This is a genomic window from Acinetobacter sp. YH12135 (genome assembly GCF_013418565.1).
GTDB lineage: Bacteria > Pseudomonadota > Gammaproteobacteria > Pseudomonadales > Moraxellaceae > Acinetobacter > Acinetobacter towneri.
On sequence record NZ_VPBU01000009.1, the window covers coordinates 1 to 115,343 of the forward strand.

The window sequence follows — 115,343 nt, forward strand, 5'->3', positions numbered from 1 at the left end:
GCCTATTTAAGTGATGTGCTGAAAAGGTTACCGACACACAAAGTGACCCAAATTGAAGAATTGCTGCCGCACTGCTGGAAACCTAAATCGAATTAAAAAATAGGTATGGGATTCAGCGGACGCTTACGCTGAATTTAGCCAGAGATTGTGTTTAAACAGTTTAAGCAAACTTGGCTAAAACTGCTAAAAAACCATCTTTTTGACGTGGAAATTCAGCAATCACATCGTGAATACGCTGACCTTCAGGATTAGTGGCATTGACATCGCGACCATCGGCAACAAATTGTGTCAATAGACGTTCATAGTCGCTTGGACGCATGTGTTTAAATGCGTGATAGAGTACGTGAAAATCTGCATTCACACCTGCAGGTGGAAGTTGATTCAAATAGGCAAATACACGTTCATCCGACCATGCTTCGTTAAAGGTCGCAGGTTGAGATAATGCCATGGCAATCTCCAGGTATTGTTCTATAAATAAAAAAGGCAAAATATGAGTTCACAAGCGGAAAAGTGTTTTAGTACACTTTATCTCGAAGCATAGCTTCTCGTCTTGCGACGGCAAAGTAAACTTTGTACATCCAGTCCACTCGAAGCACAGCTTCTCGTCTTGCGACTGGGCAAAGCAGTGCTTTGCTATTCCAGTCTCATATTCTGCCCTGATTCAATTTGCTTGACTAATCAGTATTCAGATTATCGCTCTTCAGGCAAATTGATATTCATTTCCAACATTTCAATATTGGCTTCTGAACGCACAGACATTTGAATATGTTGTTCATCGACACCACGCACGTAGCGATTTACCACTTGCATGATTTCTTTTTTCATCTGATCAATTTTGTCTTGGCTTAAGCGTTTACCTAGACCTTGTTCAGAAGCAACAATCACTTTTAAGCGATCTTTTGCTGTTTGTGCGCTAGATGGCTTATCTTCACCGCTAAATAATTTGCTCCAAAATCCTGCCATGTCTACGCTCCAAATAACCGTGCTAACCAACCTTTCGGTTTTGTTTCAATATGACGAAACGGACGTTCTTCACCCAAGAAACGTGCAACCAAGTCATCATACGCCTGACCTGCAGCAGCATCGCTATACAGAATGACAGGTTTGCCTTCGTTAGATGCTTGAAGTACGCTCTTACATTCAGGAATAACGCCTAAAGTTGGTACACGTAAAATATCTTTAGAAATGTCGTCAATGGTTAGCATTTCTTGTTTATCGGCACGTTCTGGGTTGTAACGTGTGATACACAAGTGCTTACGCACACGACCTTCGTTTTGTTCTACTTTTTTGGTTTTGCTGTCAAGCATACCAATAATACGGTCAGAGTCACGTACTGAAGAAATTTCAGGGTTGGTCACAATAATCGCTTCATCGGCATGGTACATTGCAAGAATGGCACCGCGCTCAATCCCTGCAGGTGAGTCGCAAATAATGTAATCAAATTCTTGTGCCAACTCATCCATGATACGTGCCACACCTTCATCGGTGAGGGCATCTTTATCACGGGTTTGTGAAGCTGGAAGAATATAAAGGTTTTCGATATCTTTATCGCGAATTAATGCTTGTTGTAAACGCGCTTCATTATTTAATACATTCACAAAATCATAAACAACGCGACGTTCACAACCCATAATTAAGTCAAGGTTACGTAAACCCACGTCAAAATCGATAACAACAGTTTTGTGACCACGTAGGGCTAAACCTGTTGCAAAAGATGCACTTGTAGTGGTTTTACCTACGCCACCTTTGCCTGATGTTACGACAACAATTTTCGCCACCGAATCCACTCCTGTTATGGTTTAAATTCCCCTATATTTTTTCGGGGATTTTTGGTGATTATTTATACATTAAAATTGTAGAGCTTCAAATACAAGCTCTTGGTTATCATTTAAGTAAATATGCACAGGTTTTTTAGTCACATGCTGAGGAATATCGTCCGCCACGCAATACGTGCCTGCAATAGATACCAATTCTGCTTCTAGGGAATGACAGAAAATTCGTGCTGCAATATTCCCGCCCGCGCCGGCAATGACTCTACCACGTACACTACCATAAATATGTATATTTCCTGAAGCAATCACTTCAGAACCGCTGTTAATGCCTGCGGTTAAAATAATGTCGCCCTGATGTTGTACCAAGCATTGGCCTGTACGCAAAATTTCATCGTGATAAGACGTAATATGCGCCACAGCAGGTGCAGTTTCAGCGACTTGATTTTCCGTCTGTTGCTGTTCTGCCGCAGGTTCAGGTTTTACTTCAACCACTTGTTCTTTGGTGGCTTTCACTTCCTGCAATGGACGGTCTTGCGGGATGACAGGGAACTGAATAGCACGTGCCTGATCTGCCATAATGCCTTCAGTCACAGCAATTGGCTGTGCTTCTAGGCTAATTAGCAATTGAATTAGCGCAATCAATTCTTGTTCGACTGAACTTTCAATGACCACCAAAACTCCTGGTGGAAATGATTTTTGCAACATTGGGCTTAGTTGCTGGCGGATCGCATCATGATCATTGGTGTCTAAGCTAATGCGAATCGCATTGACCAATCTGCCTTTTATCCGTATGTCAGCCATAATAATTCCTTAACACTTCTAACTTTGCTGGTTGTTGAAGTCATCTTATAAATAGAGCAAATCCTAGAACAAATTGGGTGAATTCTCTAGTTCAGTTACTAAAAATATTTCACATTGTTTTAGCTGAAATTATCGAAAGACCTTTATGAAATATCGTGTTGTTGTCCTTCATTTAAAATTTGTTGCCATTGTTTAACTTTTACTTGTTTGCGAATCGCTTCTAAACTTTCAAATATTGCCGATTCCACTAATTTATCAATATGCTGATTATGTTCAATCTCAATCTGACTAATTTTTTCAGCAATCATTTGATAAGTTGGATTTTATACTTGTTGATTCTGCTGTGCAAAAGGTTCAATTAAACCTTGGGTGATATTTTCGCCCAATCGTTGTCCGATACTTTGAATTTGCTGTTCAATACGTCCACCGACCAATGGAATCAGGCGCAGCAATTGCGTCAGTTCAGGCGTATCTTCAATGGCTTGATTCACCACCAACCCGACATTTTTCGCAATCATGTGACGCTGCATTTGTAATTCTTTGCCTAAGGATTCCTGCAAAATATCGGCTAGGGCAATCGCGAGTAATTGACGATGATGCTCGACCAAATCATCAATAAATTGTTTGTGAGTGGTACTGGTGGTCAATTCACGTTGCACACCATTAAGTACCGTGAGCACCACACGGCTACTCAGTTCTTCCATTAGCAAGTTGTAGTAAAAGTTGCCGCGTTTATACCAACTGTCTGGAATGACTTTATAGCCATGGCTATGCAGGTTGTAACCAATCGCGATGGCACGTAATAAACGTAAAAAACGCAATTGCGGAATAATTGCAAGAATTTCATACCAGTGAATAAACGGGAAAAACCACCAACGCTGATGATGTTTGAAAATAATTGCAATACCCCAACGCACGCCCAACTCTACAATTAAAAACGTGGTAAACCAGCCTTCGGTAATCACCACCCAAGGGCGCAATTCTGTTCGATAAAACTGTAAAATTTCAGGTAGACGAATAAAATCGAACAACCATTCGCCAAAATCACTCATTAAAATGGCATTGGCACTTAAACAGAACAAGTTAAAGATGATTAAACCCATCAAAAACAAGTCATAAGCCAAGGCAATTTTCCATCCCCATGAATCTTTACGCAGGGGATGAAAAGAGGATTTGATGACAGGTTCTTCAGACTTTTTCATGGCGTACCTGAATGGTTATGCAGTCGGAGCTGCAAGTTTTTGTTGCATGCTTTCAATCAATTGATCTTTTTCCAGCCACAGTTCATGCACCCATTGCTGAAAACGCTCACGATATTCAGTATCATCTTCGTAATTGCCGCCCAACACCCAAGCTGGAATATTAATTTTGCGTAAATTCACCGCAATGCGCGGCACCTCACCTAACCAAAACTCGCTATAGCCCGGCACGCCATCTGGGTACACAATGGTCATATCTACCAAGGCATCAATTTGATCACCCAAAATATTCAATGCCAAAGCTAAACCACCAGCTTTTGGCTTTAATAAATGTTGATAAGGCGATTGTTGTTGATCATGTTTTTCTTGGGTAAAGCGTGTGCCTTCTAAATAATTCAGCAGGGTAAAGGGCTGACTTAATAACTGTTGGCAGGCTTTACGCGCTTCTTCCATATCGCGGTCTTTCAGCTCAGGTTTTTTGGCAATTTGTGCTTTGCTGTGACGCTTCATCATTGGGAAGCCTAAAATTTTAAAGGCTTGTCCTACAAAGGGAATAAAGATCAGTTCCCACTTGGTAAAAAAGCGGGTCAATGGCATACGGGTTAAGCCAAAATACTGATTTACTGTGGTATCGACCCAACTTTGATGGTTACAGGTCATGAGATAACGACCTTGCATGCTCAGTTGCAAATCTTCATCAATGCTGATATCCCATTGGGTATTGGGTAATACATGATCAATCAGCCAGTTGTTTACACTGAGCCAACTGTTGGTAATTTGAATATTGGTTTCATCGACCTTACGTGACTGCTTTAACAGTTTGGTTAAGCCCAAAGCCAACACAGGAGGGCCGTGAAAAAATGTACTGCCAGTGATGACTGTACCCACGGTGAGACCTTTTGTGATTTTTTTTAATAAAGGGTGTTTCTTTGCTTGCGATGACATATAAATCAATCCTGAAGATAAATCGTCCAATGCGTCACGTGTTTGTAGATGACTCCAATATAAATGTTGTTTTTAAAATAAAAAAGTGTTGAAGTGAAAGTGTGTAGAAATTGTGATGAAGTTATACCAAGATTTGTACATGATCATGTATATTTGTAAGTAAAAGTTTTTTTATTAACAAAAAATCAATGGTCTAAGTATATTTTTTCATTCAATATTCAGCATATACAACAAAACACAAGTAAGGAGGCATGCCATGCGTGCATTAGCAATTTCGGCAGCAGTCGTAGGGGCAATGGTTTTAACTGGTTGTCAAACGACTGGTAACAACCTTGGTGGTATGGAATATGACAAAACTGCGTTAGGCACAGTAATTGGTGCTGCTGCAGGTTATGGGGTCTCTAAAAGTAACGCAAATACAAGTGCACAAAACAACCGTGCTGCAGCAATTGGTGCTGTAGTGGGTGCTGCTGCGGGTGTTTATCTTGACAATAAAGAAAAACAACTTCGTCAACAAATGGCTGGTACAGGCGTAGAAGTAAACCGTAATGCCGATGGTTCTGTTGGCTTGATCATGCCGGGTAACATCACGTTTGATACTAACAAATCAAACATCAAACCAAACTTCTATTCTACCTTGGACAAAGTAGCGCAAACGCTAACCCAAGATAACAAGAGCGGTATTTTGGTAACAGGTTTTACTGACAGCACTGGTAACGACGCAATCAACATTCCATTGTCACAAGCACGTGCACAATCGGTTGCAAACTACTTGGCTAGCCGTGGTGTATCAACTTCACGTATTAATGCACAAGGTCACGGTGCTGCAAACCCAATCGCATCGAATGCTACTGCAGAAGGTCGTGAGCAAAACCGTCGTGTAGAAATCAGCATTTATGCAATCCAATAATCTGGCATTGTATAGATTGTAAAGAACCGCCTTCGGGCGGTTTTTTTATGCAAGCAATTTCTAGGGTCTACTCAGCAAATAGACAATGACGTCTAAAGTAGCATTTTAGATTAGTCATCTTTGGCGGAGATGACTATAATCGAGCTCGAACCGAAATAGAGGAAATACTATGACACTGGCAAGTCAGTTAAACGACAAGCAACTTGAAGCGATGAAATACACTCAAGGACCCTTGTTAGTGCTTGCAGGTGCAGGTTCAGGCAAAACTTCGGTGATTACCCGAAAAATTGCCTATTTGGTTAAGCATTGCGGGATTCCTGCGCATCGTATTACAGCGATGACTTTTACCAACAAAGCAGCACGAGAAATGAAAGAGCGTGTGACCAAATTGTTGTCACGTGAAGAAGCTAAAGGATTATCGGTTTCGACTTTCCACACCTTTGGTCTGAATTTATTACGTCATGAATTAAAACACACGCCGTTAAAAGCCAACTTCTCTATTTTAGATGCCGATGACTGCAAACGTATTCTGATGGATTTAATGCACCGCGATAATTTGTCGGGTGCAGAAAGCAAAGAATTGATTGCCAAAGCCATGAAGATGATTTCAGACTGGAAAAATGATCTGATTGCACCAGAGCAGGCGCATACCACCTGCGAAACGCCAGAAGACATCCAGTTTGCACATTTATATCAACTTTATGAACGTAATTTACGTGCCTATAACGCGGTAGATTTTGATGATTTAATTGTAATGCCGACACGACTTTTGCAAGAAAATGCCGAAGTGCGTGACAAGTGGCAAAACCGTGTTCGTTATTTATTGGTCGATGAGTATCAGGACACCAACACCGCACAATATATCTTGGTGAAATTACTTGTGGGCGTAATGGGGCAGTTCACTGCGGTAGGTGACGACGACCAATCGATTTACGCTTGGCGCGGTGCGAAGCCTGAAAATATGGCCTTGCTGAAAGATGATTTCCCGAATTTAAAAGTGATTAAACTTGAGCAAAACTATCGCTCGACCAGTCGCATTTTAAAAGCGGCCAACACCGTCATTGGCAATAATCCACATATTTTTGACAAAAAACTGTGGTCAGATAAAGGTCATGGTGAAGTGATTCGGGTAATTACATGCCGCAATGATGATGATGAATCAGAACGCGTGGTTAAAGACTTACTCACGCATAAACTGATGAATGGTAAAAGCTGGAAAGATTATGCAATTTTGTACCGAGGGAACTTTCAGGCACGTATTCTGGAAACCCAATTACGTCAAATGCAAATTCCTTACAAGCTTTCGGGGGGGCAGTCATTCTTCGCACGTGCTGAAATCAAAGACATCATGAGTTATTTGCGTCTGATTATTAACCCTGAAGATGACAGCGCATTCTTACGCATTATTAACACGCCTAAACGCGCGATTGGTCCTGTGACTTTGGAAAAACTAGGGCTGTTTGCACAGGAAAACCATTTGTCATTATTGGCTGCTGCAGGTGATCAGCGCCTAACCATGGCAATTCCGAAAAAAGCCACGACGCAGTTGGCAGAGTTTTCAGATTTTATTAGCAATTTTACGCGTAACTTATTGGAAGATGATGAACCTGTGCCAATCATCCGTCAAATGATGCTCGAAGCAGGTTATATCGACTACATTAAAGAGCAAGCAGCTACCCCTGCGCAGGAAAAAACCAAGCTAGATAATATCGAAGTTCTATATAGCAGCATCCAAAGTTTGATTAACCGTGCTGAAGATGTCGATGAAAAGAATATTGAAAGCGTGATTCGTAAAATGGTGCTGCTCGATATGCTCGAACAGCAACAGGAAGAAGAAGACACCGATAAAGTCAATTTGCTAACTCTGCATGCGTCCAAAGGTTTGGAATTTCCGTATGTGTATTTGATTGGCTTGGAAGAAGAGCTTTTGCCGCATAAAAACTCAATTGTGGCAGATACCGTCGAAGAAGAACGCCGTTTAATGTACGTAGGGATTACTCGTGCACGTCAGGGCTTAACCATTACTTTGGCAGAGCAGCGCAAAGCGGGCGGGCAAATGAAACAAATGACCCCAAGTCGTTTTTTGGATGAATTACCACAAGATGAATTGGAATGGCTCGGACGTAAGAAAAAGTTAGCCGGTGATGTCGATCCGAAATTACAGGCACAGCATTATTTGGAAAATTTACGTGCCTTAATCAAGCGCTAATTTTTTGAAAATACTTAGGGCATTGATGCAAGTACAGCATCAAATGGCACATCGAAAATCGAAAGAAAATTGAAAATTTAAAAACAGGATAAACTTCATGAAAGTTCAAGTTAAAGTCTTAGATTCACGTTTAGGCACAGAATGGCCAATGCCAACTTATGCAACCGCAGGTTCGGCAGGTTTGGACTTACGTGCTTGTGTAGACAGCAGCACCGTGATTGAGCCGGGTCAAACAGTCTTGGTCAAAACAGGTTTAGCGATTTATATTCAAGATACAGGTTTTGCAGGCATGATTTTGCCGCGTTCAGGCTTGGGTCACAAACATGGCATCGTGTTGGGGAACTTGGTGGGTTTGATTGATTCAGATTATCAGGGTGAATTGATGGTTTCGGTGTGGAACCGTAGCCAAACAGCATTTAGCTTAGAACCTGGTGAGCGTTTAGCGCAATACGTTTTGGTTCCTGTGGTACAGGCCAAGTTTGAACAAGTAGATGAATTTGTTGCCACCGAACGTGGTGCAGGTGGTTTTGGGCATACGGGCAAAAACTAAGTTACTTAGGTTTCAGCCTATATCGTTTGGTAAAGTTTTATCTGAAACTTTACCAACAATTCTTGAAAAGTAACGAAAGATGTACTAATAATGACAAGTAAATCACTAGCTCTGATGAGACCATTGCACATCTATTAAAAAATCTAATTAGAATTTTCAAAATATCTCGAGCCAAGATTTATTCACTTTATGTTGGCTCATCTTTGTAGTTGTAAGCCTATGAACAATCCACAAACACTTTTTCCTCAGCATATTTTTCGCGCTTACGACATTCGTGGCAAAGAAACTGTGCTGACCGCGAAATTGGTACACGCCATTGCACAAGGATTGGTGCAACAATATCAACAAGAAAAGCAAACTCAAATTAGTATTGGTTATGATGCGCGTTTAAATAGCCCCGCTTATGCTGAAATTATGCGCCAAGTCTTTCTTGCCCATCAATTTCAAGTGACGATGGTGGGTTGTTGTTCTAGCCCGATGTTGTATTTTATGGCACGACACACGGCAGGCAATGGCATTATGCTTACGGCCAGTCATAATCCAAAATCAGACAACGGCATTAAATGGATTGTGCAGGGCGAACCGCCAACCCCTGAAATGATTCAACACGTGGCACACGATGCAGCGCCATATTATTTAAATACCGATGCAGCACCATCCATCGCCTCACAACACGCCACCAATATTTCACATGAATTTATTGAAGATGCGTGTCAGCAATATCAGCAGGCAATGTTGAACGATATTCAACTGGCGGGCACTTTTAAAGTGGTTTTAGATGGGATGTATGGTTCGGCAGGTCATTGCGCTGCTTTGGTTTTGCAAAAAATGGGCTGTGAGGTGATTGCTTTACGCTGCGAAGCCAATGGTCATTTTCCAGAACATGCACCCGATCCATCACAAGAAAAACACTTACAACATTTAAAAGCTGCGGTGCGTGAACATCAGGCGGACATTGGCATTGCTTTAGATGGCGATGGTGATCGTGTCGTCCTCTTGGATGAACATGCCAATGTGCTTTCAGCAGATCGTTTGCTGTCTTTATTTGCAGAAATGTGTTTAAAAACTCATCCTCAGCATCAAGTGGTGTTTGATGTAAAATGCTCCACTATGGTGCGCAATACCGTGCGTGATTTGGGTGGCGAAGCGGTGATGATTCGCACGGGCAGTACCTTCTTGCGGCGTTATTTGGCGCAGTCGCAAGGCAAGGCTGTGTTCGGTGGCGAATACGCAGGACATTATGTATTCAATGATGGACGTGGTTTTGGCTATGACGATGGTATTTACGCAGCGCTGCGCGTGTTGGAATATTTAAGCCACAGTAATTACAGCAGCCTTTCGGCATTGATGCAGAAATACCCTGAGCGTTGCTGCACTGAAGACACGTATATCAGCACACGGAATATTGAACCGAGTGCGGTTTTAAATGATGTTGAAAGTTCTAGCCATCGCAGTGGTGCAGAATTAAGTAAAATAGATGGTGTAAGACTTGATTTTGAAGATGGATTTGGCATTATTCGAGCATCCAATACAGGCGAATATTTTACGGTGCGTTTTGATGCCGATAATCCATCACGACTGAATGATATTCGCGATACATTTGTTTCCATGTTAAGTGAGCGATACCCTGAAATCGCCCAAGACATTTTAGATGCTCAATAAGGAGAGGCGAATGCCACATCAACAGACTGGTATCGACAAAGCGCAAATTTTGACTGAAGCTTTGCCGTATATTCAACGTTTTGCGGGCAAGACCCTTGTTGTGAAATATGGCGGCAATGCCATGACCGATCCTGAGCTGGAAAGTTCTTTTGCTCGTGATATCGTGTTGTTAAAGACTGTAGGCTTAAACCCGATTGTGGTGCATGGCGGTGGCCCACAAGTGGATTCTATGCTCAAGCAATTGGGACGTGAGTCTGACCGTATTGATGGCATGCGTGTCACCGATCCTACGACTATGGAAGTCGTAGAAATGGTCTTGGGTGGTAGCGTCAACAAATCTATCGTCAATCTGATTAACCAACATGGCGGTCGTGCCATTGGTTTGACGGGTAAAGATGGTAACTTGATTCGCGCACAAAAATTATTGATGCAAAAAACTACTGAAACAGGCGAAGTACAACAAATTGACCTTGGTTTGGTGGGTGAAGTGGTGGGTGTCAAAACCGACGTGTTGGAAATGTTTACCAGCAGCGACTTTATTCCAGTGATTGCACCTTTAGGTGTCGATGATGCAGGCAATACCTATAACATTAATGCCGATTTAGTCGCAGGTAAAGTTGCCGAAGCATTGGGTGCGGAAAAGTTAATTTTGCTGACCAATATTACGGGTGTATTAGACGAAAATAAAAACCTGTTAACTGGTTTGACTACGCAGGAAGTAGATCGTTTAATTGATACAGGCGTGATTTACGGTGGCATGATTCCAAAAGTGGGTTGTGCATTGGATGCAGTTAAAGGCGGTGTAATCAGTGCACATATTGTAGATGGTCGTGTGCCACATGCTACTTTATTGGAAATCTTTACTGATCATGGTGTGGGAACATTAATTACCAACCGTGTCCAAACGCGTAAATAAAACTCTATAAGATGATCCCTAAAAGAGCTTCACAATTGAAGCTCTTTTTTATGTCAAATTTACGGCAAGAAACTGAAATTTTGTTGATTCAGCATCCTTGAAATTGCTTTGCACCTATCCTGCAATCTTAAAATTGTAGTCGCTAAAATCGCGGTCATCATAGTGTCATGCTGCTGTCCTAGTGTAGGAGAAAACATGAGGTATCTATGATGCTACAAAAATTAAATCAGTATCGTCAGCAGTTTAGCTTTCCTATGGTTAAAGTGGGTAAAGCACAGAAAAAAAACAGCAAAGCTACGCAATATGCGTTTGAATGGGTTGAAAATTTAAAGCAACTACAAGAAGTACAGCGCTTTCGTGCACAGCAATTTTCCAAGCAATTTGGCATTGAATTTGAATCGGCTTTAGATCAGGACTTGTACGATTTTGGCTGTGAACACGCCGTACTCAGAGATAAATCTACGGGTGAAATTGTTGCTTATACTCGTTTAAAACTTTGGCAAGGGCATGAGCTAGCCAACAGTTATAGTGCGCACGAGTTTAAAATTATAGATGAGTTAGGGCATCTCTCGAATATTGTCGAAATGGGGCGTACTTGTGTGCATCCACGTTATCGTTCAGGCAAAACACTCTCTATTTTATGGCTGAATTTAGTGCCTAAAGTGTTATGGGAAATGCGTGCCAAACACATGATTGGCTGTGTCAGTATTCGTTTGGAAGGTAATGAAGCACGCGCGTATCATACCCATCAAGCGATTCAACAATTGGCAGAAAATCAACGCTGCGATATTCAGTCACAGCAGCCGTTTGAGCCAAGTTGTCCAAGTCATAGCTTTAGCCAAGATGAACGAATACCTAAACTGTTTGATGTTTATCTGAAAATGAATGCTAAGCTGTCTGAGCAAGCATTTTATGACCGTGAGTTTAACTGTCTAGATTATTTTGTTTTGTTAGATGTGAAACAAATGGCGAAACATTTTATTCGCCAAAAGAAAGTGAAAGCATCTTAACTAGAATAATTAAGCAGAGATTTCTACAGCACTGCATATCTATGAAGTGGTACTGTAGAAATCTATTTATATTTTTCAGATTTGAATTATCCACATGGCTGATGCACAATAATCAGATAATTTCATTATTTGTATAAAGATAAGGCCTTATGTGTCAGTTGCTTGGAATGAATTGTGCGACACCTACCGATATTACCTTTTCATTTCGGGGATTTTCGCAGCGCGCAGGAATCACCTCAGATCATTCTGATGGCTTTGGCATTGCTTTTTTTGAAGATAAAGCTTGCCGTTTATTTGTCGATAACCAGTCTGCAGTGGAGTCACCCATTGCAGAATTGATCCGTAACTATCCCATCAAATCGCGTAATGTGATTGCCCATATTCGTAAAGCGACACAAGGCAAAATTAATTTAGAAAATTCACATCCGTTTAGTCGTGAGTTGTGGGGACGCCAGTGGATTTTTGCCCATAATGGTGATTTACATGACTTTCATCCACGTTTATCAGGTCGTTTTACCCCTGTGGGCAATACCGACAGTGAACGTGCATTTTGTTATTTGTTAGATCAATTGGTAAATCATTTTGGTTATGATGAACCGAGCCTGACGCAAATTTTTGACTTGTTAGCCGAAATTTCTCCTAAAATTGCAGAACATGGCACTTTTAATTTTTGTTTGTCCAATGGTCAGGCATTATTTAGTTATGCGGTGACCAAATTACATTGGTTGGTGCGTGCTTATCCATTTCAGCCTGCACAATTAATTGATTTAGATGTTGAGGTTGATTTTAGCCAAGTCACCACAGCAGAGGATTGTGTGGCAGTGATTACCACTGAACCCTTGACTCAAAATGAAACTTGGACTGCATTTCAACCTGGCGAAATGATTTTATTCCAGCAGGGGCGTCCTGTTAAATCGCAAATGACGCATATTGAGCGTTTGGAACGTGAGCGTTTGAACCCTGAATTAAGGCGTGTGACCAAAGCTGATCAATATTAATCAGCCCGAGTCGTATATGTGAAAAATATTCATTTTATTTAGGTGTTTTTTCTTAAAATCAAGAATAAAAATGTGTGAATTGATTAATTAATAATTGATTCTTTTGGTCGGGTATTGCTATTGTTTTTAATGTAAATCAATTGGTTATGTTCGTTTTTAGTGGTTTTGGTTAATCCCTACTAAACCACTTCATTTTTATTTGTGCTAAATGCGGCTACCATTCATCAACGTGATTAATCATTTATTTCTGTAGGGTGATCGTATGAAGATGAAGTGGGTTCCAGAATACAATACTGGTATCGATGTGATTGACGATCAGCATAAACGTATCCTCGATTATATTAATGAAATTGTTGAAATTGGCGATGGTACTGATCGAGCTCGTGTAAAGCAGATTTTAGATAATATTATTGATTACACTCAATCCCATTTTACTTTTGAAGAGTCATTGCAAGAAGAAGCGGGTTATAAATACCGTGTACCGCATAAACGCGTGCATGATTTATTTATTAAGAAAATTGAATCTTACCGTGATCGTTTTGAGATGGGACATTCGATTGAAAGTGAATTACATGAAGTTTTATCTAAATGGTTAATTAATCATATTCAACACGATGATGCCGATTATGTGGGCGCTGTGAAAGAAAATATGATGGGTATTATTAAAGAAAAAGAGCAGAAGAAAGGGAAGGGGTGGTTTGCTCGTTTCTTCTCGTAATGACAAATACTGTTTACGCACAATATTGAATTGATGTGATAACAAGTGCTACAACAAAAATTATAAATTTGCGCAGCAAACTGTCTTTAGATAGTTTGCTTTTTTCTTTTTTGAGGTTTTGCTTTTCCTTGATGACAAAGGCAAAATAGCCGTAGATTTTTATTAGGACAGCATCATGCAGGACAATGCTATGTCACGATGGTTATCGCCGCTGATGGCATTTGGTTTATCTTTTATTATTATTGCCACTTTGGCACCTATGACCGGTATTCAGGTTGAGCGTCAGCTCGATTTTTGGTTACTTTGGTTGGGTACCATGGTGATTTTGGCATTACCAATCACCTATTTAGAAATTGCTTTAGCCAAGCGCTCTAAAAGTACCGCACTACAGGCATTGTCTGGTTTAACCCGTGATGCAGATGCTTCACCAAAATGGCGTATTGTAGGTTGGCTTGCGGTGGTGTTTATTCCGTTTTTGGCAGGTGGTTTGTTGTCTAATGCTGCGCAAATTTTAAATCAATATGCCGCTGCAGACTTGGCTAGTCATGTCTTGTTTGTGATTGTGGCTATTTTCGCACTGGCATTGTCATTAGTGCCGCGTCAAATTTTATTGCTATGTACCGCTGTTGCTGTTGTGGCGGCTTTGGTTTTATCGATGGTGATGGGTTCAGAACTCCCTGCATGGCAAGTCACCTCAATTGAGTTTAGCGAATGGGGCAGTGCAACCGTTTTGGCTTTGGTGGCCAGTGGTTTAGGCATGGGCTTGTACTGGCAAACTAGTTTGCCGCAAGTACAGCAACAATCTGCAGCAACTTCAACGGTATTGCCAATTTGGATTGCTCAGCTATTGGCAGTCGTTGCTTTTGCATTCTTTGCCGTGCAAGCACAAATTCCAGCATTGGCTTTGGTGGTGGCAACTGTTGCAGCAGCAGCGGTTTTATTACAATTGGCACGTGAACAATTGGCACAACGTCAAATGGTGGTTGCGATTCAGTGGGTTGTATTGATTGCAGCAACTTTGGCTTGGGCAATTCCTGCCATTAGTCCTGTATTTAATTTTGCCTTATTGCTTTGGGGCTTAGTTATTTGTTTGATTTACGCTATTTTTGCAGGCTGGATTATGAAAATCAGCCATTTGCGTAAAGCCATGAACTTTAGCAGTGAAGCCTTTTATAACATTTGGCGTATTGCGGTACGTGTGGTGTTACCTGTATCTATCGTAGTGGCGATGGTGGCGTTAATTGGACAGTGGATCGCATGAGTCAAATGGCGCAGGTTTGGGTGGCGTATGCCACACCCGAACAACAATGGCATGTGGCTGTCGCATTTCAGCAGGGCATGACTGTACTGGATGCAATTCAGCAGAGTGGACTTGTGACAGCAACGACTTTACCTGAACCGTTGATGCTGGGTATTTTTGGTGTACGGGTTGAGCCGCAGCATGTATTACAAGCAGGTGATAGGGTTGAGATTTATCGTGCTTTGACCATTAACCCGAAAGATATTCGTCGTAAACGTGCCGCAAAGAACCCAGTAGGGCGTTATGCCAAAAGCAATCGCTTGAGACAATTGCAATGATTTAAAAAACCCCTCAGATGAATTTCAGTGAGGGGTTTCTTTTTATTCTAAAGCGGCTATAGTGGTGGCGCGTTGAGAATCGCTTCTTTCGATCCTGGTAGGCCTGGTTGAGATTCTGGAATCGTTTCCAATCCTTCAACTTTTTCTACAATACCATTTTGATTGAAAAAGATTTTCAAATGCTGACCATGCGCGGCAGGGATCTTGGCTTTTTTAGCATAAGTTCCTGGGATATAGTTGTAAATGTAGTCCCAACGTAATGGATTCATCGGGTCGGCGATGGTAGGACTGCCCAGCAAAAAGCGGACTTGTTGATGACTCATACCGACTTGGACTTTAGACGCTTGAGCTTGGGTTAAAGGTGTACCCTGTGGAATATCGACTTTATAAACGCCCAAGGTCGAACAGCCTGCGAGCAGTGAAGTGACCAATAACGTCAACATGATTTTTTGCATTTTGCTACACTATCCCAAATTAATTATGATGCATTTGATCTTGATCCAGTGTTAGATCATACTGCATCTTAACTTTGTTGCATATTCCAACTTTAATTTTGTTGAGAGACCTTTTTTCATGCCTATTTCAAATCAAGAATTACGCAAAGCTGGACTTAAAGTTACCCTTCCACGAATTAAAATCTTAGAATTATTAGAAAATTCAAAACAACATCATTTAAGTGCAGAAGATATCTACAAAACTTTACTCGATCAGGGTGAAGATGTGGGTTTAGCAACTGTGTATCGTGTGTTAACACAGTTTGAAGCTGCAGGCATTATTGAGCGTCATAATTTTGAGAACAATCATTCTGTGTTTGAAATTATGCAGGAAGATCACCACGACCACTTGGTTTGCTTGAACTGTAGCAAAGTGGTTGAATTTATTAACGATACCATTGAAAAAGAACAGCATGATGTGGCAGAGAAATTTGGTTTTGAGCTCACAGGGCACTCGCTGAATTTATATGGTTATTGTGATGCGCCAGAATGTCGTGAAGCCTTACGCAAGAAATAATTTGCTGTAAGCATAAAAAATAGGCTTCCGTATGGAAGCCTATTTTGTTTGTGTTTAAGCATTGTTGCGAAGTTATTGCCCATCGAAGGTAATATTCGAAGTTGCATGTAACAAGCGCTCGCCACCTTCTTCTGCAAGTTTGATTTGTAGACGCAAATCGTTTGGCGAGTCGGCGTGTTTAAGTGCATCTTTGTAGCTAATTTGCTTGGCTTTATAGAGGTCGTATAAAGCTTGGTCAAAGGTTTGCATACCCAACTCACGTGAACGCTTCATCAGGTCTTTAATTTCGTGCACATCACCTTTACGGATTAAATCTGCAATCAGTGGTGAGTTAATTAAAATTTCAATCGCAGCACGACGTGAGTTGCCATCAATGGTTGGAATTAACTGCTGTGCCACAATCGCTTTCAGGTTTAGCGATAAATCCATGAACAACTGGTTATGACGGTCTGCTTCAAAGAAGTGAATAATACGGTCAATTGCTTGGTTAGCGTTGTTGGCGTGTAGGGTGGCAAATACCAAGTGACCTGTTTCGGCAAAGGCAATTGCATAATCCATGGTTTCGCGGGAACGAATCTCACCAATCAGAATTACATCAGGCGCTTGACGCAAGGTATTTTTTAATGCGATTTCAAAGGAGTCGGTATCAATCCCGACTTCACGCTGGGTAATAATACAGCCTGCATGTTCATGCACAAATTCAATCGGGTCTTCAATGGTAATGATATGACCTTTGGAATTTTGGTTGCGGTAACCAATAATAGACGCTAAAGAGGTCGATTTACCTGTACCTGTCGCACCTACAAAAATGATGATGCCACGTTTGGTCATCGCCAAATCTTTGAGAATAGGTGGCAGTTTCAAGTCATCCATGGTCGGGATTTTGGTTTCAATCCGACGGAGTACCATGCCCGGCTCATCACGTTGTTGGAATGCGCTGACACGGAAACGTGCTGTTTTTTCACGGTTGGTAATCGCAAAGTTACATTCACGGGTTTCGGCAAATTCCTTGCGCTGTTTTTCACTCATAATTGAGTTAAGCAGCTGACCGACAATTTCACCTGTAAGTTTACTTTTGGCTACAGGCACAATTTGTCCATGAATTTTCATGGAAGGTTCAACATCGGCTGTAATAAACAAGTCAGACGCTTTTTGCTGAATCATTAAATTCAGTAAATCATTAAAGTCCATCGCGTATCTCGAATTTTAAACTTATAAGAATGATTCAGGCTGTTTTGCAACCGTACGAGCCGTTTGTGGGCTAATCACACCGCGCGATACCAAGTTTTTCAAACTCTGGTCAAGGGTGGTCATACCGTAGTTGGCACCAGTCTGAATTGCCGAGTACATTTGAGCTACTTTGTTTTCACGAATCAGGTTACGCACTGCAGGAATACCAATCATGATTTCATGCGCAGCTACACGACCACCACCATTTTTCTTGAGCAGGGATTGTGAAATGACGGCTTGTAAAGATTCAGACAACATGGCACGTACCATGTCTTTTTCTTCGGCAGGGAATACGTCAATCACACGGTCAATGGTTTTTGCTGCAGAGGTGGTGTGTAGCGTACCAAATACCAAGTGACCCGTTTCAGCAGCAGTCAGTGCCAAACGAATGGTTTCTAAGTCACGCATCTCACCCACTAGAATAATGTCAGGGTCTTCACGCAGTGCCGAACGTAATGCTTCGTTAAAGCCATGCGTATCACGGTGTACTTCTCGTTGGTTAACCAAACATTTTTTAGATTGGTGTACAAATTCGATTGGGTCTTCGACGGTCAGAATATGGTCGTAGCGATTGTCATTAATAAAGTCAATCATCGCGGCAAGTGTGGTTGATTTACCTGAACCCGTTGGGCCTGTCACCAATACCAAACCACGTGGATATTCACAAATATCTTTAAAGATTTGTCCCATGCCTAAATCTTCAAGGGTCAAAACTTTAGAAGGAATGGTACGGAATACTGCACCTGCACCACGGTTTTGGTTAAATGCGTTCACACGGAAACGAGCCACGCCTGGGACTTCAAAAGAAAAGTCCGTTTCTAGATTTTCTTCATAATCACGACGTTGTTTATCATTCATAATGTCGTACACTAATTTGTGTACTTCTTTATGTTCTAATGCTGGTAAGTTAATTCGACGAATTTCACCATCCACACGAATCAGTGGTGGCATGCCCGCAGATAAGTGTAAATCCGAAGCGCCGTTTTTAGCGGAGAACGCCAATAATTCTGTAATATCCATGAAAGTCCCCGAGATCAATTAAATCTTAATTATTTTGATAGAATAATACGGCTTTCCATCAGCTTAACCAACTGTTAGTTGCTGGACAAGGTAAAAAAAGATGAATGAAATGAGAAATGCATCAATGAATAATCTGCAGCTTATGCGCACTCAGGTTTTGCAACAAATTCAACAGGCATGCCAGTTGGCACAGCGCGAGCCAAATACGGTGCAATTGTTGGCAGTGTCTAAGACTCATCCGAGTGAAGCCTTGCGTGAAATGTATGCGACAGGGCAGCGCGCTTTTGGCGAAAATTATTTGCAAGAAGCTTTGGATAAAATGCAGGCCCTGAGTGATTTAGAAATTGAATGGCACTTTATTGGGCATGTGCAGCGCAATAAAACCAAACATTTGGCAGAAAAATTTGCATGGGTGCATGGGGTAGATCGTTTGATTATTGCCGAGCGTTTATCGAATCAGCGCGATGCTCAACAAGTGCCCCTGAATATTTGTTTACAAGTAAATATTGATGCGCAAGACACGAAGGATGGTTGTCAGCCGAGCGAAGTTGCAGAATTAGTCCGACAGATCAGCCAATTACCGCATTTAAAACTACGCGGTTTGATGGTGATTCCTGCACCTGATCATCCTCAAGCTTTTCAAGATGCCAAACAATTGTTTGATGCAGTGAAAGCACAACATGCACAACCTGAAGATTGGGATACTTTGAGTATGGGGATGTCGGGCGATTTAAATGCCGCAATTGCAGCAGGTTCAACTATGGTACGGATTGGTACAGCATTGTTTGGCGCACGTGACTATTCCAAGGCTTAATTGCTAGATGAACAAAGAATCTGCCAAGATTTTGCAAACATTATCTTGTACGTTTTGGCTGACATGAAATGCGGAATTTTGCGGCTAGTGCTGAAGGTTGGATTTTCTTAATATGAACTTATCGGGAAACAGGGAGTTTCCTAAATAAGAAGAATAAGAAATAGAACAACACGGAAGTGCTTGGTACGACAGGAGTTATACCAAAAACTGAATCTAGAAAGCCTCGACAGGATGTCGAGGCTTTTTTAGTTATGTATGCTGTAAAGCTGTCAAAGTTTTGGCTTGTGTAGATTATTTTTAATAACCTTCACTATTTTTAGAAAGCGCCACTCCCGTCCAGTAAATAGGTGAAGTAGACATTCAAGATTTATTTTCTATCCAGATTCGAATACGGGCAATCAGTAAAAATAGCAAAAAACAGAACTGAAAGAAGCCTGTGAAAATGATGGTCCAACCGCTATTTCCAGGTGTTTTTCTTGCATCCAACTCAATGACTAAAGTGCAGACGGTGAGAATGATTTCAAAAATTAAAACCGCTTTAAAAACCCAAGGTTTAGGGAAACGTATTAACCATGTGAGAAAAATAATACTTAAACTGGGCAATACAGCAAAGAGAATAATCGTTTTTATATCCATAAAATTAAGTACTTAAAGTGTGTGTGATTTTAAAATAAATTCAATACAACTTCATGGAAGCCTAAAATCTGAAATCTCACAGTCATCTCAATAATTCTTCAATCGACAAATAATCTTCAGATTTTAGGCAGTATTGGCTTTAACCCACCACATTGACTTCACTTGCCCCTGCACCCACTGGTTTGACTTGAATTTGCACAGGAATTCGTTCGTGCATTTCCTGAATATGCGAAATCAGCACCACTTTACGTCCCTGACTTTGCAGATGGTCTAAGGCATTCATCACCATGTGCAAGGAAGTCGGGTCGAGAGTGCCAAAGCCTTCATCAATAAATAGCGATTCCAGTTTCATTGAGCCAGATGCCATATTGGCAATTGCCAGTGCCAAAGCTAAAGAAACCAAAAAGGTTTCGCCACCCGATAAAGACAGAACAGGGCGAATTTCACTGTTCATATCTAAATCAATAATCGCCAACCCCAAACTGTCAGGAATACGATGCAACTGATAACGCGAACTCAGTGGCAGCAATTGCTGATTGGCGTATTCCACCAAAATATCCAAGTGATGTTCTTGAGCAATTTTCTTAAATTTCGTACCTTCTTTATGCCCAATTAAATCGTAAATACGTCCCCAGCGGTATTCTTCAGCTTTGATACTTTCAATTTGAGTTTGATAGGTAGCAAAAATCCCTTGATTGGTGCTATTCAGGCGTAGCTGTGCCTCAATCTCATTATAGTTTTGCTGTTGTTTGGCTTTGTCTGTTTGCAGCGCTGCCAGTTGCGTGGTGACCTCGTCAAAACTCAGTTGTGGCTGTTGCTTTAAGTGTTTTTGATATTGCTCTTCCAATGTTTGCCAAGCCGTTTTAGCACTCTCCAAACTGTTTTGTTGTTGCTGCAGCATGTTGCGTATTTGCTGATGTTCGGCATAAGAAATCTGTAAACATTTATCAATGATGCTGGCTTGAAAATGCGTGTGTGTCGCTTGCCACGTTGCAATGTGTTGCTGACATTCAGTGTGTTGCTGCATGCGCTGTTGAATTCTACTATCCAAACCATGTTTTTGCAGTTGTAAGTCTTTTAACACCTGTTCTGCTTGATTAAGTACAGTTCGTTGTGTGCTAAGTGCAAGATTGAGTTGCTGTTGTTGCTGATCTAAAGCCTGCTGCCATTCTTGATAGGTCTGATATTCACATCCCGCATGAGTTCTTGTAAGCTGCTTAATTTGATCACGCAGCTCACTTCCTGCAGTTTTAATCTGCTGCAGTTGTAGGGTTTTCTCTGCATGTTGCTGTTGTAAAAATAGCAACTTTTCTTGCACTTGCTGCTGTTGTTGAGTCAGTTGTTCAATCGTTTTGCTCAGTTGAACTTGCTGCTGCTGCAAGTGATGACGTTGCTCTAACTGTTGTAAGGCATTTTGATAGTATTCAATCGGTTGATTGAGCCAAGCGTGTCTTTGTTCTGCATCTAAAAGCGACAAAATAGGCTGTAAACGCTGAGCGAGGTCTTGGCGTTGTTGAATAGCATATTTGAGTTGTTCTGCCTGCTGTGCAGCATTGCGCCATTGTTTCAGGGTATCGTTTGCTTGTTGAATACTCTGCTGCAAGTGTTGAGTGGATTGATGTGTTGTTGCCCAATGTTGCTGTACGTGTTCAATTTGCTTTGCAACAGGTAGCGCTGCATCCAAATCTAAAGATAAGGATGTTGCAAGCTGTTGCACCAATGTCTGTTGTTGTTCAAGTTGCTGTTGCAGTTCAAGACTGCGTTGTTGTTGTTGATGATAAGTTGCATCGTATTGACTGCGAGCACGCTCCAATTGTTGTAGCTGTTTTTGCGCATGCTCAAATTCAGTTTTGGCCTGCTGCAATTGCTGATCCTGCAATTGGTTTAAAGCGTCACTGAGTAAATTTTCATGCTGAATAAACGGATGTTCATGGCTGCCGCAGACCATACAGGCTTCATTCGGTTTTAATTGGGCACGTAAATCCTGCACACTTTGATGCTGCAATAAACGCTGCTGTTCAAAAATCTGCTGTAATTGTTGCAAGGCTTGTTCAGTAATTTGCACTTGCTGCTGTTGGGTTTGAATTTGAGTCTGTGTCTGCTGTTGCAGACTTAAAGTTTCTTGCTGACGCTGTTGTAACTGCTCAAATAGGGTGGTCTGTTGTTGCCATTGTTCAAGTGCCTGTTGCAAGCGCTCTAAAACATGCACACTCTTTAAAGCATGTTGTAATTGCTGTTGCTCTGCCGTGAGTTGCTGCTCAAGTTGTTCAGGATGTTGATATTGTTTTTCCCAAACCAACAGTTGTTGCTGTGTATGTTGTTGTTGCTCAATTAAAGTATCTAATGCAGATTGGAACAGCGTAGGGTTTTGCTGACGTAGCTGCTGTTCAAGCTGCAAATAATCTTGCAGACGTTGCAACGTAAGGGCTAAATTATCATCAAAATTTGCCCATGCCGCAGTCTGTTTGAATTGCTGTTGTAAATGTTGCTGTTGTTGTTGCTCGGTTGCAAGTTGAGTCGTCAGTTGCTTCAAATTATTTTGCACAGGCTGAATTTGCTGCTCTGCAAATAATTTTTGTGCAGCATCCAAAGCGGTATATTGTTGAAGTTTGCTAGAAATTTCATGTTGTAACTGTGCCGCAATTTCAAGTTGTGGTTTCAATTGTTCAACATGCTGCTGCCATGCCTGAAGGTCTTTTTCCGCTTGCTGTTGCTGACTAATCGCTTGCTGTTGTGCGTATTCCGCTTGTTGCAAGTTTGGTTCAAATTTCAAAAGCTGCTGATTCAGATTTTTTAGCTCGGTATCTGCTTGCTGACGCAAGACAAATTGCTCGCGGATGGTTTGAAATTCATCTAAATGTTTGAGCAATTGTTTTTGAGAGGCGAGTTTAAGATCGGCATCGACTTGAACATCGTATATTTCTTTTTTAGCTTGGGTGCTGGCATAGAGTTCATGGCAATCTTTGTGCCATTTCACATCATTTTCATACAGTTTTTCGGTTTGGGTCAGCAAAGCTAATTGTTGACTTAGGTCATGTTGTTGGGTTTCTAAGTCTTTTAGTGTTTCATCGCTGAGGAGCACCACATGCCCCATGACATTTTCAAGATCTGTTCGCTTTTGTTTAATTTCACTAAATTTAACGGCTGCACGTTTACTGACTTCGGTAAAAATTTGCGAATTGGTTAAATATTCAAGTAAATCTGCCCGTTCATGGTCTTTGGCTTTTAAAAATGCCCCAACTTCCGATTGTGCCAATAATACTGCGCGTGTGAATTGCTCAAAACTAAGACCAATCAGTTGTTCTACAATCGGCGTAGCTTCAGAAATTTTTTGATTTAAAACCCGTTGTTCATCTAAGCAGGTGATGGCACGTTCAACTTTTAAGTTCCCATCCACTTTATTGTGCGCACGGCGAATTTGCCAACGTGCCGAATAGCGTTTTTGATCAAGCGCGATAAATTCAAGTTCTGCAAAGCCAGAAGTCGTACCACGACGTAAAATATGTTTAGAATCTTTTAAGGAAATTTCTTTGCCTGCGGTATCGGTCAGGCTGCCTGTTGCACCTCTCAAACGTGGAATTTCGTCATAAAGTGCCAAACACATGGCATCCAGCAAAGTCGATTTGCCTGCACCAGTTTTGCCCGTAATTGCAATTAAACCTGCCTGTGCCAGTGGCTCATCTTCAAAATTGATGACATGCGTGCCTGCCAAAGATGCCAAATTATTTAAACTTAAACGTAAAATTTTCATGGTAAATCCTTAAGCTTTATTCTGATCAAGTTCTTGTTGGGCTTCGGCCAAAAGCTGTAAAAAATCTTGGCTCACTTCTGGGTCAGGTTGATAGCCCATTTTTTCCCATAAATCTAAAAATAATTTTTCAGGCGTAGGCGGCTCTAAATCAATTTTTGATTGTTGCACGTTCGAGTTTTCACAGTTTTGAAAGCGTCGTGCAATGCGCAGTAAACGATAGCGGTTGGCAGGCAGTGCTTGTTCAATTTGTTGGCGTAAATCAATGGGTGGCGGGGCATCGCTGATATATTCAATTTCTAAAAAATGCCGTGCGCAAACTTCTGCAATTTCATCTTTTGGCAATTTATTCAGTTCGGTGATTAATTCAGAAAGTTCACAGCGAATCCGAAGCAGCTCTACCGTACGTGGAATAAGCAAGCTTTCATATTGGAAACGCTGTGCATCTGCCTGTAATGGATCAATCCTAACTTCAAGGACTTGGTGTTTATAATTCAGCTCGCTAAATGATAAAGGGATGGGTGAGCCGCTATAGCGAATGTGTGGCTGTCCGACCTGTTGCGGTTTGTGTAAGTGTCCGAGTGCGACATAGTCAATCACCTCATCAAACAGCGCAGTCGATAAGGCTTCTTCATTCCCCACTACAATTGGGCGTTCTGAGTCGGAAGTTTCGCCACCTTGCATGTGTGCATGTGACATTAAAATCAGGGCTTGATTTGGCTGTTTACGAGCTTTGGCTTCTGCAATCAGTTGTTGATGTAAGTAAGCAACCGCAGATTGATTGTCACTGCTATGTTCATTTAAACCTGTAATTTCTGCACTGCGTAAATAGGGCAGGGTCAGACACCATGCCACAATATTTTGCGCAGCGTCATAAATAGGCACTAGGAGTTTATCTAAATCTAATTTTTGCTCGGCTGTTTTACCAATCACGCCCACAGCTTTGGCGTTGAAGCGGTCTAAAAAGGGTTCAACTTGCTCAATGCGATACCCAGAGTCATGATTGCCTGCAATCATTAAGGTTTGCATGTGTGGAGCAAGCACATGCGCATCGGTAAGGAATTGATAGAGTTGTTTCTGAGCGCTCGAAGCAGGATTGACCACATCAAAAATATCGCCTGCTATGAGCAGGGCATTCGGCTGTTTGCTTTTAATTTGAGTTAAGAGCCAATTTAAAAATTCAGTATGTTCATATTCACGTTCATGGTGATGGAAAAATTGCCCCAAATGCCAATCAGACGTATGTAAAAAATGAACAGCCATGCGTGTTCCAATCTTGATGTTGAATTATGGGATAACTTAACATAACTGAGCGCAACACTGCGGCAAAAAACCAGTTTTCTGCTTTTAAAGCGACAATTTAGGTCGCAGAGATTTTAAAGAGAAGGGAAAGTAAAATCTGTCGTGATCTGTATAGAAAAATATAGAGAGTTAAAATACTGATGTTAGAAAGGCTAAAAAAAGACCTTAAAAAATAAAGACCGACGATTCGAGTGATGATGAAATCGTCGGTCAAAGAAAAACTTGCGATACAGTAAAGCTTTGGCTGCTGTTCAAAGCATGACTGTATGCGATTTATTGCTTTAGTCAGGTCACCGAAAATATTGTGGATGCCATACACATTAACGGTTGTTGTGACCTTGTAGCCTATATAACGTCAGGCTTTTGTATTCGGTTGACAATTTCATGAAAAAAAAATCAATTTTTTTTATACTAGGCTGAATCTTTTGTCTGAGTCATCTTTATGGTATCGCTAAGCCGTTATTTTATCTGGTTTTTCTTGTATTGCTTTGTGATGACCTGTATTTGTGGCGTATTGGCTGCATTATTACCTGCGGGTGTAGGCGGGATTTTAACTGCGGTGCCTTATTTGGTTGCCATGATTTTAGTGCTGTATAAGTTTTTAAAACAACAACGCCGTGCGCCGAATGACAAGGAACGCAAGACATTTACTTTAGGATTTAGCCTGATTTTTTGGGGCTATAACTTGGCGTTTTTATTATTAGGTTTGGCGATATTTTCTCGCCAAAACCCAAGCATTTGGCAAGATTTTTTACAGTATTTGCAACAGCCACAATTTATGAGTGTGGTGGTGATCATGTTCTTGTTGATCGCAATTCCATTGTATCTGCTGACCTATTGGTTTTATGGTAAACAGGCACAGCGTATGGCAGTTAAAATGTTTGGCTGATAAAAGAAGTTGTTAATATCTGATTTTCTTCAAATATACATGATCAGTTATGTGATGATGATTTGCTCAGACTTGAACATTCAGTCTAAATCTCGTATAGCTAAAACTATATTTTTCATCATGCTGAGATTGGAAGATGCATAAACCTTTGGTACTGGTAACAGGGGCAAGTGGTTTTATTGGTTTACAATTGTTGCCATTTTTATTGCAACAGGATTATCGGGTGGTGGGGCTAACCCGACAGCCCAATCGAGTATCCAAACATCCACAATTACGCTGGATTCAGCAGTTAGATGAACTCGACACCGACCAAATTGATTATGTGATTAATTTGGCGGGAGAAAGTATTGGACAGGGCAGATGGACAGCAGAACGCAAACAAAAATTGCTCGATAGTCGAGTTCAGACCACACTGTACTTATATCAATATCTTGAAAAGCGCCGTATTTTCCCCAAGTGTATTATTTCAGGCTCGGCTGTGGGGTATTACGGAATTGACCCGCAGGAACAATGGTCTACATTGTGTACCGAGCACAGTACAGCACAAGATATTTTTATGTCGCAACTGTGTCAGCAATGGGAACAAGCTGCTTTAAGCTTTAGCCAGCAAAATACTAAAATTATGCGTTTGGGTGTGGTGTTTGGACGCGGTGGCGGCATTTTACCGCAAATGTTATTACCAATTCGTTTAAATGCCGTCGGGCGGATTGGGCATGGACGGCAGCCTGTTGCATGGGTGCATATACAAGATGTTTTACAGGCCATTCACTGGTTAATGATGCAACCTGTAGACGCCAAAATTTTGAATGTGGTTGCACCTGAAAAAACCAGTCAGCAAGACTTTGCCGAAACCGCAGCTCGGCTTTTAAAACGTCGTCCATTTTTGGTGTTACCTGCTTTTGTCTTGCGTTGGTTATTGGGCGAGCAATCGCAATTGGTGCTGAATGGGCAATATGTTAAACCACAAGCGTTAGAACAAGCAGGCTATTGCTTTCAATATCCAAAACTTGAACAGGCGCTAGCGGCTTGTCTGGGTGCATCATCCTCTACTTAAACAGAGGATGCTGCTGAGTGTTATGCACAGATTGAGGTGGGCTGTAACTGCTTTGGATCATAAGCGGCAGGATCAACAATCGTTTCTTGCCCAAGCATGAGCTGTCTTAATAACTGCGCTGAAGCAGTGCCCATACATAAGCCATTACGGAAGTGTCCGAAATTCATCCATACATTATTTAGGCTTGGCACTTTGCCGATATACGGCACACCTGTAGGCGAGCCTGGACGTAAACCAGCCCATTGTTTCACAATGGGGAACTGTGCCAATTCAGGCACCATTTCAAAACAAGCCGTTAAAATATCTTGTTGGGTTTGCGGGTTTGGTGTGGTGTCAAAACCAACGTGACGCATACTGGAACCGCATAGCACATGCCCATCTTGACGTGGAATCAAGTACATCACCTTGTTCATGCACATGCTTGGCAACCATTGTGCAGGGGTTTTAAATAACACAATTTGCCCTTGTACAGGCTGTACAGGAATCTCTAAACCCAGTTGTGCCGCCCAGTGCTGTGACCATGCACCTGTCGCAAGCACGATATGATCTGCACGATGCAAGCGACCATCGGCAGATTGAATGGCTTGAATACGATCTTCAGTGATCTGAAATTGCTGAATTGGGCAGTGTTCAAAAAATCGCACGCGCGGATGTTGTTTCAAATATTGCGTGAGCGATTGTAATAAACGCGGATTGCGCACATTGGCAAGTTGTGAGAAATACAGGGCTTGTTTAAATTTGGGGTGGATATGCGGGTTAATTTGTTCGAGCTGTTCCCGATTCAGACATTCAGCTTGCTGCATCGGTTCATGATGACGTTCGGCATAATTTATACCAATCTCAAAATCATCTTCATCAAAAATCAACATGCCTGTTTCATGGATTTCAAAATCAATGCCTGTAATAGGTTTGAGTTTTTCATTCCATGCTTGGTACTGCGGTTTGGCAAATTGGGCTAAGTCATTGACCGCTTGAGGATAACGCCACGGATACATGGGAGAAAGAATTCCACCACCTGCCCATGATGCCGCTTGTGCTGCTTGTTGTTGATCAAAAATACTGATAGAGCAGCCCTGCTCTACCAGTTCGAGTGCAGACAACAAACCGCTGATGCCTGCACCAATGATTGCGATGTGCATGAAAGTCGCCTGTTTATGCCATATCTTTAAGTTTGAGTGCTGCTTCTTCGGCAAAATATGTCCAAATACCATCTGCACCTGCACGGCGGCAACTCATTAGCGATTCAATAATCACACTGTCCGACAACCAGCCATTTTGAATCGCGGCAGCAAGCATGGCGTATTCACCACTCACTTGATAGACAAAGGTTGGCACACCAAAGTTATCTTTCACTTCACGTACGATGTCTAAATAAGGCATACCTGGTTTTACAATCACCATGTCTGCACCTTCTTGAATATCCAGTGCAATTTCATGCAAGGCTTCGGCGCGGTTGCCAATATCCATTTGATAATTGTATTTGTTGCCGCCTTTGAGGTTGCTGGCAGAACCGACTGCATCACGGAATGGGCCGTAAAAGCTAGAGGCGTATTTGGCTGAATAAGCCATGATAGAGGTATAGATGTGCCCGTTGCTTTCCAACGCCTGACGAATCGCACCAATACGGCCATCCATCATGTCACTTGGCGCAACCACATCTGCACCCGCTTCGGCATGGCTTAAAGCCTGTTTAATTAGACATTCAACGGTTTCATCATTCAGTACATAGCCTGTGTCATCAATAATGCCATCTTGACCATGAGTAGTGTACGGGTCGAGTGCGCCATCGGTAATAAGTACCATCTCTGGCAATTCTTTTTTCAGCAGGCGTAGTGTGTTTTGCACCAAGCCATCTTCACGCCATGCTGCTTCTGCGGTCAGGCTTTTGTCTTCTTGTGGTGTGACTGGAAATAATGCCAGTTTAGACACGCCCAACTGCATTAAACGCTCGGCTTTTTTGAGTAATAAGTCTGCCGATAAACGCTGAATATTCGGCATGCTTGGAATATCTTGGGTTTGATTTTGTCCCGGTAAAACAAATACAGGATAAATCAAGTGATCTGTGGTTAAGTGAGTTTCGCGAACCATGGCGCGTAATTGATCATTTTTACGGATACGACGCATACGAGTGGCAGGAAATGCAGGGCGATTGAACGTATAGGTCATAAAAATCTCACTGATCAGTATTAAACTAGACGACTATTGTAGCCCCTTAAATTTCATTTGGGCATACATTGGCTGTTTTTATTGTTGGTAAATTGAGTTGTTTGGACTTTTGGGCACGTTATGAGTAATGCAGAGAAAAATTGGACTGGGAATATACATTTAGGCGCGAAAGTCGATATTGATGTCGTGCTAAGACAATTGGTCAATGCATTTAATGGATCGCCATTTTTTCAACACAATGGCATGAGCATGCGTGTGGTCGATGGTCAAATTGAAGCCTATATTGAGATGCAACCGTATATGGTGGGCAACGTGGCTTTCCAAATTTTACATGGTGGTGTTGCTGCAACCATTTTGGACAGTGTGGGCGGTATTGTGGCAATGGGGGAGTTATATAAACGGACAGAACCTGACGATTTGCCCGATACCATTAAAAAAGTCACTCGTTTGGCTACCGTAGATATGCGAGTGGATTATTTAGCACCGGGACGCGGCAAGTATTTTATTGCCCGTGCGGAAACTTTGCGTTTAGGGCGTAAAGGCTGCACCATGCGTATGACGATGGTCAATGATGAAGATAAACCAATTGCAACGGCAATTGCGTCTTATGCCTATTAAAATCTAAGGTAGGGCGCGAACAATTGTGTTTTGCATAATTGGATGACTGTTTATTTTTGATTAGTTTATTGTTTTAAACATATAAGGAGTTGAGTGATCATCTCCTTTTTTTGTGTGCATGAAGAGTTTTTTGAATTGTGACAGTTTGTAGCGACTTAAGTTTTCTTTAAGTTTAGATTTCTATCTTGAGCATTGAGTTATTTTCTATCCAATGTGATGCACATGATCAAATTTAATTTTGATGCTCAATCATCCAGTCAAACGCATTTTCTGGATGCGAATTTTCATCAGCAAAAAAATAAAAAACAATTCAACGGGTATGCATCTGTAGCGCAGCCGTATAAACCACAAACGAACCCAAAACAGTTGAACCTAGAACAGCCACATTTAGATGTATTACACAGCTATGCCTCGGTGATTCAAGCACACACAACAGCACAACATTTAAATGTGACAACTGTGACCCAAGATGCTAGCAAACAACGCTTGGCATTAGAGCATTTTATTCGAGATAAATACCAAAAAGTCCATCAGGCATCCATAAATACTTTTTCAGATACCTTGTTTGCAGGCTATGTAAACCACGACATGCAAGTGGTGATTGGCATGCAACCATTGGGCGCAAACCAAGCCTTTTTGGAACAGTATTTAGGTGCACCCATTGAAACCATTTTAACCCAATTGAGCCAAGTGCCTGTAACGCGCGCGCAGATTGTTGAAATTGGCAACTTGGCAGCGCAAGACATGAGCAAAGCCAAATTGATGGTGGCTTTTTTGGTCTTTCACTTATCGCAGAACAATGTGTCGTGGGCAGTTTGCACAGGAACAGCAGCAGTGCGCTATGTGTTACAGCAAATGGGTTTGCATTTTCAGGTACTAGAAAAAGCCAACCCCGAAGCCTTGGGCGATGCACAGCATCAATGGGGCAGTTATTACCAACAGAAGCCTTATGTACTGGCGATTGACGTTGCAGCAGCGTTGGCGGTCACGCAACAGCAATATTGTTTTTATGCCTAAGGTCATGCAGAAAGGCGGAAATTGAAAGATGAATGAGTTATTTGAAAACCTGAATCACTATGCTCAAACAGACCCTGAGCGTGAAGCAATTGTGACGGCACAAACCACACTGAGTTATGCCACATTACAGCAACGGGTTGAGTTGCTCAGTGCAGAATTGGCAACTTATCAAGTACAGCGTTTGGCGTTGTGGGGTGTGAACCAGGCCGATTGGATTGTGGTCGATTTAGCCGCACGTAAAGCTGCAATGACAGTCATTCCTGTGCCTTTATTTTTTACTGCTGCACAAGTGCAACATTTACTGCAAGACAGCCAAGCGGAGTTGCTGTGTATTTTGACGGATACTGCACAAAGCGATACTCCGTCCAATGTTAACTCGGCTATTGGAAATACTGCTATTCCAGAAGCTTTGTTGGAGATGATTGATGCAGTTCAGGCACAGGTTTTGCCACCATCAGATTTATATCAAGGGCAGTTGTTTCGTCTAAGCGTTGAAACAGCACAACCGCATTTATCCCCAAATTCTGCTGAGCAGCCTACAAAAATTACTTATACCTCGGGCAGTACAGGTACACCCAAAAGTGTGTGTTTGGCAGAAGCCACCATCAATTCAATTACACACTCTTTAAGTCAGGCATTACAAAGTAGCCAGCTTGGGCGGCATTTGTGTCTAATTCCATTTGCAACATTGCTTGAAAATATCGCAGGCGTGTATGTGCCTTTTCACATGGGACGTGCAGTGGTGGTGGGTGAAGTCAGCCAGTTCGGTTTGCTGACCAACCATGAGTTTGATGTTTCACGCTTTGTCGATGCCGTGCAGCAATATTGCATTGAAAGCGTGATTTTATTGCCGCAAATGCTCAAAGCGATTGTGGAATATATCCATCAACACGGCGATTTGGGCTTGCGCACTTTGAAGTTTATTGCCGTGGGTGGCGGCAAGGTGTCTGCAGATTTACTCAAGCAGTGTCAGCAATTCAATTTACCTGTTTATGAAGGTTATGGTCTGTCTGAATGTGCATCGGTCGTGAGTTTAAACCTGCCTGAAGCTCGCAGAATTGGCAGTGTTGGCCGCGTATTGCCGCATGTTCAAGTCGAAATTGCTGCCAATCAAGAAGTGGTGGTCAAGGGCAATGCCATGTTGGGATATATGCATGAACTTGGGCGTGAGCAGGATGCGGTATCAGCCGATATTCACACAGGCGATGCAGGTTATTTTGATGAAGATGGCTATTTATATATCACGGGGCGTATCAAGCAAATTATTGTCAGCAGTTTTGGGCGCAATATTTCACCAGAATGGGTTGAATCGAACAGTTTGAGTGAGCCTGAAATTCAACAGATTGCCGTGTTTGGTGAAGCGCAGCCGTCATTATCTGCAGTGATTTATGCCGAGGAACATCGTTCAGATGCGCAATTGGCAGCCGCGATTTATCGTGCCAATACCCGTATGCCTGATTATGCCCAAATTAAACACTGGTGCCGTGCTGAACAACCTTTTTCTTTAAATAATCAGATGTTAACCGATAACGGAAAATTGCGTAGAGCAGTCATTCAGCAACAGTATCAGACAGCTTTGGCACATCCTACAACGTATTTAATGGCTGATCTTGGAGATGTTTCACAGATAGACATCAACCTGTCAGTCATCAATAGAGATAGAGAGAAATCACATGAATATTGCACAACAGCAATTCAAACATTCCCCACAACAAATTAAAGATCGTTTGGTGGAGCACGGTTGGGTTTTACTTAGAAATGAACATTATGATGTGAATGCGTTTAGTGGGCTGATGAGCAATATTTGCCAAAAGCTGACCTATGACCCTGCACGTGAAAATGTGACCCGACAATCGCAAAAAGTAGATGCAGGTACGCAGGCAATGGGACTGCATATAGAAAATGGTTCAACCCCAATGCCGCCTGATATTATTGCTTTTTTTAGTGAAAAAAGTGCTTCGCGTGGTTCGCAGACTACTTTATGTGATGGACATGAGGTATGGCAAAAACTGCCTGACACACTGAAGCAGAAATTTGCTGAACCGATGACCATCAGCCGTTACTTACCCAAAGCGATGTGGCAAAAGTATGTGGCGACAGCACTCAATATTGCCGATGCCGTACAGGTCGGGCAGCAGGAACTCGCTCATTTTATTGAGATGATTCCTATACAACGGATTCGCCCTGCGCATGATGAAGGCGTACAGTACGATTTAAGCATGCCGATGATTCGCCATGACAATTTAAAAGCTGTGCCTGCCTTTGCCAACACCTTGTTGGGGCCTTCTTATAATTACGAAAAGCCGCGTTTTTACTTTGCCGATGGCAGCGAAATCCAAGCGGAATTATTGGAAGAGTTGGCAGAGCGATGCGAGCGTGAAACCTCAGAAATTGACTGGCAAGATGGTGATGTGGTGCTCATTGATAACAAGCGCTTTATGCATGGCAGACGTGAAATATTGGTGCCATTAGAAGATCGTAAACTCTATATTTGTATGGGCTTGGGACTGAATCCTGCATTTTTATAATTGAGTTGTATCGAATATCTTAAAATTGAGAGTATCTTTTATGTCAAATTTAACTGCGGTGATTTTCGGGGCAACAGGCGGGATTGGTCATGCGATTGCGCATCATTTTGCTAAAAAAGGCTTAAACTTAATTTTGGTTGGGCGTAAGCAAGACACCTTGCAACAACTAGAGCAAAGTCTGGCGCAGCAGTATCCTCAGTTGCAATTACACAGTCTGCGTTGTGATTTAATTGATGCCAGCAGTCGTCATGATTTTATTCAGGCACTTGCCGCATTAAAACAGCCGATTCATTACTATATTAACAATGCAGGCATGAATGATTTTCGTCTGTTTGCGCAGCAATCACAGGATACCATTGAGCAAATGATGTTGGTCAATGTGGCTTATCCGCTGCAACTGATTCAGGATGTGATTCCATATATGTCGGACAGTCAGCCGAGTCAGATCATCAATATTGGCTCGACTTTTGGCAGCATCGGCTATCCTGGCTATGTGAGTTATTGCGCCAGTAAGTTTGCCTTGCGTGGTGCAACTGAAGCGTTGGCGCGAGAGTATTGTCAGACTGCCATTCGTTTTAGATATTTCTCCCCACGCGCGACCAATACCAGTATGAATAATCCCGATGTGATAGAAATGAATATCAAAATGGGTACAAAAGTGGATGCACCTGAATTTGTGGCACAAGAGCTGTATCAATTTTTACAAACAGACCGTCAATCCTATCAGGTCGGGTATCCTGAAAAAGTCTTTGTCAAACTGAATCAGTTGATGCCTAGCCGAGTCGCGGCTGCCATTCAAAAAGATTTAGACACCATTTATGAATATGCAGATCAAAGCAAAGCGTCCTTTATTCAGCAAACTTCCGCCTCATAAATGATATTTTTTTCGATATCGCCATAAGGTGGTTCGGCTAATGCCCAAGGCTTGTGCCACCAATTGAGTTTGCCCCTGATATTTTTCCAGTAAATCCTGCAGTGTGTCTTTATCTACTTTATTGTTGGTTTTGATGGGCAGCTCAATAGGTTGTGGCGTTGGGGTAGCTGTGGCGAGTTTCAAACTAGCATGCACAATTTCATCGGGTAAATCGTGTTGATCAATTTCCGTTTTACCTGCTGACATGGTCAATGCATACAGCAAGGTATTTTTTAATTCACGTACGTTGCCTGGCCAGTCGTAATTGATTAATACCTTCAGTACTTGCTCGGTCAAATGTGGCGTGACCTGAAACTGGGCTTGTTGTTGCAAAATAAATGCTGCAATTTTAGGGATATCTTGTTTACGTTCACGTAGTGGTGGCACAAAAATTGGAATCACCCGTAAACGATAAAGTAAATCTTGGCGAAATCTGCCTAAACGCGCTTCTTCACGTAAAGCGCGATGGGTTGCGGTAATAATTCTGACATTCGATTTAATCGCTTTTTCACCGCCCAAAGGGGTGAATTCGCCCGTTTCTAATACTCGCAATAATTTGGCTTGCAGTTCCAGTGGAATTTCTGCAATTTCATCTAAAAATAAAGTACCACCTGCAGCACGTTCAAACACACCTTTATGCTCACGAATTGCCCCTGTAAATGCACCTTTCACATGCCCAAACAATTCACTTTCTAAAATATTGGCATTTAAAGCCGCGCAGTTAATCGCAATAAAGACTTGTGTATGCCGTTGGCTGCGTGCATGTACTGCTTGCGCCACCAACTCTTTACCACTACCAGATTCACCACGCACCAAAACAGGAAACTCAGTAATCGCTACCCGTTCAATAATGGAATACATATGCTGCATTTGTGGCGAATCACTATGGAAAAACTCCGCCAAACTATTTTGTGCTTGGGCAGATGGGGTGAGTGTTTGTGATGACACTGTTGCAACGCTAGGCTGCAGAAAGAATAAACATCCTGTGAAATCGGCTGTATGGACACGAATATTTAAGCTGTGGTAGTGCCATGCCTTAGCACTATTCGGGAGTTGCAGCAGACCTGTCTGTGGTTGTGATGCTGATTGTGATTGTAGTTTTAATTTCAATAATTGGTTTTTTAATGTTTTACCCGTAGCTGCAGAAACAGAAGCATCTTGTGCATATTCATAAATCCATGTTTGAGCAATGTCGTCATAAACATAGAGCAAACTGTCTGGACAAAGTTGTTGTAAATGAAACAAAAAGCTTTCAAGACTGGCTTGTTGTTCAAAGTCATGTATCGAATTCATGATGTTTCATCTTTTGTTTCATTATTGATTCAATTGAAACACAAAATGCAACAGATGTGAAACATGGAGGATGATCTAAATTAAACAATATCTCTTAATATATTGTATTTTATTAATATATTTAAAAGAGATTAAGTTGGCACTATATTTGCAAAATTAAGAATAACAAAATATAAAACTCAGTATCTATCTCATGATCTTTCATCAATTTTTTGAAGCTGACAGCTCGACCTATACTTACTTATTGGCATCTGAACAAACCCGTGAAGCGGTGCTGATTGACCCTGTAATTTCAGAGGTTGAGCAATATGCTGCTTTTCTAGAACAGCATGATTTGCAATTGGTGTATAGCTTAGATACGCACGTACACGCTGACCATATTACTGCTGCCAACGAACTCAGAACACGTTTTGGTTGTAAAACTGTATTACATCGTAATTCAGGTGTGGTGTGTGGCGATATTTTCATTACCGATGGCAGCGCCATTCGTGTGGGTGAATTATTGATTGAAGCACGTTATACCCCGGGTCATACCAACGCCTGTACCAGCTATGTGGTCAATGGCATGGTATTCACTGGCGATGCGTTGTTAATTGATGGTTGTGGTCGTACTGACTTTCAGGAAGGCAACCCAGCGACTTTATATGACAGCATTCATCTACAAATTTTTAGCTTACCTGATGACACTTTGGTGTACCCAGGGCATGACTACAAAGGGCGTGTGTCTTCTACCGTTGGGCAGGAAAAACGCAATAACTCGCGTTTAGGACAAGGGCGCACCAAAGCGGAATTTATTACCCTCATGCAGAATTTAAACCTGCCTTATCCAAAACATATTGATGTGGCTTTGCCTGCCAACAAAGTTTGTGGCAAGTGATGTTTGCACAGCACAACATAGTGATGGAATAGGGGGAAATACGCATGTGGATGTTAATCCTAGAAGGCTTGGCGATTGGTACTTTGCTGGGTTTAACTGGGGCAGGGGGCGGTATTCTTGCCGTTCCTGCACTTATGGCAAGTCAGGGCTGGACTGTGGCGCAGGCTGCACCTGTCGGTTTATTGGCAGTCACTTTGGCGGCTTTGGTTGGCACAGTTGAAGGCTTGTTCAAACGTATTGTGCGTTATCGTGCTGCATTGTGGATTGCCCTAATCAGTATTCCATCTGCGCGTTATGGGGTGCATTTGGCAGGTATTGTGCCGCCCATGTGGTTAACACTGGCGTTCAGTCTGGTCATGTTTATTGTGGCGTATCGTATTTTCTTTAATAAAGTCAACGACCAAATTAATCCACCGTGTAAGGTAAACCAAAACACAGGACGCTTAATTTGGAATGTTAAAACGGCGTCTTTGCTTGGTGGTGTTGGTGTAATTGCAGGCTTGCTGACGGGTTTGTTGGGTGTGGGCGGTGGTTTTATTATTGTGCCGTTATTGCGTAAATTTACCGATTTGGATATGCGCAGTATCGTCGCAACCTCTTTGATGATTATTTTCCTGATTGGTGGCGTGAGTATTTCAGCACACGTTTTAGATGGCTTTCAGTACCCAATGGCAGTCACCATCACCTTTGTTCTGGCGTGTATTGTCGGGATGTTACTTGGACGTACTTTGGTACATCGCATGAATAGCAATACTGTACAAAAGGTATTTGCTACAACAGTCATTGGTGTTGCGCTCTACCTCATTTATACAGCGATTATGGCTTAAGTCTAATATTTGGATACTATGTTTTTACTTTGAACTGCAGTATTGTGAATAGGTAACGTATTGTTAAGTGTAAGAAAAAGCACTAGACCTAGACCAAATTAAAGATTAGTTTAGCTGTATAAGATGACAAGGAGCCAAGAATGAAAAAACATTTATTTTGTGTGGGTGTCGAGTTCCGTAAAGCATCCGATGAAACAGGCTCTTATGCGTATTTGACCGCATATTTAGGCGCAGATGACTTACATGAAGCGATTGATCGCGTTCAGAAACAACTGGAGCAAGAAGGCAATAAAGTATTATTTGTGCGTGGTTGCTGGGTTGTCGATGCCGATTGTGATGATGGTTTCTGCCCAACCGAAGAAAGTAATGCTGCCTCTAAAGCAGACCTGCTGTTCAGTGATGAAATCTATTATGGCAAATTGCAGCAATGGTCAATCAACAATGGCTATGAATACTGAGTAAAATGTTGGCTGAGTAAGATGCCGATGGGTTCAGTTTACTGACCTGTGAATATTTAAAAAACCGCGTTTGAATGATTCAAGCGCGGTTTTTTTATTCTTCATCAACCAAATGAACAAGTACATATTTTTCAAACCAGATCGGAAACTCTCCTTTAAAATCTGGATTAATGATCAATGTATCTCCGTTAGTCACTTCACAGATATAAGAAGCCATATTCTTGGTCGCATTACTTGAGTTATCAAATAAATACGCTCGGTCAGATACTTCAATCGCATCAATCAACATGTGCATAGTGCGGAAATAGCGTTCACGGATTTTAATTTCTTCGACTGGATGACCACCATTTTTCACACGTTGTTTAACTCGGTCCACATTAATATCAGGGTCCTCAGTCGTCACAAAGTATAAATAGGTACGATAGCCTTGCGTTTTAGCATCTCGCAAAAACTCGATTTTACTCTCATGAGACATTACGGTTTCAAATGTAAATCCAACCTTAAGCGTAAGTAACTCTTTACGGATGACATCAAGAATTCGGGCTGCGAGGTAGGAATCAATCGTGTTCCCGCTTAAGTCGATTAAGCTTCCATCAATCACAGGATCTACTGAGAGGAGAGGACTTTTGCTTAGAGTACCATCTGCATTTTTTAGTGGTCGACTTGCTTGAGTAAGATAATCAACCAATATGTTTGCATTAATGCGTATATCAAATTGACTTAGATCAAGAATGGGTGTGGCTTTAAGATCGCGCTCAAGGTTGTCAGCATTCAAAAACAATTTAGATAAACGGCTATCTAAACCATTAATCATCGTACTTTTGCCCGATCCATTTGGACCCGCAAACATTCTGATTCGAGGTGTTTTTGGCAACATAAATTATTCTGCAGTAGCCTCTATGTTACGTTTTCTAATTTTAAAGGTTCTGCGACCATTAAACTGGCGGGCTAGATCAGGGTTCCGACCAGATAACTGTTTGATTAAAACTGGTTTGCCATTCGGGGTTTTGCTGACTAAGGCATCATTTTCCACATAAAGTACTCGATCACTGTGAGCTACTGCAATGAAGCGTTCACGCAAAACGTCAGCTGCAGCTGTAGCGATTTCACTTTCATTGGTTCGGTTTCTAGTTGACATATCTAAAACCTCTAGGTGATTAAGTTTCATGGTTAGCGCGTCAATTCTTGGATTAAGAATAAATTGCTCTATTTAATCAATATATGCGTATTTTGATTAAATTCCAAGAACAGTATGAAGCTAGTAAGTATTATATTTTTGCATTTCTGATGCTATCAGAATACCACATCAACCGTTTTTTAGCATTGTGTCGCATGTAACTTGAAATGCAGATATTTTATTGCTTTTGATATTGAGCTAAAACATCAGTTTCCAGCGCTGAAAACTTTAGAGCCTACTTAAAAGGACGTCCTTCGCCTTGTTCTTCATAAGTCACACCATCTCGAATGTGGTACAAGCGTTTAAAGGTAGGGATGATTTTATCGTCATGTGTGACTACAATAATTGCAGTTTGAAATTTTTCTGCCATTTCGTGTAATAAGCGAATCACGGTCATCGCGCGTACACTATCCAATGGTGCAGTGGGTTCATCGGCTAAAATCACAGGCGGTTGATTAATCAAACCACGTGCAATGGCGACACGCTGTTGTTCACCACCAGACAATTGCCCAGGCATGGCATGTACCCGATGCTGCACATCGAGCGCCGTTAAAATTTCCAATGCGCGGGCGCGGGCAATGTCATTGGCTACGCCTGCTAACATCGGCAGCAGCGCTACATTATCCAAAACATTTAAAAAAGGAATTAAGTACGGGGTTTGGAACATAAAACCAATTTTATCGCGGCGTAAGGCACTTAAGTCTTTGACTAACCAACGTTGATCAAAAATCACCTCATCGCCCAAAGTCATGCGTCCTTCGGTAGGATCAATCACGGCACCTAAACATTTGAGCAAGGTGCTTTTACCCGAACCTGAGGGGCCAATCAGCCCAACCACTTCACCGGGTGCAACCTGCATTTTGACATCTTTTAAGGCATAAAAGGCATTGTCACCTTGTCCAAAACGCTTTTTTAAACCTTCAATTAAAATGCCGTGTGTCATGTTATCCCCCAATTGCTTCGGCAGGGTCAATGCGCAGTGCCATCCGAATTGCAACCAAACTGGCTAACATGCAAATCAGCATCACCGCAATAAATCCAAAAATAGAATCTTGCGGAACCAATAAGACATATTTCGGGAAATATGGTGCGGCAAAGGTTGAACTGATTTTACCAACAGCAAACCCAATTAATCCAAGCGCGAGTGCTTGTTGCAAGATCATCCAAGCGATTGTGCGATTGCGTGTGCCAATTAATTTTAAGACCGCAATTTCACGAATTTTGTCCATAGTCAGGGTATAAATAATAAATGCCACAATCGCGGCGCTGACCAAGGCCAAAATCACCAAAAACATGGCAATTTGTTTGGCGGATGTGGCAATCATTTTGCTGATTAAAATGTGTTCCATCTGCGGGCGGGTATAGACTGTTAGTTGTTGCCAACGCTGAATATGTGCTGCTGTTTCTTCAGCTGAAGCACCTGCATTTAAACGGACTAAAATAGCATTCACATAACGGTTGCTACTTTGTGCATTGAGTACGCTTTCAAGCAAGTCAGGATAAGCAGGGCGGTTATAAATTGGGTTTACTGCAATTCGTCTACGGTCTTGTAAAATGGCAGCATTGTCCTTTTGGAATTGCGCCTGTTGTGCATCTTTCAGCGGAATAAAAATCATCGGGTCACCACCCGAAGACACCATGCGTCGGGTTAAACCCACCACGGTAAAGGTGTTACGACGGATTTTAATACGATCACCCAACTTTAATCCCGTACTCATGTCGGCTACGGCTTCATAGTGCCCGCGGGTCAATTGACGTCCTGCCAATAAATGTGGCGGCCACCCCAAGTTATTCCACGCATGTTCACCTGTTTGAATCCCGACCACCATCGAGCGAATATCTTTATCTTGATGATGCACTTGCATGGTTAAATAAGTAATATTTGAAGCATGCGCCACCCCGGGCATATTCATCACGCTGCGATATAAATCATCACGCACACTTGAAGGTTCTGCATAAGGGCCAAGTGTATCTTGCTGCACTACCCATAGGTCAGCACCACTGTTATTCAGCAGGGCTTTGGCATCATCTACCATGCCGCGATACACGCCAGCCATAATTAAGGTCACACCAATCAGCAAGCCGAGTCCAAAGCCAGTAAATACAAATTTACCCCATGAATGGAAAATATCACGACCTGCCAGACTAATCATTTAGCTGCTCCTGCAAGTTGCTTGACAACCCGTAAACGGTTTTTGGCATGTAGGGGTTTTTCACTATACAGCACCACTTGATCATTTTCGGATAAGCCTGCGAGCACTTGCACATCGCCCGCTAAATTTGAACGTCCTAATTGAACTTCAACAAATTGCGGCTTTTCGGCCACAACTTTCCACACGCCTACTTGGTTATTGATACGGTGAACTGCCGCATTGGGAATGGTTAAGCTGCGTGCCAATGGTGCGAGGCTGATGGTGACTTCTGCTAACTCACCCAAAGGCGGAAGAGGCGTTGGAGGTTGATTAAAAACCACTTTAGCTAAAATTTCTTCGGTAATGGCATCGGCACGAGGTTCTACCCATAACACATGACCTGCCAAAGCATTATTTTGCCGTGAACGTAAATGAATTTGAGCTGGTAAGTCAGCAGCTAAACCAATCGCACTGGATTGATCGAAACGGGCATTCATCCAAATGGAGTTAGGATCGACAATTTCTAGTACGGTTTGACCTGCTACCACCGTTGAACCCGGTTCTGCATAACGTGCAGTGACGACACCTGCAGCTGTGGCCACTAAATTTAAATTATCACGCTGTGCTTGTAAGGTATTCAGGTCTGCACGTGCTTTATTGAGTTCTTGTTGCATCGCGCTGAGTGCCGCCGTTGCCAAATCGAGCTCTTGTTGTTTAATGGCTAAAGATTCTTGGCTGGTGGCATTGATTTTAGCTAGTTGTTGATAACGATTGACTTGTTGCTGCGCAAAATTTTGACGGATTTGAGTGTCTTGTTGCTGAGCGGTAATTTTTTGGATTATCGCACGTTGAGCCAATAAACGATCTTCTAGATCGACAGGATCCATTTCGCCTAACAGTTGTTCTGCTTGTACGTTATCGCCAATATCTACTTTTAAGTTTTTTAAGCGACCTGCTGCAGTTGGGCCAATTTTATAATTATAACGCGCTTCAACGGTTGCTACGCCAAACAGGCTAGGTTGAATGGATTGATATTTGACTTGCGTGAGGGTGACGTTGACAGGGGCAAATGGGCCTGTGCGTAAGACTACGTAAATTAACAATAAAACCAAAGCTACAATGACCACAATCACGGAAATCGTTCGCTTGCCTAAGGGAAATACCTGCATGTGTACTCCGCATAATTTTTTATCAATTAAGGATAATATAATCTATTTTGTTGTTGTGCGGGTGAGTTATTCGGTTTGGGGAGTGAAAGCGAAAAATGTTTGGAGATGAATAAACCGTCCAATAAAAAGGCTCAAATCCTAAAAGTGGATTTGAACCTGTATTGTGCAAAAGTGAGCAATCCTGATCATTTTTCGTGAAGTTTTACCTCAATTTGATAGTCGTCTTGGGTCACTTTAATTTTATGGTCTTTATATTTGCGTTTGCTTGGCGAGAGTGCAGAGCTAGTCACTGCCTTATGGAACTCACTATCTGACATGAAAAAATAATAAGCCTTATAGCCTAATAATATTTTCTCAATTTTATTGCCTTTAGTCTGAGCATCACTGATCAATGAATTTAGATACTTTAAGCTGATGTTTGCTGACATTCCTGAACCTTAAAATATAAAGTTGAAATTTCTAAGAATTTATAAGCAACAAACATTACAAATTTATGACAAGGGTTGTTTGAGAGATGTACTTCGCTTCAGGTCATTATAGATCTAAAAGTTGTGGGTCAAATTGACGCAATTTTGACCCAATTTATTCAAATTTGGGTCAATTTGTTCTGGATAGCATTGGACGCAAAACCCATAGAAAAAGCCTTAAACACTGATGTTTAAGGATTTTTTAGTCATATTTAGTTATGTAACTTCATATGAATTTAAGAATTTGGTGGAGATGGCGGGAGTTGAACCCGCGTCCGCCAACACTACACTCGAGAATACTACATGCTTAGATATCGTCTATTGTTTTAACACTCTAAGACCCGACGAACAGGGTTTAAAGTGCGATCCTCTAAGTTTGGTATAAAGTCCCGAGGCTCAACTCTATACGGACTTGTGTGCGTGCGCTTCAGTCGGGTTCACTGACCACAAGTATTCAGTGAAGCGGACAAGCGGCCCTTAGGCAGCTAGAGCGTAAGATTCGTCGTTTGCGACTATTTTAATGCAAATTTGATTTACGAGAGAAAATGCGCTCTCGGCATGCATCTATGAGCTTCATCATCAGCGTCGAAGCCAATAACATCCCCATATCACAGCGCAATCATAGCATAGCTGGCAAAAATTACGATGTATTTTCTGCACAATTACACATTTCGATGCGCTTAGTTACATAATTGCGCTAATATTTTATTTTTCAAGTCAAACACAATAAAAAATATGAGTTATTTACTAGCACTCGATCAAGGCACAACCTCTAGTCGCGCTATCATCTTCAATGAACACGGACAAGTTCAGGCAACGGCACAACGAGAAACCCATATTCAGACCCCACATTCAGGTTGGGTGGAGCAAGATGCTCAAGAAATCTGGTCAAATCAAATTGCTGTGGTGCAACAGGCTCTGGCGACTGCAGGTATTTTGGCTAAAGACATTCGCGCAATTGGTGTGACCAATCAACGTGAAACCACAGTGGTGTGGGATAAACGCACAGGCAAACCATTAGCGCCTGCAATAATTTGGCAAGATCGTCGTGCGGCTGATTGGTGTCATCACTTGATTCAAAATAATCAGATGCAATTGATTCAGGAAAAAACAGGTCTGCGTATAGATCCGTATTTTAGTGCAGGCAAACTGGTGTGGCTGCTTGAGCATGTCGATGGATTAAAAGCATTGGCACAGCTGGGGCATGTGGCTTTTGGCACCATCGACAGTTGGTTAATCTGGAATTTGACCCAAGGCGCAGAGCATGTCATTGAAGCGAGTAATGCTTCAAGAACGATGTTGATGAATTTACATCACCAAACTTGGGATGAAGAATTGCTGGAATTATTTCAAATTCCCGCATCAGTTTTACCTAAAATTATTGCATCCGACAGCTATATTGCAGATACCGCAACGGGTTTATTGGGGGCGAATATCCCAATTACAGGTATTTTAGGCGATCAGCAGGCGGCGTTGTTTGGGCAATCGTGCTTTGAAGTTGGTACAGCAAAAAATACCTACGGCACAGGCTGTTTTATGTTGTTTAATACAGGCAATCAGGTGCAATTTAGCCAAAATAAGTTACTCACTACTTTGGCGTGGCAATGTCAAAATCAAACCCATTTTGCCCTTGAAGGCAGTGTTTTTATGGCAGGTGCTGTAGTGCAATGGCTGCGCGATGGTTTGGGTATTATCCAAAAAAGCAGCGATGTGGAACAACTTGCCAATAGTGTAACTTCTAGCGATGGTGTAGTGCTAGTTCCTGCATTTACAGGGCTTGGTGCGCCACATTGGGACAGTGAAGCGCGAGCGCTTTTATGTGGAATGTCACGTGGCACCAACAAGGCACATATTGCCCGTGCTGCCTTGGAATCCATTGCATTTCAGGTGTCGGATGTACTCACTGCGATGCAATCCGATTTAGATCATCCACTGAAAGAGCTTCGAGTCGATGGTGGTGCTAGTCAAAATGATATGTTGATGCAATTCCAAGCCGATATTTTAAATGTGCCTGTGTTACGTCCTAAAATGTTGGAATCAACCGCTTGGGGAGCAGCAGCTATGGCAGGTTTAAAGGCGGGTGTATTTTCTGACTTATCTGAAATTTCAGCATCTTGGCAGTTAGATCGGGTATTTGAACCCCAAATGAATGAAGCAGAGCGTGCAGAACATTTAGCGCGTTGGCAACAAGCCTTAAAACGTGCTAAGTCAGACTTATAATCAGCGCTATTTCTAAAATAACGCTAAGTTGAAATAAATCTTTAAACCACAAGCCTCATCAGCAAAACTTTTGAGGCTTGTAGCTGTTTTTTCGTTACTTTGATCTTTTAGATTACGCCTTACATTGCCTCACGTTGAGCTTCATCTTCTAGATAACTTTCCAAAGAATCATCTAGTGCATAAAGCCATGGTGTGTGATGCGGTTTAGCCATTTTTCCTGTCATCACTGAGCGATAAACTTTATCTCTAAAGCCCATAATATTTTCTTTTTTATGCTTTTTCCATTGCATGAAAATATCGTGTACTGCATCAATATTGAAAGATGGATAGTCGGTCTGCGCAATCAGGCGTTTGATGTAATCCCCTTGAAAACGTGCAGATTGTTCATCGCTCATTAAGCGTTGTTCTTTTTCATGCAAGGTTTGGGTATGGCTTTGCATTTCCTCTATGCTTGGCAACGCAATTTTGCCCAAAATCACATCGCGGACAAACCATGCCTGCGCATCGAACATATTGAAGGTGTACCATTGATCTTGCATACCCAAATAGAACAAACGTGGATTCTTTTCCCAAACCACACCTTGATATAAACCTAGTGGATAAAGGCAGTTATGCGTTCTGAGGCGCAAGCCATCTTCAATAAACGGGAAGTGGTGTAAATAGCCCGTACATAAAATAATGGCATCAATTTTGGCCGATGTTCCATCACCAAAATAAGCAGTATTTTCATCTACACGCAGTAATTGTGGTTTTTCAGACCAGTTTTTGGGCCACTTAAAGCCCATGGCTTTACTGCGATAGCAACTGTAAATTTGTTTGGCGCCGTATTTATAACATTGCGAACCAATGTCTTCGGCAGAGTAGCTGCTGCCCACCAACAGCACTGATTTACCTTTAAATTCCAGTGCATCACGGAAATCATGCGCGTGTAAAATACGACCATGGAATTGATCAAAGCCTTCATAAACAGGGACACGCGGGGTAGAAAAGTGCCCAGAGGCCACCACAACATAATCAAACTGTTCTGAATAATGACGTTGCTGTGCGTAATCTTCGACATCAACCGTAAATTTTTGCGTCGCATCATCATAATGAATATGCTGAACGGCGGTATTAAAGCGGACTAAGTCTTTCACCTGTGCTTTTTCTGCACGACCTTGAATATAATCCCACAACACTGCGCGTGGCGGATAAGACGCGATTGGTTTTTTGAAGTGTTCATCAAAAGTATAATCGGCAAATTCTAGCGCTTCTTTAGGGCCATTTGACCATAAATAACGGTACATACTGCCGTGGACAGGTTCGCCATGTTCATCTATACCTGTGCGCCAAGTATAGTTCCAGAGTCCACCCCAATCATTTTGTTTTTCGAAACATACAATTTCAGGAACTTGTAGACCTTTGGCCTTTGCTGACTGAAACGCTCTTAATTGGGCCATGCCGCTTGGGCCAGCGCCAATAATTGCAATTCGATCCATTGCTATCTCCATTAGTTTTTGAGTTCTTAATTACTTCTCCAATTTTGAGTGACACAATTCAGGATTTTAAATATCCGCATTATAAAAATAAGCAAATACAATCCTAAATTTAGAGATCAAGTAGATCTTGTCAAAATAGGATGTGAATTAAAAAAATAGAAAAAATAAAACACACTAAAGACAGTAAAAATTGCTTAAGCAACTCATCTTTATAAAAAAATGTGTTTTACAAGAAGCATGATCTTATCATAATTTTTGATTAATTTTGGTTTTGCTTAGTTGTAAAAGTGAATTTAAAGTCATTGCTGTTGTTGTTTTGGTTTGATCAATTGGTATATTTTATTGATTTTTATAGAGAAAATAAGATGAAAATTTAAAGCTAATTTTTATCTCATTTTGCCCAATATAAAGGTGATTTTGATGAGATTGTTGCAAAATCTACAATGATATACAGAGGATTGAAAACTGAATCTTAGGCAACATTTTCAGAGAGCCATACCCGAAGTGGACTTCTGAAAAATTAAAAGGATGCTGTGATTGATAGGTGTAATGAAAGTTTAGTTTTTATAAGCCATGAAAGCAGTAGCGTATTTATCAAGCTTTATCTAATGATTGAATGTGCTTTGCGTACATTCAATCATTAAAGTTTGTGGCGACTCAGTAATTAAAGTTTACGCCACACCTTATTTTCATCTTCTAAAGAGACAGTAAAGTTAAATTCGTCGTCTACGGTAACCAAGTAGGAGTTAGGATTAACCAATAAAACTTTTAAAATTGTACCTTGCTCGAATTCAATTGGTGCGCAGTTTTCTTTACGTAGAACAATAGGTTCAAGTAGCTCAATAGCAATGTTTTCTGTTGGAGATTCCATACCGCACCCTAAATGAGTTATTTTTAATCAACTGTATTATATAGTAAATTGATGAATAATCTACACAAAATCGTAAATTTGTGTCGGGTTTAAATATTTTGTACTTGAATTGTTGGTCAAAAAATCGCAATAAATTTGCCCAATACTTCATAATTTGACATTTTAAAAATATAAGAAATTGAAATTTGATGTAATTTCTTAGATGAATGGCAAATGAACAGCGCAGTAAAATATAGCCGATTGATGAAATTTACAGTTTTCAGTATAAAAATAAAATTATTGCTGAAAAAACAGCGTATAAAGTATAAAAGTTAAAGTATCCATTCACGCTTTTTTAAGTGGTGAAGGCACTGGGTTTTACATTCCAAATTAAAAAATAAAGGCTTTTTGTCTGCATGTTTAAGTCATTTTTTCCAAATCCAAAGTGGTTTTTTATTTCATTGCTTGTTTGGTTCGCCATTAATCTGGCTTTGTGGTATTCAGGCGGTAGCGCATGGGGCAGTTGGATTGGCTTCCCACAAGGTTATGCCGAAGCAACATTACCCATTGATGTCAGTCGTTTTTGGTCACCTGCATTTTTATGGTTTTATTTCTGGTTTTTTGTATCAACCACTATTTTTGCCACCTTTTGGAAATTTAAATCTAATAACCCGTGGCAGCGTTGGTCGGTATGGGGATCGGCATTCATCCTGTTCAATATTTGGTTTGGGGTACAAGTCAATGTTGTGGTGAATGCCTGGTACAACCCATTTTATGACCTGATTCAAAAAATGCTCAGTAGTGGCGGTGGAGATGTCAATGAACTCTATGCAGGTGTGCTGACCTTTTTATACATCGCCATGGTGGCAGTGACCTTAATGGTTTTGAATTTATTTTTTGTTAGTCACTATGTTTTTCGTTGGCGTACGGCAATGAATAATTATTACACCGCACATTGGGAAAAACTCAGACATATTGAAGGGGCTTCACAGCGTATTCAAGAAGATACCATGCGCTTTGCCAGAACCATGGAAACTTTAGGGGTAAATTTAGTCGAAGCCCTAATGACTTTGTTGGCATTTTTACCTGTGCTGTTTAGTTTGTCTGTGCATGTCAAAGCCCTGCCTATAGTGGGGGAAATTTCGTATGCCTTAGTTTGGGCTGCAGTGGGTTGGGCAGTATTTGGTACAGTGGTGTTAATTGTGGTGGGTGCGAAGTTACCAGGTCTGGAATTTAATAACCAAAAAGTTGAGGCGGCTTATCGTAAAGAATTGGTTTATGGTGAAGATCACGCTGAACGTGCTGATCCGCTGAGTTTAAAAGAACTGTTTAGCAAAGTGCGTTTGAACTATTTCCGTTTATATTTCCACTATGCCTATTTTAACTTGGTACGCATTTGGTACATGCAATTGGACAATATTTATGGTTTATTTGTGTTGTTCCCAAGTATTGCCGCAGGGGCTATTACATTGGGTTTGATGATGCAAATTGCCAACGTATTTGGCAAAGTCCGTGAATCTTTTCAGTATCTGATTGCATCTTGGCCAACCATTATTGAGCTCTTGTCTATCTATAAGCGTTTAAAAGCATTTGAATCGACATTGGATCACTAGTTGTGGTGGCGACATCCATGATTTGTTGTGGATGTCGCGTTCACATGTTCAGAGCCATGATTGCTAAATATAAATAGATCTGAACAGTTGTATAAAAAATAATATGATTGTTAGTATTCAAAATCATAAAAAACTGTGATGAATTGGATTGTTTTATAAAAATATCAAACGCGATTCAAATAAAGCGATGATTATTTAACTATAAAATCAAGGTGTTAGATTTGTTATTTTCCGCTAATTCATATATTTTCATTCCTATAAAAACAATTGAGAATTGAAACGTGACCTGCAAAAAAATACTTTTGATGGGGGGGGTGGGCAGCCTATTATTTGGTTGTGCAACAGTCGATCAATATAGCCCAAATTCGGTGAAGCATTTTGCATCTGCACAAGAACTGATTGTTCAAAAAAACTTAAATCAGCCCAGTGGTGCCGCTAAAGAATATGTCTATTATTGGGGGCCACAGCGCAAAGATCAGCCTGCTGAATCTATGATTCCACGTAAATATATGGGCAGCTATTGTCAGTCACAAAATGGACGCTTAACGCTGGCCTATAAAAGCTCAATGAGTTTAGTCAAAAATGCATGGTCTAAAAAACTACTCAATACTTATCGAGATGTAAAACAGGGGATTGGGGCATACCGCTGTGTAGGTAATCAGGGCGAAAGTTGGATTGTATCTATTGAACCTGTGGCAGAGCGCCAGTTGGAACAGCGTGGTGAAGCGCGAGTAGTGAGTTTGGTCACTAAAATAATGTCTGAAGATGAAGCACGACGTTTTTACCGCGCGGTTTCTACACCTGCAAAGGCTGCACCTAAAGCAGCTCCAAGTAATCCAAAAACAACAAATGCAACTAAAGTTGCTGAAGTGAAAGAAAAACCTGAAGAGAAAAAAGAGCCTGTAGTTGCATCATTAAAAACAGCTCCACCACGTGTGGTTGAAACACCACAACAGCAACAGACACGTTTATATGTCGCTGCGCGTCGTGATTTAAACAGTGGGCGTAATCAAATTAATGCCTGTAATAATGCGCAACGTGCTTATAACTATGGCAAGTTACAGGGCGCAGAGGGTACACGTATTTATACAGAATCTGGTATGTTGGTGGCACGTTGTTTAACGGGTGTTTCGAGTTATCGGAGTCGTTTTCCAAATTCAGATGCACAGGCAAAACGTATTTTGCAGAATTTAGCCAATAATTATAATCATGCAGGGGCTAAGAATATGTTGAGAGGAATGAAGTGAGGTGATTGCCTCACATTAAATTTTTATTTGTGCACTTGCTAAGTAATGCTTATTAGCAAGTAGAGATTAAAAGTACATTAAGTATTGCACACGTCCTAAGCTGCAAGTAAGTTTGCTAACTAGGTGTACTTATAAATCGCCTTTGCTATTAAAAAAACTCTTATTGTATGAATAAAAAGGGTTATCCACCGATTTTATTATAACTAAGTTCAATATAAGACCGTATTGCATTTAATTCTTCAATTGTGCAAATTGTAAATTCAACATCGCCAACTCCATGATGCCCAATATTGGAAACATCACGGTAATTTGATGTATTTGTAGGTATATCTTCAGGCTTTAATTTTAAATAAATTTTTAAGTTTTTTGCTCGGACTTCTACAGTTAGGATATTTTGAGTGCTTTTATAAGCAATATAATATTTTTTAGGAATTTCCTCGATAGATTCATCAATTTGCATCATAAGCTCCTGTAAAGCTTCGATCAGATCAATGATTTCTTTAGGCTTATTTGCTAAGTGGTCATCTATTGAATATTGTCCAATACTTCTGGTAATTGCAGCTTTTTTTCCTGCAGCAACCATCACAGGATTTTTTGTAGGCTGATCGGTTGAATGTGTTAAAGCGTGAGCATTTGATGTGGCTGTATGAAATACTTCTTCGAGATATAGGCTTTGGTTAGAAAATAGCTGGTAACGCCATAGTTCAATATTTGCACCTATCACTTGTACTGCATGTAAATCATACTTTTTATAGTTTGGTGCAATACAAATAACGCGAATATCAGACCAATCTATCTCAATGTTTTGCCCTAAAACTTTTTTAGCTGCGACTTCAAAATCACCTTTGTGGTCTTGAATCCAATGTAGATAAAATAAACTTTGAGTAATGAGTTCGGATGACTCTACTTTTTTATATTCAATAATGACTGGGTTGTTGTCTTCAGATAATGCGAGTGTATCAATGCGCCCTGCATGTATTGCACCAGTTGAAAACTCACTAGCAATAAACTTGCAATTAAAAACAGGGATTAAATTCTTTTCAATTAAATTTTGCAGATCTTTTTCTAATAAGAAGTTGGTTTTTTCTACAACTTGTAATTGTTGTTGATCTTTAATTTCAAATATTGGCATGTTAAGTCATTCTATGATTTAAAAGTATATTGTGATAAACCCCACACGAAGTGAGGTTTATCTCATAAAAACAAAGAATTAGTCAATTAATCAACCAATCAATTTCTTCATCAATTCATTCACTTGCGCAGGGTTCGCTTTACCTTTCGCTGCTTTCATCACTTGACCAACAAGACCGTTAAAGGCTTTCTCTTTACCAGATTTATACTCTTCAACCATCTTCTCATTGGCAGCGAGAACTTCTTTAATGATTGCTTCAATCGCGCCTGTATCAGTTTCCTGTTTCAAGCCTTTCTCAGCAATAATCTCGTCCGCAGATTTGCCTTCGTCCCACATAAAGCCGAATACTTGCTTCGCGATCTTACCGTTAATCGTGTTGTCCACAATACGCGCGATCATACCGCCAAGTTTTTCCGCAGATACAGGAGAATCAGCCAAATCTAAGCCTGCTTTATTTAAAGCACCTGAGAATTCACCCATTACCCAGTTTGCAGAAACTTTACCTTGAGCCGCACCACCAGCCGCAGCAACTACAGCTTCGTAAAACTCTGACATTTCACGAGTCAGTGTCAGTACGTGAGCATCGTACTCAGTCACACCAAAGTCCGCCACGAAACGTGCACGACGTGCAGCAGGAAGCTCAGGCATAGTCGCCTTAATGGCTTCAATTTGCGCGTCAGGAATAATCACAGGCAACAAGTCTGGATCAGGGAAGTAGCGGTAATCGTTCGCTTCTTCCTTCGAACGCATTGAACGCGTTTCCATCTTCACTGGATCGAACAAACGTGTTTCTTGATCAATGGTGCCATCCCATTCCAAAATTTCCATTTGACGTTCAATTTCAACATTGATCGCTTGTTCAATGAAACGGAATGAGTTCAAGTTTTTAAGCTCACAACGTGTACCGAATGGCTGACCTGGACGACGTAGCGACACGTTACAGTCCGCACGGAATGAACCTTCTGCCATGTTGCCGTCAGAAATACCCAACCAACGCACCAGTGTGTGAATCGCTTTAATATAAGCAACCGCTTCTTCAACTGAGCGCATATCTGGTTCAGATACGATTTCCAATAAAGGCGTGCCTGCACGGTTTAAGTCAATGCCTGACATGCCTTCAAATTGGTCATGGATTGATTTACCCGCATCTTCCTCAAGGTGCGCACGGGTCACGCCAATGCGTTTCACCGCACCATCTTCAAGTTGGATGTCGATATGCCCCAAGCCTACAATCGGGTTATCCATCTGGCTAATTTGGTAGCCTTTAGGGGAGTCAGGGTAGAAGTAGTTTTTACGTGCAAATACAGAAGCCTGATCGATATAAGCATCAATACCTAAACCGAAGCGAATCGCTAAATCTACCACTTCTTTATTCAACACAGGCAAGACGCCCGGCATAGCTAAATCAACAAGGCTGGCTTGCGTATTTGGGTCTTGACCAAATTCGGTTGATGAGCCCGAGAAAATTTTAGAATTGGTTGCAAGCTGAGTGTGAATCTCAATACCAATTACGACTTCCCAGCCATCAATCAGGTTTGATTTCGCTTTCTTTTGATTGCTCGCCATTATGCATTCTCCTCAGCAATTGCCGCGCGTTTGCTATGCCAGTCTGTCGCTTGTTGGTATTGATGTACCACAGATAGCAGTTGTGATTCAGACCAGTAGTTGCCAATCAGTTGTAAACCAACAGGCAAGTTGTCTTGGTCAAAACCAACAGGCGCACTAATTGCTGGTAAGCCTGCCAAGTTCACCGCAATGGTGTAAATATCGCCCAAATACATTTCAACAGGGTCTAAAGATGCGCCAATTTTATATGCAGTGGTTGGTGCAGTCGGTGCAGCAATTACATCTACCTGTTCAAAGGCTTTTAAGAAGTCTTGCTGAATTAAACGACGCACCTTTTGCGCTTTCACGTAATAGGCATCGTAATAACCTGCAGAAAGGGCATAAGTACCAATCAAGATACGACGTTGTACTTCTGCACCAAAACCTTCAGAACGCGAGCGTTTGTAAAGATCTAAAATATCTTGAGGATTTTCTGCGCGGTAGCCATAACGCACACCATCGTAACGAGAAAGGTTAGACGATGCTTCTGCAGGCGCAATCAGATAGTAAGTTGGCACGTAGCTTTCAGTCATGTTGAGATCAATCTCAACCAATACTGCGCCCAATTCTTCTAATTTTTTTAGTGATTCTTCAACACGTGCTTTCACCGCAGCATCTAAACCAGCCACATTGAAGTATTGTTTCGGAATACCAATGCGTAAGCCTTTGAGCGTTGTTGCATTCAGGTTCGCCACATAATCTTCAACCGCTTTATCCATAGAGGTTGAGTCTTTGGCGTCATGACCTGCCATTACATTCATTAAATATGCGCAGTCTTCTGCAGAGCGTGCCATTGGGCCTGCCTGATCTAAAGATGATGCATAAGCGATGATGCCGTAACGTGAAACACGTCCGTAAGTTGGTTTGAGACCAGTCAAACCACAGAAAGACGCAGGCTGACGGATTGAACCACCTGTATCTGTACCTGTAGCAAATGGTGCAAGGTCAGCCGCCACGACAGCAGCAGAACCACCTGACGAACCACCCGGTACATGGTCAAGTGCCCATGGGTTTTTGGTCGCGCCATAGAACGAACTTTCAGAGGTTGAACCCATTGCGAATTCGTCCATGTTCACTTTACCCAAAGTGACCAAACCTGCATTTTTACCTTGTGCCACCACAGTTGCGTCATAAGGCGAGATAAAATTGTCCAGCATTTTTGAACCCGCAGAGGTTTTAATGCCTTGGGTACAAAAAATATCTTTATGTGCAACAGGAATACCTGTCAGTGCTGTCGCTTGACCCGCCTGACGTAATGCATCGGCTGCATCCGCCTGTGCCAGTGCTACTTCATTGGTCACGGTGACATAAGAGCGCACTTGCGGATCAATTTTGGCAATACGTTTTAAATAATGTTCTGTTAGTTCGCGAGAGGAGAATTTGGCTGCCGCTAAACCCTCAGAGATTTCACGAATCGATAAGCGATGTAAATCTGTCATGAGAAAAATTCTTTTACCTTTTTATGAAGTCAAAATGTAACAGCCGAATAAATTATTCAATCACACGTGGAACAAGGTACAAGCCATCCTGAACTGCAGGGGCAACAGCTTGATATTGCTCACGATGATTCTGTTCGGTTACGACGTCTTCACGTAATGGTTGAGGGTGGTCAAATGGGCTTTTTAAAGGCTCAACGTCATCGGTATTTATGCCTTTTAAGCTTTCCATCATGCCTAAAATTTTATTTAGACTTTGAGCATACTCAGCAGATTGCGTATCATTGAGTTTAAGACGAGCAAGATGGGCAATTGCTGAAACTGTTTGTGCATTTAAATCTGCAGAATGCTGAGCATCCGAGGTAGACATAACATCACCTAAAATCAGTATTAATAAAAAATTTCAAAATATCGTGCGTTATAATAAGCGATTGACTTGTTCAACGCACCACATTTAGTTAAAGTTGCCAACTTGCGTCCACATAAAGTTTAATCGAGAACGACTCCGTGATTCTAAAACGACTAATTGGCTTGTTTTCGCCAGACCTAGCCATTGATTTAGGTACAGCAAATACACTTATTTATGCGCCAGGACGAGGCATTATATTAAATGAACCGACAGTTGTGGCAATTCGTCACAGCGGTTCACAGAAAATTGTTGCCGCAGTCGGTCTTGATGCCAAACAAATGTTGGGTCGTACCCCTGCAAACATTTCTGCAATTCGCCCAATGAAAGATGGTGTCATCGCTGATTTTGAAGTGACTGAAACCATGCTGAACCAATTTATTGGCAAAGTGCATGAAAAACGTTTATTCCCACCTGCACCGCGTGTAGTGGTGTGTGTACCATGCAAATCTACTTTGGTAGAGCGCCGTGCGATTCGTGAAGCCGTGTTTAACGCAGGCGCACGTGATGTACGTTTAATTGAAGAGCCAATGGCAGCAGCAATTGGCGCAGGTATGCCAGTCGAGCAAGCCTGTGGTTCAATGGTGGTAGATGTTGGCGGTGGCACGACAGAAATCGCGATCATTTCATTACAAGGTTGTGTTTATTCAGATTCATTGCGTATTGGTGGTGATGTATTTGATGAGCAAATCATTAACTACGTGCGTAAGGCACATGGTTGTGTGATTGGTGAAACCACAGCAGAAACCATTAAGAAAGAAGTTGGCATGGCATTGCCAGATGAAGGTGCTAAACCACTGGAAATTGAAGTGCGTGGTCGTAACTTGGCAGAAGGTGTGCCACGTGCCATTACTGTAACTTCTGATGAAATTACCCAAGCCATTTCTGATCCGTTACAAAGCATTGTATCGGCAGTAAAATCTGCACTGGAACAAACTCCACCAGAACTTTCTTCCGATATTGCAGAGCGTGGAATTGTGCTCACCGGTGGCGGTGCGTTATTGCGTAACCTAGACAAGCTTTTGGCACAAGAAACTGGCTTGCCTGTGGTAGTCGCAGAAGAACCATTAACTTGCGTTACCCGTGGTGGTGGCAAGGTCTTGGAATTCTTTGATAATCCAAACCACGATATGTTATTTGTTGGCTAATACATAGGATTCGGCGGTGCAAACAAATCTGTTTTCCAGACAACCGCCATCTTTTCGCTCTTTTATAATTGCGGTCATTACTTGCTTGGTCATCCTGTTCTTTAACTGGCGTGTCCCGCATGTAATTCAACCTGCACGTGATGTTTTGTATGCGGCATATAATCCAATTTATGCCCTTGCAAGCTATCCTGTATTGTCGCGAGAATGGCTAAGTCAACAAAGTAAGTCTGAGGCTCAATTGCGTCGTGAAAATACCGCGATGCAGGCAGAGCTATTACAGGCTCAAGTCCGTTTGCAAAAATTGTCTGAACTCTCTGCAGAAAATACCCGCCTGCGTGGTCTACTCGATACGCCTCTAATCATTGATGGACGCATGGAAATTGCTGAAGTAATTGGTACCGATGCCGATCCTTTGCGCCACATTATTGTGATTAACCGTGGTTCACAAAATCAGCTCAAAGTCGGGCAAACCGTTTTGGATGATAAAGGCATTATGGGGCAGATCATTGCTGTGTATCCACACAGTAGCCGTGTCATGTTGCTTTCTGACAAAGAACACTCACTTTCAGTGCGTTTGGAACATACAGGCATGCGAGCCATTGTGTCGGGTACGGGCGATTTAGGGCGTTTGAAAATGGAATATGTACCGACCAGTGCCAATATTCAGGTTGGAGAGAAAGTCTATAGCTCAGGCTTGGGCGAGCATTTCCCTGCAGGATATTTGGTTGGAAGCATTGCCAAAATCAGCCGACATAATTCTGGTGAGTTTGCACAAATTGATGTGATGCCTGCAGCACAATTGGCGGGTGGTCATCATGTGGTGGTGCTGTTCTCAGAATCTTTAGCGAAGGAGCAGCCAAATGCCAATCGCTAAAATTGGACAAACCCGACTCGGACAAAACAAGAATAAAGATCCACTATTTCCGATTATTTTTTCTGTAATTGCTGCATCTGTACTCATGGTGTATCCGCTGTCTTATACAGGCTCGGGTTGGCGACCATTGTTTATGTTGATGGTGACCTTGTTTTGGGTGCTTGGGCAACCAACTTGGTGTGGTATTTGGTTTGCCTTTGGTACAGGCTTGTTTGCAGACTTGCTCCTCGATGCACCTTTGGGCATGAATGCCTTGAGTTTTGTGGTGATTACTTTTGTGGCGCGTTTCCTGACTCGTGAGCGCCGTATTATGACGTTTGCGAATTTATGGGTCATTAGTGTAATCGCAATTTTGGCTCACCTCGCCCTGATTTGGGTGATGCAAGTCATGGGTGGGATTCAGTTCCCATTTGCCCGTCATTGGCAACCTTTGCTGAGTAGTATTTTGCTCTGGCCTGTGCTGTATTATTTCTTGCGAAAATGGCGCATTTAATTCTTGCCTCAAGTTCACCGCGCCGTCGGGAACTCCTGCAACAGCTTGGGCTGGAATTTGAAATTTACAGTCCAGACATCGATGAATCTATTTTAGCGGGCGAAGATGTTGCCGCGTATGTTGAGCGGTTGGCATGTGCCAAAGCCGATGCGGTTTTACGGCTATTTCCTGATGCTATTGTGATTGCTGCCGATACCAGTCTAGGCGTAGATGGGCAGATTTTGGGCAAGCCAGAATCCAAAGCACATGCCTTTGCCATTTGGTCACAACTTTCTGGTCGAAAACATGATGTTTTTTCAGGGGTTTGTGTGCGTACAAAACAGAAAAAATCCAGTATAGTGGTACGTACACAGGTTGAATTTCAATCGCTTAGCCTAGATGATATGGAAAGCTACTGGGCAACAGGTGAGCCGATTGGAAAAGCGGGTGCTTATGCGATTCAGGGCATCGCAGCACGTTATATTCCGCGTATTGAGGGCAGTTATAGCAATGTTGTCGGCCTGCCACTCTATGAAACCGTACAGTTATTACAGACAGTTAAGGCACTAAATTAACTGCTGCACAAAAATTTTTATAATGTTTTGAGTTTTATTATGTCTGACGAGTTGTTGATTAACGTCACACCGATGGAGTGTCGGGTGGCGTTAATTCAAAACGGCACGGTCAATGAACTATTCGTTGAGCGTACAGCCAAGCGTGGTTTGGTGGGCAATATTTATAAAGGCAAAGTGGTGCGCGTGCTGCCAGGCATGCAAGCCGCTTTTGTCGATATTGGTTTATCGCGTACTGCTTTTTTGCATATCAATGACATGATTTGGCCGCGCAGCCAACCTACACCGAATGTCTTTGAATTATTGCAGCCTGGGCAAATTCTAACCGTGCAAGTGATGAAAGATATGCTCGGTACTAAAGGCGCACGACTGAGCACTGATCTTTCCATTCCTTCGCGTTATTTGGTTCTAATGCCGTATGGCAGTCATATTGGCGTATCACAACGCATTGAATCGAGTGAAGAACGTGAGCGTCTACGCGGGATCATTGAAACCATTCAGGCTGAGCATAAATTACCAGGCTCAGTGATTGTACGCACAGCAGCCGAAGGCGTCGATGAAGCGGCCTTAGTGCAAGATATGTGTTACTTGGCAAAATTGTGGGAATACATTCAGCGTAAACAAAAAAGCATTGCTGTGCCTTCTTTGATTTTTGAAGAGTTGCCGTTACCGCAACGCGTAATTCGTGATTTGGCGAATGATAACACCGCCAAAATTTATGTCGATTCTCGTGAAATTCACGCCAAATTAAAAGAATTTGTGGATGAGTTTGTGCCCAATATGCACAATCGCCTGATTCATTACCCAGGCGAGCGCCCACTGTTCGATTTATACAATGTCGAAGAAGATATTCAAAAAGCGTTGCAAACCCGTGTGGCATTAAAGTCAGGCGGTTATCTGATGATTGATCAGACCGAAGCCATGACCACCATTGATGTGAATACGGGTTCTTATGTCGGTGGTCGGACTTTAGAAGACACTGTTTTTAAAACCAATATGGAAGCGACACAGGTCATTGCCCGCCAGTTACGTTTGCGTAATTTGGGTGGCATCATCATTATCGACTTCATTGATATGCAAGAAGTACAGCATCGTGATGAAGTCTTGAGTCAGTTTGAGCGTATGCTTGAACGAGATCATGCCAAGACCAAAATTACCCAAGTGTCTGAACTGGGCTTGGTCGAGATGACCCGTAAACGCACCCGTGAATCATTAGAACATTTACTTTGTGAAGCCTGTCCAACTTGTCAGGGACGGGGATATGTCAAAACAGCAGAGTCAGTATGTTACGAAATTTTTCGAGAAATTTTAAGATACGCACGCGCATTTGAATCACAACGTGGCTTTACTGTCGTTGCGCACCCATCGGTGATTGACCGATTGTTAACTGCCGAAGCGCCAGCAGTGGCGGATTTAGAGCACTTTGTCAGCCGTGTGATTAAATTTCAGGTGGAAAATTTATATACGCAAGAGCAATACGATATCATTTTGAGCTGAAATTGTAACAGGATATCGCTAAACAGTTGTTACATCTGAAATTTTACTTTTTTGAGTGAATTCTCAATACTAAGCATACAGAGTAGCCAAAGCCGAACATCTCCCTCGGTTTAGCAAATGAGGTATGTCATGGGTATGAGTAAAGTTGTGATTCAAAAGAGTTTAAAAGTATTAGATCGTAAAGTGACACATAACGGTTATATTGTGGATGAGCAAGGTAAAGAAACTCAAATTACCACCGCAATGGTTAGCGCGGTTTGTCAGCAATTATTAAAACAGTGTCGTACTATTCAAAAATAAGGGGCAGCAATTGCCCCCTTAATTGATTCTATTGAATTATTTTTCTGATGGATTGACGTATCAATCCACGATTTTATTGACCCCTTCAGGCGCATCAATAATCTGTTCAAAACGCTGAATTTCATCTTCCAAGTGTTGCAATAAGTTTTGCATTTTCGGTAAGGCATGACGACAAGCAGTTAAACCAACTTCTAATTTGTCTAAATAGCTGGTCATGGTAATGTTTAAAGCTTGTCCATCTAACACGATTGAAGCAGGGTATAGTGCATCTAGCTTTGCACCATTCCAATACAAAGGTTCACGTGGGCCAGGTACATTGGAAATAACCAAGTTAAAGGCCTGACGTTTTGGCATAATGCCTGACAAAATATTTAAACCAGCAGCGCCGTAAACAAAAGCACTATAGTTCATAATTTGATTGGCATTCATGCGCTTAAAACGCTGCTTGGCATTTTGTACACTGCGGCGCACAATTTTTAAACGCTCAAGCGGATCTTCTTTGTGCGTACCTAAGTTGGCTAAAATCATGGTGATTCGATTGGATACTTCAGAATCGTCATCACGAATAGAGGCAGGCACCATTGCAATAAGAGGTTTTTTAGGTAATGCATATTGGCTGAGTAAGTACTCACGCAATGCGCCTGAGCAAATTGCCAGCACCACATCATTAATAGTTACACCCAAAGCTTTAGCAATACGGTGCAAACGTGCAAACTCAAAAGATTGAGCGGCAAAACGACGTGAGGCGCTCACACGTTGGTTTAAGATGGTGCTTGGTGCTTGGAAGCTAGAAACATAATCGGGGTTACGTCCCATATCTTTGGCAACAGTTTGTGATACTTCATAAACTGCGCGAGGGGTTGCTTCAAACTGACCTTTAACTCCACCAAAAATTTTCTTTAAACGGCTGACTTTCGGTTCTTTCAGGCGTTTAGCACGTGGGCCTTCTACACACCAAGGTGGTACAATTCTTTTTGCATTTTCGTCGTGCGAAAGGGATTTTTCCACCAAACGCATGCCAGCAATACCATCTACCATGGCATGATGAATTTTAAAGAACATCGCAAAACGATTATCTTCAATACCTTCAATAATATGGCAAGTCCAGAGTGGTTTGGCGCGATCAATCAGTGAACTGTGTTCTTGTGAAATATACGTTAATAATTCACGAATGCGACCTGGTTTTGGCAAGGCAATATGACGGAAGTGATGATCGAGATCGAACTCTTCATCTTCATCCCAAAATAGACCATTGAGCTTATTGTTAAATGGTGCAATAGGCATCGACTTTGAATTGCGAATATCGGCAACCAAGTCTTGAATAAAAGTGTCTGGCGCATGTTCTGGAATTTGGAATAAGAATAATCCACCCACATGCATGGGCTGTTGACGTTTTTCGAGTGATAGGAAAATAAAATCAATAGGGTGTAATGGACGCATATTGTGGATTGCCTCACTGCAATTTCTACGCTTGTTCTTATCTGAACAAGGTTTTTAGAGTTATATAAGATTTAATTCAGTATATCTTTTTTATCAAACAAATATAGTGATTTTTGCGCCATCGCAAGTCAATAAAAATCACAGTAAAACTGTGATTTTTATTGTAGTAATAGATGTGTTATTTTAAATTTCCAGCATGTAGACCACATTCTTTGTGCGTAGCTTCTTCCCACCACCAACGACCTTCGCGTTCATGTTGGTTTGGGAGCACAGGGCGGGTGCAAGGTTCACAGCCAATCGAAATAAAACCTTTTTCATGCAAACGATTGTATGGAATTTCCATCATGCGAATGTAGTTCCACACGTCACTGCTTGACCAGTTTGCCAGTGGATTGTATTTAATTAGTTGTTTATTTGGACCAGCAAAACCTGCATCGGCTTGTACCACTGGAATATCTTGACGTGTACCTGGGCTTTGATCTTTACGTTGCCCTGTAATCCAGCCATCTAGTGTTGCCAGTTTTTTTCGTAAAGGTTGAACTTTACGAATTCCGCAACATTCCTGATGTCCATCTTCAAAAAAGCTAAACAAGCCTTTTTCTTGTACCAATTGTTGGACTGCTTCGGTTTCAGGAAAGCAAATTTCGATCTCAATATTATAATATTTGCGTACAGTTTCTAAAAATTGATAGGTTTCAGGATGCAAACGTCCTGTATCTAAACTAAATACACGAAATGGCAAACCTAAATTAGACGCCATATCAATCAGTACCACATCTTCTGCGCCAGAAAAAGAAATTGCAACTTCACCCTGCTGGTTCAAAGCAAGTTTTAAAATCTCGCTAGGCGATTTGTCTGCATATTCGGTTGCGAGTGCATCAACGATATCTATAGTTGGAATGGTGGTCATTATATGTTCCTAGCATTCGGCTTGGAGAAGCTAATCTTACTGAATTAAGCGCTTATTTTAATAGAATTGTCAAAACTCTATTATCACTAAAAAATAAATGCTTATGAACTAAATAGATTTAAAAAAGAACAAGGCAAAAACCGAATCTTCGGCTATGATAGTGAAAATTTTTATTGGTATTTTGGGAGAACCTATGGAAATCGTATGTCTTGATCTTGAAGGTGTGTTAGTTCCAGAAATTTGGATCAACTTTGCTAAAAAAACTGGAATTAAAGAACTAGAAGCAACTACACGTGATATTCCAGACTACGATGTGTTGATGACTCAGCGTTTAAATATTTTAAAGCAGCATGGCTTGGGCTTAAATGATATTCAGGCCGTGATTGCAGACATGGGGCCATTCCCGGGCGCGAAAGAGTTTGTAGAGTGGGTGAGCACACACTTCCAATTGATTATTCTTTCAGACACGTTCTATGAGTTTGCACATCCGTTGATGCAGCAATTGGGCTGGCCAACAATTTTCTGTCACAAATTAGAAACAGATGAAAATGGCATGATTACAGCATACAAATTGCGTCAACCCGACCAAAAGCGCCAGGCGGTTAAAGCATTACACGGTTTAAATTTCCGTGTAATTGCTGCAGGTGATTCGTATAACGATACAACGATGCTAGGTGAAGCGGACAAAGGTTTCTTATTTGATGCACCTGATAATGTGATCGCAGAATTCCCACAATTCCCTGCAATTCATGGTTATGCAGCATTAAAAGAAGCAATTCGTGGTGCTTCGGTACGAGATATTCCTGCTTAATCTGAAGCTGAATACAATAAAGGGCATCATTTGATGCCCTTTGTTTTTATGCAATATTAACAGTGCATTGATTTAGAAGCGGTAGCCAATATTTAATCCATATGCAACAGCGTAATTATTTTCAAACTTGCCTGCTTCCGTGTGTGCACCTGTGACGGCATCAGCATCACCTAACCAGAAGTATTTAAATCCTGCACCAATGAAATAATTTTCGGTAGGTGAGTAGCGAACACCTGTACCCACACTCCAGTAGCCTTCAGTTGGACCTAAGGTCGTAACAGGGTTGCCGGCACCAGAATCCCAGCCTAAAGATACATTACCACCCCAACGATCATTGAACTTACGCCCTACACCAACAGTTGCAGAAATTTGGTCATCTTTATAGTCAATAAGGTTAAATCCATTAGGTTTGGTGGGTACATAACCAGCTTGGCCTAATATTTGAGTAAGCTTGCCAAATTTGTATGGTTGTACTTTAAAATTTGACCAGTCCACCCAGCGAAGGTTTGCAAATGCAACGGTGTTCGCCATAATTCCCGTTTGGAAATCTAGATTGACAGATTGTGGTGTTGTTAGTTGTGTTTTACCTGTAGTAGAACTAATTTGCGTCATGGTTTCATCTAGTGTAGGTGTTTGGGTAAATCCTATTGCACCAAAGTTTTCATAAGCAGTCATTTCATGCTCAATTTCAGAGCGGTAAGTAACAGAAGCTTTAAGTGCGATTTGAGGGATTTGATACGCAACACCCGCTAACCAACCCACAGACTCATCTTCACCGGTTTTAAAATCATAACCATTAAAGGCTGAATATGCAGTACCACGTAAAATAACAGTACCATCTACTGTCTGATATACAGCACCAGCATATAGATTCCAATTTTCATTAGGTTGATAACCCACTAACAAGTTTAAATTTTGGGTATCAACCACAACAGAAGTACTGCCTTGAAATGGTACAGGTCTACTTTCAACAAAATTATTTTTCCCAAAATATTCAGCATCGGCGCCAAAAGGTTGATCGTAAATTAAACCAATCGACACTTTGTTAGTTGCTTGAACTTTTAATGCAGCGTGTGGGAAGTAATAATCACCTGCCATGTCATCTGCTTGGTGTTTATTTTTGTCTTGACCAGATACATTTGGATCTAAAATTGAAATACCTGCTTCTGCATAATTACCCGGTTGTAAAAATGCAGCAATAGATTGACCGGAACGGTCTAAACCAGCAGCAATCGCAGGTGTAAGTGGGAGAGTGCTAAGTAAAATAGCCGAATAAATTCTATTGAGCTTCATGGTCGTTCCCTGATGCTTTATGTAACAAAAAGTGCAGGAAAAGTAACACATTTGAAAAAAGAGTAAATGCTCAATTTCGCAGAATAAATGAACTGAATAAGTTATAAATAGCAGTTGATTAGAGTAAAAGTACTATTTTAAGGTCTTAAGTAAATGAATTTTATTAAATAATTTTTTAGGGTAATATTTGGGAAAATATGTGTTTAATTGTTTTAAATTTAAACATTAGGTTGGCACTTGTATAAAAACGAAGAGCTTTAAGTGTAAAAAACCACCCCGAAGGGTGGCTGTTTTAGAAAATATTGAATTAGAAGCGGTAACCGATTTTTAAGCCATAAGCCAAAGCATCATTATCTTCAAAATTTGCTACATACTCTGAACCGCCTGCTTGAGCACCAGTTTGTGCTTTCGCATCCCCTAACCAAAAATATTTTACGCCACCAGCAATGAAGGTTGCTGGTGTTGGACTATATTGAACACCTAAACCAAGATTCCAATATCCTTCTGTTGGACCTAGAGTTGAAACAGGATTACCTGCACCAGAGTCCCAACCTACAGAAACGTTACCAGCCCATTGATCATTTAATTTACGACCTACACCTACGTTTGCAGACCATTGGTCATCTGAATATTCTACAAGAGAAAAACCATTTGGACGCTTAACTAAAGGACCAACAGCTTCTGCAGCTTTACCAAACTTATACGGTGTGATTGAGAAATCTTTCCAGTTCACCCAGCGTACATTTGCAAATGCTACAGTATTCGCCATGATGCCTGTTTGGAAGTCTAAGTTCACCGATTGTGGTGTTGTAATTTTAGTTTTACCTTCAGCTGTGTTAGCTGCTGAAAACTTTGTTACTGCTTGGCCAATTCCTGCGATTTGTTGTGGTGTTAAACCTAAACTTGGTAGTTGACCAGCAAGACCTGGTAATGCAGCTGCTAAAGGAGTAGCTAGACTTAAGTTTTCATTGGCAACGAATTCATGATCAATTTCAGAGCGGTAAGTGACTGAAGCTTTTAATGCAATTTCAGGAATTTGAAATGCTGCACCAGCTAACCAACCTGCAGCAGAGTCTTCTTTAATGTCTGCATCGTATCCATTAAAAACGCTGTAAGCTGAGCCGCGTAGTTTTACATTACCTTTAATGGTTTGATATACACCACCACCATAAATATTAAAATTCTCAGTTGGTTGGAAGCCAAAAATCATAGAAATGTTTTGTGTATCAACTTCAACTGAAGTACTGCCTGTAGTAGCGCCGCCAATAGCTGTTGTTGTAATTGGTAGTGTACTTAGTACTCGATCTGTTGGTGCAGCAACAAAAACATTATTACCTGAATATTCGGCATCAGCACCAAAGGGTTGGTCGTAAAGCAGACCAAAAGAGAAGTTATCAGTAAGTTGGAATTTTAGTGCGGCACTTGGGAAATAGTAATCGCCCGCCATATCACCAATTTGACGATTTGTTGTGCTTGTGCCAGCTTCCTGTCCAGATACATCTGGATCTAATACAGAAATACCTGCTTCAAAATAGTTACCCGGTTGTAAGAATGCAGAGATTGACTGACCTGAACGATCTAGAGCAGCGGCAAATGCCCCGGTCATTGGTACAGTTGCTAAAATCATTGCTGTGCTTAGTGCTTTTAATTTCATTATACATTTCCCTTGGGCTATAAAGTCTTTTATGACAGTTTTTGTTGATGCTTTATGCTTTCATCTAGGATGATTTCGGCTTGTGCAAACCGAGACCATTTGTTACTCCATGTGACAAAAATATCACAATTAAAATAAGAGTAAATGCTCTAGAAAAAACTAATCAGTATAAAAAACACGCTGAATAGAGTATTTGTTCTAATTGGTATGGGTTTTTAGCTTGTTAGTCATTGAAATTAAATAATAAAATTTAAAAATCAATCTCTTGTTTAAATGTTTTTAATTGGTTAAAAAAAATACTTTTTTATCAAAACTCATTTTGTTGCAAGGCATATCTTGCAACAAAATGGGGTGCATTAACGTGTGGTTTTTCCAAGCTTTGCCAAAAGAATGACAGGAATCAGCCCAACCAATACAATTAGTAAAGCTGCTACGGCACCATCTTCATAAGTGCCCCTAGAGGCTTCTGCATATAGCTGGGTAGCGAGTGTTTCCATATTTAAGGGACGGAGCAACAAAGTGGCAGGCAGCTCTTTCATGCAATCTACAAAAATTAATAAAGCTGCAGAAATAATAGCAGGGCGTAATAATGGCAGGTGTACACGCCACAACAGTGCAAAGTTGTTTTGCCCTAAATTGCGTGCAGCATCATCAAAAACACCATGAATACGGTTATAGCCTGACTCAATGCCGCCCACCGAAATAGCTAAAAAACGCACAGCATAAGCATAAATAAGGGTAAAACTGGTGCCGAGGAATAATAAACCTGTATGTATCCCTAATTTAAATTCTAAAAAATCGGCAATGGCATGATCAATTTTGCCCAAAGCCAGCATGAGACCAATGGCTAAAACAGTTCCTGGAATGGCATAACCTAAACTGGCAATACGGCTAAACCAAGTGTGTTTACTAAAACGTGCCGCACTGACAATAAAGAAACCAATCAAAATAGTTACCACAGTTGCAAGACTGGCAAGGATTAGTGTGTTGATTGAGGCTTGTAATAGGAAATCTGAAAAGCCTGCATATTGAATGCGTTTATAAGATTCTACAAGTAAGTGACTGGTGGGAATTAAAAAACCAATACAAACAGGAATTAAGCCCAAGCCTAGTAACACAAGTGCTTTAAGCCCTTTGACCGATTGTGCAGGCATTAAGCGGCTGCGTTGAGCCGAGTTCATATAGCGCTGTTTACGCCGACCTAAACGCTCTACTAACACCAATAAAGTAATAATCATCAACATGAAAATGGCAATTTGTGCGGCACTGGCTAAATCGGACTGATTGGTCCAGGTTGAATAAATCGACAAAGTTAAGGTTTTAATGCCTAAAAATTCTGTTGCACCAATATCATTAATGGTTTCCATTAAAACTAGACTAGTACCCACAGCAATCGCAGGACGTGCCAGTGGAATTGCAACACGTAAAAACACTTGATCGGGTTTTAATCCTAATGTACGTGCAACCTCAATTAAACTGGCTGATTGCATCAGAAACATTGCACGGGTGCTTAAATACACATACGGATACAGCACAAAGCTAAGCAAGAAGATGCCGCCCCAAACGCTACGAATATTGGGAAACCAAAACTGTTGTAATTCTAAATTAAACCAATCACGCAGAATGCTTTGCACAGGACCAATAGGATGCAAAATGTCGATATAACTATACGCAATAATATAAGTTGGTACAGCTAAAGGCAGCAGTAAGGCCCAATCTAAAAATGCACGACCTCGGAATTGATACGCTGTTACAATCCATGCGCTGCCTGTACCAATCAGGATGGTGAGAATTCCCACACCCAACAATAAAATCCCTGTTTCTGCCAACGTGTGTGGAATTACATAACGCAGCAGATGCCCCCAAATTTCACTATCACCTTGTAATGCTGTCCAAATTAAAGCGACCACAGGTAAACAGGCGAGTAGTGTCAATAACCCACTGAGCGAAAATAAAAAATTAAATTTATTTTTAAGCATTGCAATAGAGGTACTAAATAAGGGGCGGGAACGAGAGCGCATCTTACAGTGCTAAGTGCTGCACTGTAAGATGATAGACAAAATTTTTAGCGATTAAACTGGACTTTATCGACCAATAGGTTGGCGGCTTTACGGTGGCGCGCAATATCGCTTAAACGAATTGAATCAATATTCAGTTTGCCAAAACTAGCGATAATCGGGTCAATTTTTACCCCTGGTTTTACTGGATATTCAAACCCATTTTGGGCGTAGATGGCTTGGGCATGATCTGAAGCTAAAAACTCAAGCAGTTGTACCGCTTCTTTGCGGTTTGGTGCATGCTTAGAGATCACTGCACCCGATACATTCACATGCGTACCACCATTTTTAAAACGTGGCAGCACGACATTAATGGCATTGCCCCAACGCTGTTGTTCAGCATCACCTGTACGCATGGTGCCAACGTAATAAGTATTGGCCACGCCAATATCACAAATTTTACCTAAAATATCACGGGCAACGTCACGGTCACCACCACTGGCAGGACGAGCTAAATTGGCTTTAACGCCACGCAACCAAGTCTCAGCTTGTTTTTCACCATGATGAGCAATATAGGCAGCAATTAAAGCGGTGTTATAAGGATGGTTGCCAGAGCGGATACAGATTTTATTTTTCCATGTTGGATTAGCCAAATCTTCATAAGTGATGGCTTTTAAAGATGTACGGTCTTTAGAGGCATAGACTGCACGTGCACGCATCGACAAGGCATACCAATGTCCATTGGCTGCACGTAAGTTAGCAGGAATCGCACTATTTAATGTTTTAGAGCTAACTCGCTGGGTTAAGCCACCTTCTACCAAGTCCACTAAATTACCAAAATCTACGGTTAGCATGACATCGGCAGGTGAGCGACGACCTTCTGCTTTTACACGTTCCAATAAACCATCTTTAATAAAAACAGTATTTACTTTTACACCTGTTTTTTGCGTGAATTCAGTCAATAACGTTTGAATTAAAACAGGTTCACGTGTGGTGTATAGGTTAACTTCAGTTGCTTGCGCCACACTTGCACCAAACGCAAGTAGACCTGTAACAACCAGCGATAATTTAGACATTGGTTTCATACGGTATTCCTAATCGAAAATTTAAATGTGAATAGCAGCTAAAGCAGAATCTGGTGTGGTTGATGATTGCTCATCAGATGCCAAGAAAAAACAGCTGTTTAAATCTACAGAAACATAGACTTGTTCGGTATGCTGGAAATCTTGAAGATGATTAACTTGTGCCAAAAGTGTGAGCGCATGATCTTGTAGTTTTAGACGTAGTTGCTGCGCGTGTCCCATAAAGCTTGAAGACAGCACGCTTGCTGGTAATGCACCTTCACTAGGGGTTTTGCTGACACGAACTTGATGAGGGCGGAAGCAGCATTGCACTTGTTTTTGCGTAGATAAGTCTTGTGCTAAATCCTGCTGACCACGATCAACTTGACCAAAAATGGTGGAGATTGTTTGATTATTGACTTGTGCAGGAATTTCATTCAACGCAGAAAAATAGCGCGCTGCAAATAACGTTTTAGGTTGTAGGTAGAGTTGCTTAGGCGAGCCAATTTGAATGATTTGCCCTTGATGCATTAAGATAATTTGATCAGCAATTTGCAGCGCTTCTTCAGGATCATGCGTGACAATGACCGTAGTAGTTGCCGTTTGTTTTAAAATTTGAATGGTACTTTGACGGATTTGATCACGCAGGCGATGATCCAAATTGGAAAAAGGTTCATCCATAAGTAAAACTTGCGGTTTAGGGGCTAATGCACGTGCCAAAGCTACTCGTTGTTGTTCACCGCCTGAAAGCGTGTAGGGGTAGCTGTCTTGATGATGCAGCATCGACACGTGTTCTAAGGCTTGTTTGGCAATTTCAGTACGTTGCGATTTAGGGAATTTTTTTAAGCCAAACATGACATTTTCCAGCACACTTAAATGTGGAAAAAGGGCGTAATCTTGAAAAACTAAACCAATGTTGCGTGATTCTGCAGGTATCTGTTGTTGTGCATCCCATAAAATATGCTGTTCGAGTTGAATAGAACCACTGCTTGGATTTTCCAAACCTGCAATTAAGCGCAGCATGGTAGTTTTGCCGCATCCTGAGTGTCCCAGCAAACAGACAATCTGCCCACTCATGGCAGACCATGTTGCATTTTGCACAGCAAAACGCGAACCAAACTTTTTACTCAGCTGTTGGATGGTCAAGACATTGGCAGGTTGTGCAGCAAACGCATTCATGGATATTTCACACGACAAATTTTGTGCTCAAATAATAACTAAGAATTCTTCTCAAGTAGAGTCTTTTTATCATTTAGAATGTAAATGATTAGAATGTAAATGATTAGAATGTAAATGATGTAGCTTTTGCTACAAAAAAGTTGAAATATCAACTGAAAAGAATGGGTTGGAATTTAAATTATTTTAAGTGCAGCACTTTATTTATGGGCTATTAAAAGGGGGGCTTAAAAGCAAAAAGTTACTGCCGAAGCAATAACTTTTTAATTTTTAGAAATCTGTACTATGCGTACTATGCAAATTAAGGTTTTTTCGCATTAAGCACTCTAAATAAAATGTACATCAAGACCACCCATAGAGGAATCATAATGACTGATTCTTTAAAGCCTTGTGTCCACATAATATAAAGTACCACTGCAATAAACGCTAAAACCAAATAGTTGCTGAATGGTGACCAGAGTGCAGGGAATTTGGTTGGAATCGCTAATTTTTTCAGTGTGCTGGTAAATTTGAGGTGAGTCAAACTGATCATTGCCCAGTTTAAAACCAATGCACCAACGACAATATACATGAGGTGGCTTAAAGCTTCTTCAGGTACAAAGTAGTTCAACAATACACAGCCAAAAATCAATACTGCAGAGAATAATACTGCTGGAATTGGCACACCTTGTTTATTCACTTTTAGGAAAATTTTTGGTGCGTTACCTTGTTTGGCCAAACCAAACAGCATACGGCTGTTGGCATACATCCCACTGTTATACACAGAAAGTGCCGCAGTCAAAATCACGAAATTCAGTAAGTGCGCTGCCCATTCAATGCCCATTTGACTAAAAATCATTACGAATGGACTTTTATCTAAACCACCTAAATCTAACTGATTCCAAGGCACTAAAGACAATAGAATGGTGAGTGAACCGATATAGAAAATTAGAATACGGAACACCACTTGGTTAATGGCTTTAGGAATGGTTTTTTCAGGATCTTGCGCTTCTGCGGCAGCCATACCAATCAACTCAATGCCGCCAAAGGCAAACATGAGGAATGCAAGCATGAAGAACAGACCTTCAAAGCCATTCGGGAAGAACCCCCCATGCGCCCAAAGGTTGCTGAATGATGCGGTTGAATTGGCATCTGCAGAAAGTAAGAGATATAAACCAAACACAATCATCGAAACCACAGCAGCGACTTTAATGATTGCTAGCCAGAATTCTGACTCACCATAGAACTTTACATTGCCCAAGTTAATAATGGTAATCACAATGAAAAAGAACAGTGCCGAAGTCCAAGCAGGAATATGCGGCCACCAGTAGTTAATATATTTGGCAACTGCGGTGAGTTCTGCCATTGCCACCAAAATATACAAAATCCAGTAGTTCCAACCTGCTAAAAAGCCAGGGAATTTACCTGCATATTTATAGGCAAAGTGACTGAATGATCCTGCAACGGGCTCATGAACAATCATTTCCCCCAATTGGCGCATAATTAAAAATGCAATAAGACCACCAATGGCGTAACCCAAAATAATAGAAGGGCCAGCAGATTGGATGACCTGCGCGGAACCTAAGAATAAGCCTGTACCAATTGCTCCACCCATGGCAATCAATTGAATATGGCGGTTCTTTAAGCCACGCTGAAGTTGTGAAGACTCGTTGTTCAAAGTATTCAGCCCGACAAGGAAAAAGTGACAAGATTGTAATAGATCAAATTTCATTAGCCTAGTAGCTAGACAATAATGAAATAAATTTATGATAAATATTAAAATATTTTATGGTTTTTATTTGTATAAAAGATAAGTGAATCAATATATTAATTTTATTTTTGCCTTATAAATCAAGATGACTGGTTAGGGTAAAATTTACCAAATGTTGTTTTTTTATACTTAAGTCAAGACCGCGATACCTTTTGAATAAAAACCGTTATGATGCAAAAGGGTCTTTTTATATTGACCATAACAATCAAAAACAAGGGAATAAAATTCATGCGTTTTGCACCACAAGTTAAAATTCCAGCGACTTATATGCGCGGCGGTACCAGTAAAGGCGTATTTTTTAAACTTGATGATTTACCTGCAGCGGCACAGCAGCCAGGCAAAATTAGAGATCAAATTTTATTACGTGTGATTGGCAGTCCAGACCCTTATGCCAAACAAATTGATGGAATGGGTGGTGCAAGCTCGAGTACCAGTAAAACCGTAATTTTAGCCAAAAGCACTCAACCCGATCACGATGTCGATTATTTGTTTGGGCAAGTTTCGATTGATCAGCCATTTGTAGATTGGAGTGGCAACTGCGGTAACTTAACGGCTGCAGTCGGTGCATTTGCGATCAGCAATGGCTTGGTTGATGCCAGTAAAATTCCACAAAACGGCATTTGTACCGTACGTATTTGGCAGAAAAATATTGAAAAAACCATTATTGCGCATGTTCCAATGACGCATGGTCAGGTGCAGGAAACGGGTGATTTTGAGTTGGATGGCGTGACTTTTCCTGCCGCAGAAGTACAAATTGAATTCTTAGACCCTGCCGATGATGGCGAAGAAGGTGGGGCGATGTTCCCAACTGGAAATGTGGTGGACACTTTGCATGTGCCAGATATTGGAACATTCCAAGCGACCTTTATTAATGCGGGTATTCCAACAATTTTCCTAAATGCAGAAGAAATTGGTTATACAGGCACAGAACTGCAAGATGCAATCAATGGTGATGCACAAGCTTTGGCACGTTTTGAAACCATTCGCGCTTATGGTGCTAAACAAATGGGTTTGATTCAGGAAATTGCTGAAGCTGAAAAACGCCAACATACGCCAAAAATTGCCTTTGTTTCTGCGCCAAAAAGTTATGTATCTTCAAGTGGTAAACAAATTCAGGCTGAAGATACCGATTTATTGGTACGTGCATTGTCGATGGGTAAATTACACCATGCCATGATGGGTACAGCAGCAGTCGCGATTGGTACAGCTGCAGCCATTCCGGGAACATTGGTCAACTTGGCTGCGGGCGGGGGAGAGCGTGAAGCAGTGCGCTTTGGACATCCATCAGGTACGCTTCGTGTGGGTGCGCAAGCCGTGCAGGAAAATGGACAATGGCAAGTCAAAAAAGCTGTGATGAGCCGTAGTGCACGTGTATTAATGGAAGGTTGGGTGCGTGTACCTGCGGAAACATTAGAATAAGTTTTGCTTCGAACAGATTTGGGGTTTGTTGACATTTCATAAATGGCTTGCGCTGTAGGCTAAAACTGAGCAGATCAGGCATGAAACGCAGGGAATAGTGGGTCTATTGCCAAGTTTCATAACGCAATCTGAGAAAGTTTTAGCCACAGCCTTTCAGGACAAGCATATTTTTTGCTGCTATTGCGTTATGTGCCAGTCATTTAGAATGACTAAATTTCCTGTCCCATGCCTTATATCAGCTAAAAAATATGCGTTGTCGCAAACATAGATGAAGTGTCAACAGACCCTAATTAACTACATATAGCCTCTATCTCGATAGGGGCTTTCTTATGGCTGAAATGTTATATCAGTTCAGTTAAGGCTTAAAAAACTTTGAATTACAGGTACAATGCTGCAACACAGGCAGCTTACTGCTTATTAGACATGAACCAACCACTCGAGGCGAATGTGTCATCACTTCACGATTTACAGGCGCATGCATTAACCGCAGCCCAACAACGTATTCAGCAAGACTTGCTTACCGCTTTAGAGGCTTTTGCATTGCCAGAACCGTTAAAGTCTGCCGTGCATCATGCCGTCATGTTGGGTGGAAAACGTGTTCGCCCTGCCTTGTGTTATGCCACCGCAGCATTAAGACCGAATCAAAACTCTGCTGCGGTACGCCGTGCTGCAGTTGCGATTGAGCTGATTCATTGCTATTCATTGGCACATGATGACTTGCCGTGTATGGACAATGACTTGTTGCGTCGTGGGCAACCGACGTGCCATGCAGCGTATGGTGAAGATACAGCATTGTTGGCAGGCGACATTTTACAGTCGATGGCATTTGAAATTTTAGGCAGTCGTTTGTTTGATCAGGCTGTTGCAGTAGATCAAGGCATTGTGCTCAAACAGATGCAAATTTTAGCCACCGCTTCTTCAAAAATGGTCTGTGGTCAGGTTTTAGACTTGCAGTCTGAAGGTAAACAGGTAGATCAGGCGACTTTGGAAAATATCCACCGTAATAAAACAGGGGCGTTAATTTCTGCAGCGGTGATGATGGCAGCTGTGACCGTGTTTGATGGACGAGATAAAGCGATTCCGCAATTGCGTGAATATGCGCAGGCAATTGGTTTAGCCTTTCAGGTACAAGACGATATTTTAGATATTATTTCGGATACTGAAGTGTTAGGTAAAACTGCGGGGAAAGATGAACAAGTTGAAAAGTCGACCTATCCTGCACTCATGGGCTTGGAAAAAGCACAAGCTTATGCACAAGAATTGCACGATCAAGCCTTTGCTGCGTTGGCATATTTTAAAACTGATACCGTCTTAGAGTTACAGCAAATTTCCGAGTTTTTATTGTCACGTAAAAGCTAAATTATTCTAGATGGAGGGCTTGTGGCTCTCAATACTCAAAAGCGAGCAGATGCTCGCTTTTTTGTGCTTTATGAAAGTGTTGGCTGTTTTAAGCAACACACTTTAATGCAGATTCTATACGGCTTTATTCTTGTAGCGTTGCATCAGGTGGTAAAATTGCTTTGCCTTGTTTTAAGCTGTCTAAAGCCTCGCGGTTAAAATCTACCAACAAAGAATTATTTTGTGGATCAATCGCATAACGGCTAATTAATTTTTGATCGCCTTGTAAGGTTTCAAGGCGGTATTCATCTGCAATATTCATAATGCCGTCTAAATTAATGGTGGCAGATGCTTTGTCTTGGCGAAATAACTCGTAAATATCACGCAGGTCAAAAATTGCATTTTGTGCGTCAGGATGTTTTTCAAAATAATTTTGCAAATGACGAATAAATAATTGCGCAAACATAAAGTAATTTGGTTTGTGGGTATAGTCTAAGCTCATGTGTTTACTCCTTATTATTCAAATTTTTAATGCTTACTAGGAATAGCACACTCTGGGTGAAAAATTAAAGAAACTCAGGGTCTAAGTTGCAAAAACTACACAAAATTTTGTGCGGCTTAAACTAAGCTGAAACCTGAAGTTGCGATGATCTCTCTATAAATTTAAAAACTTTGCAACGAACCGCTCAATTGGTGTTTTGGAAAAAATAATCACAACTGACTTATCTATTTGTTAAAGCGATTAAGAGCCCTACGGAGTAGTGGAATTCTAAAATATCAAGTATTTGAATAAAAAATCATCCGAAAGACTAAGACTTATGAACTAGCAAGTGAAATCATAAATCAGGTACAATTGGCGTGATTAATTTTGTGTTTGGTGTATTTGAAGGCCAATACATACATTCTTTGTTAATAAATAGGCCTGCCAGGAGTTATCCCCGCATGAGTGCCATTACTCCATACGAATGGGCAATTATTGCCTTCGTGATCGGCGTTACATTTTTATGCGTCTTTATGCTGACCGTTCCTTTACTCCTTGGGGGTAAATCATGGGGGCGTGCGAAGCAAGAGCAGTTTGAGTCGGGTGTTGTAGGTGCTGGTGGAGCACGTATCCGCTTATCTGCAAAGTTCTATTTGGTTGCAATTTTCTTCGTTGTTTTCGACTTAGAAGCACTTTATCTATACGCATGGGCAGCTTCTGTTCGTGAAGTAGGTTGGGTGGGCTTTGCAACGGCTGCTGTATTTATTTTAGTTTTACTCGTTGGCTTAATTTATGAATTATCAACTGGTGCGCTGAACTGGGCTCCATCTGATAAGCGTAAAGCAGCAGGGATTAAACCTAAAATTGGTTCGCCAAATATGGATCTTGCAGAAATCACACGCTTTAACTCAATTGAAGAATTGGTAACGGACCCTACCGGTCAAATTCCAGCTCAATCCTCTGGTCGTGTAAAAAAATCTGCGACTACCTCATCTGACAAGGAGTAACTCGGGATGAAATATACCTTAACCCGTGCGAATCCCGATGCTGATCAATATCCACTTCAAGAGCGTCAGATCGTAACCGATCCGCTTGAAGAAGAAGTGAATAAAAATGTGTTCATGACTCGTTTAGAGGACTTGGCACATACAGCAGTAAACTGGGGACGTAAGAACTCAGTTTGGCCGTTTAACTTTGGTACATCGTGCTGCTACGTAGAGTATGCAACTACCTTAACAGGTGTGCATGACTTGTCACGTTTTGGTGCAGAAGTTATTCGTGCTTCACCGCGTCAGGCAGACTTGATGATTGTTGCAGGTACGTGTTTTGTGAAAATGGCACCTGTAATTCAACGTTTGTACGAGCAAATGCTTGAGCCTAAGTGGGTAATCTCAATGGGCGCATGTGCAAACTCAGGTGGTATGTACGACATTTATTCAGTTGTGCAAGGTGTGGATAAAATCATTCCTGTGGATGTGTACATTCCGGGTTGCCCACCACGTCCTGAAGCATTAATCCAAGCATTGATGTTATTACAAGACCAAATTCAATTAGAGCGTCGTCCGTTGTCTGCGGTGATTGGTGATGATCTTAAGCCAGTATATAAGCCGAAGATGATGCCAGAACGTGACCGTAAGAATGCGCAGCGTATTGCGGTGAAAAACTTACGCTCTATGGATGAAATTAAATAATTTAAACGTACAAATATTGATGCACCCGACGGGTGTAGTTGTCGTTTAGGTTGACTGAATTTGTATTAAATAGGAAGCCAAGCCAATGGCTGAAACTGACATTGCTATGCCAGAATCAACAGCAGTTGATTCACGCCCAGCATTTGCAATTGTAGAAGAGCTCAAAACCAAATTTGGTGAGAACTTCTATGTGCAAACGACTTTTGAAGATTTTCCAACAGTCTGGGTTGAGCGCGCACGTGTACAAGAAGTTTTAATGTTCTTGCGTACAGTGTCACGTCCATACGTGATGTTGTTCGACTTGTCTGCGGTAGATGAGCGTTTGCGTACTCACCGCGATGGTCTACCTGCGTCTGACTTTACTGTGTTCTATCACTTGTTATCGCTAGAGCGTAACACGGACATTCGTATTAAAGTTGCGTTGAATGAGAGTGATCTCAATATTCCAACAGCAACCAACATTTGGCCAAATGCCAACTGGTACGAGCGTGAAGCTTACGATATGTTTGGTATCAACTTCGAAGGGCATCCAATGCTTCGTCGTATCTTGTTGCCAACATATTGGGAAGGTCATCCGTTACGCAAAGAGTATTCTGCACGTGCAACGGAATATACACCGTATATGCAGAACCAAGCCAAACAAGACTTCGAGCAAGAACACCTTCGCTTTGTGCCTGAAGATTGGGGCTTAAAGCGCGGTAATAAAGACGAAGACTTCATGTTCCTGAACTTGGGTCCTAACCACCCATCTGCGCACGGTGCGTTCCGTGTAATTTTGCAGTTGGATGGTGAAGAAGTGAAAGACTGTGTGCCAGATATCGGCTATCACCACCGTGGTGTGGAAAAGATGGCTGAGCGTCAAACTTGGCATTCATTCATTCCTTATACAGACCGTGTGGACTACTTGGGTGGTTGTGCGCAAAACATGCCGTATGTCATGGGTGTGGAACAACTGGCAGGCATTACTGTGCCAGACCGCGCACAATGTATCCGTGTCATGATGTCGGAATTGTTCCGTATCAATAACCACTTATTGTTCATTGGTACTGCAATTCAGGATGCGGGCGGTATGACCCCTGTATTCTATATGTTCGCAGACCGTCAAAAAATCTACGATGCGATTGAAGCTATTACGGGTTACCGTATGCATCCAGCATGGTTCCGTATCGGTGGTACCGCACACGACTTACCAAACAACTGGCAACACCTGATTCGTGAAATCTTAGAGTGGATGCCAAAACGTATGAACGAATACTACACTGCGGCATTACGCAACTCGGTATTCATGGGTCGTACGCAAGGTGTAGCGCAGTATGATGCGAAATCTGCCTTGGCTTGGGGTGTGACAGGTACTGGTTTACGTGCAACAGGTATCGACTTTGACGTGCGTAAATACCGTCCATACAGTGGTTATGAAAACTATGACTTCGAAGTACCTGTAGAGTACGAAGGCGATGCTTACGCTCGTGTACTGGTTCACTTCCGTGAAATCGAAGAGTCATTGAAAATCATCAAACAATGTCTAGATAACATGCCATCTGGTCCATATAAAGCAGACCATCCATTGGCTGTTCCACCACCAAAAGACAAGACATTACAAGATATTGAAACCCTGATTACGCACTTCTTAAGCGTGTCTTGGGGTCCTGTAATGCCTGCTGGTGAAGCATCTGTAATGGCAGAAGTGGTGAAAGGTGCATCGAATTACTACTTGACTTCAGATAAGTCAACGATGAGTTACCGTACCCGTATTCGTACACCAACTTTCACGCATTTACAGCAAATGCCTTCTGTGATTAACGGCAGTCTGGTATCTGACTTAATCATTTATTTAGCGACCATTGACGTCGTAATGGCAGACGTGGATCGCTAAGGGGTAAACGCATTATGATGATTTTGACTGATAAAAAGCCACGTGTGAATGTTGAAGGGATTTTGACTGCGGAAGAAATCCATGAAATTGAACATCACATTGGTCATTATCCGTACCCACGTGCAGCATCTTTAGATGCCTTGAAGTGTGTACAGCGCCGTAATGGCTGGGTAGATGATGCGCAGTTAAATGCGATTGCACAGCTTCTAACCATCAGCGTTGCTGATTTAGAAGGTGTCGCAACATTCTATAACCGTATTTATCGCCAGCCTGTAGGTCGTCACGTGATTTTATTGTGTGACTCGATTGCATGCTTTTTGATGGGTGCAGAAACACTGGCAGAAGCATTCCAGCGTGAATTAGGCATTCAGTTTGGTCAAACGACTGCAGATGGTCGTTTCACGTTATTGCCAATTTGCTGTTTAGGAAATTGCGATAAGGGTCCAACCTTGATGATTGATGAAGATACTCACGGTTTAGTTGAGGTGACATCGGTGCAACAGTTATTGGAGAAGTATGTATGAATACCGAACCAAGACCAATTTATGGTGACGGTAACCCAGAAACGCATCCATTAACTTGGCGTTTAAGCAAGCAAGAGCACGTGCGTAATGCAGATGATTACGAAGCACTAGAAGGTTATGCAGGCTTTAAGAAAGCGATTTCTATGCCGCCTAAAGATGTGCTTGAAGTCATTAAAGCTGCGACAGTAAAAGGTCGTGGTGGTGCAGGCTTCCCAGCAGGGATCAAATGGTCACTGATGGCGCCAAACGACAATTCAGGTCCACGTTACCTGATTTGTAATGCCGATGAGATGGAACCGGGTACTTTCAAAGACCGTTTGTTGATGGAAAAACTTCCACACCAACTGATTGAAGGTATGCTGATTGCTGCGTACACGCTTGAAGCAACCCACGGCTATATCTTTATTCGTGGCGAATACATCGAAGCTGCACAGTACTTAAATGAAGCGATTGAGCAAATTCGTGCCAAAGGTTATTTGGGCGAAAACATTTTAGGTACCAACTGGGGCTTTGAGCTATACGTGCATACAGGCGCAGGTCGTTATATCTGTGGTGAAGAAACCGCATTGATTAACTCGCTTGAAGGTCGTCGTGCTAACCCACGTACTAAACCACCATTCCCGCAAGTTGCAGGGGCATGGGGTCGTCCAACGATTGTCAACAACGTAGAAACCTATAACAACTTACCTGCAATCATGTTGCGTGGTGCAGAGTGGTATATCGGTTTATCTGCAGGTAAATCGAAAGACCCTGGCACAAAAATTTACGGTGCTTCTGGTAAGGTGAAATTCCCAGGTCTATGGGAGCTTCCATTTGGTACGACTGCACGTGAAGTAATTGAAGACTATGCGGGTGGCATGCGTGATGGCTTGAAGCTAAAAGCATGGTTACCGGGTGGTGCATCTACCGACTTCTTGGCAGCAGAACACATTGACTTGCCTATGGATGCAGAAAGCATCATGAAGGCAGGTTCACGTTTAGGCACGTGTTTGCTTATGGTGGTCGATGAAACCCAATGTATGGTTTCTGCAACCCGTAACTTAGAAGAATTCTTTGCGCGCGAATCATGTGGTTTCTGTACCCCATGTCGTGATGGTTTACCGTGGGCTGTAAAAGCACTCAAAGCAATTGAAAATGGCGAAGGGAAAGAAGAAGACATTCAACATCTTCAAGAACTCACCAAAAAATTGTGGATTGGTAAGACCTTCTGTGCTCACGCACCAGGTGCGATGGAGCCATTAATGGGCGCACTCAAATATTTCCGTGGCGAGTTTGAAGCAAAAGTGGCAAATAGCCGTCCTGCTGCTCAAGCTAGCAACGTAGAACAAGCTTAAGGAATTCGACTATGGCTACAATTCATGTCGATGGAAAATCGTACGAAGTCAATGGCTCGGAAAACTTGCTGCAAGCATGTTTGAGCCTTGGGATCGACATTCCGTACTTTTGTTGGCATCCATCCTTAGGTTCTGTCGGTTCTTGCCGTCAATGTGCCGTGACCCAATATGCGAACCCTGAAGATACTCGTGGTCGCTTGGTGATGTCATGTATGACACCTGCTGCTGACAATACCTATATCTCTATTGAAGACAAGGAAGCGACTGAGTTCCGTACTTCAATTGTAGAGTTCTTGATGACGAACCACCCACACGACTGCCCTGTCTGTGAAGAAGGTGGTCACTGTCATTTACAAGATATGACTGTAATGACGCAGCATGACCGTCGTCGTTATCGCTTCACCAAACGTACGCACTATAACCAAGAGCTAGGTTCGTTCATTGCACATGAAATGAACCGTTGTATCGCATGTTATCGCTGTGTGCGTTACTACAAAGACTATGCAGGCGGTACAGACTTTGGCGTTTATGCCAACGCATCACGTGTGTACTTTGGTCGTCCTGAGTCGGGTACTTTAGAATCTGAATTCTCTGGCAACTTGACTGAAGTATGTCCAACAGGTGTATTTACCGACAAAACGCACTCTGCACGTTATAACCGTAAGTGGGATATGCAATATGCGCCAAGCGTATGCCAAGGCTGTTCTTCTGGCTGTAACATCTCTCCGGGTGAGCGTTATGGCGAATTACGTCGTGTAGAAAACCGCTTTAACGGTGAAGTAAACCAATACTTCCTGTGCGACAAAGGTCGTTTCGGTACAGGTTATGTGAACCGTGAAGATCGTCCGCGTCAGCCACAGTTCCGTAACGGTGCGAGTGTAGAAACTGTTTCTGTAGATACTGCACTTGATACGATTATTGCCAAAGTTCAAGGCAAAAAAGTTTTAGGTATTGGTTCGCCACGTGCATCGCTTGAATCAAACTTTGCTTTGCGTGAGTTGGTGGGTCAAGACAACTACTCAACAGGCTTATCGCAAAAAGAGCAAAACTTGGTAGAGCTGGCAGCTTCAATTATGCAAACCGAAGGTATTTACAACCCAGGTATGCGTGAAATTGAAGATTACGATGCTGTGTTAATTTTGGGTGAAGATTTAACCCAAACTGCACCACGTATGGCCTTGTCTGTTCGTCAAGCGGCGAAAAACAAAGCTAAAGAAATGGCCGCAGAGCGTCGTACTCCAGACTGGTTGGCTGAACCTGTGCAACGTATTGCACAAGATGCAAAATCACCAATTTACATTTTGGCTGCAACGCAAACTCGTTTAGCTGATGTCGCAACAGGTGAAGTGGTTGCTTCTCCAAATGATATCGCACGTTTAGGTTTTGCCATTGCTGCTGCGGTTGCAGGTGACGTGATCACAGGTTTAGATGACGATGCGAAAGCATTTGCACAAACCATTGCTGACACGTTAAAAGCTGCGAAAAAACCATTGGTGATTTCAGGTACAAGCTTACTAGACGCTGCCATTATGGAAGCGGCTGCACAAGTGGCACAAAACTTGGGTGAAAACGCAGGTTTAAGCTTAACTGTGCCAGAAGTGAACTCAATGGGCTTGGCTATATTTGGTGGGCAAAGCTTAGAGCAAGCATTTGCACAAGATTATGATGTTGTGATTGTGGTTGAAAATGACTTATATCGTCGTTTACCTGCAGTACAAGTCGATGCAGCTTTAGCGAAAGCACAAGATGTCATCGTGCTAGATCATGCTGAAACCGCAACTGTGCAAAAAGCCAATATCGTACTTTCTGCAGCAAGCTTCGCGGAAGGTGATGGTACGGTGGTGAGTCAGGAAGGTCGTGCACAACGCTTCTTCCAAGTTTATGACCCAAGCTACTACAAACCTGAATTGGCGATTAAAGAATCTTGGCGCTGGTTACACGCACTTGAAACAGGCTTAAAAGGCAAAGCAATTGCTTGGACTGTTTTAGATGACGTGATTGAATCTGTAGTGAAGAATGTTCCAGCACTTGAAGCAATTCAAGATGTTGCACCAGATGCAGGTTTCCGTGTACATGGCTTAAAAGTTGCGCGTGAACCACGTCGTTACTCAGGTCGTACCGCTATGCGTGCACCGTTATCCATTCACGAACCAAAACAACCTGTCGATGTAGATTCAGCATTAACATTCTCTATGGAAGGTTATGTGGGTAATCAAACGCCAGCGGCACTTGTACCATTTGCTTGGTCTGCAGGTTGGAACTCGCCACAAGCTTGGAACAAATTCCAAGACAACGTGGGTGGTCACTTAAAAGGTGGTGACGCAGGTATTCGTTTATTCGACCGTTTGGCGAAACGTCCTGCACGTAGCTATGTTGCACCTGCACCAGTACTTGCAAATCCAGACAGCTTCCGTTTAATTCCAATGCATCACATTTTTGCATCGGGGGAATTTACGGTGAAAACTCCTGCAATGGAATCACGTATTCCTGAAGCAGTATTTGCTGTAGGTACGCAGGATGCGCAGCGTTTGAATCTACAAGATGGTCAAACAATTACTGTACAAGCAGGCGAAACATCTATCGTGTTGCCAGTACAAGTGATTGAATATTTACCTACAGGTTATATTGGCTACCCAATTGGTCTTGCACCAACGGTATCTCTTGCAGAGCCTGTTTCAGTCGCGGTAGGAGTGTAATTCATGCAACAAGAATTAATCCGTCAGACGCCGCTGTGGGCTGAGAACTGGCCAATTGCCTATTCAGTCATTCAAGCGATTGTCATCTTACTGGTTGTGGTATTGATTGCTGCACTCATGTCTTTTATTGAGCGTCGTTTACTGGGCTTATGGCAAGACCGTTATGGTCCGAACCGTGTAGGTCCAGGCGGTATGTTCCAGATTGTTGCCGACATGCTGAAAATCATGTTCAAAGAAGACTGGACACCAAAATTTGCCGACAAACTTACGTTCCGTATGGCACCAGCAGTTGCAATGGCAACTGCGGTACTGTCGTTCATGGTTATTCCTGTATCACCTTATTTAGGTGTGGCAGACATGAGCATTGGCCTGTTGTTCTTTATGGCAATGGCAGGTATCGCAGTGTATGCGGTGTTATTTGGTGGTTGGTCATCAAACAACAAATACGCATTGCTTGGTGGTTTACGTTCAGCCGCTCAAACCATTTCTTATGAAGTGTTCTTGGGTATTTCACTCATGGGTGTGGTTGCTATTGCAGGCTCATTCAACATGCGTGAAATTGTTGAAGCGCAACGTGATGTTTGGTTTGTGATTCCACAATTCTTAGGTTTCTTGATTTTCGTGGTTGCAGGCGTTGCGGTAACTCACCGTCACCCATTTGACCAACCAGAAGCAGAACAAGAATTGGCTGAAGGTTATCACGTCGAATATGGCGGTATGAAGTGGGGGATGTTCTTCGTTGCAGAATATGTCAACGTGGTACTGATCTCTGCGCTTATCGTGACTCTATTCTTCGGTGGATGGCTAGCGCCGTTTAACCTTGAAATTCCATTCATTCCAGCAGCTTTCTGGTTCATTATCAAAACAGCATTCTTTGTGATGATGTTTGTCTTGGCTCGTGGTTCTTTAATGCGTCCACGTTATGACCAAGTGATGAACTTTGGTTGGAAAATTTGCTTGCCATTGGCGCTTGTTAACCTTTTGGTAACTGGTGCTGTGATTCTTATGAATCATTCGGCCTAAGACAGCAGGGAGAACAATATGTTTAAGTTTCTAGCTGGGTTTGGGTCAATTGTACGTTCACTGTGGATGGTTTTCTCACACGTGACACGTAAACGTGACACCATTTTGTATCCGGAAGTGCCAGCCGAAGAAATTGTACCTCCACGCTTCCGTGGTCGTATTGTGTTAACACGCGATCCAGATGGCGAAGAGCGTTGTGTAGCATGTAACCTCTGTGCAGTTGCCTGTCCAGTTGGTTGTATTTCACTGCAAAAAGCAGAACAGGAAGATGGTCGTTGGTACCCAGAGTTTTTCCGTATCAACTTCTCACGCTGTATTTTCTGCGGTATGTGTGAAGAAGCATGTCCAACGACTGCAATTCAGTTAACACCTGACTTTGAGTTAGGTGAATATGTGCGTCAAGACTTGGTGTATGAGAAAGAACACTTACTCATTTCAGGTCCTGGTAAATATCCTGACTACAACTTCTACCGTGTAACGGGTATGGCTGTTACAGGTAAAGACAAAGGTCAAGCGCAACGTGAAAGCGCACCTATTGATGTACGGAGTCTATTACCATGATGTGGCCGTTTTACTTGATGGCACTCGTGGCCATTGTTTCTACGGTTCGTGTAGTGACTAACGCGAACCCAGTACATGCTTTATTAAGCTTGATCGTGTCATTACTTGCGGTTGCAGGCATGTTCATGATCGTGGGTGCACCATTTGCTGGTGCCTTAGAAATCATTGTTTATGCGGGTGCGATCATGGTCTTGTTCGTATTCGTGGTGATGATGCTCAACCTTGGTCAGCAAACTGTTGAGCAAGAGCGTAAATGGTTGACTTCATCAACTTGGGCATACCCAGCTTTGATGAGCTTCCTAATTGGTTTGGTTTTAGTGTGGTCATTAAGCTCAGACTACACTGCACCAAGCGCGCTTATGGGCACCGAAATGGTGGGTCCAAAAGCAGTGGGTCAAGCACTCTTTACTCAGTACTTATTGTTGGTTGAAGTTGCCGCAATGTTATTACTTGCAGCTTTGGTTGCAGGCTTCCACATCGGTAAACGTGAACCAAGTGCAGAAGAGGAAAAAGAATAATGGGCAACATCCCTTTAGAACATGGTTTGATTGTCGCGACCATTCTTTTTGCACTCGGTTTTTACGGTGTGATGGTGCGACGCAACCTACTATTTATTTTAATGGGCCTTGAAATCATGATGAACGCTGCGGCATTGGCGTTTGTCTTGGCTGGTAGTGCATGGGTACAACCAGATGGTCAGATCATGTTTATCTTGATCTTGACACTTGCTGCGGCAGAGGCGTGTATCGGTCTTGCGATCGTCCTTCAGTTCTATCATCGCTTCCATCATTTGGATGTGGATGCTGCTAGTGAGATGCGCGGATGAGTTATTTATATCTAACAGTATTGTTTCCGCTCATTGGTTTTATCCTTTTAGCGGCAGGGCGTAACAACTTACCTGAAAAAGTTGCTGCGATTATTGGCGTAGGTTCAGTGGGTCTGTCTGCATTATTTGCGCTAATTGCAGGCATGGACTTTGTGAACAACGGTTCGGTTGCAACGACTCAACATTTATGGACTTGGTTCAATGTGGGTGGTTTTGCACCTGCGTTTAGCTTGCACTTAGACGGTTTATCTTTGCTCATGCTGGGCATGATTACAGGCGTGGGTTTCTTAATTCACATCTTTGCATCATGGTATATGCGTGGTGAAGAAGACTTTGCACGTTTCTTCTCTTACTTCAACTTGTTCGTTGCGAGCATGTTGTTGTTGGTACTTGGCGATAACTTGGCGTTATTGTTCCTAGGTTGGGAAGGTGTAGGTTTGTGCTCTTACTTGCTGATTGGTTATTACTACCAAAACCCTGCAAACGGTTTTGCAGCAATCAAAGCATTTACCGTAACACGTGTGGGTGACGTTTTCCTACTGATCGCGTTGTTCTTGTTGTATCAACAATTTGGTACGTTGAACACACAATACATCGTAGAAAATGCAGCCAATGTAATGACTCAAAGCTCGTCGATCACCATTTGGACAGCGTTAATGTTGTTCTTGGGTGCTGCGGGTAAATCTGCACAAATTCCGTTGCAAACTTGGTTAGCCGATGCGATGGCAGGTCCTACACCTGTATCTGCATTAATCCACGCTGCAACCATGGTAACTGCGGGTGTTTACTTATGCTGCCGTATGTTCAGCGTATTTGAACTTGCACCTGAAGTGATGTTATTCATTTCAATTACAGGTGCTGTGACCTTGCTAGTTGCTGGTTTTGCAGCATTGGTTCAAACCGACATCAAACGTATTTTGGCTTACTCAACTATGAGTCAGCTGGGTTATATGTTTATGGCAGTTGGTGCAGAAGCATACCAAGCGGGTCTATTCCACATGTTAACTCACGCATTCTTCAAGGCATTATTATTCTTGTCTTCTGGTGCGGTGATTTTGGCTTACCATCACGAACAAAACATTTTCAAAATGGGTGGCTTGTTCTACAAGAACAAATTCCTGTTTGCATGTTTCGCGATTGGTGGTGGTGCATTGGCAGCGATTCCATTCTTGACCATTGGTTTCTTCTCAAAAGACGCTATTTTGGCAGCAGTTTGGACGCAAAGTCATATCGCAGGTATTCCGCTATATAACACCTTATATTGGGTGGGTGTAGCAGGTGCATTCTTAACGTCAATTTATACATTCCGCTTAATTTGGGTTGTATTCTTTGGTAAAGAAAACACACCGTATCACGAGATCAAAGGCGCAACTTACTGGTTCCCATTGGCAGTGCTTGCAGCACTTTCAACTGGTTTAGCGATTGTATTAAAAGCGCCAGTGATGAGCATTCTTGATGCTGCAAAAATCCCAGCATTTGTGATTCCTGCAGCATTAGAAGCAGGCGCACATGGTGCAGAGTATGTTGCAATTGGTGTGGCTTTGGCTGGTTTAGCTGTAGGCGTGGTGTTATTTGCCTTTGCTTACAATGCTGTAAAAGGTTTCGCGCAAACTTCATTGGGTGCGGGTCTTGCCAATATTTGTCGTAATGCACTTGGTTTCGATGCGTTGTATGACATCGTATTTGTAAAACCATACTTGCTGATTGCCAAACTATTAGGTCGTGATCCAGTGGATGGCATGTGGTTAGTACTGCCTGCACTGGTGAAAGGTGGTCATAGCTTCACAAGTTCACGTCAAACTGGCTCATTACGTGAGTACGCATCGAGTATGGCACTTGGTGTGGTGGTCTTACTAATGATCTTGATCGTGATTCAGGTCGTGGGGAAATAAGATGGATACTCCAAACAATTTAATTCTACCCGCGCTGATCCTTGTTCCGTTCATTGCAGGTTTTATTTGCTGGTTGGTCGATAAACTCGACGATAAATTACCGCGTTACATTGCTTTAGTGGGCATGCTCGTTACTTTGGGCTTAACTGTCGCATTGTGGCAAGGTGCTAGCTATAACTATGAATTAGGCGCTCAAGTTCCAACTTGGTCGGCTGAATTTATGCTGCCTTGGATTCAAACCCTAGGCATCAACATTCACTTAGCGGTGGATGGCTTATCTTTACTCATGGTGGGTTTAACTGCATTACTGGGTATTTTAGCGGTAGGCTGTTCATTTGGTGAGATTCAAAAGAACGTCGGTTTCTTCCACCTTAACCTTTTATGGTCTTTGGGTGGGGTAATTGGCGTATTCCTTGCGATTGACTTGTTCCTGTTCTTCTTCTTCTGGGAGATGATGCTTGTACCAATCTACTTCCTGATTGCGTTATGGGGTCATAAAGGTTCAAATGGTCGTTCACGTGTTTACGCTGCAACCAAATTCTTTATCTACACGCAAGTTGCTGGTTTAATCATGTTGATTGGTATCTTAGGTCTAGTGATCTATGGATACATGATGTCAGGTACTATTTCATTCAACTACAACTATTTATTGGCTGTAGCGAATACCCTTGACGCACAATTACCAGCAGTCGCTTATGCCTTCATGATCTGTTTATTCATCGGTTTTGCGGTAAAACTTCCAGTTTTCCCATTACACGGTTGGTTACCAGATGCACACGCACAAGCGCCTACAGCGGGTTCTGTCGACCTTGCAGGTATTTTGATTAAAACTGCGGCATACGGTTTATTACGTTTCGTGATTCCATTCTTCCCAGCGGCTTCTGCTCAGTTTGCAGACATCGCCATTATTTTGGGTTTAATTGGTGTGTTCTACGGCGCGTGGTGTGCTTTCCAGCAAACCGATATGAAGCGTTTACTTGCCTATACCTCAATTTCGCACATGGGCTTCGTATTACTTGCAATTTATGCAGGTAATATCCTGACTTACCAAGGCTTAATGATCATGATGTTGGCACATGGCTTGTCATCTGCTGCATTGTTCATTATGTGTGGTCAAATTTACGAGCGCGTACATACACGTGACATGCGTTTAATGGGCGGTATTCGTGGTCAATTCCAATACCTTTCATTCTTCCTGATGTTCTTTGTGGCAGCGTTAGTTGGTATTCCTGGTTTAGGTAACTTTATTGGTGAATTCCTGATTTTAATGGGTTCATTTGAACAGTTCCCAGCCTTCACAATTATTGCGGCAATCAGTTTAGTTTTTGCAGGTGTTTACGGTTTAATCCTGATTCACAAAGCCTTATTTGGTGTACCAAATGAAGAGCAAAAACAGCACTATGCAAATCCGTTAAAAGATTTAAATGCACGTGAAGTTGTGATTCTTTCAATTTGTGCGCTGGGTCTAGTATGGCTTGGTCTGTATCCACAAACCTTCCTTGATATTTCAAATTCAAGTATGGCGTGGTTAGCAAATAGCTACATCCCAGTTCAAGAAGTAGTTGAAGTTACGCAAGAAGTAACAGCTCAACTCGAAAATGTGGAGATCCAATAAGCCATGAACTTCACAATGTCATTTTCTGAGCTTATGCCTTTAGCTCCTGTGATGATCGTGGCTTTAACTGCGATTGTCGTGATGATCCTTACTGCAATTAAGCGTAACCATAACTTAATTGCTACAGCATCAGTGGTGGGCTTGAACCTCGCTGCTGCTTACCTTTTACTCATGATGTTTGGTGGGAACTTTGCTCCTGCCAGCGTGATGGGCATGTTTATGATTGATCCGTTCACCTTGTTATATCAACTGGTGATTCTGATCGCTGCATTAGCATGTTCTACTTTGTCACATGCGTATATTGAAACGTATAAAGACAACCGCGAAGAACTCTACATCTTAATGTTGTGTTCAGTGGCGGGTGCTATGTTGATGGTGTCAAGCTCGCACTATGCGTCGTTCTTCATTAGCCTTGAGTTAATGTCAATTCCTGTTTATGGCTTATTGGCATACACTCACCAACGTTCTAAATCTTTAGAAGCAGGCGTGAAGTACTTAGTCTTGTCTGCAACCGCATCTGCAATGTTGCTCATGGGTATGGCGTACATTTATGCATACACTGGTTCATTGTCTTTCTATGACTCTGTACAAGCATTAATGCAAAATATCCAACAGCCATTGGTAGTTTTAGGTCTAGGCTTAATTGTCTTTGCTGTTGCATTTAAATTGTCGTTGGCACCATTCCACAAATGGACACCAGACGTTTATGACGGTGCGCCTGCACCAATCGCAACCTTTCTTGCGACTGCAGCAAAAGTAGCAACCATTGGTTTGTTCGTGCGTTACATTTTGGGTTCAGGGGCAATCCTGATCGACTCAATTGTAACCATCATGACCATTATTGCTGTGCTTTCAATTTTGGTGGGTAACTTCCTAGCTGTACGTCAAGTTAACTTGAAGCGTATTTTGGCTTACTCATCTATTGCGCACTTTGGTTATTTGTTGATTGGTTTAATCAGCATGACCTATGCAAGTTTGGGCAATGTCAGCGTATATGTGATCACTTATGTATTGACCACCATTGGTGCGTTCGGTGCAGTGGCATTAATGTCTAGCCCGTATAACAACGTAGCTGAAGCAGAAAGCTTAGCAGACTACCGTGGTTTGTTCTGGCGTCGTCCAGTATTGACTGCTGTATTAACCGTGATGATGCTTTCTCTTGCAGGTATTCCATTAACTGCAGGCTTCATTGGTAAGTTCTTGGTGGTGATGGCTGCTGTTACGACTCAGCACTGGTTCTTAGCTGCCATGATCATTGTGGGTTCAGGTATTGGTTTGTACTATTACTTACGTGTAATGGTGGTGATGTACATGACACCACCAGACGAACCAAAAATGGATGCGGTTGATCACTGGGGTCAAAAAGTGGGTGGTATTATGGTTTTAGCTGCTGCATTGGCGGTATTGGTGATTGGTGTGTATCCAGATCCAATTATCAAAATTGCGCTTGAAGCTGAAATTCTATCTCCAATTCATTTCATGCTGACTCAGCAATAATTTAAAAGAAGTTTAATCTTCAGTCAAAAAGCCTCCATAAATTGGGGGCTTTTTGGTTTAAATACCGTATAAAAACAGCATATAATAAAAAGCTATTTGCTTTTATTTCCTTTTAGGTGTTCTCCCGTGGCTATTCATGAAATTCGTCATCCACTTATTCGTCATAAATTAGGGCTGTTACGTCGTGCCGACATCAGCACCAAGAACTTCCGTGAATTGGCGCAGGAAGTCACCATGTTACTGACTTATGAAGCAACCAAAGATTTACCAATGGTTGAGCATGAAATTTCAGGTTGGAATGGGGCAGTCACAGTAGACCGTATTGCGGGTAAAAAAATCACAGTTGTGCCAATTTTACGTGCGGGTATTGGTATGTTGGATGGTTTCTTAAACCTGATTCCAAGTGCCAAAGTGTCGGTTCTAGGTTTAGAGCGTGATGAAGAAACTTTAGAAGCACGTACTTACTACAAAAAATTAGTACCCGATGTGCAAAACCGTATTGCGATGATTATTGACCCAATGCTGGCAACGGGTTCATCATTAGTGGCAGCTATTGATTTATTGAAAGCCAGTGGTTGTAAAGACATTCGTGTGATGGTGTTGGTTGCTGCGCCTGAGGGGATTCAGCGTGTTGAAGCTGCCCATCCAGATGTGGTGATCTTTACTGCATCGGTAGATGAAGGTTTAAACCAAGATGGTTATATTGTGCCTGGCTTGGGTGATGCAGGCGATAAAATTTTTGGTTCAGTGCAAAAAGATTAAGCCGAATGTCGGTGAAAAAGAGGCATTAACTGCCTCTTTTTTATATACTCATATAAAGTGCAGCTCGTAAAAGGTTAAGCCATGAAATCTGAACAATATCAAGGGAAAATCAAACAATATAATGCCGAAAAAGGCTATGGATTTATTGCCGCACCTGAAGGTGAAGTGTTTTTCCATATCTCGGATTTTCCTGCGGCTGAAGGCGAGCCAAAGCGCAATGATCGCGTTAAATTTAATGTGGTTCAAAATGGTGATCGTTATAAAGCCATTAATATTGAACCTGTAGAAGATAAATCCAAAAAAGCAAAAAAAGCCAAAGCGGTTGCTGCGAATACGTCGATTACGTCTGCATTGTTATCAAACTTAAAGCGTTAGTTTTAAATGTTTTCATGCACAGAAAAGAGGCATTTTCGCCTCTTTTTTTGTACAATAATCAAAAATTAACGTGAAAAGAGTAATTTATGTTTTTAGAAGGGAAAATAAAAACTTATAACGAAGAACGAGGCTTTGGTTTTATTCAAATAGAAGGAGAGCCTAAAGATTTATTTTTTCATATTAAAGATTTTCCCAATAAAAATATTCCACTAAAAGTGGGAGAAAATCTAAAATTTCGTAAAGTAGAAGAAAATGGCAAGTTCAAAGCAGATAATATTGTCCGTCTAGATATTAAGGTTGCAGTCGAAAGGCATACGCCTCAATCAAGGGCAATTCATACGACAAAGCAGATTCAAAAAAGACAGCAGAAGTCTGAAAATAACTCATCCAATTTTGTGACTTATATGGGTATATTGATTATATTCGTCTTGGCTTATGCAGTATTTAATAAGTACCAAGCTTGGCAAAATAGCCAGCCTGAAGCTTTATCAGTACAAAAAGCAGTAGAAGTTCCAGTTGTCGAACAGAACTTTACTTGTGATGGGCGTGAGCACTGTAGTCAAATGACGTCTTACGAAGAAGCGTTATTCTTTATACGAAATTGTCCAAATACTAAAATGGACGGTGATGGTGACGGCATACCATGTGAGAGTCAGTTTTAATTGTTAAAAAAGAGTACCTTGATTGGTACTCCTATGAATTATTTCGCGTCGCAAAATTTCATAAATGCCCTTAAACCAGGCCCTTGGTATTTCTGACGATGCACCAACATGAATAACGGGCGCGTCAGTTGCCAGAAAGGTGTATCCAAAATTACCAATTGACCTTTTTCTAGTAAAGGTTCAATCGCCAATCGTGAAATACACGACATACCAATTCCACCTGCGACAATTTTTAAAATCGCTTCGTTATGACCCAAAGTTAAACGAATATTGGCATCAGGCAGGTCTTTTAAAATTGCATTGTCAAACACTTCACGGGTACCTGAACCTTCTTCACGTAAAATCCACTCGGCGTCTTCAAAATCTGCGATACTTAAAGCACGGTTTAACTGCGCTAAAGGATGACTTGGTGCACAGCACACTGCAAGCTCATCATCACGCCAATGAATACATTGGAGTTGGGGTAAGTGACAAGAGCCTTCTATCAGGGCTAAATCTAGCTGAAACTGATTTACAGCTTCAATCATTTGGCGGGTATTGCCCACTTGTAATTGTAAATGCGCCTGTGGCTGAATTTGCAAAAAGTCTGCCATTAAATCAGGCATCAAATAGTCACTGATGGTGAGGGTTGCACCTAAACGCAAATCGATGCTTTGTAGTTCGCCTTTAGCAGCTTGCTCAAACGCTTCACAACGCCCCAAAATTTCTAAGGCTTGTGGCAATAAAAAACGACCCAAATCATTTAGTTGTAGACGCTTACCCAAACGGTCAAACAGTGGAGCACCCAAGCCATCTTCCAAATCTGCTAAGGCCATGCTTGCAGCACTTTGGGTGAGCTTAACGGCATCACTGGCTTTGGTTACTGTCCCTTCTTGGGCAACTGCTACAAAAACCGCCAACTGGCGTAAAGTCATGCGCATGAATCAAGCCTTAACATTTAAAAATATTCATAAATTACCCCAACATGCTAACATGAGCACAGTCTTTCATGCCACGCTCAAATCATGTCAATTGAAAAATTTACTTTAGAAAAAGTGCTTTCGGTTCATCGTTGGACCAACACCTTGTTTAGCTTCACCATGACTCGTCCTGCGCACTTTAAATTTACCGCAGGGCAGTTTGCACGTATCGGGTTAAAAGTGGATGATGAATTGGTGGTACGTGCTTATTCGGTGGTGTCATCACCCTTTGATGAAACTTTAGAGTTTTTCTCAATTGTCGTGCCAGATGGTGCGTTTACTTCTAACTTGCAGCACCTTCAAGTGGGGGATGAGCTGTACTTGGAAAAAATCCCTTATGGTTTTTTGACCTTGGCGCGTTATCAATTGCCTGCCCCACACGATTTATGGTTACTGGCCACAGGTACAGGTCTTGCACCGTTTTTATCCATGCTGCAAGATTTTGAAACATGGACAAAATATCAACATATTTATTTGGTTTATAGCGTGCGTACCGAAGCTGAATTGGCTTATGTCGATAAAATTCAAGAAATTGCCGAAACTTTTGGCGAAGGGCATTCGGGCTTTAAATTTATCCCAATTGTCACCCGCGACCCTCAAGCTGCTTTGCATGATCGTTTACCTGTATTAATTGCTAATGGCGAATTGGAACAGGCTGCAGGCAGTGTACTCAACCCTGAAACCAGCCATGTGATGTTATGCGGTAACCCTGCCATGGTCGATGACACCAAAGAAGCCTTAAAAGCGCGTGGTTTAAGCATGAACCGCCGCGGGGAAGGTAATATTGCAGTTGAAAATTATTGGTGAGGATGTGATACAACTATTCAAATATCAACTGTTCAAATATATAGCCAGCGCAGGGCTGATGTTTATAGTCGCACAAACCGTACAGGCTGAAACGGTCGAAACTCAGGTTGCTGTGCAAGATCACGTACTCATTTATGATGGGCCACTTAGCCCTGAAGCCAACGCACGTGCAGCGGAATTACTCAAACAGTCAGATAAGATTGATACCTTAAAAATCAACAGTCGGGGTGGCGAGATCGGCTTAGGTATTGATTTGGGCAATTTGGTCTTTGACCATCAACTTAATGTAGAAGTTGCGCAGTATTGCTTTTCTTCTTGTGCCAATTATGTGTTTCCTGCGGGCAAAGTAAAATATTTAAACTTGCGTAGTCAGTTGGGTTGGCATGGTGGCAGTTTGCAAAAAATGCAATTTGAAAGTGCCGAAATGGAACAAATGTATAATGAATATATTGGCCCAATCCGTGCAAAGGAAACCGCTTTTTTTCAGAAAATTAAAGTTCAGCAAAGCTCAACCATTGCAGGGCAGACTCCTGAATATGAAAAATATCAAGCGCTATACATCTAAGAAAATGCGAAGTTTTGGCATAGATCAGGTGCGTTTTAAGCAGGTTTTGTGGCTGCCTAAATCGAGTTTTGAAAATAAATGTATTTTCACAATTCGCTAAAAATTGGTTGTTGAGGTGATCTTCACCATTCATATAAAAACCTCATCTACAACGCTGCAGATGAGGTTTTTGCTTGGTGCGATTCAATTTTGAAAGCAACTTTTGAACGCAATGCTTGAAAGTGACTCTTCAAAGAAATTAGTGCACAAACATATCCATATATTCGCGGATTTCCTGAATCGCGCTATCGACATCGCTACTTAGCCAAGTCGGTTCAAAAAAACCTGCATAATGCTCTAAGCGCTCTTGAGGAACCACCAAACGCACAGGACATTCTTCTTCAAGTAAGCGCCACGGTAAAATTGGCACTTCATTATCCAGAAATGCAGCAATGTTGCGAATATCAATGATCATGGCATTCACACAATCTGGAAATGGCATGACCGAAAATTCTTCGGTACGACGACGGAAATATTCCAAATCGCCCCATTTGAGCAGATAGCTGGGCTTGCTAAATTCAATAATACCAATGAGATGCCCATCACGGGTATAGTGCAAGGCACATTGATGAGTGACGTCAGTGTCAAGATCAAGCGATACACTTTGTTGACGATACGCCATAAAGTTCAAAGTACACAAAAAAACGGTACGTGATTATAGCGCATTTCCCCGTGAGAGGCAGCTTTGTCGATATTGGGCAACATAGGTGGTACTTGAGGTATATTACATCTTTTCACCATCTTGCTATGTATTGTCACACAATAAGCGTGAGGAGCTTGTTAGTATGAAAATTCATCAGATAAATACATAAGTGAGGGGAACATGCCGCATGATTTCAATAAACCACCTCATGTAAACTCAGCTGAAGACATTAAGCGAAAAAAACGTATTCCAGTCTATATGCTTCTACTGGTGGGAATCTTTTTATTGGCATTGCTGATTTACATGATGGCGGATCGCAATCCGAGTCCGAGCGAAGCACCTCCTGGACATCCTAATCCAACCGTACAACAAGCAACGCCAAATAGCACGACAACGGGCACAGCTGGAGATGAAGCACGTGCAGAGGACAGCAATACTGCAACAGCAACAGATCGGTAGTTTAGCCTAAGCGTCAAAAAATCGTATTTACAAATTCAGCCTTGCCTAGATGCAGGGCTTTTTTGTGGATTTTCGCAAGGTTTATTATCCCTCCTTTGTAGAATTGTTGCGATTCTGCATCCCAAGGTTGAATAAAAAATATGCAAATTCTATGGTGGGTAGAGCTTTACTCAATAATTTGAATCGATAAAAAGCAGTTTTGCGCTGTAGTGCAAACCTAAAAATGAAGCTAATCACCATGAGGATTAAACAAGATGAATGATTATTTTAATGGGAACCTACATGGCAGAGGTTTTGATGCCATGTATTATTGGGAGCAATTTCAACCCATTTTAGCTGCAGTCGCAATTTTACTTGTCGGGTGGGTGATTGCATTATTGGTTGCGGGTGGAATTAAAAAGGTTCTACAAAAATTAGGTACCGATCAAAAATTATCAAATGCAACGGGGCATCGTTCAAATATTGAAGTGATTGTGTCGCGGGTCGTGTTTTGGGTGATTTTAATTATTGCGGTCATTGGTGCGCTGAATGTGTTGAATCTGACCAGTGTCAGTGGGCCATTCAGTAATATGATTCAGCAGTTCTTACTGTTTATTCCTTCTTTACTGGCTGCTGTAGCCGTTGCTTTTATTGGGTGGATTTTGGCAAATCTGGTCAAAGTGGGGATGCAAAAACTGTTGGCACGTACTCAGTTGGATGAAAAACTCAGCGCCGATGTGGGTGTGAGTGGCTTAAGTCAAAATATCAGTGAAATTGTTTATTGGCTGATTTTATTGCTGTTCTTGCCAATTGTGCTGTCAATTTTAGGCTTAAACGGTCTGTTGTTCCCTGTGCAAAACATGGTGAATGAAGTTGTGCTGTATTTACCGAACATCTTCATTGCAGGCGTGATTGTTTTTGTCGGATACATTCTGGCAAAAATTGTTCGTGGCATTGTCGAAGGTTTATTAGGCAGCCTGAATATTCAACAGCATGCTGAAAAAGTTGGCATTTTTAAAAATTCAAATTTACCTAAATTACTCGGTTCGTTTGTTTTCGCCTTGGTGATCATCACCGCCTTGATTATTGGTTTTGAGGCACTTGGAATTGAAGCCATTTCGCAGCCTGCGACAGCCATGCTGTATGAAATTATGAATGCGATCCCGCATATTATTGCGGCAGGTCTGATTCTTATTTTGGCTTATGTGGTGTCGCGTTTTGTAGCCAATATTGTGGTGGAAGTGGTTGCAGGTACAGGAGTCGATGATATTCCTGCCAAACTCGACTTACAGCGCTTTTTAGGTACGACTAAAATTTCATGTGTAGTCGGTTATCTGATTGTATTCTTTACCATGCTATTTGCGGTATCTGAAGCGGCGAACCGTTTGGGCTTTGATCAAGTCAGCGGCTTGATTGCCATGTTTATCCAGTTTGGTGCAGATATCCTGTTGGGTGCTGTCATTTTGGTGGTGGGTTTCTGGCTCGCGAATTTGGTCGCCAAAGTGGTACAGCGCGGTGAATATAACAGCTCGCGTTGGTTGGCAAACTTAGTCCGTATTTTAATTATGGGCTTGGTGGTAGCCATGGGCTTACGCGCGATGGGTATTGCAGACTCTATTGTGAACTTGGCCTTTGGTTTAACTCTTGGTTCTGTTGCAGTGGCTTTCGCACTTGCCTTTGGTTTAGGTGGTCGTCAACCTGCAGAACGTGTGTTAACTGATTTGATTGATAAAGCTAAACGTGAGGCAAATCAACCGAATCCTTTGCACAAGACAGAAACGGCAACGTCAGCATCAAGTGTGATGACACCTATTGTATCTGAGCAGCCGCAAGCGTCTGTAAGTGATGTGACTACAACACCTGAAGCGGCAACTGATCATGCAGTGCCAGATACGTTAAAGGTTGATCCTGAACATCCACCAGTCAACAACCCATTTGGTTCGACAGGTGAGGCTGAACCAGATGTTGATGAACATCCAAAAAATGACCCGAAATAACCTGTTCAAATTTTGATTTGAATCGCTAAGATGATCGACCAATCACCGTATTGGTCGATTTCTTTTCGGTATTCATTAAAAAAGAGGAAAGACTAATGTCCAAATCAGCACCCGATAAGTTTTTTGCCCCAATCGTGATTGCTGGCATCACCATCGGCTTTTTTGTTGCAGCCTATAAATTTGTTTTTGCCAAGCCAGAAGCCACCGCAAAACCAACTGAAAATGTTGAGAAAAATCATCCAAAAGAGGATAGACCAAGCTCTTAAATTATGTTAAAAATTAATCAACTTTGGCAGGAATGAGCCAAAGACTGATTTGGATAAATCAGATCAATAACTTGGAAAGCTTGATGAGGGTTTAAGGGAAAAATAAAAAACTTGGGTTTTAACCAAGCTGAAATATTTGAGTCTTAAAATTCGCGCAAGGATGACAATAATGAGAGAAATCAATATGCTAAACAAATTACGTATCAGTTTAAAAGTTCAAGTGGCAAATTCGTTACCTATGCATCAACAAAATGCTGTGCTTAAAATGCAGCAAACTGAATCACGTTTGGCAAATACGCCAAAATTGGTATTATTTCGTACCGATTATTTAGAATAAAATAACAGGATTCACGTATTGCTAAGTCTTTATAGTGCGTGACGGTGTTAAAGAAAAAGCCAGTTTAGAAAAACTGGCTTTTGTCATTTTGCAATTTGATTAGCAAGATCAATATTGCTCTGTTTAGACTGGAGGCATTCCTAGTTCATACCTTATTCGCATGTCATTTGGAAGCTAGCTTAAACGTACTCCGATGCCGCATGTGCAGATGACCACGCCCATTGGAAATTATAGCCGCCCAAATGTCCCGTTACATCTAAAACTTCCCCAACAAAATACAAGCCTTTTTGTTTTTTACTTTCCATAGTTTTAGAGGAAACTTCTTGGGTATCGACTCCGCCTAAAGTGACTTCGGCAGTACGATAACCTTCTGTGCCTGATGGTTTGACTTCAAAGGCATTTAAACGTGCTGCAATCTGTTCTAGTTTTTCATCACTGATATTGCCAATTGCCGTTTCAGAGAGCGTAGGCCAGATCAGTTGCTGCAATTCAGCCACTACACTTTTTGGCAAATGTTCGTTGAGCAAGGTGCGTAGTAAAACTTTAGGACTGCTTTGCTTTTTGTTTTTAAAAAAGTCATAGAGTTCTAAGTATGGCAAAAAGTTAATTTTAAAACTTTGTCCGACATCCCAATAATTAGAAAGCTGTAAGGCGCTTGGCCCACTCAAACCACGATGGGTAAATAGCAATGCTTCGGTAAAACTATTTAATGAATTTGATAAAGTCGCATCCACCGCATTACCGCTTAAACGTGTAGTGACTTCTTTAAAGCTGTCTGAGAAGGTAAAAGGCACTAAACCTGCACGGGTCGGGTAAACACGATGACCGAACTGTTTGGCAATTTCATAGCCAATTCCAGAGCCACCTAAAGTTGGAATAGATAAACCACCTGTGGCTACGACCACAGTGCTTGCTTGGAAATACCCCAAAGTCGTTGCAATTTGAAAACCTTGATCATCTAGGGCATTCACAGCTTTGACTTCACAATTGGTTTGAATATCGACCAGATTGGTTTTTTCACATTCGGCCAAGAGCATGGCTAAAATTTCTTTAGCGCCGTTTAAAGTGAATAATTGTCCGTGTTTACGTTCTTCATATTCAATGCCATATTCGCAGACTAAATCAATAAAATCCCAGTTGGTATAACGGGTGAGAGCAGAAATGACAAAATGTGGATTATGTGAAATATAATGGTTTGGTTCGACTTCTAAATTGGTGAAATTACATTTACCACCACCAGACATCAGAATTTTTTTTCCCACTTTATTGGCCTTTTCCAGTACCACAACCGAACGCCCACGTTTACCAGCCTCTGCAGCCAACATCAAGCCTGATGCACCCGCACCTAAAACAACAACATCAACCTGATGAACCATGAGTATTACTCGGTAGACGAAAAGCGAGCAATTATAAAAGATTTGTGGGGGTTTTAATATGCTTTAAGCTTTCCTTGCAACCCACCTGTATGAATGGCCAGGATTCGAGTGTGGGCAGGGAAATGATTGTGCTGGATTAAATCAAGAATTCCCATCATCATTTTACCTGTATAAATGTGTTCGAGTGGAATTTGATATTTTTGCTCAAAATTTTGAATAAATTTCAATAATTCAGCTGTAGTTTTGGCATAGCCGCCACCACAATAAGCATCGGTTAAAGACCAATTGCTTTTATCAGTCCATTGTTGAATGTCCTGTTTGAGAAAATCACCTTTCAAGGCTGAAAAGCCTAAAATGTGCTGGTGATCTGAACTGCTTTCAATGATGCCTGCAAGAGTTCCACCTGTACCCACGGCACAACAAATTACGTCATAATTTTCTAAATCATCAGGGGAGAGGATTTCCTGTGTCCCTTGAATGGCAAGGGAATTGCTTCCACCCTCTGGAATAATAAAGGCTTGAGGATATTGCTGTTGAAGTTGTTGTAAATATTCTACTTCATGGCGCAGACGATATTCGGCTCGGCTGACAAAATGCAGTTGCATGCCAAAATCTTGCGCTGTTTGTAGGGTAGGATTTAAGTCTTGGGTCGCAAGTTCCTGACCACGAATGATGCCGATACTTTGAAAACCAAAATGCTGTGCTGCAAAAGCTGTTGCTGCAATATGATTGGAAAATGCACCGCCAAAAGTGAGGACTTGAGAAAAACCTTGCTGTTGTGCTGCCAAGAGGTTGTATTTGAGTTTAAAAAACTTGTTGCCCGAAATCTGGGGATGAATCTGATCAAGGCGTTTGATGGTCAGTTGAACAGGCTGGGGAAGTTCTAATGTTTGATAAGGGGTAGGAAAAGCAATGTGATCAAACATTTTTTGCGAACGAGAAATGAATTTGACCACATTGTAAATGTATTTGATTGAGAATGTCAGTGTTGGTTTATGAGTCGGTATCCACCGACGTGATCACCGACATACCAGGGCGTAGATTTTCGATCCCTTTTTGATTCGGATCAATGGTGATACGTACCGCTATACGTTGAACGACTTTGGTAAAATTTCCTGTGGGATTGTCAGGTTTAAGTACACTGAACTCTGAACCCGCAGCGGGGGGAAATCTGTTCCACATGGCCTAGCTCATTGAGCAATGTTCAAACAATAGGTATCGCTATTCCACGATAGACGATGGCTAACATCAAGATATTGATATCTCGTTTTCCCCATTTCCAGCTGGTTCTATCCAAAGTTAATTGGACTTTATCGAATAAAAATATATTGAAAATTAACTGAGAAATTTGACGATAATCGAAATACTGATCTGCAAAGAAGCGTTGTATACGTCGATAAAATGATTGTGGTAAGCACGTGATGGGTAAGGCTTTAGATGCAGAAGAAAGATTACATGTCTGTTTTACAATTAATGCCAGCATAATCAGTGTAAAACATTTTACATGTGACTTACTCCACTTTAGATATTTGTTTAAGAAGAGATGTAACTCATTGAAATGTGTCATCATATTCATCGTCAGAAAACAAGTATTATGCCATTATTTCAATGAGTTATCTTTTTTGTCGTGTACAAAGATCGTTTTATCAAAGTAAGTTGAATAACCATAGGGTAGCAATTTACCCTATGGCTTTTTAAAATTTAATGAAAAACTGCTTCCAAAGCATTTAAGCCAACTTTAGGATCGAGTAAACCATTGTAAATCTCTGGAATTTCACGTTCGACACCTAAGAGCTGATAAATGGCAATCATGGCACAACGTACGGAATATTCCACAGTGAAAACCACATCATCTTCAAGCTCTACGAATTGACCTAAGAAAGCAAAGTTGACCGCATTTTCTGGAATGACCCATGGACGATCACCTGCTTTACGACATGCAAATAGGGCAGAAGCATAAGGCATCATTACTGTGGTAATGTCGGTATGTGCCAACACATGATCCAAAATGTCATCGAAACCAAGTTGATGAATCAACTCAATTAAAATCTCTTGACCCGTCGCTTCACTCATCGGTTTTTTAATGTAATCGCCGATATGGTCAATTTCAAAACCATAACCCCATAAGGTGAATTTACCTTCTGGTAAGTCAGCAAAATGCGGTTGAGCTGGAACGACCACAGATAGATGCCAACCAGATTCAAACCAAGTCATGAGTGCACCTGTACCCGGTTCATTTCCTGTGTAATCAATAATCCGTTTTAGCAGCACATCATCATGCATGGTGAGCGTAAAGGATTTCCATTTATGCTCATCAATGTTGCCATAGAAGGTCATTGGACGACCAAAATCAGGAGCTTTTTGAGCCAATGTTTCCCACAAACGCCAGCCATGATCTTGTCGATCACGAATTAGCTCAGGAACATCGAATTTATCGCCATAACGTGAATCAGCAGTAATCGAACCTAAAGTAAAGAGCGCAAGATCATGCTCACCCAGTTGAATTTGTTCAGTGCCTTCTGGAATGTTGACATAAAGTTGGGTTGCCTTACGTTCCTTCGTTTGGGCATCTTCGACAAAGTCTGCATCTGTGACATAACTACCGAAACGAACATCAACGCCTTGTTCCACCAACCAGCGTTGTAGAGGATGAATCATTGAATCATATTGATTGTATTTAGTTCGTTTCACACCTGCTAAGGTATGGATGCGTGGTAATTCTTGAATGAAACGTAGAAAATAACGGCGTAATTCCGCTGCGCTATGCCATTTTTGAAAGGCAAACGTGGTTCGCCACATCCGCCAAAAATTACTTTGGAAAAATGCATCATCAAAAAATTCATCAATACGGCGACTACCGATACGATCTTCTTTTAATGCCAGTAGACGTAACATTTGAGCACGGTTGAGCGTTGATAACCCCAATTTTTGAGCTTCTGCAATAATATGATTTGAGTCGATCAAACGTGCTTGAGCATTGGTTTTAACTTGTTCGTTAAATTCACGACATTCTTCACGAACAGAAATGTCTGGATTTTCTAAAGATGGGATGCTTGAAAATAAATCCCAAGTACACAAATAAGTCTCATCAGTTAGCATACGTCCACCACGTGTGACCCATGCTTGGTTCGGATTAAGCGGATTATGTCCACCATCCATCGAACCACCAGAAACATTCAATTCTTCTAAAATATGGATATGTTCAGCTGGCACTTTAGCATCACGAATCGCAAAAGCAGCAGCAGCCATACCAGCTATGCCTCCACCTACAATCCAAAGATGTGATTTAGAGCGGTCTAATGTTTTCAGTCTTTTATTTTGCATCTGATGTGCCTCGTTTGTAGTTCTAAAGAAAATTAAAGCCGTAATTTTATTATGGGATTATATGTTTTAAAAATATATGAAAGTTCTGCTAAAAATCGATGATAAATTATTATCAGAAAAAAACTTTAATAGAAAAAATGGATGCACAATAAAATTTTACTGTTCATATGCTATGTTTTAACTGTTTGATATTGAAATTAAATTGAGTTTTTACTCTATTTTTGGTTTTTTTAATAAATATCAAATTGCTTGAAAAATCCTTAAATTTATAAACATAAATCAAAAAAATTATATCTTCTATTATGGTTTTTTAAGTAAAATAAATAATTGAAAATTATTCTAATCTTGAGGTCTATCTTGGAATCATTATTGATTTTAGGCTCTATTGCTTTGGCATTAATGTTGGGGGCAATTAGTCCTGGGCCTACCTTTATTTATGTGGCAAAAAATTCGATAGCCATTTCACGTAAGCATGGTTTATTTACGGCTTTAGGCACGGGTACGGGTGCCGCAATTTTTGGTTTATTGGCGGTGATGGGGTTGCAGGCTATTTTATTGGCAGTGCCTTCAGCATATTTTCTGCTTAAAATTTGTGGTGGTTTATATTTGTTGTTTTTGGCTTATAAAATTGTGAAGCATGCCAAAGCGCCTATTCAAACCAATCTTGCACATGGACAGCAAATGTCACTGCGCCGTGCGTTTACTACAGGTTTAATTACGCAGTTATCTAACCCTAAAATTGCAATTGTCTTGGCGAGTATTTTTACGGCTTTGTTGCCTAAAGAAATTCCGAACTATTTTTATGTGGTGCTGCCAATTCTGTGTTTTTTTATTGATGCAGGTTGGTGTTCATTGGTTGCAGTGGCTTTGTCTGCAGAAAAACCGCGTCAGGCTTATATTAAGTTTAAGGCTATTTTTGACCGTGCAGCAGGGGCGGTCATGACAGTATTGGGATTAAAGTTAATTTTTGGGATGAAGTGATTTATTTGTGTAGATACCTATGCCTTTTGGGAGAAGATTGGGATGAGGGTATTCTAATAATTAAAATGTTTGCCTTACTTTTAAAGGATCAAAAGTAACAAAAATCCTTTGTTCGTTAGAGGGCACGTCCGTGTGCCTAACGAACAGGCTACATCCATGTCACCTTTCTGTGCGTTAGTACTTAAATCAATATTCATCCTCTTCGAATTTGATAGATGGAAAGTAATGTTTAGGGTCATATCCGTCACAATATTCAAATGGAATATTTTTAATAAAATCATATTTATTTATAAAATTATTTTGGAGCCATTTTTTTCCAAAACGCGATAAAATATTGAAAAAAAGGATATAAAGCTCAGGGTTTGAAAGTTGAGCACGGTAAATTTTTATTAACTCGTATTTTTCAAAATCACTTAGGATTGTTGATTCATCTACTATTTTTATAGCATTATACATATTTCTAAAATAAGAGCTTAAATGAGTTTGATTGGTTTTCAATAAGCAGCCTCTAAAATCCTTTTCCATTAACCTTTTCTGAATTTTAATAACTAATTCTTCATTAAATCCATTATACCTTGATAGTTTATTTACTATAAATGTCGTCCAACTTCCCTCTATACCAAAGTAAAAAATAACGTATGAGATATCTAATATTTGTGATTTATTGAGTTGGAGATTTTCTTGTACAGAAATTTCTTGAATCGTTTCTAAAATTCGTTTGAACTGAATTTTGAAGGTTACAAAAGCCTTTTTCCCTTCTTTTGGTGGGTGTTGCGGATTGGTATTGGGTAAAGAAATATTTATCAAATGTTGGTTGTGATAATCAATCATTTTAAAAAAATTAGACTTTAAATTATTTTTCTGTGCTTCATCTTTTTGATTAATAATTGTATAAATCAAGAGGAATATGCTTGATGCACTTAAGAGAGTACCTATAACTCCTCCATACAAATTACCTAAAGAAGCTCCTAAATTTGGATCAATCAAGGAGGTTACTCCAATTTGAAAAGCTTTGTTGGTAAAAATAAAATAGGTAGCTAGCAAACTAATAATTATCAAGACTATTGGTAGAACTAAGCAAAAAAACTTTATCCATCTATTCATTATTTATAACTATAAAAAAACCCCACTAAAATATAGCAGGGCTTTTTATCAGTGTCTAAAAATTAAGACACTTTATCACCCGGTTTTGCGCCAGATTCAGGTGAAATCACCCAAACACCTTCGCCATTACCCGCAGCAAGTACCATACCGTTAGAAATACCAAAACGCATTTTACGAGGTGCAAGGTTAGCCACCATCACCACCAATTTGCCTTTTAAATCTTCTGGTTGATAAAATTCACGAATACCACTAAACACATTACGTGGCTCAGCTTCACCTACATTTAAAGTTAATTGAAGCAGTTTGTCTGAACCTTCAACGGTTGCAGCCTCTAAAACTTCTGCAACACGTAAATCAATTTTGACAAAGTCATCAATCGTGATAATTTCCGCTTCACCGACTTTTGGTTCTGCTTTTTTCTCTTTGGCTTTTTCTTTTTTCTTTTCCGTTTTTGGTGCTTCAGCAGGTGCGGCTAAAGAATCTTTAGATGCATCTACCATTGCAGCTACCGCTTTCGGATCAACACGTTGCATGAGTGGTTGGAACAACGCAATTTCATGACCGACTAAAACAGTTTTACGTGATTCAAAGTTAAAGCTATCTAACTGTAAGAAGGCTTGAACTTGTTCAGCCAAGGTTGGCAGTACAGGCGCAAGATAAATCGCCAATTGACGGAATAGGTTAATCCCTATAGAACATACGTCATGAACTTGCTGTTCTTCGCCTTCAATTTTGGCTAAAGCCCAAGGCTTTTTCTCATCAATATATTGGTTGGCGCGGTCAGCAAGCGCCATAATTTCACGAATTGCCGCAGAGAATTCACGCTCTTCGTATGCTTTGGCAATCGAGTCACCTGCAGCAATAAAGCTTTGTACTAACTCAGGTTCAGCGCAGTTTGCACTTAATTTGTTATCAAATTTAGTGTTGATGAATTTGGCACAACGACTGGCAATATTCACCACTTTACCTACAAGATCAGAGTTTACTTTCTGCACAAAATCATCCAGATTTAAGTCAGAGTCTTCAACTTTATCAGACAGTTTTGATGCAAAGTAATAGCGTAAATATTCAGGATTTAAATGCTGTAAATACGTTTCTGCTTTAATAAATGTGCCGCGAGATTTCGACATTTTTTGACCATTTACAGTCAAGAAACCATTTACAAATAAACCTGTAGGCGTGCGATAACCCGCACCATCTAACATTGCAGGCCAGAATAAAGCGTGGAAATATACGATGTCTTTACCAATGAAGTGATAGACTTCTTTGTCTGAATCTTTTTTCCAGTAATCGTCAAAATTTAGGTCAGGGCGTTTGGTTTTTACGTAGTTTTCAAAACTCGACATATAACCAATTGGCGCATCAACCCATACATAAAAATATTTATTTGGTGCGTCTGGAATTTCAAAACCAAAATATGGTGCATCACGTGAAATATCCCAGTCATTCAAGCCATTTTCAAACCATTCATCTAATTTGTTGGCGATCGAAACTGGCAAACGACCTTCATCGCGTGTCCATTTTTGCAAATATTCGCCAAAATTAGGCAATTTAAAGAAGTAATGATCTGATGATTTTTCTACTGGCGTTGCACCGCTCAAAGTCGATTTTGGATTAATCAGCTCAGTCGCATTATAGGTTGTGCCGCAAACTTCGCAAGAATCGCCGTATTGATCTTCCGCTTTACATTTTGGGCAAGTGCCTTTAATAAAACGATCTGATAAGAACATGCCTTTTTCAGGGTCAAATAATTGCGTGACGGGACGAACAGCAATATTGCCTGCATCACGGTTTTTGACATAAATTTCGCTGGCACGTGCGCGGTTGGTGTCGCTATGCGTTGAATCATAATGATCAAAATGCACACCAAAACCGTCAAAATCGCGAATGTGTTCTTGTTGCACATTGGCAATTTGCTGTTCAGGGCTAATCCCGTTGGCTTCGGCACGCAGCATGATTGCTGTACCATGCGCATCATCCGCACAGACATAAGTCACGTCATGTCCCATTGCACGCATGGCGCGAACCCAGATATCTGCCTGGATATAACCGAGTAAGTGACCCATATGGATCGGGCCATTGGCGTATGGTAGGGCGTTAGTGACTAAAATTTGACGCACGGATATAACTCTCTCAAATAGGGACGATGCAATTCGGGCAATTTTACCTTAGATAGCACATAGATGCACAAGGGATTCCATGAATTCTTTTCAAATCCGCCTAGAAGTCTAAATACAATATCTAAACAAGGAATTGGTCTGCATTTGACCATAAATCATGTAAAAACCAAGCAATACGCTCAGAATTAAGTATTTCAGTGATAGCACGACTTAACCTTATACTGAATTATCGTTACACTATCAAAATCGCGGTATTTCCAAACTTTGGAGTAAATCTATGTCTTGGCTTTCTTCACTTAAATCAGTTTTTTCACCTTCGCATACGGTGAATGAGGAAGCTATTCAGCACGTGCTACAAAGTTATATATTGCCTGAATCTGAACATGCTTTAAAAGATCGTATTTCTCAAGTGAATGTGCAAGGTGATATTCTGCAAATCACCATCAATACTTATCCTGAAGAAAAACAACATTTACAACAAATTCATGATGAACTGGCAGATGCTTTAGAAAAATGCGGCATTAAAGAACTGAATATGCATGTGATTCAGCAGAAATCTGGACAGAAAAAAGAAAGTTGTGGGCATCAACATGCTGAAGGTGAAAGCTGCTCAACATCGACCACACAGACCGTAGCATCTCATTTACCGCCAGTAGTCGATGCTGCAGGTCAAAGTTCAATGCAAGAAGCCGATCCGAATAATCCACCGATTCAAAAAGCTGCGCCACAACAGCGCGATGTGCCGAAACATCCGCGTATTCAAAACGTAATTTTGGTATCTTCGGGCAAAGGTGGGGTTGGAAAATCTACCACTACTGTAAATTTGGCTTTGGCATTACAAAAGCTAGGCTTAAAAGTTGGCGTATTAGATGCTGATATTTATGGTCCAAGTATTCCGACCATGCTCGGCAATGCTGGCAAAACTCCAATGATTGAAGCTGAGCAATTTGTACCATTGGATGCTTTTGGGATGCCTGTGTTATCCATCGGACATTTAACAGGTGACCACAATACACCTGTAGCGTGGCGTGGACCAAAAGCCACAGGTGCATTAATGCAGCTCTTTAATCAAACTTTATGGCCAGATTTAGATGTGTTGATGATTGATATGCCACCAGGAACGGGGGATATTCAATTGACACTTGCACAGCGTATTCCTGTAACGGGAGCGGTGATTGTGACTACACCACAAAATGTTGCCTTAATGGATGCTGTCAAAGGCATCGAACTATTTAATCGTGTGCAAATCCCTGTCATGGGCGTAATTGAGAATATGTCGACGCATATCTGCTCAAACTGCGGCTACGAAGAACAAATTTTTGGTCAAGGTGGTGGCGATAAACTGGCAGAACAATATGACATTCCGTTACTTGGGCGTTTACCATTGAATGTCAGTATTCGTGAAAATGTCGATGCAGGTACGCCGTCAGTGATTGCAGGCGATGATGCTGCCGATAGTTACATTGCGATTGCTCAGCAAATTGCAAAAAAACTGCCTAAAGCTGAAAAAGATCAGAATCGTATTTTCTAGTGAGGGATCTCAGCTTGGAATGATTGCAGTTGCAGTCATTAAGTTATCATTCTTTAAATTTTGACTGATTCATCTTTAAAAGCTAAGTCACAATATTTTGAAAATTTGGCTCACTTCGGTGAGCTATTTTTTTTGATTAAAAAATACACAAGCATCTGATTTAATGGTGTTTAATCTCTAAATACCTTAAAAATGTTAAGATAAAATGACTTATAAGTTACCATTTAATTAAAAAATATTTTTTATATAAGTGATTGAATAAAATAATAAATTTAAAATGTTAAACTGATCAAGAATTTGTCTTACAAAATACTTTTTGCCAATTGCAATGAACTATTTTAATCTGCGCTCATTCAGTAGTGAGGTCAATGCATGATTTCATGGTTTTTTATCGGTTTGGTGATCACAATTTTATTGACACCAGGGCCAACCAATACCTTGCTTGCATCATCAGGTATTCAGGTTGGTATCCGCAAATCTTTCCGATTAATTCCAGCAGAAGCATTGGGTTATTTGATTTCTATTACACTTTGGGGCGCCTTAATTGGTACGGTGTCTACTCATCTCCCGTTGTTGCCCACCATTCTAAAATTATTCAGTGCAAGCTATATTATTTTCTTGGCGATTAAATTATGGCGCACGGCTAAAGTCGAGCAAAGCTTTAATCAACCTACGATCCGTGCGAGTGAGCTATTTTTAGCGACTTTACTGAATCCTAAAGCATTGTTGTTCGCCTCTGCAATTTTCCCAACGATTGCATGGGTAAAAGCAGACTATTATGTGGCACACATGTTGGCATTTTTATGTTTAATCGTGCCGATTGCTTTTTTCTGGACATTTATTGGTTCGGTGCTCGCTAAAAATAAAATTAGCTGGCTCAATCAGTGCAATCTACAAAAAACAGCTTCTATTGTGTTGCTGAGCTTTTCAATTCCTTTAAGTTATTCGGCTTTGTTGAGTCTATAAAGCCAACGTTGTATCTAAAAGTTGTATCTACTGGAAATAGGGTCTGTTGACATTTCATAAATGGCTTGCGCTGTAGGCTAAAACTGAGCAGATCAGGCATGAAACGCAGGGAATAGTGGGTCTATTGCCAAGTTTCATAACGCAATCTGAGAAAGTTTTAGCCACATGAGCGAGAACAAAGCATTGCTTTGTTTGCTGCGCAAGGGGACAAGCATATTTTTTGCTGCTATTGCGTTATGTGCCAGTCATTTAGAATGACTAAATTTCCTGTCCCATGCCTTATATCAGCTAAAAAACCTTGCGAGATATATCTCTCATGTCGCAAACATAGACGAATTGTCAACAGCCCCTAATCATTGCACTTAAAAAAGCGATGTGAGGGAAACGGCTGGTTTTCATTAACTTAGATTTCAGTTAAAGTACAGCACAGTTAAACATTCATATTTTGGATAGAAAATAAATGGCAATTAAGTCTGATCGTTGGATTCGCGAAATGAGCGAAAAACACGGCATGATTGAACCGTATGCAGAAAACCAAGTTCGCTTTGACGAAAATGGCGAGAAACTCATTTCTTATGGTGTTTCTAGTTATGGTTATGATGTACGTTGTGCACGTGAATTTAAAGTCTTTACCAATGTTCACTCCGCAATTGTCGATCCAAAAAACTTTGATGAAAAAAGTTTTATCGATATTGAGTCAGATGTGTGCATCATTCCGCCAAACTCGTTTGCATTGGCGCGTACCGTTGAATATTTCCGTATTCCGCGCAATGTATTGACAGTGTGTTTAGGTAAATCGACCTATGCACGTTGCGGTATTATTGTGAATGTGACGCCACTCGAACCAGAGTGGGAAGGTCATGTAACTTTAGAGTTTTCCAATACCACGAACTTACCTGCACGTATTTATGCAGGCGAAGGTGTGGCACAAATGTTGTTCTTTGAATCAGATGAAGTTTGTGAAACCTCGTACAAAGACCGTGGTGGTAAATATCAAGGGCAGACAGGCGTGACCTTGCCTAAAGCATAAGTGATTAACCCATCACAATTTTTCTGTTGAACAAGCGAGCCAATGTGCTCGCTTTTTTTTCATTCATCGGAAAGCTGTGCTGTTTAGCCAGTTTGTTTTGCATTTGCATAAATATTCAGCATAATTAAATATGAGAATGGTTTGGCATAATCACGTTTTTAAGGATAAAAACACTCAAATAAATAGCCAAGCTATAGATAAATAAAAGAAAGATGCGGAGCATCAGATAAAAGGAAGGTCGAGATGACTGAACACGCAATTACTTTCCCTTTTCGTAAGCGTTGCTTAGCCACTGCGATAGGCTTATTTTTGACGAATCCGAGTTATGCTTTACAAGCACTCTCCGATGACTCTTTGTCAAATACCACAGGCGAAGGGGTTGCTTTAGTTCTTGATGACTTCAAGATGGTGTTCCAGCAACCGAACGATCTTTCTACAGGGTCGAGCTATACACGTGGCTTAGAAAACCCAAGTCAATATGATACGGGCTTTATTCGTATTATCCCGACGGGGGAGAATTATCAATATATTCAAAATAAGCAGTTTGAAGAAAAATATAAAATTGCTTATACGAATCAATATGATAATTCATATAAAGCAGTGTATAAGACATCGGAAACTGCAGAATATAATCGTGTTTATCAGGGTGAGTTTGATAAAGCATTTGCAGCAAAGAAAGTTGAAAATGAAAAAACTTATCGTGAATATGAGTATAGTGATCAGGCGGGAACCCTTTATAAACAACGTTACGATTATTGGTATAATGAAGTTTATAATGTGGGAGCGAATTGGTTTTTATTACCTAATGAAAAGAGGAAGCGTTCGCGTGATGCAGCTTTAAATGATTTAAATAATGTTGATCAGTGGAAGAATGAATTAACTAGCCGTGTAAATGCAAAACTAACAATTGATGCGACACCTATCGCCGTAAAAAATGCGAAAGCATTGGCAGAGGTGTATGCATTAAAACAGGTTGAATTGCATGCGAATCAAGTAATACGTGATACTGTAAATCAGCAAGCAAATATAACGCATAATAGAACCAAAGCAGATGTTTTTATTTATGGTTTAGCATTATCTAAAAGTGATAACTCATTAAGTAGCCGTTATAGCAATCAGGGCTTTAACTGGGGTTCCGCAGACAATCCATGGTTATTCCGTGCAGGCACAGAAAAAGTAAAACAATTTAAAAATATAGAAAAAGATGTTGGTTATTTAGCATTAGAGGCACCGCTCGCAACTACAACGCCAACTGAAAGTGATAATAATATTAAATTGGGTTTTTGGACTGATATTTTTTCACGTCAGTTGAACTCAAGCGCAGAGGTAGATCCAAGCACTGGGGCGCCAAAATCTGGTTTAGATAAAGAGTACCGTTTGCGTACTCAGTTTATTGCCAATGGTTTAAGTTTAAATGGTTCGCAGACTCGACTATTTCAGACTTTAGATTCTGATAATCCAAATCATCATCAAACATTGGGTATGGCAAGTGTATTGCGTTTAAATACTAATGATAATCCTGCGAATTTAAGTTTCACAGATTCAAACTTAGATAGTAAAGGGATCCGCATTAGTACAGCAGCAAAATCAGATACTTTGGATGGAACGGCGGTCACACCAGCAATAGATGGTTCATTAGCACCAGTTTTTCATGATACAGAGGGTTTGTACTTATATAGTCCAAATGTCAATTTAGTTTTAGGGAATATGTATCAGCCTTTTGTGGTTGGTTCTGAGGGCAATAATATTGTGCTGGAAGTCACACGTATTCCGAATGTTCCTGAAATTTACAATAAAATTTATCAAAATTATGAAGACGGAAAGGGTGGGTATTTAGGTTCTACAGCATTTACAGGTTCAACCTGTAATGTGGTGAGCTGTGGCACACCGCTAAAAGCCAATGTCAATGATAGTACTGCGATGTATCAAGGACGTAATGCGACGCATAGTAGTATTGCAATTGGTACTGTAGAACGCTTGCCAAATAATATGTTGCGTGCCAAGGATCATGATAATGCCACAGGTGTTGTATTTAAGGGTGTAGATGGTACTGCTAAGAATCTAGGTTCAGTTGCAATAGATGGTGTGCTGATTCAGCACCTTAAATTTAAAACAACAGGTCTATAAAAGGAGAATCATCATGTTGAAAAAACTGTCTTGTATTGCATTGATGTGTAGTCCTTTGACCCATGCCAATTTAATTGCACTGGAAAATCATGAATTAACCCAAGCAACAGGTCAAGGGGGTGCAGATCTCAGTTGGACGTTGTCGTTAAACCATGAATATGCTGAAAATTTAGAACTCAGCAATATTTCAAAATTTAATGGCGGGACTAAACCTACAGAAGTTTATTATCGCTATAGTGAAAATTGTGCTGACAATAATGTGCTCTGTCGTTTAGCGATTGCACCCAATAACCATGAAGATAATAACGGTAATAAAAAATGGCTGGTATTTAAGCAAATTCAAGGCACCCTACAAATTGATAAGTTTTCTTTAGATGGCACGACTATTATTAATCATAAAAATGACCCACAAACGGCTATGCAGCTTAAGTTTTATGATGATAAGCCGTTGAAAATAAGAAATTTGGGTTTTGCAACCATGGCGATTGAAACAGGTTCTAAACTTGAAGGTGAGGGTTATGCAAATTCAACAGTTTATGAGAAATATAATTCAAAACAAATTTTAGCAGATGGAACGATCGGTAGTGAGGTATCTTTGGATGTACCATTGTTTGATCGGGGCGCCGAAAAAGGATTTATGGGCTTAAATATTCACGGCAATATGCACATGTCTGGCAATGTGAAAATATTTAGCTACAACTGTACAGGTTCAGCAGCAAGTCGTTGTTGAATATAGGATTAAGTACAGTATAGGGAAATAAAAATGAAAAAAATAATGCAGTTGAATTTATTAACATTGAGCGTACTTTGTGCGCAACAAGTGTATGCTTTAGAGCTGATTGCAGACCAGCATTTGTCTGATGTAAGTGGGCAAGATGGTATTGTAATCACCCATGAAATGTCTAAAGCCACGATTAATCAAGTCAATTGGTATGATCCTGATTTAGTGGCTGGAACTCAACAGGGTTTAGGCTTACATAATGTAGAAATTCAAGGACAGAATAACCAGCCTATTATCAGTAAGCTTGCTTTAGATGTGGGGAAAACTGATGTTGGCGCAGGTGTGCGTATAGATGCGAGTATTGACGCTTTTCAAGCGACTGCAGATTTAAACTTAGTCAAAAAGAACTGTGTCGGAAATAGTTGTACTAAAGAAACACAAAGTTTGGGTCAGTTCGGCTTAGAAACGAAATCACCTTTAAAAGTATTATTAGAAACCAAAGCAGGTTTATTCAATCAAAATGAAACGGCACATTTAAACTTCCAGTTACAGAATGCCAATATTAGTCATGGTTTAGGTAAGCATCAATTATCTTTGCATGATTTTAACTTTAATTTTGCGACTGACGGCTATATGTATATTGATGCCGATGAGGGATTGGTCTTTACCACTAAAAATGGTACCACCGACCATTTTGTTAATCTTGGACGAGTGAAAGACCTGAGTGATGTTGCAAGTAGCCGACAAAATGCAACCAATCCTGGGGTCAATATTGACTTGCGTTATGATGATAAAAATTTAATTCGCTTTGGTGCATCTGGTGCAGTGAGCAATGCGAAATTGTTTTTTAATGGGCAGCAAAAAAATGTTGCCAATTTTGACGTTTCGAATAAGGTCAATGGTGTAATTGAAACTAAAAATACCGCAGTTACAGGCTACGATACTGTGGTGGGGCAAGGTGGTTTGCATTTGGGCTTATCTGCTGATTTTACCAATCAAAATACGACAGGTTTGACCGCAGGACAATTACCAACAACTTTAGAAATTGGGCACACAGGAAAAGGCAGTTATGCGGTTGAGTTTTCGAATTTAAGACCGCTAACTACCCGTGATGCACAAGGTAATTTACACAATAAAAATGCCTATATCGATTTTGGCGATATTTATATTAATACCGTACAAGCGAAAAATCTCAATTTTTTAGTCAATGAAAATATTAAAAATACCATTGGTGCAACCAGTCCTATTTTAAACCAGTTGCTATCGAGTGAGCTTGAAGGTGATCAGTTCTCACTCATTGCTGTTCGTGGTATGGACTTTCAGTCTATTGCGGCCAAAGCGAGAATTATTTCTGATAACTCTTTAAATGAATTGACAGGGGATGGTGGTTCTTGGGGTATTGGAATTCCAATTTATAATTTAAATGCCAATGTGGCCTTGTCGGGTAAACAATATTTGTCACCTTATGATGGAACGAATAAAACGGGAATTGGTTATAACGCCATGGTTTCTACCGAAGGTTATGGCATAGATTCAAAAACAGGCTTGCCCAGTACCACTTCTATTATCCTAATTGATGGGCAAAACAGCCTGCATGCAGGAGAAACTGTTAACTATTATGCTGGTTTAAGAAATATTGATGCATTAATTCAGTCCGACGGTGTGATTGGTTATGAAGATGATGGGATTTATATTCGTGCAGATCATTTATTGGTTGCAGCAAAAGCAGAGTTAGCGATTGGGCAATTACCAGGTTCAAAATACAATTGCGTCACAGAATCAACGAAATGCGGTAGCTTTGTACCCTACGACAATTTCTCTAAGAAAGATGATGTGTTAACCACAATTGCGTTTAAATTAGATGGAAATGGTGAATTGTTGGTAATT

Annotated in this window: 106 protein-coding genes, 1 other RNA gene and 3 pseudogenes (1 of these 110 running past the window's edge); 64 read left to right on the forward strand and 46 right to left on the reverse strand. The window is 41.3% G+C overall.

Going from position 1 to position 115,343, the window contains the following annotated elements:
• Nucleotides 1-96: transposase domain-containing protein (locus tag FTU70_RS06565; RefSeq protein ID WP_004785112.1), on the forward strand; the 96-nt coding region annotated here is incomplete at its 5' end.
• 64 nt (nt 97-160) lie between these two features.
• Here FTU70_RS06565 and FTU70_RS06570 read toward each other — a convergent pair.
• The 6 genes and pseudogenes from FTU70_RS06570 to FTU70_RS06595 all read right to left on the reverse strand — a co-directional run bounded on the left by FTU70_RS06570 (nt 161) and on the right by FTU70_RS06595 (nt 4,717).
• Nucleotides 161-448 carry a PA4642 family protein gene (locus FTU70_RS06570; RefSeq protein ID WP_004975291.1) on the reverse strand — a complete coding sequence of 96 codons (288 nt, stop codon included), beginning with the start codon at nt 446-448 and terminating at the stop codon, nt 161-163.
• A gap of 242 nt (nt 449-690) precedes the next feature.
• Nucleotides 691-963 (reverse strand): cell division topological specificity factor MinE, encoded by a 273-nt coding sequence (gene minE / locus FTU70_RS06575; RefSeq protein ID WP_096902698.1) that lies wholly within the window; start codon nt 961-963, stop codon nt 691-693.
• 2 nt (nt 964-965) lie between these two features.
• Nucleotides 966-1,778 carry a septum site-determining protein MinD gene (minD, locus tag FTU70_RS06580; RefSeq protein ID WP_096902697.1) on the reverse strand — a complete coding sequence of 271 codons (813 nt, stop codon included), beginning with the start codon at nt 1,776-1,778 and terminating at the stop codon, nt 966-968.
• A gap of 69 nt (nt 1,779-1,847) precedes the next feature.
• Complete coding sequence (minC, locus tag FTU70_RS06585) at nt 1,848-2,573, reverse strand: septum site-determining protein MinC (RefSeq protein WP_096902696.1); 726 nt, start codon at nt 2,571-2,573, stop codon at nt 1,848-1,850.
• A gap of 143 nt (nt 2,574-2,716) precedes the next feature.
• Nucleotides 2,717-3,775: pseudogene (locus FTU70_RS06590) on the reverse strand (preprotein translocase subunit SecA).
• A 15-nt stretch (nt 3,776-3,790) separates the two neighbouring features.
• On the reverse strand, nt 3,791-4,717 hold the full coding sequence (locus tag FTU70_RS06595; RefSeq protein ID WP_004975299.1) for an acyltransferase: 927 nt from the start codon (nt 4,715-4,717) through the stop codon (nt 3,791-3,793).
• Between the two features lie 256 nt (nt 4,718-4,973).
• Between FTU70_RS06595 and FTU70_RS06600 the strand changes: the two genes are divergently transcribed.
• The 10 genes from FTU70_RS06600 (at nt 4,974) to FTU70_RS06645 (ending at nt 15,268) form a co-directional block, all read left to right on the forward strand.
• The gene (locus FTU70_RS06600) at nt 4,974-5,627 is read left to right on the forward strand and encodes an OmpA family protein (protein ID WP_004975301.1); all 654 of its coding nucleotides are present in this window, start codon (nt 4,974-4,976) and stop codon (nt 5,625-5,627) included.
• Between the two features lie 169 nt (nt 5,628-5,796).
• Nucleotides 5,797-7,836, forward strand: a complete 2,040-nt coding sequence (locus tag FTU70_RS06605; protein WP_179991299.1) for a UvrD-helicase domain-containing protein — start codon at nt 5,797-5,799, stop codon at nt 7,834-7,836.
• Between the two features lie 97 nt (nt 7,837-7,933).
• Nucleotides 7,934-8,386 (forward strand): dUTP diphosphatase, encoded by a 453-nt coding sequence (dut, locus tag FTU70_RS06610; RefSeq protein WP_004975307.1) that lies wholly within the window; start codon nt 7,934-7,936, stop codon nt 8,384-8,386.
• A gap of 219 nt (nt 8,387-8,605) precedes the next feature.
• The gene (locus FTU70_RS06615) at nt 8,606-10,048 is read left to right on the forward strand and encodes a phosphomannomutase/phosphoglucomutase (protein ID WP_004975308.1); all 1,443 of its coding nucleotides are present in this window, start codon (nt 8,606-8,608) and stop codon (nt 10,046-10,048) included.
• 10 nt (nt 10,049-10,058) lie between these two features.
• Nucleotides 10,059-10,964: an acetylglutamate kinase gene (argB, locus tag FTU70_RS06620; protein WP_004975310.1), complete on the forward strand. Its 906-nt coding sequence runs from the start codon at nt 10,059-10,061 to the stop codon at nt 10,962-10,964.
• Between the two features lie 209 nt (nt 10,965-11,173).
• Nucleotides 11,174-11,974: a GNAT family N-acetyltransferase gene (locus FTU70_RS06625; protein ID WP_168710353.1), complete on the forward strand. Its 801-nt coding sequence runs from the start codon at nt 11,174-11,176 to the stop codon at nt 11,972-11,974.
• A gap of 149 nt (nt 11,975-12,123) precedes the next feature.
• A complete protein-coding gene (locus FTU70_RS06630) occupies nt 12,124-12,972 on the forward strand; it encodes a class II glutamine amidotransferase (protein WP_180060363.1) in 849 nt (282 codons plus the stop codon).
• Between the two features lie 262 nt (nt 12,973-13,234).
• Complete coding sequence (locus FTU70_RS06635; RefSeq protein ID WP_168418238.1) at nt 13,235-13,690, forward strand: bacteriohemerythrin; 456 nt, start codon at nt 13,235-13,237, stop codon at nt 13,688-13,690.
• Nucleotides 13,691-13,865: 175 nt separating this feature from the next.
• Nucleotides 13,866-14,951, forward strand: a complete 1,086-nt coding sequence (locus FTU70_RS06640) for a hypothetical protein (protein ID WP_180060364.1) — start codon at nt 13,866-13,868, stop codon at nt 14,949-14,951.
• Nucleotides 14,948-15,268 carry an RnfH family protein gene (locus tag FTU70_RS06645; RefSeq protein ID WP_004975319.1) on the forward strand — a complete coding sequence of 107 codons (321 nt, stop codon included), beginning with the start codon at nt 14,948-14,950 and terminating at the stop codon, nt 15,266-15,268. Before FTU70_RS06640 ends, FTU70_RS06645 begins: the two co-directional genes overlap by 4 nt.
• 56 nt (nt 15,269-15,324) lie before the next feature.
• On the opposite strand, the gene FTU70_RS06650 is transcribed toward FTU70_RS06645, so the two are convergent.
• Complete coding sequence (locus FTU70_RS06650; RefSeq protein ID WP_004975323.1) at nt 15,325-15,723, reverse strand: outer membrane protein assembly factor BamE; 399 nt, start codon at nt 15,721-15,723, stop codon at nt 15,325-15,327.
• Between the two features lie 118 nt (nt 15,724-15,841).
• Between FTU70_RS06650 and fur the strand changes: the two genes are divergently transcribed.
• Nucleotides 15,842-16,279, forward strand: coding sequence for a ferric iron uptake transcriptional regulator (fur, locus tag FTU70_RS06655; protein WP_004975325.1), 438 nt, complete (start codon nt 15,842-15,844; stop codon nt 16,277-16,279).
• A 72-nt stretch (nt 16,280-16,351) separates the two neighbouring features.
• Here fur and FTU70_RS06660 read toward each other — a convergent pair whose 3' ends face one another.
• Both FTU70_RS06660 and FTU70_RS06665 read right to left on the reverse strand, forming a co-directional pair.
• Entirely contained in the window at nt 16,352-17,470 is a 1,119-nt protein-coding gene (locus FTU70_RS06660) for a PilT/PilU family type 4a pilus ATPase (protein WP_104852406.1), read from the reverse strand.
• Nucleotides 17,471-17,491: 21 nt separating this feature from the next.
• Entirely contained in the window at nt 17,492-18,529 is a 1,038-nt protein-coding gene (locus FTU70_RS06665; RefSeq protein WP_004975327.1) for a type IV pilus twitching motility protein PilT, read from the reverse strand.
• Between the two features lie 124 nt (nt 18,530-18,653).
• Here FTU70_RS06665 and FTU70_RS06670 point away from each other — a divergent pair, with 124 nt between their 5' ends.
• On the forward strand, nt 18,654-19,343 hold the full coding sequence (locus FTU70_RS06670; RefSeq protein WP_131261727.1) for a YggS family pyridoxal phosphate-dependent enzyme: 690 nt from the start codon (nt 18,654-18,656) through the stop codon (nt 19,341-19,343).
• Nucleotides 19,344-19,703: 360 nt separating this feature from the next.
• On the opposite strand, the gene FTU70_RS06675 is transcribed toward FTU70_RS06670, so the two are convergent.
• From FTU70_RS06675 to FTU70_RS06685, 3 genes are all read right to left on the reverse strand, one after another.
• Complete coding sequence (locus tag FTU70_RS06675; RefSeq protein WP_004975329.1) at nt 19,704-19,979, reverse strand: hypothetical protein; 276 nt, start codon at nt 19,977-19,979, stop codon at nt 19,704-19,706.
• 139 nt (nt 19,980-20,118) lie between these two features.
• Nucleotides 20,119-23,730 carry an AAA family ATPase gene (locus tag FTU70_RS06680; protein WP_180060365.1) on the reverse strand — a complete coding sequence of 1,204 codons (3,612 nt, stop codon included), beginning with the start codon at nt 23,728-23,730 and terminating at the stop codon, nt 20,119-20,121.
• A 9-nt stretch (nt 23,731-23,739) separates the two neighbouring features.
• Nucleotides 23,740-24,990: an exonuclease SbcCD subunit D C-terminal domain-containing protein gene (locus FTU70_RS06685; protein ID WP_167846202.1), complete on the reverse strand. Its 1,251-nt coding sequence runs from the start codon at nt 24,988-24,990 to the stop codon at nt 23,740-23,742.
• Nucleotides 24,991-25,471: 481 nt separating this feature from the next.
• Here FTU70_RS06685 and FTU70_RS06690 point away from each other — a divergent pair, with 481 nt between their 5' ends.
• Together FTU70_RS06690 and FTU70_RS06695 are read left to right on the forward strand one after the other, a co-directional pair.
• Entirely contained in the window at nt 25,472-25,918 is a 447-nt protein-coding gene (locus tag FTU70_RS06690; RefSeq protein WP_004975337.1) for an ABZJ_00895 family protein, read from the forward strand.
• Between the two features lie 136 nt (nt 25,919-26,054).
• Nucleotides 26,055-26,972 (forward strand): TIGR01777 family oxidoreductase, encoded by a 918-nt coding sequence (locus FTU70_RS06695; RefSeq protein WP_179996021.1) that lies wholly within the window; start codon nt 26,055-26,057, stop codon nt 26,970-26,972.
• A gap of 20 nt (nt 26,973-26,992) precedes the next feature.
• Here FTU70_RS06695 and thiO read toward each other — a convergent pair whose 3' ends face one another.
• Together thiO and hemB are read right to left on the reverse strand one after the other, a co-directional pair.
• Nucleotides 26,993-28,111, reverse strand: coding sequence for a glycine oxidase ThiO (gene thiO, locus FTU70_RS06700; RefSeq protein ID WP_004975341.1), 1,119 nt, complete (start codon nt 28,109-28,111; stop codon nt 26,993-26,995).
• A gap of 13 nt (nt 28,112-28,124) precedes the next feature.
• The gene (gene hemB / locus FTU70_RS06705) at nt 28,125-29,138 is read right to left on the reverse strand and encodes a porphobilinogen synthase (protein WP_004975342.1); all 1,014 of its coding nucleotides are present in this window, start codon (nt 29,136-29,138) and stop codon (nt 28,125-28,127) included.
• Between the two features lie 120 nt (nt 29,139-29,258).
• On the opposite strand from hemB, the gene FTU70_RS06710 reads away from it, so the two are divergent.
• The 5 genes from FTU70_RS06710 to FTU70_RS06730 all read left to right on the forward strand — a co-directional run bounded on the left by FTU70_RS06710 (nt 29,259) and on the right by FTU70_RS06730 (nt 34,175).
• Nucleotides 29,259-29,756, forward strand: a complete 498-nt coding sequence (locus tag FTU70_RS06710) for a thioesterase family protein (protein WP_096902274.1) — start codon at nt 29,259-29,261, stop codon at nt 29,754-29,756.
• Nucleotides 29,757-29,978: 222 nt separating this feature from the next.
• Nucleotides 29,979-30,773 (forward strand): thermostable hemolysin, encoded by a 795-nt coding sequence (locus FTU70_RS06715; RefSeq protein WP_167846200.1) that lies wholly within the window; start codon nt 29,979-29,981, stop codon nt 30,771-30,773.
• Nucleotides 30,774-30,801: 28 nt separating this feature from the next.
• Complete coding sequence (locus FTU70_RS06720; RefSeq protein WP_180006039.1) at nt 30,802-32,493, forward strand: AMP-binding protein; 1,692 nt, start codon at nt 30,802-30,804, stop codon at nt 32,491-32,493.
• On the forward strand, nt 32,447-33,301 hold the full coding sequence (locus FTU70_RS06725) for a TauD/TfdA family dioxygenase (RefSeq protein ID WP_180060366.1): 855 nt from the start codon (nt 32,447-32,449) through the stop codon (nt 33,299-33,301). The genes FTU70_RS06720 and FTU70_RS06725 overlap by 47 nt, the downstream gene beginning before the upstream one ends.
• Nucleotides 33,302-33,341: 40 nt before the next feature.
• A complete protein-coding gene (locus FTU70_RS06730; protein WP_180060367.1) occupies nt 33,342-34,175 on the forward strand; it encodes an SDR family oxidoreductase in 834 nt (277 codons plus the stop codon).
• On the opposite strand, the gene FTU70_RS06735 is transcribed toward FTU70_RS06730, so the two are convergent.
• Nucleotides 34,170-35,507 (reverse strand): sigma-54-dependent Fis family transcriptional regulator, encoded by a 1,338-nt coding sequence (locus FTU70_RS06735; protein ID WP_180060368.1) that lies wholly within the window; start codon nt 35,505-35,507, stop codon nt 34,170-34,172. The genes FTU70_RS06730 and FTU70_RS06735 overlap by 6 nt on opposite strands.
• Before the next feature lie 193 nt (nt 35,508-35,700).
• Between FTU70_RS06735 and FTU70_RS06740 the strand changes: the two genes are divergently transcribed.
• The 3 genes from FTU70_RS06740 to FTU70_RS06750 all read left to right on the forward strand — a co-directional run bounded on the left by FTU70_RS06740 (nt 35,701) and on the right by FTU70_RS06750 (nt 37,669).
• Nucleotides 35,701-36,384 (forward strand): MBL fold metallo-hydrolase, encoded by a 684-nt coding sequence (locus FTU70_RS06740; protein WP_136144181.1) that lies wholly within the window; start codon nt 35,701-35,703, stop codon nt 36,382-36,384.
• Between the two features lie 44 nt (nt 36,385-36,428).
• Nucleotides 36,429-37,211: a sulfite exporter TauE/SafE family protein gene (locus FTU70_RS06745; RefSeq protein ID WP_180060369.1), complete on the forward strand. Its 783-nt coding sequence runs from the start codon at nt 36,429-36,431 to the stop codon at nt 37,209-37,211.
• A gap of 140 nt (nt 37,212-37,351) precedes the next feature.
• Nucleotides 37,352-37,669 carry a hypothetical protein gene (locus tag FTU70_RS06750; protein ID WP_104852389.1) on the forward strand — a complete coding sequence of 106 codons (318 nt, stop codon included), beginning with the start codon at nt 37,352-37,354 and terminating at the stop codon, nt 37,667-37,669.
• Between the two features lie 94 nt (nt 37,670-37,763).
• Here FTU70_RS06750 and FTU70_RS06755 read toward each other — a convergent pair whose 3' ends face one another.
• The 7 genes from FTU70_RS06755 to ssrA form a co-directional block, all read right to left on the reverse strand.
• A complete protein-coding gene (locus FTU70_RS06755) occupies nt 37,764-38,546 on the reverse strand; it encodes a hypothetical protein (protein ID WP_225543583.1) in 783 nt (260 codons plus the stop codon).
• Between the two features lie 3 nt (nt 38,547-38,549).
• Nucleotides 38,550-38,807 (reverse strand): hypothetical protein, encoded by a 258-nt coding sequence (locus FTU70_RS06760; RefSeq protein ID WP_004975373.1) that lies wholly within the window; start codon nt 38,805-38,807, stop codon nt 38,550-38,552.
• 274 nt (nt 38,808-39,081) lie between these two features.
• Nucleotides 39,082-39,789 carry an ABC transporter ATP-binding protein gene (locus tag FTU70_RS06765; RefSeq protein ID WP_096902281.1) on the reverse strand — a complete coding sequence of 236 codons (708 nt, stop codon included), beginning with the start codon at nt 39,787-39,789 and terminating at the stop codon, nt 39,082-39,084.
• 1 nt (nt 39,790) lies between these two features.
• Nucleotides 39,791-40,999: an ABC transporter permease gene (locus tag FTU70_RS06770; protein WP_136144179.1), complete on the reverse strand. Its 1,209-nt coding sequence runs from the start codon at nt 40,997-40,999 to the stop codon at nt 39,791-39,793.
• A complete protein-coding gene (locus FTU70_RS06775; protein WP_004975381.1) occupies nt 40,996-42,147 on the reverse strand; it encodes an efflux RND transporter periplasmic adaptor subunit in 1,152 nt (383 codons plus the stop codon). Before FTU70_RS06775 ends, FTU70_RS06770 begins: the two co-directional genes overlap by 4 nt.
• A gap of 185 nt (nt 42,148-42,332) precedes the next feature.
• On the reverse strand, nt 42,333-42,575 hold the full coding sequence (locus FTU70_RS06780; RefSeq protein ID WP_180060370.1) for a hypothetical protein: 243 nt from the start codon (nt 42,573-42,575) through the stop codon (nt 42,333-42,335).
• A gap of 284 nt (nt 42,576-42,859) precedes the next feature.
• Nucleotides 42,860-43,219, reverse strand: a transfer-messenger RNA (tmRNA) gene (ssrA, locus tag FTU70_RS06785).
• A 130-nt stretch (nt 43,220-43,349) separates the two neighbouring features.
• Here ssrA and glpK point away from each other — a divergent pair.
• Entirely contained in the window at nt 43,350-44,834 is a 1,485-nt protein-coding gene (gene glpK, locus FTU70_RS06790) for a glycerol kinase GlpK (RefSeq protein ID WP_180060371.1), read from the forward strand.
• Nucleotides 44,835-44,953: 119 nt separating this feature from the next.
• Here glpK and FTU70_RS06795 read toward each other — a convergent pair whose 3' ends face one another.
• Both FTU70_RS06795 and FTU70_RS06800 read right to left on the reverse strand, forming a co-directional pair.
• A complete protein-coding gene (locus FTU70_RS06795; RefSeq protein WP_136144449.1) occupies nt 44,954-46,312 on the reverse strand; it encodes an NAD(P)-binding domain-containing protein in 1,359 nt (452 codons plus the stop codon).
• Nucleotides 46,313-46,976: 664 nt separating this feature from the next.
• On the reverse strand, nt 46,977-47,183 hold the full coding sequence (locus tag FTU70_RS06800) for a hypothetical protein (protein WP_004975391.1): 207 nt from the start codon (nt 47,181-47,183) through the stop codon (nt 46,977-46,979).
• Nucleotides 47,184-47,578: 395 nt separating this feature from the next.
• Between FTU70_RS06800 and sbmA the strand changes: the two genes are divergently transcribed.
• Together sbmA and FTU70_RS06810 are read left to right on the forward strand one after the other, a co-directional pair.
• The gene (sbmA, locus tag FTU70_RS06805; protein WP_179989358.1) at nt 47,579-48,775 is read left to right on the forward strand and encodes a peptide antibiotic transporter SbmA; all 1,197 of its coding nucleotides are present in this window, start codon (nt 47,579-47,581) and stop codon (nt 48,773-48,775) included.
• Between the two features lie 305 nt (nt 48,776-49,080).
• The gene (locus FTU70_RS06810; RefSeq protein WP_180060389.1) at nt 49,081-50,022 is read left to right on the forward strand and encodes a hypothetical protein; all 942 of its coding nucleotides are present in this window, start codon (nt 49,081-49,083) and stop codon (nt 50,020-50,022) included.
• Between the two features lie 181 nt (nt 50,023-50,203).
• Here FTU70_RS06810 and FTU70_RS06815 read toward each other — a convergent pair whose 3' ends face one another.
• The 4 genes from FTU70_RS06815 to gatC form a co-directional block, all read right to left on the reverse strand.
• The gene (locus FTU70_RS06815) at nt 50,204-51,154 is read right to left on the reverse strand and encodes a DUF5655 domain-containing protein (protein ID WP_179989360.1); all 951 of its coding nucleotides are present in this window, start codon (nt 51,152-51,154) and stop codon (nt 50,204-50,206) included.
• Between the two features lie 90 nt (nt 51,155-51,244).
• Nucleotides 51,245-52,720, reverse strand: coding sequence for an Asp-tRNA(Asn)/Glu-tRNA(Gln) amidotransferase subunit GatB (gatB, locus tag FTU70_RS06820; protein WP_180060372.1), 1,476 nt, complete (start codon nt 52,718-52,720; stop codon nt 51,245-51,247).
• Nucleotides 52,720-54,198: an Asp-tRNA(Asn)/Glu-tRNA(Gln) amidotransferase subunit GatA gene (gene gatA / locus FTU70_RS06825; protein WP_180060373.1), complete on the reverse strand. Its 1,479-nt coding sequence runs from the start codon at nt 54,196-54,198 to the stop codon at nt 52,720-52,722. The genes gatB and gatA overlap by 1 nt, the downstream gene beginning before the upstream one ends.
• A 52-nt stretch (nt 54,199-54,250) precedes the next feature.
• Complete coding sequence (gene gatC / locus FTU70_RS06830) at nt 54,251-54,565, reverse strand: Asp-tRNA(Asn)/Glu-tRNA(Gln) amidotransferase subunit GatC (RefSeq protein WP_004975405.1); 315 nt, start codon at nt 54,563-54,565, stop codon at nt 54,251-54,253.
• Nucleotides 54,566-54,702: 137 nt separating this feature from the next.
• Between gatC and FTU70_RS06835 the strand changes: the two genes are divergently transcribed.
• From FTU70_RS06835 to FTU70_RS06860, 6 genes are all read left to right on the forward strand, one after another.
• Nucleotides 54,703-55,749, forward strand: coding sequence for a rod shape-determining protein (locus tag FTU70_RS06835; RefSeq protein ID WP_004975408.1), 1,047 nt, complete (start codon nt 54,703-54,705; stop codon nt 55,747-55,749).
• A 16-nt stretch (nt 55,750-55,765) separates the two neighbouring features.
• Entirely contained in the window at nt 55,766-56,623 is an 858-nt protein-coding gene (gene mreC, locus FTU70_RS06840) for a rod shape-determining protein MreC (protein WP_167846190.1), read from the forward strand.
• Entirely contained in the window at nt 56,610-57,116 is a 507-nt protein-coding gene (gene mreD, locus FTU70_RS06845) for a rod shape-determining protein MreD (protein WP_154320436.1), read from the forward strand. Before mreC ends, mreD begins: the two co-directional genes overlap by 14 nt.
• Entirely contained in the window at nt 57,104-57,670 is a 567-nt protein-coding gene (locus FTU70_RS06850; protein WP_004975413.1) for a Maf-like protein, read from the forward strand. The genes mreD and FTU70_RS06850 overlap by 13 nt, the downstream gene beginning before the upstream one ends.
• Before the next feature lie 39 nt (nt 57,671-57,709).
• Nucleotides 57,710-59,164 (forward strand): ribonuclease G, encoded by a 1,455-nt coding sequence (rng, locus tag FTU70_RS06855; protein ID WP_104852376.1) that lies wholly within the window; start codon nt 57,710-57,712, stop codon nt 59,162-59,164.
• 129 nt (nt 59,165-59,293) lie between these two features.
• Entirely contained in the window at nt 59,294-59,464 is a 171-nt protein-coding gene (locus FTU70_RS06860; RefSeq protein WP_004975418.1) for a PA1571 family protein, read from the forward strand.
• A gap of 60 nt (nt 59,465-59,524) precedes the next feature.
• On the opposite strand, the gene FTU70_RS06865 is transcribed toward FTU70_RS06860, so the two are convergent.
• Both FTU70_RS06865 and FTU70_RS06870 read right to left on the reverse strand, forming a co-directional pair.
• Entirely contained in the window at nt 59,525-60,904 is a 1,380-nt protein-coding gene (locus FTU70_RS06865; RefSeq protein WP_179994820.1) for a wax ester/triacylglycerol synthase family O-acyltransferase, read from the reverse strand.
• A 178-nt stretch (nt 60,905-61,082) separates the two neighbouring features.
• Entirely contained in the window at nt 61,083-61,814 is a 732-nt protein-coding gene (locus tag FTU70_RS06870) for a phosphoadenylyl-sulfate reductase (RefSeq protein ID WP_070155088.1), read from the reverse strand.
• A 193-nt stretch (nt 61,815-62,007) separates the two neighbouring features.
• Between FTU70_RS06870 and thrH the strand changes: the two genes are divergently transcribed.
• Nucleotides 62,008-62,625, forward strand: coding sequence for a bifunctional phosphoserine phosphatase/homoserine phosphotransferase ThrH (gene thrH, locus FTU70_RS06875; RefSeq protein ID WP_136143847.1), 618 nt, complete (start codon nt 62,008-62,010; stop codon nt 62,623-62,625).
• Between the two features lie 72 nt (nt 62,626-62,697).
• On the opposite strand, the gene FTU70_RS06880 is transcribed toward thrH, so the two are convergent.
• From FTU70_RS06880 to FTU70_RS06905, 6 genes are all read right to left on the reverse strand, one after another.
• A complete protein-coding gene (locus FTU70_RS06880; RefSeq protein ID WP_180060374.1) occupies nt 62,698-63,918 on the reverse strand; it encodes an OmpP1/FadL family transporter in 1,221 nt (406 codons plus the stop codon).
• 307 nt (nt 63,919-64,225) lie between these two features.
• Nucleotides 64,226-65,572 (reverse strand): OmpP1/FadL family transporter, encoded by a 1,347-nt coding sequence (locus tag FTU70_RS06885; RefSeq protein ID WP_096901786.1) that lies wholly within the window; start codon nt 65,570-65,572, stop codon nt 64,226-64,228.
• Nucleotides 65,573-65,928: 356 nt separating this feature from the next.
• A complete protein-coding gene (locus tag FTU70_RS06890; protein ID WP_180060390.1) occupies nt 65,929-67,551 on the reverse strand; it encodes an iron ABC transporter permease in 1,623 nt (540 codons plus the stop codon).
• Between the two features lie 86 nt (nt 67,552-67,637).
• Entirely contained in the window at nt 67,638-68,654 is a 1,017-nt protein-coding gene (locus tag FTU70_RS06895; protein ID WP_180060375.1) for an extracellular solute-binding protein, read from the reverse strand.
• Between the two features lie 21 nt (nt 68,655-68,675).
• Nucleotides 68,676-69,809 (reverse strand): ABC transporter ATP-binding protein, encoded by a 1,134-nt coding sequence (locus FTU70_RS06900; protein WP_168418687.1) that lies wholly within the window; start codon nt 69,807-69,809, stop codon nt 68,676-68,678.
• Nucleotides 69,810-70,107: 298 nt separating this feature from the next.
• Complete coding sequence (locus FTU70_RS06905) at nt 70,108-71,463, reverse strand: amino acid permease (RefSeq protein ID WP_178867000.1); 1,356 nt, start codon at nt 71,461-71,463, stop codon at nt 70,108-70,110.
• A gap of 321 nt (nt 71,464-71,784) precedes the next feature.
• Here FTU70_RS06905 and prpF point away from each other — a divergent pair, with 321 nt between their 5' ends.
• Together prpF and FTU70_RS06915 are read left to right on the forward strand one after the other, a co-directional pair.
• On the forward strand, nt 71,785-72,975 hold the full coding sequence (gene prpF / locus FTU70_RS06910) for a 2-methylaconitate cis-trans isomerase PrpF (protein WP_180006239.1): 1,191 nt from the start codon (nt 71,785-71,787) through the stop codon (nt 72,973-72,975).
• Nucleotides 72,976-73,398: 423 nt separating this feature from the next.
• Complete coding sequence (locus FTU70_RS06915; protein WP_178866902.1) at nt 73,399-74,334, forward strand: polyprenyl synthetase family protein; 936 nt, start codon at nt 73,399-73,401, stop codon at nt 74,332-74,334.
• A gap of 124 nt (nt 74,335-74,458) precedes the next feature.
• Here FTU70_RS06915 and FTU70_RS06920 read toward each other — a convergent pair whose 3' ends face one another.
• Nucleotides 74,459-74,815, reverse strand: a complete 357-nt coding sequence (locus FTU70_RS06920; RefSeq protein WP_096901797.1) for a hypothetical protein — start codon at nt 74,813-74,815, stop codon at nt 74,459-74,461.
• Between the two features lie 440 nt (nt 74,816-75,255).
• On the opposite strand from FTU70_RS06920, the gene ndhC reads away from it, so the two are divergent.
• The 16 genes from ndhC to FTU70_RS07000 all read left to right on the forward strand — a co-directional run bounded on the left by ndhC (nt 75,256) and on the right by FTU70_RS07000 (nt 92,125).
• Complete coding sequence (gene ndhC, locus FTU70_RS06925; protein ID WP_004975445.1) at nt 75,256-75,801, forward strand: NADH-quinone oxidoreductase subunit A; 546 nt, start codon at nt 75,256-75,258, stop codon at nt 75,799-75,801.
• Between the two features lie 6 nt (nt 75,802-75,807).
• On the forward strand, nt 75,808-76,485 hold the full coding sequence (locus FTU70_RS06930) for an NADH-quinone oxidoreductase subunit B family protein (protein WP_004975447.1): 678 nt from the start codon (nt 75,808-75,810) through the stop codon (nt 76,483-76,485).
• 85 nt (nt 76,486-76,570) lie between these two features.
• Nucleotides 76,571-78,358 carry an NADH-quinone oxidoreductase subunit C/D gene (gene nuoC / locus FTU70_RS06935; RefSeq protein ID WP_004975450.1) on the forward strand — a complete coding sequence of 596 codons (1,788 nt, stop codon included), beginning with the start codon at nt 76,571-76,573 and terminating at the stop codon, nt 78,356-78,358.
• 14 nt (nt 78,359-78,372) lie between these two features.
• Nucleotides 78,373-78,882 (forward strand): NADH-quinone oxidoreductase subunit NuoE, encoded by a 510-nt coding sequence (nuoE, locus tag FTU70_RS06940; protein WP_004975451.1) that lies wholly within the window; start codon nt 78,373-78,375, stop codon nt 78,880-78,882.
• Complete coding sequence (gene nuoF / locus FTU70_RS06945) at nt 78,879-80,216, forward strand: NADH-quinone oxidoreductase subunit NuoF (protein ID WP_004975453.1); 1,338 nt, start codon at nt 78,879-78,881, stop codon at nt 80,214-80,216. Before nuoE ends, nuoF begins: the two co-directional genes overlap by 4 nt.
• 11 nt (nt 80,217-80,227) lie before the next feature.
• Entirely contained in the window at nt 80,228-82,912 is a 2,685-nt protein-coding gene (nuoG, locus tag FTU70_RS06950; protein ID WP_180060376.1) for an NADH-quinone oxidoreductase subunit NuoG, read from the forward strand.
• 3 nt (nt 82,913-82,915) lie between these two features.
• Entirely contained in the window at nt 82,916-83,935 is a 1,020-nt protein-coding gene (gene nuoH, locus FTU70_RS06955) for an NADH-quinone oxidoreductase subunit NuoH (protein ID WP_004975457.1), read from the forward strand.
• Between the two features lie 18 nt (nt 83,936-83,953).
• Nucleotides 83,954-84,496: an NADH-quinone oxidoreductase subunit NuoI gene (gene nuoI, locus FTU70_RS06960; RefSeq protein ID WP_004975460.1), complete on the forward strand. Its 543-nt coding sequence runs from the start codon at nt 83,954-83,956 to the stop codon at nt 84,494-84,496.
• Entirely contained in the window at nt 84,496-85,014 is a 519-nt protein-coding gene (nuoJ, locus tag FTU70_RS06965; protein ID WP_171062597.1) for an NADH-quinone oxidoreductase subunit J, read from the forward strand. Before nuoI ends, nuoJ begins: the two co-directional genes overlap by 1 nt.
• Nucleotides 85,014-85,322, forward strand: coding sequence for an NADH-quinone oxidoreductase subunit NuoK (gene nuoK, locus FTU70_RS06970; protein ID WP_004975463.1), 309 nt, complete (start codon nt 85,014-85,016; stop codon nt 85,320-85,322). Before nuoJ ends, nuoK begins: the two co-directional genes overlap by 1 nt.
• Entirely contained in the window at nt 85,319-87,214 is a 1,896-nt protein-coding gene (nuoL, locus tag FTU70_RS06975; protein WP_180060377.1) for an NADH-quinone oxidoreductase subunit L, read from the forward strand. The genes nuoK and nuoL overlap by 4 nt, the downstream gene beginning before the upstream one ends.
• A 1-nt stretch (nt 87,215) precedes the next feature.
• Nucleotides 87,216-88,829: an NADH-quinone oxidoreductase subunit M gene (nuoM, locus tag FTU70_RS06980; RefSeq protein WP_004975471.1), complete on the forward strand. Its 1,614-nt coding sequence runs from the start codon at nt 87,216-87,218 to the stop codon at nt 88,827-88,829.
• Nucleotides 88,830-88,832: 3 nt separating this feature from the next.
• Complete coding sequence (nuoN, locus tag FTU70_RS06985) at nt 88,833-90,326, forward strand: NADH-quinone oxidoreductase subunit NuoN (RefSeq protein WP_180060378.1); 1,494 nt, start codon at nt 88,833-88,835, stop codon at nt 90,324-90,326.
• A gap of 126 nt (nt 90,327-90,452) precedes the next feature.
• Nucleotides 90,453-91,088 (forward strand): uracil phosphoribosyltransferase, encoded by a 636-nt coding sequence (gene upp, locus FTU70_RS06990; protein WP_180060379.1) that lies wholly within the window; start codon nt 90,453-90,455, stop codon nt 91,086-91,088.
• An 81-nt stretch (nt 91,089-91,169) separates the two neighbouring features.
• On the forward strand, nt 91,170-91,463 hold the full coding sequence (locus tag FTU70_RS06995; protein ID WP_004975478.1) for a cold-shock protein: 294 nt from the start codon (nt 91,170-91,172) through the stop codon (nt 91,461-91,463).
• 86 nt (nt 91,464-91,549) lie between these two features.
• On the forward strand, nt 91,550-92,125 hold the full coding sequence (locus tag FTU70_RS07000; protein WP_180060380.1) for a cold shock domain-containing protein: 576 nt from the start codon (nt 91,550-91,552) through the stop codon (nt 92,123-92,125).
• A 38-nt stretch (nt 92,126-92,163) separates the two neighbouring features.
• Here the strand turns inward: FTU70_RS07000 and gigC are convergent, their stop codons facing one another.
• On the reverse strand, nt 92,164-93,045 hold the full coding sequence (gene gigC / locus FTU70_RS07005) for a LysR family transcriptional regulator GigC (protein WP_019837525.1): 882 nt from the start codon (nt 93,043-93,045) through the stop codon (nt 92,164-92,166).
• Nucleotides 93,046-93,129: 84 nt separating this feature from the next.
• On the opposite strand from gigC, the gene FTU70_RS07010 reads away from it, so the two are divergent.
• Both FTU70_RS07010 and FTU70_RS07015 read left to right on the forward strand, forming a co-directional pair.
• A complete protein-coding gene (locus tag FTU70_RS07010; RefSeq protein ID WP_180060381.1) occupies nt 93,130-93,891 on the forward strand; it encodes a ferredoxin--NADP reductase in 762 nt (253 codons plus the stop codon).
• A gap of 58 nt (nt 93,892-93,949) precedes the next feature.
• The gene (locus tag FTU70_RS07015) at nt 93,950-94,456 is read left to right on the forward strand and encodes a hypothetical protein (protein WP_179994131.1); all 507 of its coding nucleotides are present in this window, start codon (nt 93,950-93,952) and stop codon (nt 94,454-94,456) included.
• A gap of 238 nt (nt 94,457-94,694) precedes the next feature.
• On the opposite strand, the gene FTU70_RS07020 is transcribed toward FTU70_RS07015, so the two are convergent.
• Nucleotides 94,695-95,117: a hypothetical protein gene (locus tag FTU70_RS07020; RefSeq protein ID WP_004975486.1), complete on the reverse strand. Its 423-nt coding sequence runs from the start codon at nt 95,115-95,117 to the stop codon at nt 94,695-94,697.
• 201 nt (nt 95,118-95,318) lie between these two features.
• Between FTU70_RS07020 and FTU70_RS07025 the strand changes: the two genes are divergently transcribed.
• From FTU70_RS07025 to FTU70_RS07040, 4 genes are all read left to right on the forward strand, one after another.
• Nucleotides 95,319-95,597 (forward strand): hypothetical protein, encoded by a 279-nt coding sequence (locus FTU70_RS07025; RefSeq protein ID WP_004975487.1) that lies wholly within the window; start codon nt 95,319-95,321, stop codon nt 95,595-95,597.
• A 254-nt stretch (nt 95,598-95,851) separates the two neighbouring features.
• Nucleotides 95,852-97,573 (forward strand): mechanosensitive ion channel, encoded by a 1,722-nt coding sequence (locus FTU70_RS07030; RefSeq protein ID WP_004975489.1) that lies wholly within the window; start codon nt 95,852-95,854, stop codon nt 97,571-97,573.
• Nucleotides 97,574-97,668: 95 nt separating this feature from the next.
• Nucleotides 97,669-97,839, forward strand: a complete 171-nt coding sequence (locus FTU70_RS07035; RefSeq protein ID WP_004975491.1) for a hypothetical protein — start codon at nt 97,669-97,671, stop codon at nt 97,837-97,839.
• A 169-nt stretch (nt 97,840-98,008) separates the two neighbouring features.
• Complete coding sequence (locus FTU70_RS07040) at nt 98,009-98,176, forward strand: hypothetical protein (RefSeq protein ID WP_004975492.1); 168 nt, start codon at nt 98,009-98,011, stop codon at nt 98,174-98,176.
• A 179-nt stretch (nt 98,177-98,355) separates the two neighbouring features.
• Here FTU70_RS07040 and FTU70_RS07045 read toward each other — a convergent pair whose 3' ends face one another.
• The 5 genes and pseudogenes from FTU70_RS07045 to FTU70_RS07065 all read right to left on the reverse strand — a co-directional run bounded on the left by FTU70_RS07045 (nt 98,356) and on the right by FTU70_RS07065 (nt 102,876).
• Nucleotides 98,356-99,552 carry an NAD(P)/FAD-dependent oxidoreductase gene (locus FTU70_RS07045; RefSeq protein WP_180060382.1) on the reverse strand — a complete coding sequence of 399 codons (1,197 nt, stop codon included), beginning with the start codon at nt 99,550-99,552 and terminating at the stop codon, nt 98,356-98,358.
• Nucleotides 99,553-99,605: 53 nt separating this feature from the next.
• Complete coding sequence (locus FTU70_RS07050; protein ID WP_167846176.1) at nt 99,606-100,478, reverse strand: 1-aminocyclopropane-1-carboxylate deaminase/D-cysteine desulfhydrase; 873 nt, start codon at nt 100,476-100,478, stop codon at nt 99,606-99,608.
• Nucleotides 100,479-100,545: 67 nt separating this feature from the next.
• Nucleotides 100,546-100,738, reverse strand: a pseudogene (locus tag FTU70_RS07055) (HlyD family secretion protein); the annotation flags it as partial.
• Between the two features lie 21 nt (nt 100,739-100,759).
• Nucleotides 100,760-101,119, reverse strand: a pseudogene (locus FTU70_RS07060) (IS4 family transposase); the annotation flags it as partial.
• Between the two features lie 134 nt (nt 101,120-101,253).
• Entirely contained in the window at nt 101,254-102,876 is a 1,623-nt protein-coding gene (locus FTU70_RS07065) for an oleate hydratase (protein WP_180060383.1), read from the reverse strand.
• A 357-nt stretch (nt 102,877-103,233) separates the two neighbouring features.
• Here FTU70_RS07065 and FTU70_RS07070 point away from each other — a divergent pair, with 357 nt between their 5' ends.
• Nucleotides 103,234-103,857 (forward strand): LysE family translocator, encoded by a 624-nt coding sequence (locus tag FTU70_RS07070; RefSeq protein WP_096901823.1) that lies wholly within the window; start codon nt 103,234-103,236, stop codon nt 103,855-103,857.
• A 186-nt stretch (nt 103,858-104,043) separates the two neighbouring features.
• Here the strand turns inward: FTU70_RS07070 and FTU70_RS07075 are convergent, their stop codons facing one another.
• Both FTU70_RS07075 and metG read right to left on the reverse strand, forming a co-directional pair.
• The gene (locus FTU70_RS07075) at nt 104,044-104,844 is read right to left on the reverse strand and encodes a putative phage abortive infection protein (RefSeq protein ID WP_257222550.1); all 801 of its coding nucleotides are present in this window, start codon (nt 104,842-104,844) and stop codon (nt 104,044-104,046) included.
• A gap of 179 nt (nt 104,845-105,023) precedes the next feature.
• Nucleotides 105,024-107,081 (reverse strand): methionine--tRNA ligase, encoded by a 2,058-nt coding sequence (gene metG, locus FTU70_RS07080; RefSeq protein WP_180060385.1) that lies wholly within the window; start codon nt 107,079-107,081, stop codon nt 105,024-105,026.
• Between the two features lie 277 nt (nt 107,082-107,358).
• On the opposite strand from metG, the gene apbC reads away from it, so the two are divergent.
• The 6 genes from apbC to FTU70_RS07110 form a co-directional block, all read left to right on the forward strand.
• Nucleotides 107,359-108,612 (forward strand): iron-sulfur cluster carrier protein ApbC, encoded by a 1,254-nt coding sequence (gene apbC, locus FTU70_RS07085; protein WP_180060386.1) that lies wholly within the window; start codon nt 107,359-107,361, stop codon nt 108,610-108,612.
• A 372-nt stretch (nt 108,613-108,984) separates the two neighbouring features.
• Nucleotides 108,985-109,578, forward strand: a complete 594-nt coding sequence (locus tag FTU70_RS07090; RefSeq protein ID WP_070152620.1) for a LysE family translocator — start codon at nt 108,985-108,987, stop codon at nt 109,576-109,578.
• Nucleotides 109,579-110,038: 460 nt separating this feature from the next.
• The gene (gene dcd / locus FTU70_RS07095; RefSeq protein WP_004975507.1) at nt 110,039-110,608 is read left to right on the forward strand and encodes a dCTP deaminase; all 570 of its coding nucleotides are present in this window, start codon (nt 110,039-110,041) and stop codon (nt 110,606-110,608) included.
• A 243-nt stretch (nt 110,609-110,851) separates the two neighbouring features.
• Nucleotides 110,852-112,735 (forward strand): hypothetical protein, encoded by a 1,884-nt coding sequence (locus FTU70_RS07100; protein WP_180060387.1) that lies wholly within the window; start codon nt 110,852-110,854, stop codon nt 112,733-112,735.
• Nucleotides 112,736-112,748: 13 nt separating this feature from the next.
• Complete coding sequence (locus tag FTU70_RS07105; protein WP_178867163.1) at nt 112,749-113,465, forward strand: hypothetical protein; 717 nt, start codon at nt 112,749-112,751, stop codon at nt 113,463-113,465.
• A 33-nt stretch (nt 113,466-113,498) separates the two neighbouring features.
• A protein-coding gene (locus FTU70_RS07110) for a DUF6160 family protein (protein ID WP_178867161.1) crosses the window boundary here: on the forward strand, nt 113,499-115,343 show its 5' portion. 402 nt of this gene lie beyond the right edge of the window; the window shows 1,845 of its 2,247 coding nt (coding positions 1-1,845); its start codon is at nt 113,499-113,501; its stop codon lies beyond the right edge, outside the window.

What these genes read in the sequence shown, in the direction of transcription:
- FTU70_RS06735 (WP_180060368.1), bottom strand. Translation starts at nt 35,507, where the DNA reads ATGAATTCGATACATGACTTTGAACAACAAGCCAGTCTTGAAAGCTTT.
- FTU70_RS06995 (WP_004975478.1), top strand. Translation starts at nt 91,170, where the DNA reads ATGAAATCTGAACAATATCAAGGGAAAATCAAACAATATAATGCCGAA.
- FTU70_RS06645 (WP_004975319.1), top strand. Translation starts at nt 14,948, where the DNA reads ATGAGTCAAATGGCGCAGGTTTGGGTGGCGTATGCCACACCCGAACAA.
- nuoL (WP_180060377.1), top strand. Translation starts at nt 85,319, where the DNA reads ATGAGTTATTTATATCTAACAGTATTGTTTCCGCTCATTGGTTTTATC.
- dcd (WP_004975507.1), top strand. Translation starts at nt 110,039, where the DNA reads ATGGCAATTAAGTCTGATCGTTGGATTCGCGAAATGAGCGAAAAACAC.
- FTU70_RS06775 (WP_004975381.1), bottom strand. Translation starts at nt 42,147, where the DNA reads ATGCAGGTATTTCCCTTAGGCAAGCGAACGATTTCCGTGATTGTGGTC.
- nuoM (WP_004975471.1), top strand. Translation starts at nt 87,216, where the DNA reads ATGGATACTCCAAACAATTTAATTCTACCCGCGCTGATCCTTGTTCCG.
- nuoC (WP_004975450.1), top strand. Translation starts at nt 76,571, where the DNA reads ATGGCTGAAACTGACATTGCTATGCCAGAATCAACAGCAGTTGATTCA.
- FTU70_RS06765 (WP_096902281.1), bottom strand. Translation starts at nt 39,789, where the DNA reads ATGACACACGGCATTTTAATTGAAGGTTTAAAAAAGCGTTTTGGACAA.
- FTU70_RS07010 (WP_180060381.1), top strand. Translation starts at nt 93,130, where the DNA reads ATGTCAATTGAAAAATTTACTTTAGAAAAAGTGCTTTCGGTTCATCGT.
- fur (WP_004975325.1), top strand. Translation starts at nt 15,842, where the DNA reads ATGCCTATTTCAAATCAAGAATTACGCAAAGCTGGACTTAAAGTTACC.
- FTU70_RS06755 (WP_225543583.1), bottom strand. Translation starts at nt 38,546, where the DNA reads ATGTTGCCAAAAACACCTCGAATCAGAATGTTTGCGGGTCCAAATGGA.
- FTU70_RS06605 (WP_179991299.1), top strand. Translation starts at nt 5,797, where the DNA reads ATGACACTGGCAAGTCAGTTAAACGACAAGCAACTTGAAGCGATGAAA.
- FTU70_RS06680 (WP_180060365.1), bottom strand. Translation starts at nt 23,730, where the DNA reads ATGAAAATTTTACGTTTAAGTTTAAATAATTTGGCATCTTTGGCAGGC.
- nuoK (WP_004975463.1), top strand. Translation starts at nt 85,014, where the DNA reads ATGGGCAACATCCCTTTAGAACATGGTTTGATTGTCGCGACCATTCTT.
- FTU70_RS07050 (WP_167846176.1), bottom strand. Translation starts at nt 100,478, where the DNA reads ATGTTTGATCACATTGCTTTTCCTACCCCTTATCAAACATTAGAACTT.
- mreD (WP_154320436.1), top strand. Translation starts at nt 56,610, where the DNA reads ATGCCAATCGCTAAAATTGGACAAACCCGACTCGGACAAAACAAGAAT.
- gigC (WP_019837525.1), bottom strand. Translation starts at nt 93,045, where the DNA reads ATGCGCATGACTTTACGCCAGTTGGCGGTTTTTGTAGCAGTTGCCCAA.
- FTU70_RS06685 (WP_167846202.1), bottom strand. Translation starts at nt 24,990, where the DNA reads ATGGCTGTTCATTTTTTACATACGTCTGATTGGCATTTGGGGCAATTT.
- FTU70_RS06780 (WP_180060370.1), bottom strand. Translation starts at nt 42,575, where the DNA reads ATGTCAGCAAACATCAGCTTAAAGTATCTAAATTCATTGATCAGTGAT.
- FTU70_RS06595 (WP_004975299.1), bottom strand. Translation starts at nt 4,717, where the DNA reads ATGTCATCGCAAGCAAAGAAACACCCTTTATTAAAAAAAATCACAAAA.
- FTU70_RS06635 (WP_168418238.1), top strand. Translation starts at nt 13,235, where the DNA reads ATGAAGATGAAGTGGGTTCCAGAATACAATACTGGTATCGATGTGATT.
- FTU70_RS07040 (WP_004975492.1), top strand. Translation starts at nt 98,009, where the DNA reads ATGAGAGAAATCAATATGCTAAACAAATTACGTATCAGTTTAAAAGTT.
- FTU70_RS06880 (WP_180060374.1), bottom strand. Translation starts at nt 63,918, where the DNA reads ATGAAGCTCAATAGAATTTATTCGGCTATTTTACTTAGCACTCTCCCA.
- FTU70_RS06795 (WP_136144449.1), bottom strand. Translation starts at nt 46,312, where the DNA reads ATGGATCGAATTGCAATTATTGGCGCTGGCCCAAGCGGCATGGCCCAA.
- FTU70_RS06730 (WP_180060367.1), top strand. Translation starts at nt 33,342, where the DNA reads ATGTCAAATTTAACTGCGGTGATTTTCGGGGCAACAGGCGGGATTGGT.
- FTU70_RS06810 (WP_180060389.1), top strand. Translation starts at nt 49,081, where the DNA reads ATGGGGGGGGTGGGCAGCCTATTATTTGGTTGTGCAACAGTCGATCAA.
- minE (WP_096902698.1), bottom strand. Translation starts at nt 963, where the DNA reads ATGGCAGGATTTTGGAGCAAATTATTTAGCGGTGAAGATAAGCCATCT.
- FTU70_RS06900 (WP_168418687.1), bottom strand. Translation starts at nt 69,809, where the DNA reads ATGAATGCGTTTGCTGCACAACCTGCCAATGTCTTGACCATCCAACAG.
- FTU70_RS06695 (WP_179996021.1), top strand. Translation starts at nt 26,055, where the DNA reads ATGCATAAACCTTTGGTACTGGTAACAGGGGCAAGTGGTTTTATTGGT.
- FTU70_RS07000 (WP_180060380.1), top strand. Translation starts at nt 91,550, where the DNA reads ATGTTTTTAGAAGGGAAAATAAAAACTTATAACGAAGAACGAGGCTTT.
- FTU70_RS06670 (WP_131261727.1), top strand. Translation starts at nt 18,654, where the DNA reads ATGAATAATCTGCAGCTTATGCGCACTCAGGTTTTGCAACAAATTCAA.
- FTU70_RS06865 (WP_179994820.1), bottom strand. Translation starts at nt 60,904, where the DNA reads ATGCGTCCATTACACCCTATTGATTTTATTTTCCTATCACTCGAAAAA.
- rng (WP_104852376.1), top strand. Translation starts at nt 57,710, where the DNA reads ATGTCTGACGAGTTGTTGATTAACGTCACACCGATGGAGTGTCGGGTG.
- FTU70_RS06815 (WP_179989360.1), bottom strand. Translation starts at nt 51,154, where the DNA reads ATGCCAATATTTGAAATTAAAGATCAACAACAATTACAAGTTGTAGAA.
- FTU70_RS06715 (WP_167846200.1), top strand. Translation starts at nt 29,979, where the DNA reads ATGATCAAATTTAATTTTGATGCTCAATCATCCAGTCAAACGCATTTT.
- FTU70_RS07015 (WP_179994131.1), top strand. Translation starts at nt 93,950, where the DNA reads ATGTTTATAGTCGCACAAACCGTACAGGCTGAAACGGTCGAAACTCAG.
- FTU70_RS06660 (WP_104852406.1), bottom strand. Translation starts at nt 17,470, where the DNA reads ATGGACTTTAATGATTTACTGAATTTAATGATTCAGCAAAAAGCGTCT.
- FTU70_RS06920 (WP_096901797.1), bottom strand. Translation starts at nt 74,815, where the DNA reads ATGAGCTTAGACTATACCCACAAACCAAATTACTTTATGTTTGCGCAA.
- thiO (WP_004975341.1), bottom strand. Translation starts at nt 28,111, where the DNA reads ATGCACATCGCAATCATTGGTGCAGGCATCAGCGGTTTGTTGTCTGCA.
- FTU70_RS07030 (WP_004975489.1), top strand. Translation starts at nt 95,852, where the DNA reads ATGAATGATTATTTTAATGGGAACCTACATGGCAGAGGTTTTGATGCC.
- FTU70_RS06885 (WP_096901786.1), bottom strand. Translation starts at nt 65,572, where the DNA reads ATGAAATTAAAAGCACTAAGCACAGCAATGATTTTAGCAACTGTACCA.
- FTU70_RS06710 (WP_096902274.1), top strand. Translation starts at nt 29,259, where the DNA reads ATGAGTAATGCAGAGAAAAATTGGACTGGGAATATACATTTAGGCGCG.
- FTU70_RS06665 (WP_004975327.1), bottom strand. Translation starts at nt 18,529, where the DNA reads ATGGATATTACAGAATTATTGGCGTTCTCCGCTAAAAACGGCGCTTCG.
- FTU70_RS06895 (WP_180060375.1), bottom strand. Translation starts at nt 68,654, where the DNA reads ATGAAACCAATGTCTAAATTATCGCTGGTTGTTACAGGTCTACTTGCG.
- FTU70_RS07045 (WP_180060382.1), bottom strand. Translation starts at nt 99,552, where the DNA reads ATGGTTCATCAGGTTGATGTTGTTGTTTTAGGTGCGGGTGCATCAGGC.
- FTU70_RS06740 (WP_136144181.1), top strand. Translation starts at nt 35,701, where the DNA reads ATGATCTTTCATCAATTTTTTGAAGCTGACAGCTCGACCTATACTTAC.
- argB (WP_004975310.1), top strand. Translation starts at nt 10,059, where the DNA reads ATGCCACATCAACAGACTGGTATCGACAAAGCGCAAATTTTGACTGAA.
- FTU70_RS06630 (WP_180060363.1), top strand. Translation starts at nt 12,124, where the DNA reads ATGTGTCAGTTGCTTGGAATGAATTGTGCGACACCTACCGATATTACC.
- FTU70_RS06850 (WP_004975413.1), top strand. Translation starts at nt 57,104, where the DNA reads ATGGCGCATTTAATTCTTGCCTCAAGTTCACCGCGCCGTCGGGAACTC.
- nuoI (WP_004975460.1), top strand. Translation starts at nt 83,954, where the DNA reads ATGTTTAAGTTTCTAGCTGGGTTTGGGTCAATTGTACGTTCACTGTGG.
- FTU70_RS06890 (WP_180060390.1), bottom strand. Translation starts at nt 67,551, where the DNA reads ATGCTTAAAAATAAATTTAATTTTTTATTTTCGCTCAGTGGGTTATTG.
- FTU70_RS06870 (WP_070155088.1), bottom strand. Translation starts at nt 61,814, where the DNA reads ATGACCACCATTCCAACTATAGATATCGTTGATGCACTCGCAACCGAA.
- nuoH (WP_004975457.1), top strand. Translation starts at nt 82,916, where the DNA reads ATGCAACAAGAATTAATCCGTCAGACGCCGCTGTGGGCTGAGAACTGG.
- FTU70_RS06750 (WP_104852389.1), top strand. Translation starts at nt 37,352, where the DNA reads ATGAAAAAACATTTATTTTGTGTGGGTGTCGAGTTCCGTAAAGCATCC.
- minC (WP_096902696.1), bottom strand. Translation starts at nt 2,573, where the DNA reads ATGGCTGACATACGGATAAAAGGCAGATTGGTCAATGCGATTCGCATT.
- FTU70_RS06725 (WP_180060366.1), top strand. Translation starts at nt 32,447, where the DNA reads ATGAATATTGCACAACAGCAATTCAAACATTCCCCACAACAAATTAAA.
- FTU70_RS06600 (WP_004975301.1), top strand. Translation starts at nt 4,974, where the DNA reads ATGCGTGCATTAGCAATTTCGGCAGCAGTCGTAGGGGCAATGGTTTTA.
- nuoJ (WP_171062597.1), top strand. Translation starts at nt 84,496, where the DNA reads ATGTGGCCGTTTTACTTGATGGCACTCGTGGCCATTGTTTCTACGGTT.
- gatA (WP_180060373.1), bottom strand. Translation starts at nt 54,198, where the DNA reads ATGACAGATTTACATCGCTTATCGATTCGTGAAATCTCTGAGGGTTTA.
- nuoF (WP_004975453.1), top strand. Translation starts at nt 78,879, where the DNA reads ATGAATACCGAACCAAGACCAATTTATGGTGACGGTAACCCAGAAACG.
- nuoG (WP_180060376.1), top strand. Translation starts at nt 80,228, where the DNA reads ATGGCTACAATTCATGTCGATGGAAAATCGTACGAAGTCAATGGCTCG.
- FTU70_RS06800 (WP_004975391.1), bottom strand. Translation starts at nt 47,183, where the DNA reads ATGGAATCTCCAACAGAAAACATTGCTATTGAGCTACTTGAACCTATT.
- FTU70_RS07065 (WP_180060383.1), bottom strand. Translation starts at nt 102,876, where the DNA reads ATGCAAAATAAAAGACTGAAAACATTAGACCGCTCTAAATCACATCTT.
- dut (WP_004975307.1), top strand. Translation starts at nt 7,934, where the DNA reads ATGAAAGTTCAAGTTAAAGTCTTAGATTCACGTTTAGGCACAGAATGG.
- ndhC (WP_004975445.1), top strand. Translation starts at nt 75,256, where the DNA reads ATGAGTGCCATTACTCCATACGAATGGGCAATTATTGCCTTCGTGATC.
- FTU70_RS06650 (WP_004975323.1), bottom strand. Translation starts at nt 15,723, where the DNA reads ATGCAAAAAATCATGTTGACGTTATTGGTCACTTCACTGCTCGCAGGC.
- glpK (WP_180060371.1), top strand. Translation starts at nt 43,350, where the DNA reads ATGAGTTATTTACTAGCACTCGATCAAGGCACAACCTCTAGTCGCGCT.
- FTU70_RS07105 (WP_178867163.1), top strand. Translation starts at nt 112,749, where the DNA reads ATGTTGAAAAAACTGTCTTGTATTGCATTGATGTGTAGTCCTTTGACC.
- sbmA (WP_179989358.1), top strand. Translation starts at nt 47,579, where the DNA reads ATGTTTAAGTCATTTTTTCCAAATCCAAAGTGGTTTTTTATTTCATTG.
- FTU70_RS06690 (WP_004975337.1), top strand. Translation starts at nt 25,472, where the DNA reads ATGGTATCGCTAAGCCGTTATTTTATCTGGTTTTTCTTGTATTGCTTT.
- apbC (WP_180060386.1), top strand. Translation starts at nt 107,359, where the DNA reads ATGTCTTGGCTTTCTTCACTTAAATCAGTTTTTTCACCTTCGCATACG.
- FTU70_RS06760 (WP_004975373.1), bottom strand. Translation starts at nt 38,807, where the DNA reads ATGTCAACTAGAAACCGAACCAATGAAAGTGAAATCGCTACAGCTGCA.
- FTU70_RS06625 (WP_168710353.1), top strand. Translation starts at nt 11,174, where the DNA reads ATGCTACAAAAATTAAATCAGTATCGTCAGCAGTTTAGCTTTCCTATG.
- FTU70_RS06915 (WP_178866902.1), top strand. Translation starts at nt 73,399, where the DNA reads ATGAACCAACCACTCGAGGCGAATGTGTCATCACTTCACGATTTACAG.
- FTU70_RS06570 (WP_004975291.1), bottom strand. Translation starts at nt 448, where the DNA reads ATGGCATTATCTCAACCTGCGACCTTTAACGAAGCATGGTCGGATGAA.
- thrH (WP_136143847.1), top strand. Translation starts at nt 62,008, where the DNA reads ATGGAAATCGTATGTCTTGATCTTGAAGGTGTGTTAGTTCCAGAAATT.
- FTU70_RS06745 (WP_180060369.1), top strand. Translation starts at nt 36,429, where the DNA reads ATGTGGATGTTAATCCTAGAAGGCTTGGCGATTGGTACTTTGCTGGGT.
- prpF (WP_180006239.1), top strand. Translation starts at nt 71,785, where the DNA reads ATGCGTTTTGCACCACAAGTTAAAATTCCAGCGACTTATATGCGCGGC.
- gatB (WP_180060372.1), bottom strand. Translation starts at nt 52,720, where the DNA reads ATGGCGAGCAATCAAAAGAAAGCGAAATCAAACCTGATTGATGGCTGG.
- nuoN (WP_180060378.1), top strand. Translation starts at nt 88,833, where the DNA reads ATGAACTTCACAATGTCATTTTCTGAGCTTATGCCTTTAGCTCCTGTG.
- FTU70_RS06860 (WP_004975418.1), top strand. Translation starts at nt 59,294, where the DNA reads ATGGGTATGAGTAAAGTTGTGATTCAAAAGAGTTTAAAAGTATTAGAT.
- FTU70_RS07090 (WP_070152620.1), top strand. Translation starts at nt 108,985, where the DNA reads ATGATTTCATGGTTTTTTATCGGTTTGGTGATCACAATTTTATTGACA.
- FTU70_RS06930 (WP_004975447.1), top strand. Translation starts at nt 75,808, where the DNA reads ATGAAATATACCTTAACCCGTGCGAATCCCGATGCTGATCAATATCCA.
- FTU70_RS07020 (WP_004975486.1), bottom strand. Translation starts at nt 95,117, where the DNA reads ATGGCGTATCGTCAACAAAGTGTATCGCTTGATCTTGACACTGACGTC.
- nuoE (WP_004975451.1), top strand. Translation starts at nt 78,373, where the DNA reads ATGATGATTTTGACTGATAAAAAGCCACGTGTGAATGTTGAAGGGATT.
- FTU70_RS06720 (WP_180006039.1), top strand. Translation starts at nt 30,802, where the DNA reads ATGAATGAGTTATTTGAAAACCTGAATCACTATGCTCAAACAGACCCT.
- FTU70_RS07100 (WP_180060387.1), top strand. Translation starts at nt 110,852, where the DNA reads ATGACTGAACACGCAATTACTTTCCCTTTTCGTAAGCGTTGCTTAGCC.
- gatC (WP_004975405.1), bottom strand. Translation starts at nt 54,565, where the DNA reads ATGTCTACCTCGGATGCTCAGCATTCTGCAGATTTAAATGCACAAACA.
- FTU70_RS06770 (WP_136144179.1), bottom strand. Translation starts at nt 40,999, where the DNA reads ATGATTAGTCTGGCAGGTCGTGATATTTTCCATTCATGGGGTAAATTT.
- FTU70_RS06675 (WP_004975329.1), bottom strand. Translation starts at nt 19,979, where the DNA reads ATGGATATAAAAACGATTATTCTCTTTGCTGTATTGCCCAGTTTAAGT.
- FTU70_RS07025 (WP_004975487.1), top strand. Translation starts at nt 95,319, where the DNA reads ATGCCGCATGATTTCAATAAACCACCTCATGTAAACTCAGCTGAAGAC.
- FTU70_RS07035 (WP_004975491.1), top strand. Translation starts at nt 97,669, where the DNA reads ATGTCCAAATCAGCACCCGATAAGTTTTTTGCCCCAATCGTGATTGCT.
- FTU70_RS06640 (WP_180060364.1), top strand. Translation starts at nt 13,866, where the DNA reads ATGCAGGACAATGCTATGTCACGATGGTTATCGCCGCTGATGGCATTT.
- FTU70_RS06615 (WP_004975308.1), top strand. Translation starts at nt 8,606, where the DNA reads ATGAACAATCCACAAACACTTTTTCCTCAGCATATTTTTCGCGCTTAC.
- hemB (WP_004975342.1), bottom strand. Translation starts at nt 29,138, where the DNA reads ATGACCTATACGTTCAATCGCCCTGCATTTCCTGCCACTCGTATGCGT.